76 protein-coding genes and 2 pseudogenes are annotated in these 115175 nt (G+C 49.6%); 30 read left to right on the forward strand and 48 right to left on the reverse strand.

The features are described 5' to 3' along the window. The first annotated feature begins 185 nt into the window (after positions 1 to 185). From Q3C19_RS08210 to Q3C19_RS08225, 4 genes are all read left to right on the forward strand, one after another. The gene (locus tag Q3C19_RS08210; RefSeq protein WP_277123148.1) at positions 186 to 308 is read left to right on the forward strand and encodes a hypothetical protein; all 123 of its coding nucleotides are present in this window, start codon (positions 186 to 188) and stop codon (positions 306 to 308) included. Positions 309 to 350: 42 nt separating this feature from the next. Beyond that, the gene (locus Q3C19_RS08215; RefSeq protein WP_302728511.1) at positions 351 to 3302 is read left to right on the forward strand and encodes a hypothetical protein; all 2952 of its coding nucleotides are present in this window, start codon (positions 351 to 353) and stop codon (positions 3300 to 3302) included. A gap of 1232 nt (positions 3303 to 4534) precedes the next feature. After that, positions 4535 to 7948 (forward strand): hypothetical protein, encoded by a 3414-nt coding sequence (locus Q3C19_RS08220; RefSeq protein WP_302728513.1) that lies wholly within the window; start codon positions 4535 to 4537, stop codon positions 7946 to 7948. Between the two features lie 744 nt (positions 7949 to 8692). Next, the gene (locus Q3C19_RS08225; protein ID WP_302728515.1) at positions 8693 to 8851 is read left to right on the forward strand and encodes a hypothetical protein; all 159 of its coding nucleotides are present in this window, start codon (positions 8693 to 8695) and stop codon (positions 8849 to 8851) included. A 137-nt stretch (positions 8852 to 8988) separates the two neighbouring features. On the opposite strand, the gene Q3C19_RS08230 is transcribed toward Q3C19_RS08225, so the two are convergent. The 17 genes and pseudogenes from Q3C19_RS08230 to dxs form a co-directional block, all read right to left on the reverse strand. Beyond that, complete coding sequence (locus tag Q3C19_RS08230) at positions 8989 to 10044, reverse strand: hypothetical protein (protein ID WP_302728619.1); 1056 nt, start codon at positions 10042 to 10044, stop codon at positions 8989 to 8991. 42 nt (positions 10045 to 10086) lie between these two features. Next, a pseudogene (locus Q3C19_RS18405) lies at positions 10087 to 11211 on the reverse strand (hypothetical protein); the annotation flags it as partial. Between the two features lie 350 nt (positions 11212 to 11561). Further along, positions 11562 to 14261, reverse strand: coding sequence for a TonB-dependent receptor (locus Q3C19_RS08235; RefSeq protein WP_302728517.1), 2700 nt, complete (start codon positions 14259 to 14261; stop codon positions 11562 to 11564). Between the two features lie 511 nt (positions 14262 to 14772). Continuing rightward, positions 14773 to 16212 carry an NADH-quinone oxidoreductase subunit N gene (locus Q3C19_RS08240; RefSeq protein ID WP_022164100.1) on the reverse strand — a complete coding sequence of 480 codons (1440 nt, stop codon included), beginning with the start codon at positions 16210 to 16212 and terminating at the stop codon, positions 14773 to 14775. 58 nt (positions 16213 to 16270) lie between these two features. Continuing rightward, the gene (locus Q3C19_RS08245; protein ID WP_302728519.1) at positions 16271 to 17749 is read right to left on the reverse strand and encodes a NuoM family protein; all 1479 of its coding nucleotides are present in this window, start codon (positions 17747 to 17749) and stop codon (positions 16271 to 16273) included. A gap of 81 nt (positions 17750 to 17830) precedes the next feature. After that, complete coding sequence (gene nuoL / locus Q3C19_RS08250; RefSeq protein WP_302728521.1) at positions 17831 to 19717, reverse strand: NADH-quinone oxidoreductase subunit L; 1887 nt, start codon at positions 19715 to 19717, stop codon at positions 17831 to 17833. 30 nt (positions 19718 to 19747) lie between these two features. Further along, positions 19748 to 20056 carry an NADH-quinone oxidoreductase subunit NuoK gene (nuoK, locus tag Q3C19_RS08255; RefSeq protein ID WP_022164097.1) on the reverse strand — a complete coding sequence of 103 codons (309 nt, stop codon included), beginning with the start codon at positions 20054 to 20056 and terminating at the stop codon, positions 19748 to 19750. A 37-nt stretch (positions 20057 to 20093) separates the two neighbouring features. Continuing rightward, positions 20094 to 20606 carry an NADH-quinone oxidoreductase subunit J gene (locus Q3C19_RS08260; protein ID WP_022164096.1) on the reverse strand — a complete coding sequence of 171 codons (513 nt, stop codon included), beginning with the start codon at positions 20604 to 20606 and terminating at the stop codon, positions 20094 to 20096. Positions 20607 to 20641: 35 nt separating this feature from the next. Next, positions 20642 to 21184: a 4Fe-4S binding protein gene (locus Q3C19_RS08265; RefSeq protein ID WP_287642061.1), complete on the reverse strand. Its 543-nt coding sequence runs from the start codon at positions 21182 to 21184 to the stop codon at positions 20642 to 20644. A 19-nt stretch (positions 21185 to 21203) separates the two neighbouring features. Beyond that, positions 21204 to 22280, reverse strand: coding sequence for an NADH-quinone oxidoreductase subunit NuoH (gene nuoH, locus Q3C19_RS08270; protein WP_277122402.1), 1077 nt, complete (start codon positions 22278 to 22280; stop codon positions 21204 to 21206). A gap of 86 nt (positions 22281 to 22366) precedes the next feature. Further along, on the reverse strand, positions 22367 to 23962 hold the full coding sequence (locus tag Q3C19_RS08275; protein WP_302728525.1) for an NADH-quinone oxidoreductase subunit D: 1596 nt from the start codon (positions 23960 to 23962) through the stop codon (positions 22367 to 22369). 25 nt (positions 23963 to 23987) lie between these two features. Next, complete coding sequence (locus Q3C19_RS08280; protein WP_022164092.1) at positions 23988 to 24590, reverse strand: NADH-quinone oxidoreductase subunit B; 603 nt, start codon at positions 24588 to 24590, stop codon at positions 23988 to 23990. Continuing rightward, on the reverse strand, positions 24581 to 24931 hold the full coding sequence (locus Q3C19_RS08285; protein ID WP_022164091.1) for an NADH-quinone oxidoreductase subunit A: 351 nt from the start codon (positions 24929 to 24931) through the stop codon (positions 24581 to 24583). The genes Q3C19_RS08280 and Q3C19_RS08285 overlap by 10 nt, the downstream gene beginning before the upstream one ends. A 158-nt stretch (positions 24932 to 25089) precedes the next feature. After that, complete coding sequence (locus Q3C19_RS08290) at positions 25090 to 25458, reverse strand: hypothetical protein (protein WP_302728527.1); 369 nt, start codon at positions 25456 to 25458, stop codon at positions 25090 to 25092. 115 nt (positions 25459 to 25573) lie between these two features. Next, positions 25574 to 27025 (reverse strand): TrkH family potassium uptake protein, encoded by a 1452-nt coding sequence (locus tag Q3C19_RS08295; RefSeq protein ID WP_302728529.1) that lies wholly within the window; start codon positions 27023 to 27025, stop codon positions 25574 to 25576. After that, positions 27025 to 28365, reverse strand: coding sequence for a Trk system potassium transporter TrkA (trkA, locus tag Q3C19_RS08300; protein ID WP_022164088.1), 1341 nt, complete (start codon positions 28363 to 28365; stop codon positions 27025 to 27027). The genes Q3C19_RS08295 and trkA overlap by 1 nt, the downstream gene beginning before the upstream one ends. Further along, on the reverse strand, positions 28362 to 30263 hold the full coding sequence (gene dxs / locus Q3C19_RS08305; RefSeq protein ID WP_302728533.1) for a 1-deoxy-D-xylulose-5-phosphate synthase: 1902 nt from the start codon (positions 30261 to 30263) through the stop codon (positions 28362 to 28364). The genes trkA and dxs overlap by 4 nt, the downstream gene beginning before the upstream one ends. A gap of 246 nt (positions 30264 to 30509) precedes the next feature. On the opposite strand from dxs, the gene Q3C19_RS08310 reads away from it, so the two are divergent. Both Q3C19_RS08310 and Q3C19_RS08315 read left to right on the forward strand, forming a co-directional pair. Next, positions 30510 to 30851, forward strand: coding sequence for a hypothetical protein (locus Q3C19_RS08310; protein ID WP_302728535.1), 342 nt, complete (start codon positions 30510 to 30512; stop codon positions 30849 to 30851). Positions 30852 to 30931: 80 nt separating this feature from the next. Next, positions 30932 to 32044, forward strand: a complete 1113-nt coding sequence (locus Q3C19_RS08315; protein WP_302728537.1) for a YhcG family protein — start codon at positions 30932 to 30934, stop codon at positions 32042 to 32044. A 29-nt stretch (positions 32045 to 32073) separates the two neighbouring features. Here Q3C19_RS08315 and Q3C19_RS08320 read toward each other — a convergent pair. The 3 genes and pseudogenes from Q3C19_RS08320 to Q3C19_RS08330 form a co-directional block, all read right to left on the reverse strand. After that, positions 32074 to 32675 (reverse strand): annotated as a pseudogene (locus Q3C19_RS08320) (Crp/Fnr family transcriptional regulator). 9 nt (positions 32676 to 32684) lie between these two features. Continuing rightward, complete coding sequence (locus tag Q3C19_RS08325) at positions 32685 to 34301, reverse strand: RagB/SusD family nutrient uptake outer membrane protein (protein ID WP_302728541.1); 1617 nt, start codon at positions 34299 to 34301, stop codon at positions 32685 to 32687. Between the two features lie 12 nt (positions 34302 to 34313). Further along, positions 34314 to 37010, reverse strand: a complete 2697-nt coding sequence (locus tag Q3C19_RS08330) for a SusC/RagA family TonB-linked outer membrane protein (protein ID WP_302728543.1) — start codon at positions 37008 to 37010, stop codon at positions 34314 to 34316. Between the two features lie 1078 nt (positions 37011 to 38088). Here Q3C19_RS08330 and Q3C19_RS08335 point away from each other — a divergent pair. The 8 genes from Q3C19_RS08335 (at position 38089) to Q3C19_RS08370 (ending at position 49737) form a co-directional block, all read left to right on the forward strand. Then, positions 38089 to 38586: a DUF5700 domain-containing putative Zn-dependent protease gene (locus Q3C19_RS08335; RefSeq protein ID WP_302728545.1), complete on the forward strand. Its 498-nt coding sequence runs from the start codon at positions 38089 to 38091 to the stop codon at positions 38584 to 38586. A 196-nt stretch (positions 38587 to 38782) separates the two neighbouring features. After that, complete coding sequence (locus tag Q3C19_RS08340; RefSeq protein WP_302728547.1) at positions 38783 to 38920, forward strand: hypothetical protein; 138 nt, start codon at positions 38783 to 38785, stop codon at positions 38918 to 38920. A gap of 714 nt (positions 38921 to 39634) precedes the next feature. Continuing rightward, positions 39635 to 41302, forward strand: coding sequence for a VapE domain-containing protein (locus Q3C19_RS08345; protein ID WP_302728549.1), 1668 nt, complete (start codon positions 39635 to 39637; stop codon positions 41300 to 41302). Positions 41303 to 41466: 164 nt separating this feature from the next. Continuing rightward, entirely contained in the window at positions 41467 to 42456 is a 990-nt protein-coding gene (locus tag Q3C19_RS08350) for a GSCFA domain-containing protein (RefSeq protein WP_302728622.1), read from the forward strand. Beyond that, entirely contained in the window at positions 42432 to 44930 is a 2499-nt protein-coding gene (locus tag Q3C19_RS08355) for a bifunctional UDP-N-acetylmuramoyl-tripeptide:D-alanyl-D-alanine ligase/alanine racemase (protein WP_302728551.1), read from the forward strand. The genes Q3C19_RS08350 and Q3C19_RS08355 overlap by 25 nt, the downstream gene beginning before the upstream one ends. Positions 44931 to 45023: 93 nt before the next feature. After that, the gene (locus tag Q3C19_RS08360; protein ID WP_022161838.1) at positions 45024 to 45248 is read left to right on the forward strand and encodes a twin-arginine translocase TatA/TatE family subunit; all 225 of its coding nucleotides are present in this window, start codon (positions 45024 to 45026) and stop codon (positions 45246 to 45248) included. Between the two features lie 36 nt (positions 45249 to 45284). Then, the gene (gene tatC, locus Q3C19_RS08365; protein ID WP_277121323.1) at positions 45285 to 46073 is read left to right on the forward strand and encodes a twin-arginine translocase subunit TatC; all 789 of its coding nucleotides are present in this window, start codon (positions 45285 to 45287) and stop codon (positions 46071 to 46073) included. A 247-nt stretch (positions 46074 to 46320) separates the two neighbouring features. Next, a complete protein-coding gene (locus Q3C19_RS08370; protein ID WP_302728554.1) occupies positions 46321 to 49737 on the forward strand; it encodes an AAA domain-containing protein in 3417 nt (1138 codons plus the stop codon). 244 nt (positions 49738 to 49981) lie between these two features. On the opposite strand, the gene Q3C19_RS08375 is transcribed toward Q3C19_RS08370, so the two are convergent. From Q3C19_RS08375 to Q3C19_RS08385, 3 genes are all read right to left on the reverse strand, one after another. Then, a complete protein-coding gene (locus tag Q3C19_RS08375; protein ID WP_302728556.1) occupies positions 49982 to 51529 on the reverse strand; it encodes an MFS transporter in 1548 nt (515 codons plus the stop codon). A 146-nt stretch (positions 51530 to 51675) separates the two neighbouring features. Next, entirely contained in the window at positions 51676 to 52632 is a 957-nt protein-coding gene (gene kduI, locus Q3C19_RS08380) for a 5-dehydro-4-deoxy-D-glucuronate isomerase (protein ID WP_022161843.1), read from the reverse strand. 35 nt (positions 52633 to 52667) lie between these two features. Next, complete coding sequence (locus Q3C19_RS08385; protein WP_071150393.1) at positions 52668 to 54089, reverse strand: PTS galactitol transporter subunit IIC; 1422 nt, start codon at positions 54087 to 54089, stop codon at positions 52668 to 52670. A gap of 290 nt (positions 54090 to 54379) precedes the next feature. Here Q3C19_RS08385 and Q3C19_RS08390 point away from each other — a divergent pair, with 290 nt between their 5' ends. From Q3C19_RS08390 to Q3C19_RS08405, 4 genes are all read left to right on the forward strand, one after another. Then, positions 54380 to 55597 carry a glycoside hydrolase family 105 protein gene (locus Q3C19_RS08390; RefSeq protein ID WP_302728559.1) on the forward strand — a complete coding sequence of 406 codons (1218 nt, stop codon included), beginning with the start codon at positions 54380 to 54382 and terminating at the stop codon, positions 55595 to 55597. A gap of 12 nt (positions 55598 to 55609) precedes the next feature. Then, positions 55610 to 56593, forward strand: a complete 984-nt coding sequence (locus Q3C19_RS08395; protein ID WP_302728561.1) for a pectinesterase family protein — start codon at positions 55610 to 55612, stop codon at positions 56591 to 56593. Positions 56594 to 56796: 203 nt separating this feature from the next. After that, a complete protein-coding gene (locus tag Q3C19_RS08400; RefSeq protein ID WP_302728563.1) occupies positions 56797 to 58566 on the forward strand; it encodes a pectinesterase family protein in 1770 nt (589 codons plus the stop codon). Between the two features lie 8 nt (positions 58567 to 58574). Next, positions 58575 to 59885 carry an acetylxylan esterase gene (locus Q3C19_RS08405; protein ID WP_302728565.1) on the forward strand — a complete coding sequence of 437 codons (1311 nt, stop codon included), beginning with the start codon at positions 58575 to 58577 and terminating at the stop codon, positions 59883 to 59885. A gap of 34 nt (positions 59886 to 59919) precedes the next feature. Here the strand turns inward: Q3C19_RS08405 and Q3C19_RS08410 are convergent, their stop codons facing one another. Next, positions 59920 to 61038 carry a dienelactone hydrolase family protein gene (locus tag Q3C19_RS08410; protein ID WP_302728624.1) on the reverse strand — a complete coding sequence of 373 codons (1119 nt, stop codon included), beginning with the start codon at positions 61036 to 61038 and terminating at the stop codon, positions 59920 to 59922. Positions 61039 to 61311: 273 nt separating this feature from the next. Between Q3C19_RS08410 and Q3C19_RS08415 the strand changes: the two genes are divergently transcribed. Beyond that, positions 61312 to 65799 (forward strand): two-component regulator propeller domain-containing protein, encoded by a 4488-nt coding sequence (locus Q3C19_RS08415; RefSeq protein ID WP_302728567.1) that lies wholly within the window; start codon positions 61312 to 61314, stop codon positions 65797 to 65799. 423 nt (positions 65800 to 66222) lie between these two features. On the opposite strand, the gene Q3C19_RS08420 is transcribed toward Q3C19_RS08415, so the two are convergent. From Q3C19_RS08420 to Q3C19_RS08455, 8 genes are all read right to left on the reverse strand, one after another. Next, positions 66223 to 67797 (reverse strand): DUF5123 domain-containing protein, encoded by a 1575-nt coding sequence (locus tag Q3C19_RS08420; protein WP_302728569.1) that lies wholly within the window; start codon positions 67795 to 67797, stop codon positions 66223 to 66225. A 29-nt stretch (positions 67798 to 67826) separates the two neighbouring features. Beyond that, positions 67827 to 69704, reverse strand: a complete 1878-nt coding sequence (locus Q3C19_RS08425) for a RagB/SusD family nutrient uptake outer membrane protein (RefSeq protein WP_277121315.1) — start codon at positions 69702 to 69704, stop codon at positions 67827 to 67829. Positions 69705 to 69717: 13 nt separating this feature from the next. After that, positions 69718 to 72933 carry a TonB-dependent receptor gene (locus Q3C19_RS08430; RefSeq protein WP_302728573.1) on the reverse strand — a complete coding sequence of 1072 codons (3216 nt, stop codon included), beginning with the start codon at positions 72931 to 72933 and terminating at the stop codon, positions 69718 to 69720. A 244-nt stretch (positions 72934 to 73177) separates the two neighbouring features. After that, positions 73178 to 74725: a pectate lyase gene (locus tag Q3C19_RS08435; RefSeq protein WP_302728575.1), complete on the reverse strand. Its 1548-nt coding sequence runs from the start codon at positions 74723 to 74725 to the stop codon at positions 73178 to 73180. A gap of 104 nt (positions 74726 to 74829) precedes the next feature. Continuing rightward, on the reverse strand, positions 74830 to 76476 hold the full coding sequence (locus Q3C19_RS08440; RefSeq protein ID WP_302728577.1) for a glycoside hydrolase family 28 protein: 1647 nt from the start codon (positions 76474 to 76476) through the stop codon (positions 74830 to 74832). Between the two features lie 257 nt (positions 76477 to 76733). Further along, positions 76734 to 77387 (reverse strand): HAD family hydrolase, encoded by a 654-nt coding sequence (locus tag Q3C19_RS08445; RefSeq protein ID WP_287642199.1) that lies wholly within the window; start codon positions 77385 to 77387, stop codon positions 76734 to 76736. Positions 77388 to 77686: 299 nt separating this feature from the next. Further along, a complete protein-coding gene (locus tag Q3C19_RS08450; RefSeq protein ID WP_302728626.1) occupies positions 77687 to 79312 on the reverse strand; it encodes a glycoside hydrolase 43 family protein in 1626 nt (541 codons plus the stop codon). Positions 79313 to 79458: 146 nt separating this feature from the next. Next, positions 79459 to 80685 (reverse strand): DUF4861 domain-containing protein, encoded by a 1227-nt coding sequence (locus Q3C19_RS08455; RefSeq protein ID WP_302728581.1) that lies wholly within the window; start codon positions 80683 to 80685, stop codon positions 79459 to 79461. Between the two features lie 255 nt (positions 80686 to 80940). Between Q3C19_RS08455 and Q3C19_RS08460 the strand changes: the two genes are divergently transcribed. Both Q3C19_RS08460 and Q3C19_RS08465 read left to right on the forward strand, forming a co-directional pair. After that, positions 80941 to 81798 (forward strand): enoyl-ACP reductase, encoded by an 858-nt coding sequence (locus tag Q3C19_RS08460; RefSeq protein ID WP_071150382.1) that lies wholly within the window; start codon positions 80941 to 80943, stop codon positions 81796 to 81798. A 113-nt stretch (positions 81799 to 81911) separates the two neighbouring features. Continuing rightward, the gene (locus tag Q3C19_RS08465) at positions 81912 to 82616 is read left to right on the forward strand and encodes an SAM-dependent methyltransferase (RefSeq protein WP_022164223.1); all 705 of its coding nucleotides are present in this window, start codon (positions 81912 to 81914) and stop codon (positions 82614 to 82616) included. Here the strand turns inward: Q3C19_RS08465 and Q3C19_RS08470 are convergent. Next, positions 82582 to 83700 (reverse strand): hypothetical protein, encoded by a 1119-nt coding sequence (locus tag Q3C19_RS08470; RefSeq protein ID WP_302728584.1) that lies wholly within the window; start codon positions 83698 to 83700, stop codon positions 82582 to 82584. The two genes, Q3C19_RS08465 and Q3C19_RS08470, sit on opposite strands and share 35 nt — an antisense overlap. Positions 83701 to 84001: 301 nt before the next feature. Between Q3C19_RS08470 and Q3C19_RS08475 the strand changes: the two genes are divergently transcribed. Further along, positions 84002 to 85234 carry an MFS transporter gene (locus Q3C19_RS08475; RefSeq protein WP_302728586.1) on the forward strand — a complete coding sequence of 411 codons (1233 nt, stop codon included), beginning with the start codon at positions 84002 to 84004 and terminating at the stop codon, positions 85232 to 85234. A gap of 68 nt (positions 85235 to 85302) precedes the next feature. Further along, positions 85303 to 86202, forward strand: coding sequence for a YncE family protein (locus Q3C19_RS08480; RefSeq protein ID WP_302728588.1), 900 nt, complete (start codon positions 85303 to 85305; stop codon positions 86200 to 86202). Positions 86203 to 86234: 32 nt separating this feature from the next. Here Q3C19_RS08480 and lipA read toward each other — a convergent pair whose 3' ends face one another. From lipA to Q3C19_RS08540, 12 genes are all read right to left on the reverse strand, one after another. Beyond that, entirely contained in the window at positions 86235 to 87095 is an 861-nt protein-coding gene (lipA, locus tag Q3C19_RS08485; protein ID WP_022164220.1) for a lipoyl synthase, read from the reverse strand. Positions 87096 to 87150: 55 nt separating this feature from the next. Continuing rightward, on the reverse strand, positions 87151 to 89364 hold the full coding sequence (locus Q3C19_RS08490) for a S9 family peptidase (RefSeq protein WP_071150379.1): 2214 nt from the start codon (positions 89362 to 89364) through the stop codon (positions 87151 to 87153). Positions 89365 to 89564: 200 nt separating this feature from the next. Further along, positions 89565 to 90464 (reverse strand): PD-(D/E)XK nuclease family transposase, encoded by a 900-nt coding sequence (locus Q3C19_RS08495; protein ID WP_302728592.1) that lies wholly within the window; start codon positions 90462 to 90464, stop codon positions 89565 to 89567. Between the two features lie 181 nt (positions 90465 to 90645). Then, positions 90646 to 91413 carry an Rpn family recombination-promoting nuclease/putative transposase gene (locus Q3C19_RS08500; RefSeq protein WP_368045231.1) on the reverse strand — a complete coding sequence of 256 codons (768 nt, stop codon included), beginning with the start codon at positions 91411 to 91413 and terminating at the stop codon, positions 90646 to 90648. Between the two features lie 189 nt (positions 91414 to 91602). After that, positions 91603 to 94614, reverse strand: coding sequence for a hypothetical protein (locus Q3C19_RS08505; protein WP_302728594.1), 3012 nt, complete (start codon positions 94612 to 94614; stop codon positions 91603 to 91605). Positions 94615 to 94641: 27 nt separating this feature from the next. Next, positions 94642 to 95664, reverse strand: a complete 1023-nt coding sequence (locus tag Q3C19_RS08510; RefSeq protein WP_302728596.1) for a FimB/Mfa2 family fimbrial subunit — start codon at positions 95662 to 95664, stop codon at positions 94642 to 94644. Positions 95665 to 95694: 30 nt separating this feature from the next. Then, positions 95695 to 96564 (reverse strand): fimbrillin family protein, encoded by an 870-nt coding sequence (locus Q3C19_RS08515; protein WP_302728598.1) that lies wholly within the window; start codon positions 96562 to 96564, stop codon positions 95695 to 95697. Between the two features lie 175 nt (positions 96565 to 96739). Beyond that, positions 96740 to 97597 carry a DUF4469 domain-containing protein gene (locus tag Q3C19_RS08520; protein ID WP_302728600.1) on the reverse strand — a complete coding sequence of 286 codons (858 nt, stop codon included), beginning with the start codon at positions 97595 to 97597 and terminating at the stop codon, positions 96740 to 96742. A 117-nt stretch (positions 97598 to 97714) separates the two neighbouring features. After that, positions 97715 to 98731, reverse strand: a complete 1017-nt coding sequence (locus Q3C19_RS08525) for a fimbrillin family protein (protein WP_302728602.1) — start codon at positions 98729 to 98731, stop codon at positions 97715 to 97717. A gap of 127 nt (positions 98732 to 98858) precedes the next feature. Further along, positions 98859 to 99878: a DUF5119 domain-containing protein gene (locus Q3C19_RS08530; RefSeq protein WP_302728604.1), complete on the reverse strand. Its 1020-nt coding sequence runs from the start codon at positions 99876 to 99878 to the stop codon at positions 98859 to 98861. Positions 99879 to 99955: 77 nt separating this feature from the next. Then, a complete protein-coding gene (locus Q3C19_RS08535; RefSeq protein WP_302728606.1) occupies positions 99956 to 101098 on the reverse strand; it encodes a DUF3575 domain-containing protein in 1143 nt (380 codons plus the stop codon). Between the two features lie 599 nt (positions 101099 to 101697). After that, positions 101698 to 102627, reverse strand: a complete 930-nt coding sequence (locus Q3C19_RS08540) for a site-specific integrase (protein ID WP_302728608.1) — start codon at positions 102625 to 102627, stop codon at positions 101698 to 101700. Between the two features lie 255 nt (positions 102628 to 102882). On the opposite strand from Q3C19_RS08540, the gene Q3C19_RS08545 reads away from it, so the two are divergent. The 3 genes from Q3C19_RS08545 to nagB all read left to right on the forward strand — a co-directional run bounded on the left by Q3C19_RS08545 (position 102883) and on the right by nagB (position 106028). Continuing rightward, a complete protein-coding gene (locus tag Q3C19_RS08545) occupies positions 102883 to 103803 on the forward strand; it encodes a TIGR01212 family radical SAM protein (RefSeq protein ID WP_277122187.1) in 921 nt (306 codons plus the stop codon). A gap of 59 nt (positions 103804 to 103862) precedes the next feature. Then, complete coding sequence (locus Q3C19_RS08550) at positions 103863 to 105062, forward strand: FprA family A-type flavoprotein (RefSeq protein ID WP_022164217.1); 1200 nt, start codon at positions 103863 to 103865, stop codon at positions 105060 to 105062. Between the two features lie 153 nt (positions 105063 to 105215). Further along, positions 105216 to 106028: a glucosamine-6-phosphate deaminase gene (gene nagB / locus Q3C19_RS08555; protein ID WP_022164216.1), complete on the forward strand. Its 813-nt coding sequence runs from the start codon at positions 105216 to 105218 to the stop codon at positions 106026 to 106028. A gap of 116 nt (positions 106029 to 106144) precedes the next feature. On the opposite strand, the gene Q3C19_RS08560 is transcribed toward nagB, so the two are convergent. The 3 genes from Q3C19_RS08560 to Q3C19_RS08570 all read right to left on the reverse strand — a co-directional run bounded on the left by Q3C19_RS08560 (position 106145) and on the right by Q3C19_RS08570 (position 109600). Continuing rightward, positions 106145 to 106759: an L-threonylcarbamoyladenylate synthase gene (locus Q3C19_RS08560; RefSeq protein WP_022164215.1), complete on the reverse strand. Its 615-nt coding sequence runs from the start codon at positions 106757 to 106759 to the stop codon at positions 106145 to 106147. A gap of 218 nt (positions 106760 to 106977) precedes the next feature. Further along, complete coding sequence (locus tag Q3C19_RS08565) at positions 106978 to 108738, reverse strand: ATP-dependent RecD-like DNA helicase (RefSeq protein ID WP_302728611.1); 1761 nt, start codon at positions 108736 to 108738, stop codon at positions 106978 to 106980. Positions 108739 to 108799: 61 nt separating this feature from the next. Beyond that, the gene (locus tag Q3C19_RS08570; RefSeq protein ID WP_071150376.1) at positions 108800 to 109600 is read right to left on the reverse strand and encodes a Cof-type HAD-IIB family hydrolase; all 801 of its coding nucleotides are present in this window, start codon (positions 109598 to 109600) and stop codon (positions 108800 to 108802) included. A gap of 103 nt (positions 109601 to 109703) precedes the next feature. Here Q3C19_RS08570 and Q3C19_RS08575 point away from each other — a divergent pair, with 103 nt between their 5' ends. The 4 genes from Q3C19_RS08575 to Q3C19_RS08590 all read left to right on the forward strand — a co-directional run bounded on the left by Q3C19_RS08575 (position 109704) and on the right by Q3C19_RS08590 (position 115093). Beyond that, the gene (locus Q3C19_RS08575) at positions 109704 to 110597 is read left to right on the forward strand and encodes a prenyltransferase (RefSeq protein ID WP_022164211.1); all 894 of its coding nucleotides are present in this window, start codon (positions 109704 to 109706) and stop codon (positions 110595 to 110597) included. Continuing rightward, positions 110594 to 111208: a CPBP family intramembrane glutamic endopeptidase gene (locus tag Q3C19_RS08580; RefSeq protein WP_302728614.1), complete on the forward strand. Its 615-nt coding sequence runs from the start codon at positions 110594 to 110596 to the stop codon at positions 111206 to 111208. Before Q3C19_RS08575 ends, Q3C19_RS08580 begins: the two co-directional genes overlap by 4 nt. Before the next feature lie 200 nt (positions 111209 to 111408). After that, on the forward strand, positions 111409 to 112584 hold the full coding sequence (locus tag Q3C19_RS08585) for a MalY/PatB family protein (RefSeq protein ID WP_277122164.1): 1176 nt from the start codon (positions 111409 to 111411) through the stop codon (positions 112582 to 112584). A 379-nt stretch (positions 112585 to 112963) separates the two neighbouring features. Then, positions 112964 to 115093 (forward strand): sodium:proton antiporter, encoded by a 2130-nt coding sequence (locus Q3C19_RS08590; protein ID WP_302728617.1) that lies wholly within the window; start codon positions 112964 to 112966, stop codon positions 115091 to 115093. The last annotated feature ends 82 nt before the right edge of the window (positions 115094 to 115175 follow it).

Below are 115175 nucleotides of genomic sequence, written 5' to 3' on the forward strand. Positions count from 1 at the left end.
GCTATTGTATAGTATGCTAATATACAGAAATACAATTAGTTAGAATAATATAAACGAATAAATTCGAAGATAAATCAAACAGTAAAAAGGGATTGGAATTTACACCTTATTATATATAATAACTCAGGATGAAGGATTAAGCGAAATACTAATAACACTTATTTTACTAACAATTAAACTAAATTATGGAAATGGAAAAGTTTTATGTAACTCCGGAAGTGGAAGTTCTGGAAGTGGCAATCGAAAAAGGATTTGCTGGCAGTGATCAAGGTGGTGTAGATACTGGTGTAACTGAACCTCTTGGCTAAAAATGATTCTAATTTAATTTTTAACTATTAATTATTATTAAAATGAAAGCAAAACATTTATTCTTTGCAATGGCATTGCCAGGATTATTTGCTGCTTGTACACAAGAAGAGTGGACAAGTAATGAGGCAAACAATTCTTTGGAATTGGCAAAACGCCATAATGCGGGTGTTGTTGAATTTACAATAGATGGTGACGAAGCCGATACTCGTTATAACCATGAGTTGGGTAGATTCGATAATGGTGAAGAAATCGACCTCTATTTAATGGATGAATTAACTGGAAGCTGTGACGATGGTGATGCTAACCATATGCATGGTTTTGATAAATCTCAAGAATGCTGGAGGTACTTCAATGTATGGGATGAACTTTATACGCTGAAAGATTATGCACAGACCAGATATCCGTTCGCATACGATGAAACCTCACAGACCTGGAAAAACTGTGCTACTCTTCTCGAAGGTAACTACTTTGCAATGCATCCGAGTAATGAAAAGATTACTAATAGAAAAGATGTATGGCATTACATCAATCCGGTACAAGGATTTTCTAAAGATGGTGAGTTCTATAAATTGGCAATGGATAACCAATTCTGGTTGGGCTACACGCCTATTTATCGCGATGAGGACAGAACAGGTGAAATGACATTACCTTTGAGTATGCAACCTATCATGACGGTTCTGAAGCTGAATATTGTGAATAAAGGTAATACGGATGTTATTGTAGATAAGATTGTGTTCAAAGCTAAGGATGGAAGAGCATTGCCTACTATTGCATATGTGAAACCCACTTTACCTGAAAGCGAGTGGAGAAGAACTGTAGATGTAAAGAATCCTAAAACTGCAGACGGTTGCGGAGATTTAACATGTAATGATGAAACTTTGGATTCTGAATATAGCAGAGAGCTGACATGGCCCAGAACTTCTACAGGTCGTGCGACTGCCAGAAGTATAGTTGAGTATGCAACTCCTACTGATCATATACCTTACGGATTGGAAGATACAAATGTAGCATACGAATATGTATTTAATTTTGATGAGGCCAGCGATTTGGGTGGTCATTTCCTGAAAGGTAATGTTGACAACGGTGAGTATGTTACTGTATATTTCCCGCTGCCTCATGTTTTGGGTACCATTTTGGAACCTGTCATCTATGGCCGTATCTATGATAAGATTGCCGCTAATGAAAATAAGGGCGAAAATCCATGGAAATATGGTATTTTAAGAAAAGGTGATTTGACTGCTGATAATGGTAGTAAAGTGTTTACTTTAGATGATGCTAATCTTGGAAAGCTGCAACCCTATGCGCAAGTAGTTACAGCTGCATTTGATGAGTACGGATTTGAAGCCATTACTGACGCACGCATTGAGAATACAGAAGATTTGATGAGATATTTGAAAGGCTTGGAAACTTCTTATACAAGTCAAGAAGATGTTACCATTGAAACAAATGTTTATGGCAATGGACTGGTTATCAATGATGAAGTAATCAGCTATTTGGACGAAATGAATTCTAAGAATGACTGTTTCATAACTCTTGATTTCAAGGCATTGAACACTACAGATGCAACCGTAATGCTTGATACTGAAAAAGAAAGTATGAAATATTTCAACTTTGGTAACGGAACTATTAATTTTGTTGTAAATAAAGGCATTCACTCACTGGAAAAAGCCAATCAGAACTTGAAGAGCTTGGCTGTAGAAGAAAATGCTATATTTAATGTAAAAGCTGATGCTAAGATTGCCAATACAGAGAATAATGGAATTTTGAATGTTGCTGCCAAGATTGAAGGTAACGTAGAAAACCATAAGACTATCGAGTTACAGAATACCTTACTGAACAGTGCAAACATTGACGGTACTTTCACTAACGAAAATATTGCCAATGTAGTTGGAACGGTTACTGTTAAAACTCTGAAAAACAAGAATACTTGCGTAAACTGTGGTGTTGACAAAGCTGTCTTGACAATCACCAATGCTGGTACACTGGACGTTCAAGATCTGACTAATGATGACAAGATTGTGAACAACGGTATTCTTAACGCTGAGGAACTGATGAATAACGGTACTATTGAATCCAATGCAACATCTAATATTTCGACCTTGACTAATAAGGGCACTATTGAAGTAAATGCAGGTGTAACTACACTCACTGAAGAAAATAGTAACGAAGGCACGATTAATGTTGCTGCTGATGCTAAACTGTCAGTGAAGGATGACAACACTTTGGCTAATCAGGAAGCTGGTGTAATCAATGTCAAAGGAGATTTGATGGAAAACATCCAGAATAGTGGTATTATCTATGTTATCGGTGACGGACATGTAGGTGTTAATGGTATTGTAGATCATAAAGCTAATGGTATTATTGATATATCAAAAGCCAATAATGCTGCTTCTTCACGTGTAGCCAAAGATATGGTAACTGGTATGACCGGTAACTATTTCCGTTACACTGTTAAAGAAGAAATTGCTGCGGATCTGAAGAATGTACTGAAGGCGCTTATTTCAAGCAATAATATTGGTGTAAATCCTGTAATATTAGTTTGGGATACGGATAGTCCCGCTACATTCGGTAGTACAACCAATCAAGGATTAGTAAATGAAGGCAAGGTTGAACGAGTAGTTATTAATCGTGAACTGACACTGATTGGTACAGTAACATTCAATGATTTGAACAACAACTGTAAAGCTGTTGGTATTAAATATGATGTTAATGCTTACAATAAAGCATTCCAAATTACTTCTAAGGGTAAGGTAATCGTTGATAATGCTGCTAAATTAGTATTGAATAGAGGAAATGATTATTCTTACGAATTTGTAACAGCTTGGGTTGACGGAACTCTTAAAGTAAACAATACTGGTGCTTTGGATTCTACTACTCCAGGATTAGTAAAAGTATTTGGTGCTGGTAGATGTGAATTTGGCGCAAAACCGGCAAATTATAGTAAATGGACAAAATCTGGTAAATATACAGGCAAATGGCTTGTTGAAGATTAATCAGAAATACAGTAAAAAAAGGTTGTGCTAAGCACAACCTTTTTTTTATTCAATCAATAAGAGGTAGTCGAACAAACGTACTGTATTTCATCTTAATAGCATAAAGTATACAGCCCTATCCCCCCATAGTAGAATTAGGTAATTCTAGCCCTAAACATACTATTCCTAATTTAACCTTACCAACCGCTTTACCACATAAATGACTAATAGCATGCCAACTGAAGAGTTAACGTCTAATACTATTTATAGTTTACGATTCGTCAAATAACTAATGGCTTAACACGTCCCATACTGATTCTATTCTTCCTCTTATTTTCAATTCCTTTGTAAAGGATCATTTTACTCTTCATCCTTCAATATATCCCTCAACAATATACATTCTCGTTTCTCAACCAGCAACTTGAAAACGAAAATTTTCTCTCTCATATCCTTACACCTTTTTACACCAAAGTATCAATTATAGGTGTCAACACTACCATATCAGCTATTTTTCTTCCTTCTATTTGTACTTAAAATCAGCGTTTTATAATACTTTCGTCTGGTGCCATGAAATGGTGTTAATTGAACTTTTGATTGATCAAACCTTTTAATGCGAAATGTATTAATTCGCTAAGTATAAACAGATTACAATATTTCCTTTAATCGTACTACAAGTACATATTTTCTCGTTTACGTTCTTTTTGTGAACTTGTATTGTATTGATTATCAATAAAATACCATCGAAACCTATTTAGGAAATAAGTTAGTTACTTTGCAGCCTGAATTATGCGCTGTTGTATAGTATGTTAATATACAGATATACAGCGAATTAGCATAATATAAACGAATAAATCCGAAGATAAATCAAACAGCAAAAAGAGGTTGGAATTTACACCTTATTATATATAGAGCATGGCTCGATACAAGAAGAAAGGACTTACGATAATTTTCATGGCTTAACAATATACAGCGTGCGATACGCTAAAGAAACTTAATTTTATAATAAGGTATGTCGCACCACATACGATAACAGCTAAACGAAAAGCGAGAACGAAATACTAATAAACATTAATTTATTTACTAACAATTAAAAACTAAAATTATGGAAATGGAAAAGTTTTATGTAGCTCCGGAAGTGGAAGTTCTGGAGGTGGAAGTAGAAAGAGGGTTTGACGCTTCGATCCCTAGTACAGGTGGTGGAACAGATTGGGATTAATGAGATAGTCTTAAAATGTGTAACTAATCAATTATAAATGATGAAAGCAAAGTATTTATTAGGTGCATTGGTGTTCCCGATGATTTTCGGTGCATGTACCAATGACATTTTTGAACAGGAACAACCTGCTGCGTTGCCTGATAATTCGATTCTGGCAGGTCGTGCAAAGGGCTATGTGACATTGAACGTTGAAAGAGTGGGTACGGAAACTCCACAAACTCGTGTAAATGGTGATATTAATAATGACGAAATCTCTTGGTTATGGACTGGCCAAAATGATAGACTGGGAGCAGTCGTGGTAGATTATGCTCCGGGTAACAATATTGTTGATTCAGATAAAGACTATCCCAAATATGCGATTACGAACTATCCGTTCTGGCCTCAAATCAGCGAACCTACTGCCAGTGCTCCATTTAAGACGAATACAGCTGTAGTGGAAGGTGCGTATATTTTCTATAGTCAGTATGATGGAACATTAGTTAAAAAGTCTGTGATTTCTGATGAAGTTCCTCGTATACAGATGGTTGAGGCTGGGAAAGAAGCCGGATTGAAGCAAATCGGCTCGGAACGTAAAGCGGATGGAGAGAAAATTGGACAGAATTTCTTTGTTTCTCCTATTATGAATATAAGCCTCGAAGATGGACAGGACACTGAATTCCCCTTCGCATTGACGAGTGCTAATTCTATTCTGCAGATTAAATTGAAAGCTAATGTTGCTGAGAAGTATCAAAAGAACTTCTCTATTAGCAAGATCGTGATGACTGCATTGGATGATGATTCTAAGTTCTATCGTAAGTTGACATTGAATCCTGCTAAAATTGCAGATTTACAGGCTGAGGTTAAAAAAGAGAAACCCAATTTAGCTTGGATGCCTAACAATGCAATTGATGGTAACAGCACTAATACAAGTGAAACTGTGAATGCCGTGCTGAGAAAAATCATGAGCCGTAACGATGATAATGAGGTTATTACAGATGCGGCAGTTTCTGAATTAGGTACTCAGGCAGAACCAACATCTGACCTCGTTTATCAATTGAAGGACAATTTCATGTTTGCCGACAACAACAACGAATTTGAACTTTATGTAATTATGCCTGCTGGTGAATTTAAGGGAGTAGATAACCTCACCGAAAAAGATGGTAAAACATATGGTGCACTCAAGATGGAAGTGTTTACCAATGAAGGTGTTTTCACTACTTACTTTGGACCTAAGACTGGTAGCTTAATTGCACACCGTGGCGAGAAGATTAACATTAACAAGGAGCTGATAATCCAGGAAGGTTATAGCAATATTGACTTATACGATTTTGAGGATGAAGGCTTTAATGTAGAAACTTCTCAAGATTGGAACTATGCTATTGATTACATTAGAGAACATCTTGACAGATTTGGTTCGGGTAGTTCGTGGTCTACACCGAAGTTGAATCTGATTGGTGAAGAAATCGTAGTTGATAAGGATCATTACTTCCCCAACTGTCCTATTATCTACAATGGTGAAACTACTTTGGTGTTCGAAGGTGCTGAAGATTATGTGATCAATGCAAATAATGTATTGTTAGGTAGAAATAATGGAATATGCGCTAAGCAAGTACCTACTCTCAAGTTTACCAACGACGCTGCAACTGTAAGCTTCAGCAAGGTTGATAAGAATAAAGACTACACAAACAGCTTCGAACTGGTATCTGACGCAAAAGTTGTAGTTGCTGATAAGCAAGAACTTACTTTCGCTGAATTGGTTAGCAATACAGCTATGACTATCGGCGAGAAAGCCGTAGTAACTGCAACAACAGCTGAAACAAAGGGTACTCTGTCTGTAGCAGAAGGTGCTAAACTGGCTGTTAGTGGAACATATAATAACGGAGGTGAAGTATCAATCGCTAAGGATGCTGTTGTAACACTTACAACTGCTACTAATGAAAAAGACGCTTCTATCGAGGTGGCTGTAAGAGGACAGTTGAAATCTACTACTACTTTTGTGAACAACGGTACATTGACATTGCTTGGTGCAGAACAAGACATGAACGTTAACGACCGCAGTAAAGCGACATTTAAAGATCTTGAAAATGGTGGTAAGATTGACGTATTGACTGGTGGTACTAATAAGGGTACTTATGGTGGCCGTTTGGAAGTAAGTACGTCTGTTACTAACTACGGTGAAATTAATGTAAACGGTGAATTTGTAGCAACTGATGCTACTGGTACTAACTATGGTCAAGTTATATTGTTAGAAGATCCGTATGCTCTGATTCAATTAGGTAAACAGTTTAAATCTATACAAGACGGTAAAATTGTACTCTCTACTCCTGAACAATACGAAATGTTTGATAACTACTACAAACAGAACAATGAATTGAGTGAGGTACAAGGTGTTATTGAAGCTCAAATGACGCAAAAGACCTATGATGCGGTAATGAAGAACATGGCTGATTATAGCGGTCAAGAAAACGCATGGGAAGTATTGAACAAGATTATCGTAACTGGTGACTTGGAGTTGAAGGCCGACATGGGTGGCTTGAATAAAAATGTAGTTCTGAATGGCGCTAATTTGATGGCAACGGCAGACTTGGAACTCAACACTTTGACAATCGTAGAAGGTACTGAAAACTCATTATCTTTGGCTACCGGAGTAAAGGCCGCTACTATCGCAGTTACTGAAAAAGAAAAATCTAATGTAAACGTGTTTGGTGATTTGACTATCAATAATGGTGTGACTTTGAAGATCAACTATCATCAACTCTCTAGTGTTGATTATATGCTGAACATAGGCCAGAAGGGTAATCTCGTTAACAATGGTCTAATTGACTCTACTGATGGTGAAGGTGGTTCTACTGATACCTGGGATGGTGTAAATAGATTGTTCACTTACAATGCTGGTACTTTGACAAACAACGGCCAAATCTGTAAAGCTGATGCTCCGAAGTATAGTGGTGCTGCTTTCAATCAATTGATTCAGTTAATTAAAGATCTTAAAAATACTGAGGGAACTAAGTTTGTTGGAACTTGGGATACTAATAAACCTCGTGTAGAGAGATGGGATGCACAAGATGAAGGTTGGGCTAAGGATGAATCCACTTGGACATCATCTAAAACTCCTCAAACCCTTGGCAAAGATGAATTATATGAATTGCTTCAAAATGGTAAAATTGACTCTTATGATGGTTTTTATTATATACAGAGTAAAATTCGTGACAAGTGGTTTACTATGTATTTAGGCTTGAATAAGAACGCTCCAACTGAGGATTTCAAATCTTTGATTAAAGAATTGAAAGAAAATGAGGATAAACTGAATGTTGCATTTGCTAATGCTGTTAGTGGTACAGAAGTTCCAGTTCTTACCAAGACTTGGATGTATGTAACTAACTATGGTTTACTCGACTTTACTAAGGGTCAGGCTTATGGTCAATTCAATGGTGTAAATCACGGAACAATCAAAGGTGATTTTAGCAAATAAGCCACATACTTGGTTTAATAATTTTAGAAAGCGGGTCTGCAAGGCCCGCTTTTTTTGTATATAATTGCTTGGAAGTGTTTAACTTACTGTTGAAAGGCATTTACTCTGTAATTCTACAGGGCTGGGAACGTCTTGCTCGATACAGAGCCACTTGGAACAGCTCGTTACAAATTCCTTTTCAGTTCGTCTACTGTAACTTGAACTTGCGAATTAAAAATCGACGAAGTTACTCCTCTTATTTTCCCTAGTTAGGAAAAAATTCCTCCCCAGTTAGCAAAAAACTTTTTCCCAGTTAGAGAAAAAAACACGCCTAATAGGGAGCGGGTGAAGACCCGAAGGAGAGTGGCAGGTTATTGATATACGGAATGTCGTAAAACCTACCACCCCGCCCGTTGGGCACCCCTCCTTCCCAAAGGAGGGGAGTCAGTTACTATAACTTGGTTTTGACGCAGCCTCTGGGTTCTCCATTCACTACCTGTTTATGCTTTTGTAGCTATATATCGTACAGACGAGATGTTTAGATTCCGCTTTACTCCGCTCAACATGACAGTGTGAAAGCGGCAGTTTACCTTTGCTACAGGCCAATAATATACTTTTGAATGGAAGGATGCTGGTGAGAGAGTAGAACTGAAATGAGGGGGCAATATTACGCTTAAGGGAATAAACTATAGATCTTCAACGTTTCGGCAACCTACTGAAGCTGTCTTACTTGTGGCTTAGGATACGGATGGTCGTTGGCCGTATGTGTTAACTAGAGTACAGCTTTCTCCTCAAATAACCGCATTCTGCGGTTTCGTCTGTTCGGAGGACATCCGTATGGATGCACGTCAGGCAGCAGGTTACGACATTGCGCAGCAGGAATTGGGAACATCGCTTTGCTGCGTTGATCGTACGGATGGCTGAAAACTTACGCTGAAACCAACAAAAAAACTGTACCGGACTAGGTCTCCTTCTTCTTCCCTCTACTGGGGGAAGCAATCAGGGGACCTGTTCCGGTACAGTCTTTTATAGCGATGGCTGTGTGTCAGCGGTGGGGTGGGTTAGTCTACCCACTTTCCGTTCATCCAGTCGCAAGCCTTTTTGATGTCTTCCAGTGAAGCGTAAGACAGGTTGGCGTCTACCTTGTTGCCTGTGGCGGCAGCGAAGATGTCGTTGGTGTAGATACCTTTTTCGCTGTTCACGTTGTTGCTGATGGTGGTGTTGGTGATGCTGGAAGTGCCGTTGACCAGTGCGTTTTCTGTTTCAGCGCTTTCTACTGTCAGTGCCTTGCCTTTGCCGCAGATCTGTGCGTTGTCCATTGTCACCTGAGTACCGCGACGCAGACGTACACCTTGTTTTGAACCGCCGTTACCTACCAGAATCAGGTTTTTCAGCGTGGGGTGAGCCACCGGAGTAGCTTCGTAATTGTTTTCGTTGTTGTCGGCTTCGATCAGGCAGTCGCAGTCGTAACCCAGTGTGGCTTCGGCTTCCTGATAGGCTACGATGTCGGTAGCTGTACCGTTCCAGCCTTCAGTCCAGTCGAAAGAGTCGTCGCTACAGCTGATGACTACCATGTTGCTGACGTTGACCGATCCGCCGAAGAACTCGAAACCGTCGTCTGAACCCTGATAGGCTACACAGTGGTCAACTGTTGTTCCGCTGCCTACACCGTAGAAGCTGATACCGTTGGCTTCGTGCTCTTCGTCGAAAGCATAACCGGTGTATTCCAGACGTACGTATTGCAGAACACCCGAGTTGTCTTTGTTGTCGCTGCCACCGTATTCGGCACCGCCAATTTCAGAACTTCCTTTACCGCCCTCAGCATTGGTATGAGCGCGTCCGCAGATGTGGATACCGCCCCATGCGCCGGCCGACTGTTTTTCGGCAGTCATTACGATCGGTGCGTCGGCTGTACCGGTAGCGTTGATTTTGGCTCCCTGCTTGATGAGGATGTAGTCTACGTTGTCATCGTATTTGGAGATGATCTTCACACCTGCCTGAATGTGCAGCGTAGCTCCGGCTTCTACCGTATAGGCACCGCTCAGGTAGTAAGTGTTGCCGGCTCCCAGCGTGATGTCGTTGGTGATGGTTCCTTGCAGGGTGCTTTCGTTGGCCAGTACGTTGTCGCTTTCGCTCCAGTTCTTGGTCCATCCGGCAGCCCAGGGACATTTGGCAATGATGTCTTCGTACGAAGTGTAGGGGTTGGCCTGATTGGCTTTGTTGCCGTCGGCTTCGAATTCGGCATTGGTATAGATGCCTTCTTTGCTGGTCAGGATGCCACTGATGCTTACGTTGCTCATGCTCGATGTTCCGTTGACCAATGCGTTTTCTGTTTCAGCGCTTTCTACGTAGATAGCGTTCTGTTTGCCGTAGATTTCGGTATTCTCGATGGTTACCTGAGTACCGCGGCGCAGGTGTACACCTTTACCGGCTGCACCGTTACCTACAAGGATGAGGTTCTTCAGCGTAGGATGAGCTACGGGAGTGGCGCTGTAGTTGTTTTCGTTGTTGTCGGCTTCGATCAGGCAGTCGCAGGCATAGCCCAGTGTTTCTTCAGCTTCCTGAATGGCGATGAGGTCGGTAGCCGTACCGTTCCAGCCTTCGGTCCAGTCGAAAGAGTCGTCGCTACAGCTGGTGACAACCATGTTGCTGACGTTGACCGATCCGCCGAAGAATTCGAAACCGTCGTCCGATCCTTGGTAAGCCTGGCAGTGGTCAACCGTTGTTCCGCTACCCACGCCGTAGAAGCTGATACCGTTGGCTTCGTGCTCCTCGTCGAAAGCATAGCCGGTGTATTCCAGACGTACGTATTGCAGAACACCCGAGTTGTCCTTGTCGTCGTTGCCACCGTATTCGGCACCGCCAATTTCAGAGCTTCCCTTGCCGCCCTCGGCATTGGTGTGGGCACGTCCGCAGATGTGGATACCGCCCCAGGCACCCGATTCTTCTTTTTCGGAAGTCATGATGATGGGGGCCGATGCCGTACCTTTGGCGTTGATTTTGGCTCCTTGCTTTATCAGGATGTAGTCTACATTGTCATCGTAAACGGCTACAATCTTTACACCCGGTTCGATGTTCAAGGTAGCGCCTTCTTCTACGGTGTAGGCACCGCTCAGCTTGTAGGTGTTGCCCGATTTCAGGGTTACGTCTTCGGTGATTGTACCGCTCAGCGTAGTGCCGTCGGCTATTCCGCCGTCGTTGTTTGTTGTTTCGTCATCGCTGCATGATGCACTGAGAAGTGCCATGCCGGCCAAAAGGGCCATTGAAAACAATTTTCTGCTCATAATTTAAGTTTTAAGTTTAGTGTTTTGTTGACAAGGAACAAGGCTTCAGACCACGAGGCTTACCCTGTCCTCTTGTCAACTATTGGATTATTACTCTTTATTTTATTGGGTTTTACTTTAAACAAGTCTGTTTCCTATGAGTTTCTTTATAGTTACTATCACTTTGCTTTGTCATCCTGAACGAAGTGAAGGGTCTGTTATCACATAGCCTTCGAAAGAGATCCTTCACTACGTTCAGGATGACAGAATGATAACTATGTTATGCGCTAAGACAAAAAGTGTACTTTTTAAAGCGGACTCAGTTATTTTCTTATTAACTTGTCCCCTCGTCAACTTGTCAACTTGTTAACTCAAAAATTATAGCTGACGCCCACTTCGAAACCCGTACCTTCCTTGAAGCGTTCCACTTCGATGTATTCGCCCGTCTTGGGCACTTCCTGCTTGAAGACTACGGCGCGGTTCAGCAGGTCGGTCACCTGAAGCTTGGCGCTGAAGTGGCGGCTGAAGTTGTAGCTGGCATTGAAGTTCAGCGTGTGGACAGCCATTTGGTCGATGTCGCCCAGCTGTGATACGCCGACGGCATGGATGCGTTTGCCCTGCAGGTTGTAGAGGAGCGACAGGTTCAGCTGGCGTTCTTCGCCGAAGCGGGGCGAGTAGGTGAGGTCGGCATTCAGCAGGATGGGCGAGGCGCCTTGCAGCGAACGGTCCTTGTTGGTGTAGGCACCGCCTTCGGGCAGCTTCACGTTGGTGTACATGTAGGAGACGTTGGCTCCCAGTCGCAGGTCGCGTACCAGCTGTTTGCGCAGTTCTACTTCTATACCGGCTGCCATACCTTGGTCGGCATTCTGGAAGGAGTGCATCGTGGCACCGCCTTGCAGCTTCTGGATGCGTTCGATGGGTTTGTCGAGGAACTTATAGTAGACCGTTGCCGAGAGCATGTCGCCGTTGGGGCTGAAGCGTTCGTAGCGCAGGTCGAAGTTGTAGTTGTAGCCGTTCTGCAACTCTTCGTTACCACGGATCTGTGCCGAACCGTAGGATTCCTGATAGAGGAAGGGAGCCATTTCGATGAACGAGGGGCGGGTGATGGTGCGCGACAGTGACATACGCAGGTTGTTTCGGTCGTTCATGGAGTATTTCAGGTTGACGGTGGGGAAGATGTCATTCTTGTTCAGGTCGCGGCGGCGCTGGTATTTCTGGTCGCCCTCGATGGCATATTCTACCCACTGTTTGGTCATTTCGTAGCGCAGGCCGACGTTGACAAGCAGGGAGCTGAGCGGATAGAAGTCCGTCTGTGCATAGGCAGCGTAGATGTCCATTCCGGCACGGTAGGTGTCGTGGGGTTGCATCTTGCGTTCGATGACGATGTTGCCGTTCTCTACGTTCTCCTGGTTGAGGAAGCCGTCGGTGTCGTAAATGTTGTCGATGGTGGGGTTCAGCTTGTTTACGTTGTAGTAGAAGCGGGTACCCATGTAGTCGCGGTCCTTGTTCTTGTAAGCCAGACCCATCTTGACGAAGTTCTGTTCCGACCAGTTGTATTTCAGGTCGAGGTTGCCCACCCATTCTTCTTCGTTCAGTTCGCCGAAGTAGCGCATGGTTTCCTGTCGGTTCAGCTTGAAGAGTTGCAGGTTGCCAGCATCGTCCTTGGTGAACATTACCTGACGGCGGTCGGGCTCTTCGCTGCCTGTCTTGCCGTAGGAACCTGCCCAGTTCAGCTGCCAGCGGGTGCCGAACTCATGGTGTCCGTTCAGCTGATGGTTTTGCAGGGTGTAGATGTGCGTGATGTCGTTGCTGCCCCACAGGTTGTGGCCTTCAGCGTCTATACCTTCGCGGCTCTGGTACGAGTCGCTGGCGTTGCGGGCATAGAAGAAGGTGTAGCCGATGCGGTCGTGCTGGCGCAGGGTGTAGCCTACGGATGCCAGTGCGGCCATCTTCAGCGTAGCGGTATATTCGTCGTAAGTAAAGTCGTTCTGTACGTTGCCTGTGGCTTCGAGCGTTTTATAGAAGGCGTCGTCCATGCGTTGCGTTTCGTTGCTGAGGCTCAGCGAGGCCAGCAGGCTCAGGGTCTGGTCGCCAATGCCGAAGTTGCGTCCGAAACCCAGGTTTCCGCCAAATTCGGGCAGGGCAGTACGCTTGTCCACATCGAAGGTGGTACGGAAGATATTGTTCTTGGTGACGTACTCGTCGAAGTCGAGCAACGGCATGTCGTATATCTTTTCGTCGAGCGAGGGTGTTTTGAACAGGGTTCCATCGCGGTCCATCTGGTAGAAGTCGCGTCCCAGTGTGTTGAACCGTCCTCCTACGTTGAAGCTGACGTTCAGGAACTCGTCCGTCACGTTCTCCTTGGTGCTGATGTCGATGTGTGCGCCGCTATAGTCGGCAAAGGCGCTGGCATCGTACACCTTGCTGACGGTGATGTTCTGCACCGTGCTCGAAGGGAAGAGGTCGAGAGGAATCAGTTTGTTGTCCGGGTTGGGCGAGGCGATGGGCAGTCCGTTCAGCGTAGTGCTGCTGTAGCGGTCGCCCAGTCCGCGAACGATGAGCTGGCCCGATTCGGCAATGGAGATACCGGTCAGCTTCTTAACGCCTTCCTGCACGTTGCCGATACCTTTGATGCCCATTTCCTTGGCACCCAGGTTCTCGATGGCCAGTGTGGCTTTTTGTCTTTCTACCTGCAGGGCGCGTTCGCCTTCCAGGTTCTTCTTGGCTACTACCGATACTTCGCCCAGTGTCTGCGCATCGGTTTCCATTTCGAAGTTCAGTACGGTTTCTCCGCTCACCTTCACCTGGCGGGCGTTGATGTCCACGTAGCCTACGTAGCGTACTACGAGGTCGTACGTGCCGTCGGGCACACTGAGCGTGTAGTTGCCGTCAATGTCGGCTACGGCTCCCGACGTACTGCCGGCTACCTGTACGGTGGCTCCGGTCAGCGGTTCTTTAGTCTGTTTGTCAGTAACTGTTCCCTTGATAGTGCCTGCCAAGGCAGTCATGGCAGATAGGGTAAGGAATAAAACAAGGAAGAGAATCTTTCCTAAATCTACTTTCATACTCATCTTTTATGCATTTCTTTTTTCCGCTGCAAAGGTGAGAATAGGGCGTTACATGCGTGTGTCGTCCAAAGTACATGTCTGTTTCGGAAACGTTACGTAGGTATTACAGAAGATGAGGGAAAGTGGGGAGTATACCTCGCTCCAGAAGGCTCTGTATGGGGGCTTTGAGAGACACTTGCACGGCTCGCGAGCGACACTTGTACGGCTCGTGAGCCACACTTGCATTCCAGACGAGCCGTACAAGTGTCGCTCAGAAGGGGGAGAAGCAGGGGGATTGGGAGGGTTGGGAGTGCGGTAAGTTAGGGGGATATAAAACACAGATTCGCGCAGACCTCCGCCAAGACTTGTGTACGGTTTCACTTCCGTAGGAATAAAGTCTGCGCGGGTCTGCGCGAATCTGTGTTTAGGGGACTTGTTATTTTTCAGGCACGGATTACATGGAAGTTCACAGATTATAATTCTTCTTTCTCTGCGTTTTCCGTGTAATCCGTGCCTAAAAGAAAGCGGTTCCTTTTTACATGCCGAAAGCGTAGTTGCCAATCGACTCGTAAGAGGCGCTGACGATGCTAAGCACGGTGATACCCAGCGTACAGATGAGCAAGGCGGCACGCGTATAGTTGTCGCTTTGGAAAGGAGCAATCGGCTCGTCGCTCTTGTTGATGTACATGGCCTTTACGATCTTCAGGTAGTAGAACAGGGAGATGACTGTGTTGAGCAAGGCGATGAATACCAGCAGGTGGAAACCGCTGTGGAAAGCGGCGGCGAAGATGAAGAACTTCGAGAAGAAACCTGCGAACGGCGGAATACCGGCCAGCGAGAACAGAGCCAGCGTCATCAGGAAGGCCAGACGCGGATTGGTGCTGTACAGGCCGTTGTACTCGGTCAGCGTGAACTTGTGCGAACGGATAGCCACGATGGTGATGATGGCAAACACACTGAGGTTGGCAAACATGTAGATAAGCACGTAGTAGACCAATGCCGTCATACCCTGTGCCGTACCGCTGATGACACCCAGCATGATGTAGCCTGCCTGCGAGATACTGGAGTAGGCCATCAGACGCTTCAGGTTCTCCTGACGTATGGCAAAGATGTTGGCAACAGTGATAGAGGCGATGATGACCCAGTAGAGGGCTTCCTGCCATTGGTCGACCATCGGAGCGAATACCTTGAACACGGTAGTCATCAGCACGAAGGCTGCCGCACCTTTCGAAATGACACTGAGGTAGGCGGTTACCGTACTCGGTGCACCCTGATAAACGTCGGCTGTCCACAAGTGGAAAGGAACCAGCGAAATCTTGAAGCCCATGCCTGCAAAGAAGAACACGAAAGCCATTACCTGCATGGGGTTACCCTCCAGATGAGCGGGAATGTCTTCGAAGTAGAGCGTACCTACCGTACCGTAGATCAGCGACACGCCGTAAAGCAGCAGACCGCTGGCAAACAGGGCCGTCAGAATGTATTTGGCTCCGGCCTCGGCCGAGTAGTGACGGTACTTGTCGAATGCCACTAAGGCAGCCATCGGGATACTGGCAGTCTCCAGTCCGATGAAGAACATCAGGAAGTGGCCGGCCGAAATCATCAGGTACATACCCAGCAGCGTACACAGCGTAAGGAAATAGAATTCGCCCTGCTTGATAAACGTGTCGGGCAGCTTCATCCATTCGTGAGCCATCATGAACACAATCAGCGTACCGATGCTGAGGATGGACTTCATGATGTGCTGTATCGGCGAGTTGTGGTACATGCCTCCGAAAGCGTCGGCAACCGGACCGGGAACGATGGTGATTATGGTATGGATAGCCAGCAGGATAACCGGGAACATGGTGTTCAGCACAGGTTTTCCGCCTTCCTTATGTGCGTCGGGGCTCATGAAGAGGTCGGCAATAAACAGTATGATGATGACTGCTATCAGCGAGAGCTCTTCTTTCATCAGTAGGAATTGAGAATAATCCATTTTATCTATTAAAAGTTAAAAGTTAAAAAATAAAAGTTGGAGCGTGCTTGGTTTCATATTAAAACACACTGACTATTGGCAAAACACTTTCGCTGATCATACCGCTGATCCACCACGGAGCCATACCCAGTGCAGCTACACAGACAATCAGGATGATCACTGCCGTACGTTCGTCCCACGTAGCGTCGGTCAGGGCCAGGTGATGTTCGTTCGTGCAGGTGCCGTACAGAATCTTTCCGACCAGTCGCAGGATGTAGACTGCCGTGATGACGATACTGCAGCAGGCAATCACCGTCCATACACGGTGGAAGGTGTCAGGTTCCTGGAACGAACCGGTGAAGATGGTCATTTCGGCTACGAATCCGCTCAGGCCCGGCAAACCGAGGTTGGCAAGACCGGCAATGACGTAGCATACCGAGAGGAAAGGCATGATTTTCATCAGTCCTCTCAGTTCGCGGATGTCGCGGGTGTGTGTACGTCCGTATATCATACCGATCAGCGCGAAGAAGAGGGCCGTCATCAGACCGTGGCTCAACATCTGCAGCACAGCACCCGTGCAGGCTGTCTGGTTCATCATCAGGATGGCGAAGAGCACCAGGCCACAGTGGCTCACACTGGAGTAGGCGTTGATGTACTTCAAGTCGGTCTGAACACAAGCCGAGAAGGCTCCATAGACAACCGAAATACCCGTCAGAATGAGGAAGATCCATCCTAATTCGTTGGCAGCCTCGGGCATCAGATACATGGCGATGCGGAAACAGCCGTAACCTCCTAACTTCATCAGTACGCCGGCATGAAGCATAGACACAGCCGTAGGCGCCGAAGCATGACCGTCGGGGCTCCATGTGTGGAAGGGGAACAGGGCGCCCAGTACGCCGAATCCCAAGAAGGTGAGCGGGAACCAGATGCGTTGCTGCTCGATGGGGATGTTGTGCAGCTGGGCAATCTCGAGCAGGTTCATCGTCGTTGCGCCCGAACCGTAGAAGATGCCCAGGATGCCAATCAGCAGGAAGGCCGAACCACCCATCAGCATCAGCGTCAGCTTCATGGCCGAGTATTCCTTGCGGCCGCTGCCCCACACACCGATAAGCAGGTACATCGGGATCAGCGCTACTTCGTAGAACATGAACATGGTGAACAGGTCGGTCGAGATGAAGAAACCGAACACACCCAACGAAAGCAGCGTGAACCACAGGAAGTACTCCTTGGTGAGCGGCTGCAGGCGCCACGATGCAAAGGTTCCGGTGAATACAATGATGGAAGACAGCATCAGCATGGCTACGGAGATGCCGTCAACACCTACTGAATAGTGTATGTGAAGTGCGGGATACCAGGCTACGTCGGCGCAGAACAGCATTTCGTCGGTAGCGCCCGCCTGCCGTGCATTGAGGTAGGCTATTGTCAGCCCTATGGCGGTAATCAGCAGAGCCGAAGCTCCGGTCACCATCACCGCGCGTATTTGTGCAATGTTCCGGCTTAGCCAAAGGCCGAGAAGCATCAGCAATGGAATCAGAACAAATAAGGATAAGAAATTCATTTTATTTAATGTATAATTGAAATTGAATATTGAAAATGAAAAGTTGAAAATGGAAGTTCATTCTCCATTCTTCATTTTCCATTATATAATTAACATCAGTATCAATACCAGTGCGCCCAGCAGGAATACAAGTGCATATTGCTGAATGCGTCCGCTTTGCAGGCCACGGATTTCGTCGCTCGTAGCATCGGCACTCCATGCCAGGAAGTTGAAGAAGCCGTCCACAACGTGACGGTCCCACCAGGCAATGGGGCGGCTGATGCAGCCGAAGATGATCTTATGGGTGATGAACTGATAGATTTCGTCAATGTAGAAGCGGTGATAGGCTGCTGTCCACAAACCGCGGAAACGGCGTTGCAGGGCATCGGCCACCGGCTGCTTGCTGCGGGCATAGATGCTGACAGCCAGTGCGATGGCTATCACGGCAATGACGATGCTGGTCAGCATGACTTGCGTATCTAAATGAATGTCGTAAGCATGTCCGTTGGACGAAACGAAGTGACCGAAGGGGATGAATCCGGCTACAACCGTAACGGCAGCCAGGAACATCAGCGGGAAGGTCATGGTCAGCGGACTTTCGTGCGGTGTGTGCTCGGCGTGAAGTTCCTTGTTCTCCTTGCCCCAGAAGATGCCGCAGTAGAGGCGGAACATATAGAAAGCCGTCATGGCTGCGATGATGGTCATGATCCATCCCATGACAGGGCTGAACTGGAAGCAGGCAGTCAGAATCTCATCCTTCGAGAAGAATCCCGAGAAGGGAGGAATACCGGCGATGGCCAGACAGGCGATGAGGAAGGTCCAGTGGGTGATAGGCATGTACTTGCGCAGACCGCCCATGGCCGACATCTCGTTGCTGTGTACGGCATGGATGATGCTACCGGCACCGAGGAAGAGCAGGGCCTTGAACATGGCGTGGGTGAACAGGTGGAACATACCGGCCATGTAGCCCAGTCCGCCTTCGTGCGGGTCGCTCGACGTACATACGCCTAAGGCAACCATCATGAAGCCGATCTGCGAAATGGTCGAGAATGCCAGCACACGCTTGATGTCGCTCTGCACGCAGGCCACGCTGGCTGCATAGAACGCGGTGAAGGCACCTACGTAGGCCACGATGTGAAGCACGTCGGGAGCAAAGCCGATGAACAGCGGGAACATGCGCGCTACCAGATAGACACCGGCTACCACCATGGTTGCCGCATGGATCAGGGCGCTGACAGGTGTCGGGCCTTCCATGGCGTCGGGCAGCCAGATGTGCAGGGGGAACATGGCACTCTTGCCGGCACCACCGATGAACATCAGTCCCAAGGCCAGCGGAATCATGGCGCTGCCTTTCATCAGGGTCATTTCATCGGGAGTGAACGTATAGGTTCCGGCGTAGTAGCCATAGACCAGAATACCGATCAGGAAGCCTAAGTCGGCAAAACGCGTCACGATGAATGCTTTCTTCGAAGCGGCGATGGCGGCAGGCTTGGTGTAGTAGAAGCCGATCAGCAGGTAGGAAGACACACCCACCAGCTCCCAAAACAGATACATCTGGAAGATGTTGGTAGCTACGACCAGTCCCAGCATGGACATGGTGAAGAGCGAAAGGAAAGCGTAGTAGCGCTGGAATCCGCGTTCGCCTTTCATGTAGCCGAAGGAGTAAATGTGTACCATCAGTGATACGGTGCTGATGACGATAAGCATCATTACCGAGATAGGATCGAGCAGGATGCCCATGTCAATGCTCAGGTTCTGTGTGAAGGGCAACCAGCGGAAGTTGTAAGGCATCAGTGTCTCGTAAGTGCCGTCGGCCAGACGGGGAGCGGTGAAGTAGCTCCATGCGGTGGCGTAGGAAAGGATGGTGACCAGTCCCAGCCCGATGCTTCCGATGAGTCCGGCCGTGCGGTGTGACATCCATTTGCCTCCGATTCCTGTGATGAGGAAGGAGAGGAACGGAATGAGTAGGATGAGAATCGTAAGTTCCATTATCGTTTGTTTTTTAGTTTTTTCTGTTTATTACCATTTCAGTTGGTCTATTCTGTTGACCTGGATGCTCCGTATGTTACGGTAGATGTTGATCATGATAGCGATGGCTACTGCCGTCTCGGCTGCCGAAATGGCGATGGAGAACAGGGCGAAGAAATAGCCTTCCAGTGCGCCGGGGAACAGGAAACGGTTGAATACGGCAAAGTTGATATCGGTGGCGTTCAGTATCAGCTCAATCGAAATCAGGATGGCCAGTGTGTTGCGGCGGGTGAAGAACCCGTACATGCCGGCGAAAAACATGATAGCCGAAACTATCAGATAATATTCCATGTGAATCATAACTAGTTCAGATTTCAGTGTTCGTAATTGATGTTTCCTATCGCTTGCGGGCTATCAGCAGACCTCCGACGATGCACGCCAGCAGCAGTATGCTGACAGCTTCGAATGGCAGCAGATAACCGTACTTGTCACCGCTCAGCAGGTGGTTCCCGATGGTGTTGATATTGATCTCTACCGGATTGACGTCGGTCGTGGCAAGGAATTTATGTTTCAGGGTGATGAACAACACGATGATGGCACCTGCCACAGTCGTTCCAAGTCCAGCCAGGAACTTGCTGCGTTTCAGTTTGGCTGCTTTGTCGCCTTCGCCGCTGGTCAGCAGGATGGAGAATACATAGAGCACGACGATACCTCCGGCGTAGACCATAATCTGAACGGAACCGAGGAAGGTGTAGCCCAGCAGAAAATAGATGCCTGCCGTACCGAAGAGGACGAACAGGAGGTACGTGGCCGAGCGTACCATGCGGGTTGTAGTCACCGTAAGCAAGGAGAATACGGTGATGAAAGCCGCTAAAAAGTAGAATACTACTGTTTCGAGAGTTATTTCCATATATTTTCTTTAATGAGTGGTTACGATTAATTTGATTATTCAGCCTTTTCTTTAGGGGCAGCCGCTTTGTCGGATGCCGGTTTCTCGGCCGCAGGAGCTTTCTTGGCTTCGGCTACATGACTGCCCGGATGATTGAGCGTCAGGAAAAGCTTGGAGCGGTCGAAGACTGCATGTTCGAAGTTCTGGTCGAAAGTGATGGCACCGTGCGGGCAGGCATTGACGCAAAGCTGGCAGAACATGCACGATCCCAGGTTGTATTCGTACTTGGCCAGTATTTTCTTTTTCTTCCCGTCTTCGGTCGTGATGGTTTCCGATGTCACCTTGATGGTGCCGTTGGGGCAAGCCATCTGGCAGAGTCCGCAGGCCACACAGTGATGCTCGTTCTGTTCGTTATGGGGCATTACAAGCGTGCCGCGGAAACGGTCGAACATCTTGAGCTCTTTCCGGTTTTCGGGATATTGCTCTGTGATTTTCGGGGTGAAGAACTCTTTCATGGTGGTCTTTAAGCCAGTGGTCAGACTGGCCAGACCTTTGAAAAAGCCTCCGAAGTATGTGTTCTTTTCTTCCATGTCTCTTATAAGAATTAAAAATTAAAAATTAGAAGTGCAGTCCGAAGGCCACAATCAGGCTCATCAGCACCAGGTTCACCATCGACAGCGGTACGAGGTATTTCCATTCCAGTGTCAGTATCTGGTCGATACGGAGACGGGGGAAGGTCCATCGCATCCACATCATGAGGAATACTACAAAGAAAGCCTTTGCAAAGAACCAGACAAAGCCGGGAATATAGTCCATGACCATGTTGAAACCGTCAAGTCCCGGTATGTGGAGCGGCATCCAGCCTCCTAAGAATACGGTGGCTGCTACGGCTGCTACAATGAACAGGTTCAGGTATTCGGCCAGGTAGTAGAAACCGAAGTGCATACCACTGTATTCCGTGTGGTATCCGGCGGTAAGCTCGCTTTCTGCCTCTGGAAGGTCGAAGGGGCCACGGTTACACTCGGCGTTACCGGCTATCAGGTAAATGATGAAAGCAATGATAGCGGGGATGTGGCCTTTAAAGATGAACCATCCGTCAGCCTGTCCTTCTACAATCTGCGAAATTTGCATGGTGCCTGTCAGCACTACCATGGTAAGAATGCTGAGGCCGACAGAGAGCTCGTAACTGATGATCTGTGCACCGCTTCGCATGGCACCGATCAGCGAGAACTTGTTGTTGGAGCTCCATCCGGCCAGTAGGATTCCCACTACGCCGATGCTGCTTGCCGAAAGCAGGAAGAAGATGCCGACGTTGAAGTCGAGCACTTCCATACCTTTATTAATAGGAAGGCAGGCAAACGTAAGGAAAGAAGCGATCAGCACCATGAACGGAGCCAGGTTATAGAGGAACTGGTCGGCGCCCTTGGGGTTGAATATTTCCTTGGTGAGCATTTTGAACACGTCGCAGAACACTTGCAGCGTTCCGTAGGGACCCACGCGGTTCGGTCCCAGACGGCATTGGAAGAATCCGCAGACCTTTCGTTCCATATAGATAAGTATGATGGCCAGAATGGCATACATCAATACGATACATACGCCTATGACGACACACTCGATGAACACGGCAAGTCCTTCGGGCATGACCGATGTCAGCATTTGGTGTATCCAGTTTGTTGCAATACTAAAGTCAAACATTTATTTAATTGATAATTGATGATTGATAATTGAGAATGGACAACAGGCAAATCATTTTCCATTCTCCATTTCCCATTTTCCATTGATTATCTGTCGATGTCAGGTACGACATAGTCCAGCGTTCCGCCTATCGCGATGAGGTCGGCAATCTTGGCTCCCCGGGTGATGGTGTTGATGGTTCCCACAAGCGGCAGTCCGGTAGCACGGTAGTGCAGGCGGTAAGGTGTCTTGTCGCCACGGCTTTCCAGATAGACTCCGAATTCGCCACGGCTTCCTTCGACAGCAGCGTAGTAAGAACCTTCGGGAACGCGGATGATAGGCTTCATCTTTTCCTGATAAGGACCTTCCGGAATGTTGTCGATCAATTGTTCGATGATGTGCAGACTTTCGAGGATTTCGTCCATACGCACCAGATAACGGGCCATACAGTCACCCTCGGTACGTACTATTTCGCGGAACTCTACCTTGTCGTAGGCTGCATACGGCATACGCTTGCGCACGTCGCAAGCCCATCCACTGGCACGTCCGGTACCGCCGGTGGCTCCGAACGAGATGGCATCTTCGCGGCTCAGCACACCGATGCCTTTCAGACGCTGTTGGGCGATGATGTTTCCGGTAAATATGTCGTGATATTCTTTCAGGTTGCGGCGCATGTAGGGGATGAATTCTTTTACCCGATGCACAAAGTTGGGATGCAGGTCGGCCTGAACACCGCCGATGGTGTTGTAGTTCAGGATGAGGCGTCCTCCGCATGTCTCTTCGAAAATGTCGAGCAGCTTCTCACGGTCGCGGAATCCATAGAGGAAAGCGGTCGTGGCACCGAGGTCCTGACAGAGGCAGGAGAAGAACAGAATGTGCGAGTCGATGCGTTGCAGCTCGTCCATGATGGTACGTATTACCTGTACACGGGGGCTGACTTCTACGCCCATGGCCTTTTCGATGCACATGCACAGGGCATGGCGGTTCTGCATCGCTCCCAGATAGTCCAGACGGTCGGTCAGTGCCAGTGTCTGCGGGTAAGTGAGGCTTTCGTTCATTTTCTCGATGCCCCGGTGGATATATCCGCAATTCACATCGATTTTGTGGATATTCTCACCTTCCAGTGATACGCGGAAGCGGAGCACACCGTGTGTGGCAGGGTGTTGGGGACCGATGTTGACAACGTATTCATCGTCGCCGAACAGCACTGTTTCACGTTCTTGATAATCGCCTTCGGGAGTAATTTCTACTTCGCGGGTAGTGTCGAGTGTTTCTTCGTTGCTCATGCGCAGCGGATTTTCTTTTTCCGGGTCGTTGTCCTTGCGCAACGGATATCCTACCCAGTCGTTACGCAGAAACAGACGGCGCATATCCGGGTGTCCGATAAACACGATGCCGAAGAAGTCATAGACTTCGCGTTCCGGCAGTTCGGCGCCTTTCCAGATCGGAGTTACGGAAGGCAACTGGGGATGTTCGCGGTCCAGTGTCGAGGTCGTTACCACCAGCCGTTTACCGCTGACGGTCGATTCCAGATGATATACCACTCCTAAGCCTCTCAGTTGGTCGGGGGTATCATTTTCAGCAGGTTCGCCCCAGTCCATACCTGTCAGGCTTTCGAGGAAGTCCATCTGTTCATCCTCCCGCAGGCGGCGCATTTCGTCACTCAGCTGTTGTGGGGCTATGTATATTGTTTTTGTTTCCATTTGCAGTTCTCTTTTTTAGGGAAAGTCACTTTTGGTCCGTTTCGTCTTTGGGAGCTTTCTCCTTGCGGTTTACACCTCCAAAGAATTTTTCAATCTTCACTTTACGTTGCAGTTGCATCATGCCATAAAGGAATGCTTCGGGGCGTGGAGGACAACCTGGAACGTAAACGTCGACAGGCAGAATCTGGTCTACGCCCTGCACTACGTGATAGGATTTGCGGAACGGACCGCCGCTGACGGCACATCCTCCTACTGCTACTACATACTTCGGATCGGGCATCTGGTCGTAAAGACGCTTTAATACGGGAGCCATTTTGTGGGTGATGGTACCGCTTACCAGAATAACATCGGCCTGACGGGGACTGTTACGCGTTACTTCGAAGCCGAAGCGCGCAATGTCATAGCGTGCGGCACATACGGCCATAAATTCAATACCACAGCAGCTGGTTGCAAACGTCAATGGCCAAAGGGAATTGCTGCGTCCCCAGTCTATCAGGTCGTCCAGAGCGGCTACAATGACATTGGTACCACCAGCATTCAGTTCCTGTACCAGCTTTTCAAGAGTCTCGTTGTCGGTGAATTCCTCATAAGGAATCGACTTAATCCGGGGTTTCTTGTTTATTTCCATTCCAACGCTCCTTTCCGCCAGGCATAAGCAAGTCCCAGCACAAGAATGAATAAGAAAAAGGCTACGCCAAGCAACGCGGAAACGCCAGACTGGCGAACACTGATAGCCCACGGAAAGAGGAATACCGTTTCTACCTCGAACATGAGGAAGAGGATGGCAAACAGGTAGTAACCAACACGGAATTGCATCCATGAACGTCCCCGTGTAGGAATACCGCATTCGTAAGGCTCCATCTTTTGTGGGTTGTACGAACGTGGAGAAATGGCATGCGAGATGGCAATGACCAGACCCACGAAGATAATTGCCGTCAACAAGACGGTCACTAAAAGAGTAAAGTTCATAAAATAAAGAGATTTTTTGCGATCAAGTATATAAAGGGGAAACTCTATTTCCCGCAAAATTTCTGTTCTCTCTGTGCAGAAAATGTATGTAGAACATTTACGAAGAAAACGGTTTATGTGCTATTATTAAGGTATTCCGGCACACAAACCGGCAGACTTTATATTACAATTTTCCGTAGCCCGTAGACGTAATAATCCACTGAGTGTGATAAGGCATTCGGGGCAGACCATCCTTTATGGAAGGTTGCTTTATGAGTAGTTTCCGGTCGTATCCGATTGATGGGGAGCGTGACTGATTTACAGCCGGGAACAGAATTCTGACCGATATAGTCAGCACAAAAAGGTAGAGATAGCAGATAATCGTAAAGATGATGAATGAGATGGGTCGTTTCTGTCGTTTGTGCTTGAAAAGCAGATTCGGTATAATCGATATTTTTGGTGCATAATTCGCTTGCCGCTTCGAGGACACCACTGTGTAACGATGCGGCCAGCAGGATGATCATTAAATATTTTATGCACTGTTTCATATAACGATTCTCTCAATCTCTCTTTTTCGGACGTGCAAAGGTACAATAAATAATTCTGCTTTTTGTTAGGTGGAGATTACAAAAAACAGCCGTTTTAGCACTTTTTTGCCATTAATCAATTCTTTTTCCAGAAATCGGGAGTGAAGAGCAGCAAAACAGTGAACAATTCCAGACGTCCCAGCAACATCAGAAGAGAGAGCAGCCATTTGGCTGCATCGGGCAGTGCGTTCCACGAATAAGCGGGACCGGTATCTCCCAGGCCGGGGCCCATGTTGCCGATACTTGAGATGACACATCCTATTGATTCTTCGAATCCTACTCCCATAGCCATCATAAGCAATATACTGATAATGATAATGACCAGATAGAGGAAACTGAATGCCAATACGGTAGAAACAATGGAGGTGGACAATACCTGCTTGTTGATGCGTACCGGAAGCACTGCATTGGGATGGAGAATATGCTTGAATTCGTTTTTCGACACTTTGCTCAGAATGACCAGACGGATGCACTTCAGACCGCCGGTGGTACTGCCGGCGCAGGCTCCTATCACCATGACGATTGTCAGCAACCCCCAGGTGACCGATGGCCATAGCATATAGTCGTCAGTAGCAAAACCTGTTGACGTATGAAGACTGGTGACCTGGAACAGCGATTTGCGGAAAGCTTCTTCCGCATCCATCGGGCTGGTATAGTAAAGGATGGCTGCTATTATTCCGGTGAACAGTATTACTGACCAGAAATACCATTTCAGCTCTACATCATGAAACGCTTTCTTGAATTTCCGGTTGACAAGAAGTAGCAGCAGTGTAAAGTTGATACCGGAAATGAACATAAAGGTGGATATGACGTATTCTATATAGGGCGAATGATAATAGGCTATGCTTGCCTGTTTGGTTGAAAATCCGCCTGTTCCCGTAGTGGCAAAAGCGTGGCAGATGCTGTCGAACCAGCTCATCCCCCCCAGCATAAGCAGTCCGACGAGTGTTGCCGTAATCCCGGTGTATACCGACCATATCCATTTGGCTGTGATGCCGATGCGGGGGTGTACTTTGTCGTGCGTAGGTCCGCTGGCTTCGGCGGCGAATACCTGCAGACCGCTGACACCGAAAATGGGGAGGACGGCAATGGTGAACATGATAATTCCCAATCCTCCAATCCATTGGGTCATACTCCGCCAGAAGAGCAGTCCGTGCGGTAGAGACTCTATGTTGTCCAATATCGTCGCTCCCGTACTGGTAAAGCCCGACATGGTTTCGAAAAAGGCATTGGTGATGTCGGGAATGTAGCCGCTGATGTAGAAGGGCAGCATTCCGAAGAAAGAAAACGCTATCCAGGCAAGGCTGACCAGCACATAGCCGTCGCGGCGTGTCAGCACACCGTCGCTTCCTTTACCTAAAAGGACCAGCAGGATACCTACACCCGCTGCGATTCCGGCCGATTTCCAGAAATCGGTCAATGCTTCGTCCTGATAATATAAAGATATGCCGGAACATGCCAGCAGCATGGCGGTCTCCAGTAGCAGGAGGATGCCGATAATTCGCGTAATCGTTTTAAAATTGACCATTAACTAAAGTATTTCTCAATCTTTTTGATCATCATGCTTAAACAGAATACCACTACATGGTCGCCCGGCTGTATGAGTGTGTTACCGGTCACCACGACACCTTCTCCTTGCCTGATCAGTCCTCCGATTGTGGTTCCTTTGGGCAATCCCAGGTCCTTTACCGGATGTTTGGTGATTTTTGAGTCAGCTTTTACCGTAAATTCAGCCACATCGGCGTTGGCCAGTGTCAGGCATTTCACGTTGCTTACGTCGGCATCGAGCATCATTTGGTAAATATGGCTGGCGGCGATCATTTTTTTGTTGATTACAGTCCCGATGTCCAGGCTTTCGGCCATACCGATGTAGTCGATGTTTTCGACTTCGGCCACGGTTTTGCTCACTCCCATACGTTTGGCAGCGAGGCAGGCCAGAATGTTGGTTTCGGAACTTCCGGTCAGGGCGACGAAAGCTTCGGTGTTCTTCAGTCCTTCCTCGATGAGCAGGTCCATGTCGCGTCCGTCTCCGTTGATAATCATGGTCTTGTCATCCAGTAGTTCTGTCAGCCGGTTGCATCGTGCCAGGTCGTTGTCGATGATTTTCACCTGCATGTAGTCGGGTACGTATTGGGCTGTGCGCACGGCAATCCGGCTTCCGCCCATAATCATGACGTTGCGCACGTCGGCATAGTCTTCTTTTCCGGCTATCTTTCGGATGTAGGGTATGTATTTTCGGGTTGTCGTAAAGTATACAATGTCATGCAGCTTGATGCTGTCGTCTCCCCGTGGAATCAGCGTTTCACTTCCCCGTTTGATGGCTACCACGTGGTAGGGAAGTTCCGGTCCGCCCAACTGGTAGAGCGGAATGTCCAGTATTTCGGCTTTTTCGCGCATTTTGGTACCTATCAGTATCAGGGCACCTCCGCAAAACTCCCACCATTGGCGTACCCAGCTCATACGGACAGAGGAGACAATCTCTTTGGCAGCCAGCATCTCAGGATAAATCAGCGAGTCTACCCCCAGCTTCTGGAAAAACTCTTTGTGCTTGGGCAGCAGGTATTCGTAGTTGTCGATACGTGCTACCGTCTTTTTGGCACCCAGATTGTTGGCCAGCATACAGGCTGTCATGTTGCGGCTTTCGTCGGGGGTAACGGCTATGAACAGGTCGGCCGCACCCGCACCTACTTCTTTCAGTCCACGGATGGAGGTAGGTGATGCTGTGACTGTCATCAAATCGAAGTTGGAGCTGAGTGTGCTCAACTTCTCTTCGTTGTCGTCCAGCAGAATGATGTCCTGCTTTTCGCGCGACAACAATTTGGCTAAATGTGTGCCTACTGCACCGGCACCGGCAATAACTATTTTCACTTTATTAATTGACTATATATTCCTTCTTCATCCATTCCGCACAGGTGGTATAGTTCCTGTACGCTTCCATGTTCTATAAACTGGTCGGGCACTCCGATACGTCTGACGTTTGGCGTATAGTTGTGGTCGGCCATAAACTCCAGCACGGCACTTCCCATTCCTCCTTTTATCACTCCGTCTTCCACTGTAACGATTCGCTTGAATGTCTGCCCTATTTCGTGCAGCATTTCTTCGTCTATCGGTTTGACGAAGCGCAGGTCATAGTGGGCGATGGAGAGTCCTTTGTCTTTTTCGGCACGCCTGATGGCCTGTGCGGCAATGTTCCCTATCGGTCCCAGGCTGATGACGGCTATGTCGGTACCGTCTTTCAGCTTGCGTCCTTTGCCTACGGGGATTTCCTTCAGCGGACACCGCCAGTCTACCAGTACCCCGCGTCCGCGTGGATAGCGGATGACGAACGGCCCTTTGTCCGGCAGTTGTGCCGTATACATCAGGCAACGCAGTTCGTGCTCGTTCATGGGCGACGACAGGGTCAGGTTGGGGATGGGGCGGAAATAGGCCACGTCGAATATGCCGTGATGCGTGGGGCCGTCTTCACCTACCAGTCCGGCACGGTCAAGGCAGAGCACTACCGGCAGTTTCAGCAAGGCAATGTCGTGTATCACGTTGTCGTAGGCACGCTGCATGAAGCTCGAATAGATATTGCAGAATGGCTGCAATCCCTCTTTGGCCATTCCTCCGGAGAAGGTGGCTGCGTGTCCTTCGGCTATGCCTACGTCGAATGCCCGTTGCGGCATGGCCTGCATCAGCTTGATCATGGAGCAGCCTGTAGGCATAGCGGGGGTCACTCCCACAATACGGGGATTCTTTTGGGCCAGTTCGACCAGTGTCTCGCCGAAGACGTCCTGATAGAGCGGAGGCATATTGTGTGTATCTACTGTAAAGCGTTCTCCTGTTTCGGGATCGAACTTGCCGGGGGCATGCCAGATTCCCGGTGCCTTTTCGGCCGGTTCAAATCCTTTGCCTTTGACGGTATGCAAGTGCAGAATCTTGGGTCCCTGCATGTCTTTGATGTCCTTCAGCACACGTGCCAGATTCTTTACATCGTGCCCGTTTATGGGGCCGAAGTAACGGATGTTCATCCCTTCGAAGATGTTTTGCTGCTGGGCGGCTATCGACTTCAGGCTGTTGCCGAAGCGGATGAGGGCCTTGCGGCGTTCTTCGTTCAGAATCCCCATCTTGAACAGAAGGCGCGATGCCTTGAACCGCAGTTGGTTATAGCGGTTGGAAGTAGTCAGGTTGAACAGATATTGCTTCATGCCTCCCACGCTGCGGTCGATGGACATATCGTTGTCGTTCAGGATGATAAGCAGATTGTTGGGGGTGGATGAAGCATTGTTCAGCCCTTCGAAGGCCAGTCCGCCACTCATGCTTCCGTCGCCGATGACGGCTACTACATGTCGCTGCTGTTCGCCTTTGAGCGATGCCGACACTGCCATTCCCAAGGCTGCGGAAATCGAGTTCGAGGCATGTCCGCAGGCGAAAGTGTCGTATTCGCTTTCTTCGGGCGAGGGGAAAGGGCGTATACCTTTGAATTTACGGTTGGTGGAAAAGGCTTCGCGCCGTCCGGTCAGTATCTTGTGGCCGTAAGCCTGATGGCCCACATCCCAGACGATGCGGTCGTAGGGAGTGTTGTAGACGTAGTGCAGGGCGACAGTCAATTCCACAGTTCCGAGGCTGGCTGCGAAGTGCCCCGGATTGCGGGATACTTCTTTAATGATGTCTTGCCGCAATTCTTTGCAGACTTCCGGCAGTTGGTCTACGCTCAGACGTCGTAAATCGTTGGGGGTAGAAATCGAGTTCAGCAAGCTATATGTCGTTATTTCTGTTTTTTCCATCTTACGTCTGGTAATTACAAAATGCAAAAATAGCAAAAATAAAGTGGATGGGTGCATGTTTTCGGGGAAAACTGTGCTGAATTGTATAAAAGTGAGTAAAAATGGGGCTTTAAACGGAATTTGTGATGGGATGAAAAAGACTATTGGTCTTATTCTCTGGTGACTCCTGTGTTTTGCATTTTTAATCAGAAAAAGCATTTTTCTACTATGTCCTTGCTTACTATGCTTGTTAGATGGGAATAATGTATGCAGGAGCTTGTCGGCAAGTATCCGGAAGACAGCCCCAGTCCTTGTCTTTTGCCGGTATTGAAATATCTTTTAAGGATACGCACAAGCATTACAGGAAGAATAAACCGGAACTTGAAAGAGATAGCCAAACTGGCCGATATATCCGTTCTTCTAAGCATGTGCTGTGTCCGTCATTCATGGGCAAGTACGGCCAAAGGCAAGAACATTCCGATTTCGGTAATAAGTGAAGGAATGGGACATGATTTCGAAACGATCACGCAAATTTATCAGGCTTCGTTGGACAATGTGGCAGTAGGTAAGGGTAACTATCAGATATTGAAGGATTTGTTGGGCTTTTAAAACATAATCATCTTAATATTATATGAATTTGATGTACAATCGAATAAAAAACGTAACTTTGTGAATATATCAAAGTGACTATGGCTAAAAATACAGATAAACAGACAATTGATAAATTGGCAGATGATTTTCGCGGCTATGCGGCATTGCTTCGCAAAATCAAGCAACGGGTACTGATAGCTCAACAACGGGCGATTTATGCTGCTAATGAAGAAATGCTTAGGATGTATTGGGATATTGGTGGCAGGTTGCAACAAAGCCAGGATGCAGACGGTTGGGGCAAGAAAACTTTGCAACGGCTGGCAGCGGATTTGAAGAACGATTATTCCGAAATAAAAGGATTTACTGTACGCAATATGCAATATATGGTGCAGTTCTTCAACGAGTACAACCAAGAGCTTACGATGGTAAAAGGGGGTGTTTCTCCAATTGCGAAATCACTGATTTCGCAATTGGATGAATATAATTTCACCCTCCCTATCAAGCATCTGGATTGGACGCACAATCTTGTATTGATAAAGCAGGTTAAGGATATTCGTGCACGTTATTGGTATATGGTGCAGAGCATTACCAATCACTGGACGACACGCTATTTGCAAGAAGCCATCAAACTTGATGATTATGGCAAGCATGGAGCGTTGGCTAACAATTTCACTGAAACCCTGCCTGTTCCGGAAGCAAATGATGTGAAATCAATGCTCAAAGACCCATATATATTTGATATGCTGACTTTCACAGAGCAATACAATGAACGTGATGTGGAAATCGGTTTGGTGAAGCATGTGGAGAAATTCCTTGTAGAAATGGGGGCAGGCTTCGCTTTCATGGGACGGCAGTATCATATAGAGGTGTCAGGTGATGATTATTATATTGACATATTGATGTATAACGCCTTTCTGCACCGCTACTTAGTAATCGAATTGAAAGATACGGAGTTCATGCCTGAATATATCGGCAAACTGAATTTCTACTGCTCTGCCGTAGATGATATTCTTTGCCGAGAGGGAGACAACCGAACCATCGGACTGTTGCTTTGCAAGAGTAAAGACCGTATCAAAGCTGAATATGCCTTACGTGATATTCAGAAGCCTATCGGAATCTCTGATTATGAGTTAGGACAAGCCTTGCCAAAAGACTTCCGTGGCAGTTTGCCTACGATTGAGGAAATTGAGAAAGAGTTGGAATCTCATTAATTTAGTTAAGTCCTAATAGTTAGTTTGCTTTATTTGCTCTCAGCATTAGCTATTGATGCACGTACTCTGCTTAATGTTTCCAATGTCATCTGAAGATATGAAGCAATCATTGTCAAAGGTGCTCTTCTAGTTATTTCAGGAAAATGTTGCTGTAATCTAGCGTATCTGTCATTTGCTGATTCGAAACGTAAAATGTCAGCCTTTAATTGTGATAACATTAAGGAATTTTCAAAAAACTCCGATATAGATAAGCTATATCACCATTAGCATCAGAAAGTTCTTCCATTATATCACGCGGAATTTCCCATAAAACACTGTTTTCTACAGCATCCATCATAAGATGTGTTGGCTCTCGGTTAAAATAGCTGTCAATACACCAGACAACATCTTTTTCACATGCTAAATGTTCTATCACATCCTTATCATGCTTTAGGTAGTGCTGTCTAATAAATCCCTTTTCTATATAAAATAGGCAATTACAGATATCACCTTCATTTAGAATTATATCACCTTTTTGATATTTCTTAGGCTGAATAATATCTGCAAAAAGGCGAATATTCTCCAACTTAAGTTTGCGATTAGGGCATGTTTCAGCTATAATCTGTTTTGCAATGTCAAATTGAATACTCATAGGCTAAAGTTATTTATATCCAACATTTTGTTTCAATTTTGGGTTCAAGTCTATACTTTTTTGTGGAATAGGAAAAACTGTGGTATACCCATTTTTCTCATCAGCCAGTTGGACTCGCTGATCGTATGATTTGTGATAAACTCCAAAACGCACCATATCTTGTCGTCGCCAGCCTTCCCATACTAACTCCAACAAACGCTCTTTCAATATGTTCTCAAGCGTAGCTTCTCGATATGGCATACCAACACGACCTCGGACTTCGTTCAACTCCAACGAGCCATCCTCACCATTACGTACCTTTGCCTCGGACTTCATCAGGAGAGCATCGGCATAGCGGAATAGCACGATGTCGTTATCCGGTTGTCTACCGTCGGAATGTGAGGTCCTATCAATCTCATATTTTGCCATACGAGCACCAGCTGTCTTGACATAGGAGCTTCCCGTAAGATTCAACTTTAGCTCCAATGGGAAATACTCCAACTGCTGTCCATTGTCCATCATTACAGGCTTTCCATCAACCTCTACGATGCCGGCATAGAAGTTCTTTTCAAAGCGAGCATCTACATCATCTGTGCCGTATCCGTTGGCTAAGACTGTTGAGATATTGGCACTGGTACCATTTTCCGATGAGCCACCCAACGCACCGCCATGGTTGTAGTGTCGTGATCGGAAGAGATACCAGAACTGCGCAGCATAGAGGTTCTTATCCAACGGAATGGTGAATATGTTTTCGTTGGAGTTCTCGTTATGCACAGAGAAATTATAGCTATAATCGTCCTCCAACCGATAACCTACCTCGGCAAGTTTATTGCAATATTTGATACAGGTCTGCCAAGCGTTGAGTTTCTCACCATCGACGGTGAAAAATATCTCTTTACCGTTCCGTGGAACGCCATCAGTCCAATTATCATCACAATATATCTCGGCATTAAGAGCCAACTTAGCCAAAAGGAAATTAGCTACAGGTGTTGTTATACGACCATAGTAGTTACCCATCTTATTACTACGCTCATTTGGCAACAACTCGGCAACCTCCTGCAACTCATTCACGATAAAACGGAAAACCTCGCTACGCTCGCTCTGCACAACTTCATCCTGCGGTTGTTCATAGGATGTTACGATGGGCACTCTGCCATACATATCCATAATGTAGTAGTAGAAAAGTGCTCTCAGAGCTCGCACCTCAGCTTCGTAGGCCACTCTCTGCTCCTCAGATAGGTTATGGCTATACTTATCGATGATATGCAGAGATTTGTTCGATAACACAACAACCTTGTAGAGGTATTTCCAAGTATTGTAGAGTGGTAAATCATTAGGACTCCACTTATGCTGATACATATTCGCCCACAAACCTCCATCGTACCAGTCGCCACCACGAATAGGTATCATGGCTTCGTCTGTAGTAAGTGTGTTATAGTCATAAATCCCACGACAGGTCCCCTGTAAACCCTCACTGTCTGCACTGCCACCAATGTAATTGTAGAGCACAGCCACTGCATTAATATATATGTTGTTGGCATTGTTGTAAATGTCTTCTTCATAAAGTTGATCTCTAGGGTCTTCAGTAAGACAAGAGGTCATCATCGTTGCCAAAGCAACCATCAATATGTTTATATATCTTTTCATAACTGTAAGCGGTTATAATTGAATACTAAGACCTAACGAATAGGTACGATATAAAGGATAGGTGCGTTTGTCGTCAATGCCCAAAGTGTTGCTTACTACATAACTGTTTATCATTGGAGTAAGACCGCTATAGCCTGTGATTGTTGCAAGGTTGCTAATGCCTGCCGAAAGACGCAATGACTTCACAGCCTTGGATTTCATTGGAATATTGTAGCCTATGGTAATATGTTCAATATTTACATAGTCACCTTTTTCCAACCAATAGTCTGAAACATTCTGATCAATAATATTTTTTTCAGGAGCACCCTTCAATACATTGTAGGCAGGGAATATAGACATATTGGTATAAGCCAAGCCCGTGCCATTGAATATCTTATGACCGAAAGCACCATTTATCTGCATGGCAATATCAAAGGACTTGTAACGGAAACTGATGTTTGATCCAATAGTTACCTTGGGGGTTGCCTGACCTGCTATATACCTGTCTCCGCCATCGCTAAAATCAATCTCGCCATCATCATTCAAATCTTCAATATCGTAACTGTAGCCACCAAGTTCATTTTCTTTAAGCCCTTTGCAGTGAGGTAGATAGAATACCCCCAATGGCTGACCTACAATCTGATATACTACATTATTGTCTCCACCGTTCTGACCTGCACCATAAAGCGAGCCAATCGGAGTAATATCTGAAGCTGTCATATGCATACCATTATACTCTCCACTAAGCGAAAGTAACTTATTCTTCTGGTAGGACATATTGAAGTTGATATTCATCTCCATATCCTTTCGTTGAATGGGAACTACCGAGATTCCTAGTTCGACACCCTGGTTAGACATCGAGCCGATATTTGCCATCAGTTTATCGAACGCAAAGGTCGGAACGGGAACATCATACTCATAGAGCATATCCGTTGTCTTTGAGTAATATAATTCCGAGGTAAGCATCAACCGATTATCCCATATACCTAAGTCAAAACCGATATTAAATGTTGAACGAGTCTCCCACTTAAGGTCCGGATTCGTGTTGCGTATACTTCCCATTGTTACGGTAGGTGCACCGTTGATGGATACGATACCATTCTCCTTTACGGTATTAAGTGTTGTATAGGATGTTATACCTCCAAGATTTCCTGACCGACCATATCCGGTTCTTAGTTTCAATATTGTTATAAAGTCAGTATCAGAGAGGAAGCCTTCTTTTTTTACATCCCAACCCAGTGATACTGATGGGAAGAATCCGAAAGTATTGTTATCGCTTACCATTGAAGAGCCATCTCCACGGAGTGCTGCCGCAATAGAATATCTATCCTTGTAACTATATGTGACACTACCCATTATTGAAGCAAGTGACGGGTCTTCATAGCTACTGCTCGTACCACCGAAAGGACGCGATGATGTTGCTCCGATGTTATTATAGGAGAAATCATTTGTTGTTATTCCTTTTGCCTGCACCCATAAACCAGTCCTTACCTGTTTAAGATATTCTGCGCCAACAACAGCATCAAGGTGTGAGTCTCCCCAAGCATTGTTATATGAGAGGGACACATTTGTAAAGTAGTCTTCACCCTTGAACTCTCCACGATAAACATTGCCTTGCGCCCACACCCATGTAGGACAAAATTGAGCATTTCCCGTAGATGAATATGAATAAGAGCCGAAAGCCGACAATATCAAATTGTCAAGGATATTAAATTTCAGCCCCAAATGTGTATTGAAATTCCGTTCTTCGGAGTCATTTTTCTCATAGAGGAGTGCTCCGGGGTGGTTGATGTGTGATGCAGCCGAGTTCTTCACCCAGTTGCCATTAACATCAGTTCCTGCTGGATATGTAGGATTCTGTGCAGCTGCCGAGTAAAACAGCATTCGTGTATCGAAAATGTCGTGTATCTTTGACGAGTAGCCATATACACCAAAATCGCCAACTAAGCGACCATCGAAAGCCTTTTGTGTAGCATCAAGTTTTACCACTAAATTTCGGTAATCGTTAACTTTGACAATTGTATTATGATCCATAAAACCGAACGATGCTCGATAGTTTGAGTTTTCCGAACCACCGCTAAAAGCCAAGTGATGCTGATGTATCAAGCCCGTACGAGTAATTACATCGTGAAAATTGGTGTTGTAGCCACCATTATTGTAATCTAATCCAAGTGCCTCTGCTGTAGCTATATACTCCGGGCCGTTGAGCATTTGCAGATGTTTATACATTGACTCGAATCCGTAGTTGCCATCATATGATATTTCGAAACCTCGCCCCGTTCCTTTCTTGGTCTTAATCTCAATTACACCTGAAGCACCACGGGAACCGTACATTGCCGTTTCGGTAGCATTCTTCAAAATAGTGAAACTCTCGATGTCTGCGGGATATATGGTAGATAGCGTAGCGATGTCAGATGTCACTCCGTCAATAATTACTAACGGGTCATTGCCACCCATAATGGATGTGGTACCACGCACACGGATACTATTCAGCATAGCGAGCCTGTCAGTCCCATTAGTGGTGACGTTCACACCGGCAGACTGACCACTCAATACATCCAAAGCATTATTCAATGGTCCCTTCTTGATATTCTCGGGCCTGATATGCTCTAATGATTTAGTCGCCGAAATGGTATCTTGTTTCTCTCTGATATTCTGTACTTGTGCATCAATTTTTTGAGCACTACAGATGAAGAACATTATGACAAGACAAAGACCGACTCTTCCCATCTTGATTCGTTAAATCTCTGTAGATTCCCCAGACCAGACAGTTAATAAATCTTATACGCAATGTATTATAAAGAGGGGGATTGGGAATCTGTACTATTTCCCTGCCTGTCCGTCCTCTTAGCCATTATATATTTTTTTCTGTTATTTCATATCAGTGATGCTGATAATCCAGGCAAGAACAGAGTAAACATCTACCTCTTTTATACATAAATCCTTTCCAAGGACTTTATAAGCGCAACCATTAACTACATTACATTACAAAGGTAACAATAATTTGTCATTTGAAGAAATTTAGAAAAAAGAAAAAGTCATTATGCGTGATATTTTTTATTTAATTACGACATTTATCAAATACAAAAAATCATAGAAGGACAAAAATCTTTAAATGATTTGATTATAAACAAACTTTAAATAGTTAAATTGCAATAATACTATACCATGGTTGTTCTTTACCTTAATGTAATACTACTGTTATATATCTGGTCATTTATCTCCTTTTGTCGGATGCAAAGGTTGCCAAACCTCTTTTAGAAAACGAAAAGTTCAAGCGGTAAACCATTTGGAGCAGTTTCGTCCTCCGTTGGAGAGTAAACAGCTCCAAAACCTTTTCTTATTCATCGGCTTGGCTGAAAACTGCATCCGGCAACGGAGATAAACGACTGACGAAATAATAGCATAAAACAGCATAGCCCCCCCCCCTTAATAAGGCAATTTTATCAATGCTGTTTTCATTCTTTTCAGAGGACTATTATTTTCGACAGAGAGAAATTTGGCAAGCGGCAGATTTCACTCCCTCAAAAATAATAGATTTGAATTGCTGTCCTCTTGCCTTTATTGGAAATTGTAGTACCTTTGTAGTGGCTTGTGCGAACGAGCCAAGCAATGTGGAAAGATGGGAACATCGAACCATCAATAAAGTACCGAAAAGAGGGAAAATACCCTCTACCACCGCTCTTCGAGTGTTAAGAAATAATAAAAAGGTTAAATCTTCACCTTTTAGAATGTACCCCTAAAGGTTATGCCCATATTTCTGACTTATAACTCACAAAATATTGAGTAATAACTGGTTGCAAATACCATGAATGAAGTATATAGAGGGCACTTTGAAAACCATGAGTTCAACTATGCAAATGACATCAACTTTGCGATTGATATGATAGCGAATGAGGGGATAGCTGACCAAATCGATAAATATATGGGTTATAGAGAATATTATTCGAGTATAATCGGTTCAAAAGAACTTGCTGAAGAGTTTGTATCACTTTATAGTAAAGCTGAACAGGATATTACCACTCTTCAGACAATACTGTTGCAGTATGCGGATAAACAAATAGATAAGAATACATGTATTGATAAATTGCTTGAAATCTATAAATATAACGGCCACGCACATGGATTTTACATGTCCAACCAAATCATACTTGCCGGACTTAAGCAGGAAATGCTAAAATCATTCCACAATCCGTATGAATTTTACAGGTTGTATCTTTTGACTACCAATAAAAATAATGGCAACTTGTTAAGTAGGAAATTTTTGAACTATTTGAAAAAGACTACGGAACAATACTATCAGTAAGAGTCGTATATGAAAGCTGTTTTGATATTATTATTGCGATAGAATTTAAGGGGAAACCTGACGATGATGTACCGAAAGATTCTTCCTTTTCTTTTACTCTTCAGTTTACTATCTGTAGTAATGATACAGGAGCTTTTCATATTCAAGTGGATATAAAATATCTGATTATATAGGATCTATCAGTTATAAATGGGGATTGACTGATTGGAAAGGTCGTGCTGACGAAAGAGCCCAAGGTGATGTCGACCGCCATCCGCGAGATGCGCGAGGAGGTGGAGAAACTGGAGTGAGCGGTGCTTGCACGGCTCGCGAGCGACACTTGCACGGCTCGTGAGCCACGCTTGCAATACTCGTGGGAGTTGCAAGCAATACTCACGGACTTTGCTTACCCAACCCGTGGACTTTGCAAACAAAACCTGACAGGATTGCTTGTAAAACTCGGTGACATTGCTTGTTATACTCGGCGGGATTGCTTGTTACGTCGGCTAACTACCGATGTTACGCCGCTAAAGTAGGTAGTTAAGAATGAAAAGTGAATAATGAAAAATGAAAAACGGGTGAGGGATGGATACGCGGACGACGCGGAGAGGACGGACGAACACGGATGAAAAGGAGAAATGGGGAAATTGGGTTCACGCTTTCAACAGAAGAAAACCATGCTGGTAACCTGTTGATTATGGTGAAAGATAAAGCTTCACGTTGATTCAATTAAAAATGAATAATTAAAAATTAAAATCCGCGTTCATCCGCTCATTCCGTGTATTCCGCGTATCCATCTTTCACCACAAATAGTTCACCCACAGAATATTACGGTGAAACTTCACCCTGCAAACTGCTGAAAACTCTGTGTCCTTCCGTGGTGATTGAAAAAAAAGTTGATTTTTGTTGATTATTTCACCCTCATCCACTTGACAAAGGCCTTCCGATTTTGTATCTTTGGGGAACAGTTAATGAGTTGACAAGTTGACGAGTTAACAAGGGAACAAGGTGCCTCGGAGTCTGTAGCCGCGTCCCTCGTCCCTATTCACACTTAAACCCAAAAATCGCTATGAATCTGATTACGAACTTGAAAAGCTGGTTCCTTCCGTGGAACACCCCACACAAGGACAACACGACAAACGAGACAACTAACACGACCGGCACAACGACAGCAGCCTCTGCCGCTTCCACTTACGAACAACTGTTCGCCGACCTGCAACACGTCTGCACCCGCCTGCCCGGAGGCGAAGTATTTATAGTAATGGGCGGCGGCGAGTTCAGTGTCCGCATGACCTGGACACCCGATGACCGTGCCAAAGGTGAACAGAAACGCATGTTCAGCCTGAACGGCGGGAACGAAATCATTGAATGGGTGGATGCGCAACCCGAAGAAACTGCCGAAGCGCGTATTCTGACAATGGAACAACCGCCTGTCATTGAAAAGGATACAGTGAAAGATGCGCTAAAAAATACACCCAAAGAAGAGGTCGCTGCACCTGCTGAAGAATCTCCTGCCCAACCCGAAAAGCCCTCGCGTCAGCAACAGATGATGCAACGCCTGACGCGCTACCTGAAGCTGCACTACGCCTTCCGCTACAACCTGCTGACGGAACGCACGGAGTGCGCCCGCATAAATACCGACCTCACAAGCGATCCGCACCACCTTATTTATACCCCCGTGGACAGCCGCACGCTGAACGGCATCGCCCTTGACGCCATCGACAACGGCGTAGACTGCTGGGACCGTGACGTGAAACGTTACGTGGAGTCCGACCACGTGCAGGCTTATCACCCGTTCGACCTCTACTTCAAGCAACTCCCCGCATGGGACGGTACCGACCGGGTGACCGAACTGGCCAAACGGGTGTCCGACACCGAACTCTGGACACGTGCTTTCCACCGCTGGATGCTGGCCGTCACCGCCCAGTGGACAGGTCGTGGCGGAGAGGGACGCCGCGCCAACAGTGTGGCACCGCTACTGGTCAGCACCGCACAAGGTTTGGGCAAATCTACCTTCTGCCGCCTGCTACTCCCGCCCCAACTGCGCGACTACTTCACCGAAAGCTTCGACCTGACCAACGCTACGGCGGCGGAGAACAAATTAGCCTCGTATGGACTTATCAACCTGGACGAGTTCGACCGTCTGCCCGCCAGCCGGATGCCCCAGCTGAAGAACCTGATGCAAATGGAAGCCTTGCGTGTACGCCGTGCCTACCGCCGCACGGCAGAGCCGCTGCCCCGCATCGCCTCCTTCATCGGCACCAGCAACCGCCGAGACCTGCTGACCGACCTTTCGGGCAGCCGTCGCTTTATCTGTGTGGAGGTGGAACGCCCCATCGACTGCACCACGCCGATAGATTATGAACAGCTTTATGCCCAGCTGCTGCACGAGTTGGAGAATGGCGAACGTTGCTGGTTCAGCAAGGAAGAGGAAACCGAAATCCAACAGGCTAACCGTCCGTTCTACCGCGTTACGCCTGCCGAAGAGTTGGTCAGCTCCTGCTTCCGCTTCGCCGAGCCGGGCGAGCAGGGTGCAAGATTAATGTCGGCGGCGGATATCTATGCCACAGTGAAGAAGAAGAATCCTGCTGCTCTGAAGGACTGTTCGTGTACGTCGTTCGCCCGCCTGCTGGCGCAGTTGGGGCGCAGGGTGCATACGAAGTATGGGAATGGGTATTGGGTGGAGCCTCACCCCCGGCCCCTCTCCCAAGGAGAGGGGAGAGGGGAGCGGGAGTAAATCTGGCTGGGGAATATTTGCCTCTGCTCTCACCTTTCGCTATCTTTACATAATATAGGATTCGGTTCGGCATAGTTAAATTGAAAACTTTGGTTTTCCATTTGCCTCTGCTCTCACCTTTCACTATCTTTGCACCGTTTATGTTTTTTGTCAGATAGAACATGATGAATTTGTATACTCCGGTAGAGATACCGTCCGACTGGCCCCGGCTGACCCATCGGGACCACCTGATGCTGATGGGTTCGTGCTTTGCTTCGAACATTGGTGCAAGGCTGTTGCAGGCCAAGTTCGCTTGCGAAGTCAATCCGTATGGCGTACTTTACAATCCGCTTTCCATCTCGGCCGCTTTGCGTGAGATTGGTTCCGGCAAGCAATATACCGGAGACGATTTGTTTCGGGCAGGCGGTTGCTGGCACAGCCCCATGCACCATAGCGACTTTTCGGTTGCCGATCCGGACGAAGTATTGCACAATATCAATGCCCGGCTGTCTGTCGCCCGCCAGTGGCTGTCTTCGCTCGACGTACTACTGCTGACGTTCGGCACTTCGTGGGTGTACGAGGACGGGCAGACGGGGCGCATTGTAGGCAACTGTCACAAGCTGCCGGAAAGCTGTTTCCGCCGTCGCCGGCTGTCGGTGGAGGAGATTGTGGACGACTATGCGGACCTGTTGACAACTTTGTGGAAGCAGCGTCCCGGGCTGCGGGTGATTCTGACGGTCAGTCCCATCCGCCACGTGCGCGACGGCCTGCATGCCAACCAGCTCAGCAAGGCAACCTTGCTGCTGGCCATCGACGCTTTGCAACAGCAGTTTGCCGGACGCATCTTCTATTTCCCGGCCTACGAATTGCTGAACGACGAGTTGCGCGATTACCGTTTCTATGCCGACGATCTGGTCCATCCGTCCGACCTGGCGGTGGGCTACGTGTGGCAACGTTTTTCGGAAGCCTGCTTTGCAAAGGAAACGTTACAGATTATAGAAGAAAGTGAAAATATCGGCAAGATGCTGCAACATAAGCCTTTCCGTCCCGAGTCTGAAGAGTATAAGCGTTTTTTAGGACAAATTGTGTTAAAAATAGACCGACTTAACAGAAAATATCCGTACTTAGACTTCAAAAATGAAAGAGAGATATGTCATACACGATTGAAAATATAGCAGAGGTGACAGGTGCCAGACGCGTAGGAGACGTGCCTGCCACCATTGACTGGCTGTTGACAGACAGCCGTTCGCTGAGTTTTCCCGAAGAAACTTTGTTCTTTGCACTTACTACCAAACGGAACGACGGTACGCGTTACATTCCCGAACTGTATGCACGGGGCGTGCGCAATTTTGTGGTCAGCGAAGAGAAGTTTCAGCAACTCGAAAGCGAAAAACTGGCGGGATGTAATTTTCTGGTGGTTTCGAATACGCTGAAGGCGCTTCAGAAGCTGGCAGAAGTGCATCGCGACCGTTTCCAGATTCCGGTGATAGGCATCACGGGCAGTAACGGAAAGACGGTAGTCAAGGAGTGGCTGCACCAGTTGCTCAGTCCCGAGCGTGCCATTGTGCGTTCGCCGCGCAGTTATAATTCGCAGATCGGTGTACCTTTGTCGGTATGGCAGATGCACGAGGCTGCCGACCTGGCCATTTTCGAGGCCGGTATTTCCGAACCGGGCGAAATGCGTGCCTTGCAGAACATGATTAAGCCTACCATCGGCATTCTGACCAATATCGGAGGGGCGCATCAGGAGAATTTCTTCTCTTTGCAGGAAAAGTGCATGGAAAAGCTGACCCTGTTTAAGGACTGCGATGTAGTGATATACAATGGTGATGACGAGTTTATCTGCAACTGCGTGGCCAAGTCGATGCTGTCGGCCCGTGAGATAGCCTGGAGTTGCAAGGACATGGAGCGTCCGCTATACGTCAGCAAGATTGAGAAGAAAGACAACTGTACAGTGATTTCCTACCGTTACCTGGATATGGATAACAGCTTTACGTTGCCTTTCATCGACGATGCGTCGATCGAGAACTCGCTGAACTGTCTGGCTGCCTGTCTGTACCTGATGCTTCCGGCCGAACAGATTACCGAGCGTATGGCAAGGCTGGAGCCGGTGGCCATGCGTCTGGAGGTGAAAGAAGGTAAAAACGGTTGCCTGCTGATTAACGACAGTTACAACAGCGACTTGAGTTCGCTGGACATCGCCCTCGACTTTCTGGACCGCCGTTGCGCCGTCAGTGGTGGGGAAAAAGGAACACCGCTGAAGAAAACCCTTATCCTGTCGGACATACTGGAGACGGGACAGAATACGCCTACGCTGTACAGGCAGGTTGCCCAGTTGGTAAACCGGCGTGGCATTGAACGCATCATCGGGGTAGGAAACGACATTTCTTTGTCGGCCGACCGCTTTAACGTGGAAAAAGCTTTCTATCCCGATACGCAATCGCTGATAAAGGCTGTCGGCCAACGCGAACTCCGTCTGGAAAATGAAATCATACTGATAAAGGGAGCGCGGAAGTTTGGCTTCGACGCACTGACCGAAGTGCTGGAGAAGAAGGTGCACGAAACCATTCTGGAAGTCAACCTCGGAGCAATGGTGGCCAACTTGAATCATTACCGTAGTTTCCTGAAGCCTGAGACGAAAATGGTTTGCATGGTGAAAGCCTCGGCCTATGGTGCCGGGTCGTACGAAATAGCCAAGACCTTGCAGGAACACCACGTCGACTACCTGGCTGTAGCTGTGGCCGACGAAGGTTCCGACTTGCGCAAGGCGGGTATTACCTCGAACATCATGATCATGAATCCGGAAATGACCGCTTTCAAAACCATGTTCGACTATGCGCTTGAGCCCGAAGTCTACAGTTTTCACCTGCTGGATGCCCTGATAAAAGAGGCTGAGAAGGAAGGTATAGCCAACTTCCCCATCCACATCAAGCTGGATACCGGTATGCACCGTCTGGGATTTGCCCCTGCCGACATGCCCCGGCTGATTGAACGGCTGAAGGAGCAGAATGCGCTGATTGTCCGTTCGGTGTTCTCGCATCTGGTGGGCAGCGACGGTGCGCAGTTCGATTCGTTTACCCGTCATCAGATAGAAACGTTCGAGAAGGCTTCTGCCGAACTTCAGGCAGCTTTCCCGCACAAGATTCTTCGTCACATCTGTAACTCGGCGGGTATTGAGCGTTTTCCCGGTGCGCAGTTCGATATGGTACGCCTGGGCATAGGGTTGTATGGCATTGATCCGTTCGACAATTCCATTATTAATAATGTAAGCACGCTGAAGACGACCATCCTGCAAATCCGCGATGTACCGGCCGAAGATACGGTAGGGTATAGCCGCAAGGGACACCTGACCCGTGCTTCGCGCATTGCAGCCATCCCCATCGGCTATGCCGACGGCCTGAACCGCCATTTGGGCAACGGACACGCCTATTGCCTGGTCAACGGCCAGCGCGCTCCGTATGTGGGTAACATTTGTATGGACGTCTGCATGATCGACGTGACGGACATTGACTGCAAGGAAGGCGATACGGTGGAAATCTTCGGCGACCATCTGCCTATCACAGTGCTGTCCGATGCGCTCGACACTATTCCTTACGAAGTGCTGACCAGTGTGTCGACCCGGGTAAAGCGTGTGTACTATCAGGACTGAAGTAAGTAGACTTTTTGCTAAAAAGCAAGTTTTGGAAGGTGCCAAAGGAATTTTTGCTATTTTTGCAGCAGAATTAAATAAATAAGTGAATATATGACAAATTTATTGCTATTGGGCTTCTTGCCCAGCGGATCCGAGTGGTTAATCATTCTTCTGGTGATTCTGCTGTTGTTTGGCGGAAAGAAAATTCCCGAACTGATGCGCGGATTGGGCAAAGGCGTGAAGAGCTTTAAGGAAGGAGTCAACGAAGCGAAGGAAGAAATCAACAAGGCGAAAGAAGAAATAGACGAACCGGCGGACAAGGCAGAGAAGAAATGAGGGGAAAAGTTGTCCCTGATAGCGGTAGAATAGCGTATGGCGGATAAGGAGTTGACTTTCTGGGATCATCTGGACGAACTGCGTCGGGTGCTGTTTCGTGTGCTCGGTGTGTGGTTCGTGCTGGCCGTAGGTTATTTTATTGCGATGCCTTATCTGTTCGACAAGGTCATCCTGGCTCCCTGCCACAACGACTTTGTCTTCTACGACCTTCTGCGCTGGATCGGGCAGGAGCTGGACCTGCACGATGACTTCTTCACGCAGGAGTTCCACGTCAAACTGATCAATATCAATCTGGCGGCACCTTTCTTCATCCACATGTCTACGGCATTCTGGATGTCGGTAGTGACTGCCGCTCCCTATATGTTCTACGAGGTGTGGCGCTTTATTCGTCCTGCCCTCTATCCGAACGAGGTGAAAGGCGTGCGGAAGGCGTTGGGCATCGGGACGGTGATGTTCTTTGTGGGGGTGTTGCTGGGCTATTTCATGGTCTATCCGCTGACGCTGCGTTTCCTGTCTACCTATCAGCTGAGCAGTGCTATCGAGAATCAGATATCGCTGAATTCCTATATTGACAATTTCATGATGCTGGTACTGTGCATGGGTCTGGCTTTCGAACTGCCTTTAGTCACCTGGCTGCTTTCGCTGCTGGGAGTGGTTCACAAGGATTTCCTGCGCAAATACCGTCGTCATGCCATTGTACTGATTGTCATAGCGGCAGCCATCATTACGCCTACGGGCGATCCTTTCACGCTGACGGTGGTAGCCGTGCCGTTGTACCTGCTCTACGAGTTAAGCATCCTGATGATACGGGAGAAGAAAGAGTGACATAGTAAAGTTTAACTGTCATCGTTGCGCTTTGGCATGTTCTTTGCTACGGGGTGCGTGATAATATTAATGTTTCACTTTTAAATATGGAGGTCTTGATATATGGGAGCTGCAGGTAACAAAAAACCGAAAAAGCCGAAAGATAAACATCATGTTCCGGCTTACGAAATGGCAGAGGCAATGAACGAAGCAAATAAGAAGCCGAGAAGCCAGAAAAAGTAAAGCGTTTTTTCCTTACCTTTGCATCATGGAAAATGATGTAAGGGAATATTATGATTTATTGCTGGAGGTGACAAAAGCACCCGACGAGGCATTGGCGATGGCGTATCGCCAGTTGCGCGAGTTGCTGGAGCAACTTTGCCGTACACAAATGCCCGACAGCAGTTTACAGATGACCGACCTTTCCGCCCGTATCAACTTTGTGGCGTCAAAAGTCGGCCTTTCTGTTGTTGAGCAGAACCGGCTACACACTTTCCGGTTGACCTCCAATGCCATTCTGAACCGGCAGGCCATGCCACAGCGCGACCAACTGTTGCGCGATGCCAAGACGCTGGCCTTTTTTGTCAAACGACTGTATGGCACGGAAATTCCTCCCCTGTTGTATCATGCCTTGCCGCGTGCCGACAGTACTTACATCGTAGCTCCTCCTGCCCGCGAGCAGAAGCGGCGGATGCGTGTCAGCTTTCAGTATGCCGATAATGATTTTCTCTATGTACTCCCTACCGATATGGTGGCCGACGAGCCTCTGAAGGTGCGCTACAATGTGCCCCAAATCAACGAAGAGTTTGCCGAGACCTGTCAGCTGCTGTGGCGGAACGCACAGGTGAACCTGCTGGACGTACGGATAGACGAGGACGGCGTACTGACCCCTTCCTTCATCATCCTTGAACCCGACTATCTGATTGACATCAGCTCGCTGGCCGAGTGTTTCCGCGACTACGGCCATCATCCGGCCAACTACATGCTGGCACGCTTGCAGGTGCCCGACAATACCCGTCCGCTGTTACTGGGAAACATCGCCAATCTGTTCCTCGACGAATGGATTCACGCTGACGGCACGCCCGACTATCTGGCGTGCATGAAGAAGGCTTTCCGGTCGTACGCCGTGGAGCTGGCAGCCTGTGCCGACCTTCGCGACCGCGAGAAAGAAAAGGCTTTTTTTGCCGACTGCCAGCTGCATTTCGAGAACATCCGGAAAACGGTGACCGAGACTTTTCAGGCCTCGGGATATGCGCTGGACAAGACGGATGCCGTGCTCGAACCTTCGTACATCTGCGAGGCACTGGGCTTGCAGGGACGTCTGGACTACATGCAGCGCGACATGTCGGCCTTTATCGAAATGAAGTCGGGTAAGGCAGACGAATACAGCATTCGCGGCAAGGTGGAACCGAAGGAGAACAACCTGGTGCAGATGTTGCTCTACCAGGCCGTACTGGAATACTCGATGGGGATGGATCACCGCCGGGTCAGGCCCTATCTGCTCTATACCCGCTATCCGATGCTCTATCCGGCACGCTCTTCGTGGGCCATGGTGCGCAGGGTGATGGAGGTGCGCAACCGTATCGTGGCAACCGAATACGGCATTCAGCTGCGCAACAGTCCTCATTACACTGCCGAACGTCTGCAGGACATCTGCCCTGACACGCTGAACGAACGGCAACTGGACAATACATTGTGGAAACGTTTCCTGTATCCGCAGATTGAGGCCGTGGCGGGTAAGTTGCGTGCCCTGTCGCCGCTGGAGCAAAGCTATTTCTATACACTTTACAACTTCATCACCAAAGAACTGTATACTTCCAAGTCGGGCGATGTAGTCTATCAGGGGCACTCGGGAGCTTCGTCGTTGTGGCTTTCGACCCTGACCGAGAAGTGCGAGGCGGGAGAAATACTTTACGACCTGACCATTGTCGAAAACCATGCTTCCGACGAACACAAGCCGTTCTTGCGCTTTCAGTTGCGGACACCCTCTTCGGCCGAGACCGAGCGGGGAGAGGCGCTGCCCAACTTCCGGCAGGGCGATGTCATTGTTCTGTACGAGCGGAATGCCGATACGGACAATGTGACAAACAAGATGGTGTTCAAGGGGAACATTGAATGTATGACCGATCATACGATTACCGTGCGTCTGCGTTCTACCCAGCAGAATGCCGGTGTGCTGCCTGCCGGCAGCCGTTATGCCATCGAGCACGATTATATGGATACGTCGTTCCGCAGTATGTATGCGGGACTGGCGGCATTCCTGTCGGCTACGCAGGACAGGCGCGATCTGCTGTTGGGTCAGAGGATGCCCGGATTTGACAGTGCACTGGATGGGGCTATCGCTGCTGCCGGTGACGACTTTGTCCGTGTAGCCCTGAAGGCGAAGGCTGCACGCGACTATTTCTTGCTTGTCGGGCCTCCGGGAACGGGAAAGACTTCGCGTGCCTTGCGTCGGATGGTCGAGACATTTCATGGAGAGGGGAAGCAGATTCTGTTGCTCTCCTATACCAACCGGGCGGTGGACGAAATCTGCAAGATGCTGGTTTCCATCGCTCCGGCGGTCGATTTTATCCGGGTGGGCAGCGAGTTGTCGTGCGAAGTGCCTTACCGGCCCTACCTGATGGAGAACGTGTTGGACAGTTGTGCCAACCGTCGGGCAGTGCAGGAGCGTATTGCCCGCTGCCGTATTTTTGTGGGAACGGTGGCTACGCTTTCTTCCCGTACCGAACTTTTCCGCCTGAAAACGTTTGATGTGGCACTGATTGATGAGGCCACACAGATACTGGAACCGCAACTGTTGGGCTTGCTGTGCATGCGAAGCGTGTCGGGGGGAAACGCTATCGGCAAATTCATCATGATAGGCGATCACAAGCAGCTGCCGGCAGTGATATTGCAGTCGTCCGAGCAGTCGGAGGTATGCGATGAGGCTCTGCGCGACATTGGGTTGCGCAATCTGAAAGATTCGTTGTTCGAACGTCTGTATCGGATGCTGGCTGGCCAGGAAGGAGAACAGGCAGCCGTATCGTCCCGCTTTTACGACATGCTTTGCCGGCAGGGGAGGATGAATGTCGATGTGGCAGCTTTTCCCAACCGCGCTTTTTATGGTGGTAAGCTGGTGCCCATCGGGCTTACCCATCAGTTTGGCGAGTTGAATTTGGCGGAAGGGCTGGAGGATTCTGAGTTTGCCGATATACTGGTGCGCCGCGTTGCTTTTCTGCCGTCCGAGCCCGAGCCGGCTTTGCAATCGTCGAAGGTGAATCATGCTGAGGCACGCATCGTGGCACGTCTGGCAGTTGCGGTCTATCATCAGTATGACCGGACTTCCGGGTTCTGCCCGCTGTCTACTTTGGGTATTATTACTCCTTACCGTAGCCAGATAGCTCTGATACGGAAAGAACTGGCTGCAACGGGTATTCCCCAGCTGAATGATGTGCTGGTAGATACGGTGGAGCGTTTTCAGGGTAGCGAACGCGATGTCATCATCTATTCGTTCTGCGTGAACCGTGTCTCTCAACTGAAGTTCCTGGCGAACATGACCGAAGAAAACGGAGTGCTGATAGACCGTAAGCTGAATGTGGCATTGACCCGTGCCCGAAGGCAGATGTTTATGACGGGAGTACCGCAATTGCTCGGACAAAATCCGGTTTATGCCGATTTATTGGACGAAATTCAGGGCTTCTTATAACTTTTTTGCACAATAAAGTAACTTTATAGTGTTTATTAATATCAAATTATCAGAAAAAGCATTATCTTTGCCCCACGTTTTTTTCATAGAGATTTAGATTTAAGGTTAGAAGAATTGTGGAAGTCGTGAGACTTCCCTTTTTTTTTCCATGGAATATGGGTACAATTTTCCCCAGTTAGGAAAAAATATTTTTCCAACTGGGGAATTCTTTTTTCCTAACTGGGGAAAAATAAGTCAGCTTCCTTTAGTCTAAAACAATGGGTTTGTATTTCGGTACCAATATCTTCATGATGCACCAGCCAATCAGATAGGACACGGCGCAGACGCAGAAGATGATGAAGTAACCGGCCGGTTTGCCTTCGAAGCCCATAAAGTGCATGGCGGGCTGTACGTATTCGGCACCCTGAGCAAGGAGAGCCTTGGTCATTTCTACTTCCTGGCCGTCGACCATGGTGGTACCGGCAGCATAAGTGAACAGCATTCCCGAGCATTTGTTTATGAGGTAAGCGCCAATACCGCCTGCCATACCACCTAAACCGATAATGGTGGCTACGGCACTCTTGGGGAACATGTCACTTCCTACGGAGTAGATATTGGCCGACCAGGATTGGTGGGCAGCACCGGCTATACCGATGATGATGATGGGGAACCAGTAGGAATACTCACCAAGCGGCTGGGCAAACAGAGCCAACAAGGGGAACAGGGCGAAGATAAACATGGCGCGCATACGGGCTGCATAAGGATTCATGCCTGTCTTGTTGATGATGATGGTAGGCAGCTTGCCACCGTAAATGGACAGCATGGTGATGGCATAGAGTACGAAAATCAGCAGCTGAGCCGTTCCGCTGTCCGAAGAGAAACCGTAGACATCGGAAATATAGGCAGGAGTCCAGAAGAGGAAGAACCACCATACGCCATCGGTCATAAACTTACCTACAGCTACAGCCCATGACTGAGGATATTTCAGACATTCCCAAAGGCTCATTTTGCGTTCTTCTTTCTGATTGGCAGTGTCTTGTGGCTTTTCGTTCTGTTCAGCCTGTTTGTCCAGGTTGATATAGGCCAGTTCGGCTGCATTGACATGAGGATTGTTTTCCGGTTTCTTGTATGCAAATACCCATACGCCCATCCATACGAAACCTAATACACCGATGACGATGAAAGCCATTTCCCATCCGTTTCCGATGCCAAGGCTTTGAAAATATCTGGCCAGTGAGGGAATGGTGACTGGAGCAACAAGAGCACCTACAGTGGAACCGGCGTTGAAGATGGATGTAGCGAATGCACGGTCTTTTTTAGGGAAGTACTCAGCAGTTACTTTAATAGCGGCGGGGAAGTTACCGGCTTCACCGATACTGAGCACAATACGTGCGGCAATAAAGAAGTAGACACTGGTAATGGCGATGGTAGTGGCAACAGCTCCGGTAGCCGCAATCATTTCAGCAGCATCGTGAATGCCTACTACATGTTCGGTAGCCCAACCGCAGACGGCATGGAGGCAGGCACCCATGGACCAGACGAAGATAGCCCAAAGATATCCTTTCTTGGTGCCCATCCAGTCAATGAAGCGTCCGGCAAAAAGGTTGGCTACGGCGTATACAAGTGAAAAAATAGCGGTAATGTCTCCGTAATGTGCATCGGTCCAGTGGAATTCGGGAGCGATGAAATCTTTCCATGTCAGTGAGAGAACCTGACGGTCAAGGTAGTTTACGGTTGTCGCGAAAAAAAGCATGGCACAGATGGTCCAGCGATAGTTGGTCATCTTGCTGACAGCATTCTGATAATTGTTCATGATAGTAGATTTAATATTTGTTTCCTGCAAATATACGGATTTGTGGTTTTTCTTGGGTGTAAAAATTGGTGGAAATCCTAAATAAAATGACAAAAACGGGCATAAATGATTAACATTTATGCCCGTTCAGGTGTTTTCGGAGTATTTTATCTCATATCCGTATACTTGATTTCGTCTTTGTCGCTGTACTTCAGGTTTTCACCGCCCATACCCCAGATGAAGGTATAGTTACGTGTTCCGGCAGCAGCGTGGATGCTCCATTCGGGAGAAGTGACAGCCTGTTCGTTGTGCAACCAGATGAGGCGTTCTTCCTGCGGTTGGCCCATCAGGTGACAGATGGCGTTGCCTTCGGGAACGTTGAAGTAGAAGTAGGCTTCCATACGGCGAGTGTGGGTGTGAGCCGGCATTGTATTCCATACAGAACCCGGAGCCAGTTCGGTAAGACCCATCTGCAACTGGTTGGTACCGCCATTCTTTACTCTTTCCAATACATCTTTCACGATCAGCTGATTTACAACGCGGTCGTTGCTATCTTCCATCTTGCCATAGTGGTCTGAGATGGCGAGGGCATATTTCTTGGGATCAGCTTTCTGAGCTTTCACATCGGTTGTGATCAGCTGTGTAACGTAAGGTTTGTAGGCCGGTGCCGAGTTGATGTAGAACTTGGCAGGCTTGCTGGCATCGTTGCTCTTGAAAGTTACTTCCTTGTTACCGCAACCTACGTAGAGGGCTTCTTTGTATTTCATCGGATATTCCTTACCGTCTACAGTCACTACACCATCGCCACCGATGTTGATGACACCCAGCTCGCGGCGTTCCAGGAAATAAGTGATTTCCGGACCCAGTTCGGGGAATACTTCCAGTTTCAGAACCTTGTTGACAGGCATGGCACCACCATAGATGAGGCGGTCGTACAGTGTATAGGTTACGTTGATTTCGTCCGGAGCCATAACTTTTTCCATGATGAAGGCACTGCGCAGACGTTCGGTGTCGTAGTGCTTCACGTCATCCGGATGGCAGGCTGTCTGCACTTTGTAATTCACTTGGGCATTGGCTGCTATGGCAGCGGCTCCCAACATAAATGCGAATGCTAATCTTTTCATATTACTCCTTTTTTGATGTTTTATTGTTTTCTTTTTTATTTCTCAACCGGTTCGCTGGCAGCTTTTTTCTGCAACTTGATGATGGCACGGCGGTTCCAGATCATCAGAGCCAGTGTGCACAATACCAGAATACCGGCACCTATATATTTAAAGGTATAAGTCAGGTGGAAAATAATCCACGAGAAGATGCTTGATGCGAAGTCGAGTGCACCACCTTCGAATCCGTCGGGGATTTTCAGGGCACCGTCGGGACTGCCTTTGGCTACTGTTGTGGCATAAGCGTCGTTGGCTGCCTGAGTGAAGTGCGGAGCCATATCGGTTACGAAGTACAAACCTACTGTCAGGGCTACGAGACCAATGAGGAACGATTTCAGTACGTTACCCTTGGTGATGGGCAATACCAGCGGGAATACGTAGAACATACCGGCCAGAGATGCCAGTGGCAGGAATTCGTTGCCCGGCAAGATAACAGCCAGCAGGATGGTTACGGGAATCAGCAGCAAGGAAACGACCAGTGTGGTAGGATGGCCGATAACCAATGCAGGGCTCATACCGATGTTCAGGCCTACGGCTCCCTTGAACTTGCGGGCAATCAGTTCGCGTGTGGCGTCGGAAATGGGTTTCAGACCTTCGATGAAAAGTCCGGTGATACGCGGAATCAGCTCCATAACGGCTCCCATCTTGATACCGAGTCCTAATATATAAGGTATCTTGTCTACCAGTTCCTGACCGTTGTGGCAGGAGAGGGCAGCGATACCGCATCCGATTACGATACCCAGGAAGAGAGGTTCGCCCAGCAGACCGAATTTTTTCTTCATACCTTCGGCGTCGATGTACAGCTTGTCGAATCCGGGGATTTTGTCCAGTACCTTATTGATGGCTACGGCAAAGGGAATGAATCCGGCGCAGAACGGTTGCGGGATGGAGATTCCTTCCATGCCGGGATAGAAGTTCTGGAACTTCTTGGCGGTATAGTCGGCCGAAATCAGGGTAATGATGTAGCAGATGATGGCTGCGAAGAAACCCCACAGGATGCTGTCGCTGGCGAAGTAGACTACTGCGCCGATGAAAGCAAAGTGCCAGTAGTTCCACAAGTCGATGTTGACCGTACGGGTTGTTTTGGTCAGAAGCATCAGGATGTTTACTCCCAGACAGACAGGGATGATGAAAGCACCTACCGTTGTGTTATAGGCTACGGCTGCTGCTGCCGGCCATCCCATATCGAATATTTTCAGTTGGAGACCATAGATTTCGACTACCTGGCTCAAGGCCGGGCCAAGGCTGCTGGTCAGCAACGCTGTGACAACGGATAAACCTACAAAACCGACACCTACCAGTAAACCGCTTTTCAGTGCCTTGCTGAACTTAATGCCAATGCAAACTCCTAAGATTGTAAAAATAATAGGCATCATCACTGCTGCTCCTAAGCCGATGATATAGCCGAAAACTTGTTCCATTCTTTTCTGATTTAATTATTAATAAGGTTATGTTTTTCGATTGGTACAACTTGAAAACTGTGCCAAAATTAAGACCTTTTCTCAATTAATCAAACTCCAAAGCCATAATTATTAGTAAAATGGACGATTTTGGACTAAATTTGTCGTTATCGTGCACAAAAAACTCCGTTCTCGCACACGAATACCAAATATTGCACATACTATACCCAAAAATACACGCCGTTCTTGATGGAATGTGCTATTTTTGTTTTGGAAAATGATAGGTCTGATATCTATAAATGAAGAATCCCATGAAAAACTCAATTATTTGTAAGATTTTAGTATGTTCCCTGTGGATGGCTTTTCCTTGGGGAATGTCGGCTCAGAAAGTGAGTGACAAACAGCCCTGGTCGGTACGGATGGCCGAGTCGGAAATGATACGTTGTCCGGAGTCGTGGCAACTGGACTTCCAGCCTAAACTGAAGTGGGACTATTGTCACGGACTGGAACTTCAGTCGATGCTCGACGTTTACGACCGTTACGGCGACCGCAAGTTCTACGATTACGCCCTGGCCTATGCCGACACGATGGTGAATGCCGACGGCACAATAAAAATGTATAAACGTCAGGAGTTCAGCCTGGACCGCGTGAACTCCGGCAAATTCCTGTTCCGCATCTACGAACAGACCAAGGACGAGAAATACCGGAAAGCCCTCGATCTGCTGCGCAGCCAGTTCGACGAACATCCGCGTAATGCCGACGGCGGCTTCTGGCACAAGAAGATTTATCCCAATCAGGTATGGCTGGACGGCGTTTACATGGGGGCTCCTTTCTACGCCGAATATGCATTCCGCAACAATCAGGTGGAGGTTTATCCCGATGTAGTCAACCAGTTTCTGATGGCCGCACGCCATACGTACGATCCTGCCAACGGACTTTACCGCCATGCGTGCGACGTAAGCCGTAAGGAACGTTGGGCCGATCCCGTGACCGGTCAGTCGCAACATTGCTGGGGGCGTGCGCTGGGCTGGTATGCCATGGCGTTTGTCGATGCGCTCGACTTTATTCCGAAGCATGAGGCGGGGCGCGATTCCATGCTGGTCATCTTCAATAACATAGCTGCTCAGGTGAAGCGTCTGCAAGACAGTAAGACGGGTGTGTGGTATCAAGTGCTCGACAAGAGCGGTGCTAAAGGGAACTATCTGGAGTCCTCTTGCTCGGCCATGTTCGTCTATGCGTTGTTCAAGGGGGTGCGCAAGGGATATATTGATCCTTCTTACCTTGAAGTGGCCGTCAAGGGCTACAAGGGCATTCTGAAAGAATTTATCCGTGTCGATAAGGACGGACTGGTCAGCATCACGCAGGCCTGTGCTGTGGCCGGACTGGGTGGAAAGAACTATCGTTCGGGCGATTACGACTATTACATCAACGAGACCATCCGCGACAACGATGCCAAGGCAGTGGGGCCGTTCATCATGGCGAGTCTCGAATGGGAACGCCTGCAGGAAGTAAAAGCCATCGTCAAATAAAGCCGTCGCAGGATGAAACGTGAGGTGCTGATACGTTTTCGGCTGTTGTTGCTGTGCCTGGTCTGTGCAGGAAGCGCATGGTCGGCCGACGGTAAGTGGAAAGACACGTTCGTGGTGGACGGCAGCGGCAACGGCGATTACCGCACGCTGACCGAGGCCATGGAGGGCATACGTGCTTTTATGGACTATCGGGTGACGGTGCTTGTCCGCAACGGTGTGTATCGGGAAAAGCTGGTAGTGCCTTCTTGGCTACAGAATGTCGATTTTGTAGGCGAGGATGCTGAAAAGACAGTGATAACGTTCGACGACCACGCCAATATCCGCCGGATGGGCACGTTCCGCACCTATACGCTGAAGGTGGAGGGAAACGGCATCACTTTCCGTAACCTGACGATAGAGAACAATGCCCCTCCCTTGGGGCAGGCCGTGGCCTTGCACACCGAGGGCGACCGGCTGGTGTTCGTCGGTTGCCGCTTTCTGGGCAATCAGGATACCGTTTATACTGGTGCTGCCGGTACCCGCCTTTATTTCAAGAACTGTTACATCGAGGGAACAACCGATTTTATCTTCGGTCCTTCCACCGCCCTGTTCGAGGACTGTGTCATCCATAGCAAACGTAATTCGTACATCACGGCAGCCTCTACACCGCCCGGTGTGGAGGTGGGCTACGTGTTTCTGAACTGTCGGCTGACGGCAGCTCCGGACGTGGACAAGGTCTATCTGGGGCGTCCGTGGCGACCGTATGCCGCTACCGTGTTCGTGGGGTGCGAGATGGGTGTCCACATCTGTCCCGCCGGATGGGACAACTGGCGAAACGCCGACAACGAGCGGACAGCCCGTTATGGCGAATATGGCAACCGTGGTCCGGGAGCCGATACCTCGCGACGTGTAGGCTGGGTAAAGATACTGACTGAGGAAGAAGCTGTCAAATATACTGACTGGAACCACATCTTCAGCCAGTGTCGGACGTGGACACCCGCCGAAGCACAGAAATAAGGCTCATGCCCCCCTTCAGAAGCCTTCTGGCGGGGGATGTGAGCCACACTTGCACGGCTCGTGTTCCACACTTGTGTTGCTCGCGAGCCGTACAAGTGTCTCTCGCGAGCCGTGCAAGTGTCCCGGAAACGGGATGCAGGTGAGGGCTGAAAACGCCCTCTGCCAAATAGATATGAACCAAGAAACTGTAAAAAAAGAATAATATGAAAAACAAACTGATTCTGCTGCTGGCCTTGTTTCTGGTCTTTACGGCGTTCAAAGCCGACAAGCCAGCAATCACCATTTTTATGATTGGCGATTCGACCATGGCCGACAAGGACCTGACCGGCGGCAACCCCGAAAGAGGATGGGGACAGATGTTGCCTGGATTTCTGTCCGAAGAGATACGGGTAGACAATCATGCCGTGAACGGACGCAGCACCAAGAGTTTCATCGACGAAGGCCGGTGGGACAAGGTGCTTTCGTTGCTGAAGAAGGGCGATTACGTCTTTATCCAGTTCGGCCACAACGACGAGAAGACCGATCCCAAGCGGCATACCGATGCCGGTGGCGGTTCGTTCGATGCCAACCTGAAACGTTTCGTTACCGAGGCACGTGCCAAGGGAGCTATCCCCGTATTGTTCAACTCCATCGTGCGGCGCAATTTCGGCACGGCCGACGGAGGTTCGGTAGCAGCGGCTATCAGCCAGGACGACATCCGCAAGGGCGTCAACCCCGATGCCAAACACGAGGCACAGGCCGAACATTCAGCCGAGGGTGACCAGCTGATTGATACTCACGGTGCTTACCTGGAGTCGCCCCGCAACGTGGCGCGCGAGCTGGATGTGCCGTTTGTCGACATGAACCGGATTACTCACGAACTGGTGGAGGGACTGGGACCGGTCAAGTCGAAAGAACTCTTCATGTGGGTACCTGCCAACACGGTGCCTGCCATGCCCAAGGGGCGTGAAGACAACACGCACCTCAATGTACGGGGTGCACGCATCGTGGCAGGACTGGCCATCGACGCCATTGTCGCAGCGGTTCCGGCACTTGCATCTTACGTCCGTCATTACGACTTTGTGGTGGCCAAGGACGGAAGCGGCGATTTCTTCACCGTACAGGAGGCCATCAACGCCGTGCCCGATTATCGGAAGAACGTGCGTACCACCATCCTGGTGCGCGAAGGCGTCTATCGCGAAAAGATTGTGATTCCCGAAAGCAAAATCAACCTTTCGCTCATCGGGCAGGAAGGTGCCGTGCTGTCTTTCGGCGACTATGCCTCCAAACCGAACCGTTTTGGCGAGAATACGGGAACCTCCGGGTCAGCCTCGTGCTACATCTATGCTCCCGATTTCTATGCCGAAAACATCACTTTCGAGAATACTGCCGGCCCGGTCGGTCAGGCTGTAGCCTGCTTTGTCAGTGCCGACCGTGCTTACTTCAAGCAATGCCGCTTCTTAGGATTCCAGGATACCCTGTACACCTATGCGAAAGGCTGCCGCCAGTACTACGAAGACTGTTACGTGGAAGGAACGGTGGACTTCATCTTCGGCTGGTCGACGGCTGTCTTCAACCGTTGCCGCATCCACAGCAAGGGCAAGGGCTACGTGACGGCTCCTTCTACCGACGAAGGACAGCCCTACGGCTACGTGTTCTATGACTGTCGGCTGACGGCAGACGAGGGAGTGGACGGTGTCTATCTGTCCCGCCCGTGGCGGCCGTATGCACAGGCGGTGTTTATCCGTTGCGACTTAGGCAGCCACATTCTGCCCGCAGGCTGGCACAACTGGGGCAAGAAGGAGGCCGAAAAGACCGTCTTCTATGCCGAATACCAAAGTACGGGTGCAGGAGCAGCTACGGAGGCCGAGCGTGCACCTTTCTCCCGTCAGTTGAAAGACTTGCAAGGTTATTCCATCGAGGAAGTATTGGCTGGCAATGACGGATGGAACCCGGTGAAGAACGGCAATGCTTTGTTGGACATAAAACGATGAAACGACGTATGAAACAGGCTTTTTTCTTACTTCTCTTTCTGTGTTTGCCCCTGCTTCCCTTGCAGGCCGAGAACAACCCTTACCGCAGCGATGTGCTGTGGGTGACAGTGCCCGACCATGCCGACTGGCTGTACCGGACGGGCGAGAAGGCGACAGTCGAAGTACAACTGCTGAAGTACGGCATGCCGCAGGACGGGGTCACCGTTCACTACGAGATGGGCGGCGACATGATGCCGGCCGACGCCCGAGACAGCGTACAGCTGAAACACGGAAAGGCAGTGATAAACGTGGGCACCATGAAGCAGCCGGGTTTCCGCGACTGTCGCATGTGGGCTACGGTGGACGGGAAGACGTACCGTCATCACATCAAGGTAGGCTTCTCGCCCGAAGAGATTCGCCCCTATACCACGAAACCTGCTGATTTCGAGGAGTTCTGGGAGAAAAACAAAGCCGAACTGGCCAAAGTTCCTCTGAAATATACGAAGGTTCGTGCTGAACAATATTGTTCCGACCGGATAGACTGCTACCTCGTCAAGTTGCAGGTCAGTGCGCGCGGACAGTCCGTTTACGGCTATCTGTTCTATCCCAAGCAGGCGGCCCAAGGGGCGTGTCCCGTGGTGCTCTGTCCCCCGGGAGCGGGCATCAAGACCATTAAGGACCCCTTGCGCCACAAGTATTATGCCGAAGAGGGATGCATCCGTTTCGAAATCGAGATACACGGCCTGAATCCGGAAATGAGTGCCGAAACTTTCCGGGAAATCAGCGATGCCTTCAACGGACGCGAGAACGGCTATCTGATGAATGGACTGGACAACCGGGACCATTACTACATGAAGCGCGTCTATCTGGCCTGTATACGCAGCATCGATCTGCTGACTTCCTTGCCCGAGTGGGACGGGAAGAACGTCATTGTGCAGGGAGGCAGTCAGGGCGGAGCCTTGGCGCTGGTCACTGCCGGACTGGACAAACGCGTCACTGCCTGTGTGGCCAATCATCCGGCACTGAGCGACATGGCGGGCTACAAAGCCGGGCGGGCAGGCGGATATCCGCACTTCTTCCGCACCGAAGGCATGGACACTCCCGACAAGTTGCGGACGATGGCCTACTATGACGTAGTCAATTTTGCCCGTCGCATTCAGGTTCCTGTCCGTATGACGTGGGGATACAACGACGACGTATGCCCGCCCACTACCAGTTATGCCGTTTACAATGTACTGTCGTGCCCCAAGGAAGCCTTGATAACACCCGTCAACGAGCATTGGACTTCGGACGACACCGAGCGCAGTCACTGGGAGTGGATAAAGAAGCAACTGAAGTAAGCGGTTCTGCGTTCGCGGCAGTCGTTTCTGTCAGTCACGGCTTTAGATGCCGGTCGAAGAAGTCGAGGGTAGCCTGTTGCATGTCTTTGCTGAAGAAGTGTTTTTCGTCCCATACGCGGGTGACAAGATTCTCGGCGGCATGCTGGCTGTTCCACACCTGCTGCATAGTGGTGAAAGCATCCTCCACGCCTTCAAGAGGAAACAACTTGTCCTTGCTTCCGCAAAAGAACAGGGAAGGCTTGGGACAGGCGATGGCGGCTACATGCGGATAGTCCAGGTAGCGTCTGATGCCCGGAATGAGCATGGCGAAGGCCGAGCCTCCTTTGTTCTGATTGTTGGTCAGCGTCATCAGGTGCCCGGTCGTGTTCATCCAGCAGACCGAAGCCGCCGCTTTGACCGTATCGGTCAGCGCCGCAAGCATCCACGAGCGGTAAGCACCCATCGAAAATCCCATACAGCCTATCCGTTCCTTGTCGACACACGGAAGCGAAGCCAGAAACTCGGCGCTCCGTACATCGTCGGCACTGATCAGCGCGCCCCACGAAGTACCCATTTGCAGAAAGTTGGAAGCCAATGCCTGCTGTACGTCGTAATCGTCTCCTTCCCGGCGGCCCCGTTCGCCCCAGAGCAGGGCATCGACGGCCAGTACCACATAGCCGTGTCGGGCAAAGTAGTCGCCGGTGTATTGTCCGTCGTAGTAACGCTGTACCCATTGGTCGGCATCGGCAGCCGTTTCGGGGCTTACCCGGAAGGGACGCACCAGTTTCTCCTTGCCGATGCTGAAGTGGGCACCATGGTCGTGCAGCATGACGATGGCAGGGAAAGGACCCGTACCATCGGGCACCAGCAGATAGGCCGTCACACGATACCACGCGGACAGATTGAACGCTATCTTGCGTGCCTCGTAGCCGTTGCGCCGTTCGGTGGCAATGACGGTCATGTCGTAGGCATCAGGAGCAGGGGGCAGGTTTTGCATGCAGGTTTGCAGGATGTCGCGTGCCTGCAGGCGCCACTGGCCGAAGTCGCGGGTCGGGGCGTTTCCCCAGGCCATGGGGTAGGTGAGCTGCTGTTTGAGTTGTGTGTAGAAGGAAGGCATGTTGCCCGTCACGCCGTAAGACAGGGAATCGCCGGTTTGTGCGGCGGCGTTCAGCATCCAGGATGCGGCGCATAAAAGCAGACTGAGGAATCGTTTCATGGTTGTATATCTGATTGGGAGAATTTCGTAAGCAAAACTTGGCAACGCAGCTGCTTGCCGGATTTCTTGTCTGGGTTTTGGAAAAAGGGTTTCCTATGCAAAGATACAATTTGTAGCCTGATTCTTGCTGAAAATAGGCTTTTTTCACTTTTGTAGCCTGCAAGTTTTTTTGATTTGCACTGTCTGTTCTTGTTGAAATCCGTATCTTTACGGCAAAGATTGATTGTGCTTATGAAAAACCTTTTATACACTCTTGTCGGATGCCTGTTGTGTTTGTGGGCATTGCCGGTAAGCGGGCATTCCGACTGTCTGTTCACCCATTACTCGTCCGAGGATGGGCTTTCGCAAAATACCATCATGTCTATCCTGCAGGATAAGAAGGGGAATATGTGGTTCTCCACGTGGGACGGCATCAACAAGTTCGATGGATATTCGTTCAAGACTTATAAGGCACGTCCGAACAACCGCATTGCACTGACCAACAACCGTGTGGACTACATGTACGAAGACGAGTACGGATTTATCTGGTTGCTGACATACGACAATCAGGTGTTCCGTTTCGATCCGCGGACAGAAGTCTTTGAACGTGTTCCGGCAACAGCGGAAACCGGTGCCGACTGTGATGTGAGGGCCGTCAAACTGTTGCAGGGAGGAATCGTATGGCTGCTGGCCGACAAGGGAGGAGCAGTCAGGGTAAGTACCGATGCGACTACATGCCGTTTGTCGTGCGAGTGGTATCGGGAATTGTCGAAACATTTTCCGGCAGTACGGATGAACGATGTCTATCGTGACTCGTCCGGACACGAATGGCTGCTGACAGACAACGGACTGGGGTTGCTGTCGGCCGATGGCAAGGAGCCCGTATTCTATTTCTCAGGGACGGCACAGGAGGAAGCCACGAAGGAGCAACCGTTCTACGTCTGTTGCGAGACGGGCAAGGAACTTTTTTTCGGTTCGGACAACGGTCGTGTATGGCGATATCAGAAGGGGGACGGGCAGTTCCGTCTGTTGCAGCTTCCCGTTCCGTCGAGGGTTGTGTCCATTCACAGTCTGGGAGGGGATGATTTGCTGCTTGCTACTGCCGGTGACGGTTTCTTTGTATGCAATTTGGCTGCCGGAACAAGAAAACATTACGAGGCTTCCCGACTTCCGAAGGCGCCTGTCCTGTCGGCCTATCGTGACAAGACGGGAGAAGTCTGGTTCGAACAGGAAGTCTCGGGAACTGTAGCGCATTTCAATCCGCAGACCGGTCAGCTGAAGACCGAAGTTATTGCGGTAGAACCTACCAGTACCGACCGTTCGCGTCCGGCTTTCCACATTCACGAGGATGTGTACGGAACGGTGTGGGTACATCCATACGGTGGCGGATTCTCGCGTTTCGACAAGCAGGCCAACTGTCTGCGGCCTTTCTACAACAGCCTGTCCGACGGTTGTTGGCGCTTTTCCAATAAGATACATTCCGCTTTTTCCGACCGTCAGGGCAATCTGTGGATGTGTACCCACTCCAAGGGGCTGGAAAAGATAACTTTCCGTCCGGCCCAGTTCAGCCTGTTTACTCCGGTCGCACATAGTTATGAGTCGTTGAGCAACGAGGTGCGTGCCATCTGCGAGGACAGTGACCGAAACCTGTGGGTAGGACTGAAAGACGGCAAGTTGCGGGTGTACAACGAAAAACGTATCTATCAGGGCTATCTGACCGAGGCCGGTACCGTTTCGACTGTGGGGAAACCGATGGAAGGCAATGTCTATTTCCTCTTGCAGGACAGCAAGGGCTGTCTGTGGATAGCGACCAAGGGTGACGGCCTTGTCAAGGCTGAGCCGCAGGGCGGAAAGTATCGACTGACGCGCTACCGTTACAGCAAAGACGATATTTACAGCCTGAGCGACAACAATGTATATTGTGTATACGAGGACAAGCAGGGCCGCATCTGGGTGGCTACCTTCGGTGGAGGAGTCAATTACCTGACACGTGACGAAAGTGGCAGAGAGGTGTTCATGAACCATCGCAACCACCTGAAAGGCTATCCCATAGACAACTGTTACAAGGCGCGTTTCATCACGGGCGACGGTAAGGGCAACATCTGGATTGGCACTACGCTGGGTGCTTTGGTTGTGAAAGACGACTTCAAGTCGGCCGATGAGGCGGTGTTCCATCACTTCCAGCGCATTCCGGAGGACGAGCATAGCCTGAGCAACAACGATGTGCACTGGATTATCTCGACCCGGCAGAACGAACTGTATCTGGCTACCTTCGGCGGCGGACTGAACAAACTGTTGTCGATCGACGGACAGGGAAAAGCGCAGTTCAAGTCGTACAGTGTGGAAAACGGTCTGCCGTCGGACGTGCTGTTGTCCATCCGCGAAGACGGGTCGGGTAACCTGTGGATGAGTACCGAGAACGGCGTCTGCAAGTTTGTGCCTTCGGATGAACGGTTCGAGAACTACAGCGACAAGTCCATTTCTTTCCGGGTGCGTTTCAGCGAAGCGGCTTCGGCCTATACTTCGCAGGGAAAGATGATGTTCGGAGCAAGCGACGGCATTTTCTTTTTCAGTCCCGATTCGATACGGAAGAGTGCTTTCGTGCCGCCTGTCGTATTCTCCAAACTGCTGATTTCGAATAAGGATGTAACTCCTTCAGCGGGTAGCTCCGTGCTGAAGCAAAGTCTGGACGACGTGAGCGAACTGGTATTGTCGCACCGGGAGAATATCTTTACCTTGCAGTACGCGGCACTCGACTATTCGGCTCCCTCCGAGATACAGTATGCCTATATCCTGGAAGGCTTCGAAAAGGCGTGGAACTATGTGGGCACGCAGCGCACCGCTACTTACACCAATCTGCCGAAGGGACACTATACGTTCAAGGTACGTTCGACCAACGCCGACGGGGTGTGGACGGACAACGTACGCACGCTGGAGATAGAAATCGAGCCATCCTTCTGGGAGACGCCGCTGGCCTACTTCCTGTACGTGCTCTTTCTGCTTGCCGTGGTGGTGACGGCCGTCTATATCCTGTTCACCATTTACCGGCTGAAGCACAAAGTCTCCATCGAACAGCAGCTGACGAACATGAAGCTTCGCTTCTTTACCGACATATCGCACGAGCTGCGTACTCCGCTCACCCTGATAGCAGGCCCCGTGGAATACGTGCTGCAGAACACACCGCTGCCCGACGATGCCCGCGAACAGCTGAAGGTAGTGGAGCGCAACACCAACCGGATGTTGCGGCTGATCAACCAGATACTGGACTTCCGGAAGATACAGAACCGGAAGATGAAGATGCAGGTGCAGCGGGTGGAAGTGGTACCTTTTATCCGGAAGATTATGGAGAACTTCGAGTCTGTGGCCGAAGAACATCACATCGACTTCCTGCTTGAGGCCGAGAAAGACGACCTCTACCTGTGGGTCGATGCGGACAAGCTGGAAAAGATAGTGTACAACCTGCTGTCCAATGCCTTTAAATACACGCCCGAGGGCAAGATGATTTCCGTCTTTGTGCGCGAGGACGAGAAGACCATTTCCATCGGAGTGCAGGACCAGGGCATCGGCATCGACGAGAACCGCCGCAAGTCGCTCTTCCTGCGTTTCGAGAATTTGGTGGACCACAAACTGTTTGCCCATGCCAGCAGCACCGGTATCGGTCTGTCGTTAGTGAGGGAACTCGTCGAGATGCATAAGGCAACCATTACCGTGGACAGCAAGTTGGGCGAGGGCAGCTGCTTCAGGGTGGACTTCCGCAAAGGGAAAGAACACTATGATGCAACCACCGAATTCCTGCAGGATGACGCTACGGCCGGCATGGCAACGGCCACAGCAGAGCGCAGTGACGCACCGGTTGCAAGCGCAGTTCCATCCGAAACGGGAATTGCTCCGGACGGTACAACTGAGACGGAAGACGACAAGGCGGCTGCCCGCGAGACGATGTTGCTGGTGGAGGACAATCCGGAACTTCGCCTGTTCCTGCGCAGCATCTTTGCGGCTGATTATCGCGTGGTAGAGGCCGAAGACGGCATACAGGGATTGAACAAGGCATTGCAACTGTTGCCCGACATCATCATCAGCGATGTCATGATGCCCGGCAAGGACGGCATCGCCATGACGAAAGAGCTGCGTACGGATATGACTACCAGTCACATTCCCATTATCCTGCTTACGGCAAAAACTTCGATTGAGAGCAAGCTCGAAGGACTGGAGTATGGTGCCGACGACTACATCACCAAACCCTTCAGTGCCACTTACCTGAAAGCACGCGTCAAGAATCTGCTGGCCCGTCGGCACAAGTTGCAGGAAGCCTTCCGTCAGGAGTTCATGTCGGCCACAGCCACCGTTTCGACTGCCGGAGCAGAGACGGTAGCCGAAGAGAAGCCCAAAGCCGAGATGTCGCCCAACGACCGCAAATTCATGGACAAACTGGTAGAACTGATGGAAACCAATATGGACAACGGCGATCTGGTTGTGGACGATCTGGTGCGCGAACTGGCAGTCAGCCGCTCCGTCTTCTTCAAGAAGCTGAAGACACTGACGGGACTGGCGCCGGTGGAATTCATCAAAGAAATGCGCATCAACCGTGCTGTCCAGCTGATAGAGACGGGCGAATACTCCATGACGCAGATTTCGTATATGGTCGGCATCAACGATCCGCGCTACTTCAGCAAGTGCTTCAAGGCCAAGATGCAGATGACTCCTACCGAATATCGTGACAAGGTGATGCAGCGGAAATAGACGTTTCCGCCTGCATCGTCCTTTTGTTTTCCTCATAACTACTTACTAAACAGCATCTGTTGCTGGTTGTTGGGTGGGTATATGCCGGTTGTTACAGCCTTGTATGCTGGTTGTAGCGACTGCATCAACCTTTGCAGTGACGCTGCACCAAGCTTTGCAGTGTTACTGCATTAAGCTTTGCAGTGACACTGCAACCTGGATGCAGCCATTCTGTAACTTAGGTGCAGTAGCTCTGCAACCTGGGTGCAGCAACTCTGTAACCTGGGATTTGTAATCGGATTACCTGCTTTTCTTTGCCGCACTTCGGCTGTTGTCCGTCCGTATGCTTTGTGTTTGTCCTAAAAATAAAGGGAGTACATCGTCCGATATACCCCCTTTCGTCAAACAGGAATCTATATGCTATAGAAGCCTAACAAGTCTTCATCAGTACCAGCGCGGGTCGCCTACCTGATTGTAGATAAGGTCTTCGTTGGTCAGGGTGAAGTCACCGTTGGCGGCATCTGCAAATGCCGGATCGGCTTCGGTGGCTACGGCTGAATGATCGTCTTTGTAAAGGCTTGCCCACAGGTTCGGACAGTTATAGTAATAGTTGTTGCTGTATTCGGCACTGGCTTTGAACTTGGAACTTCTGGCCCATGTTCCCGATTCCGTAGCACTTGGGCTGTCAGTTCCTACACCGTATACAAGGCAGCTCTTAACGGTGAGCAGACTGCCGTCGTTGGTCTTGTCCATTTGGAAGAGTCCGCTGTTGTTCGAGTTGTCCAACGTACAGATGTTGTAGAATGTACAGTTCTGGAAGGTGACATTTACCGTGTTGGCTACCTGGCAACGCAGCAGGGTTCTGACTCCGTTGCTGATGGTGGTATTGGTGACAGTGAGCGATTGCAATGAGCCTCCGCGAATGTCGAATCCGTCGCCACCTCCGTCATCGATGCCGTCGATGATACAGTTATTGATGATAATGTCGCCAAATGTACCTTTCGCATTGTTGTACATGATGTGTTTACCCATGTTCCGTATTTCGCATCCTTCGATGGTCAGTGTTCCCAGGTTGGCTGCTGCATCTTTCAATTCCAGGATGTTGTCCGTATCGCCTTGGCCGTCGAATACGATGTTGGCAAGGGTTATTGAGCTTACCGGTGCGCTTACTGTAAAGCGTCCGTGTACGATAGCCGGACTATTGGGGTCGAGTGATGTCAGCGAGAACGACTTGGTAACGGCATAACTTCCTAACTCGTAGTTTGTTCCCATCAGGACAAAGCTTTCTCCCTCTTCGGCTGCATCCAAGGCTGCGGCCAAGTCGGCGTCGGCAGCGATTTGAGTCATGTCGCCGGTATCAATGGCTGTCTTGAAGGTAACGGTGCCACGTGTGCGGCCATTCAGGGTCATTATAGCGGTGTATTCAGTCTGTTCTGTCAGTCCTTCGATGACGGCATATCCGTTGGCTACGTCTTCGGCAGTGACGTTGTAGGTCACAACCGGTGCTGTAGAACCCTCAGCAGGTGTCAGTGTGATAAGGTCGGCAGCCTCTCCGGCCGGCCAGCGCAGTGTAACAGACAATGCGGCAATGTCGGCAGAAGCTACGCTATTGAAGATCTGTTCGGCCAGTGTGGTGGTCGTAAGTTCGGCCCATTTCGAGTCTTCAATGCCTTCGGCCACTGCTTTTACACGCAGCAGGTAGGTGGTTTCGCCCATTGTTCCCGAGCTGATGGTGTACGTAGTGCTCGTAATTCCGCTTTGCTGTACGACGGGAGTACCTTCGGCTGAAGTTCCTTCATACAGTTCCAGCGTATAGCTTTGGGTGCGGTCATCCACTACGCCCCAACTGGCTTCGATGTTCACTTGGTTGCGAATACGTACACTCAGGTCAGTGGGTGACAGAACGCGTCTCAGGTTCAGTTCCTGCACCGGGTCGATGTCTTCGCAAGACGTTATCAGTGTACCGCCCATGGTCAGTAAGCTTATCATGAAGGCGGTGTATATTATATTTCTTTTCATTGTAGTTTATTGTTTATTAGTCCGTTTATTTAATACCATGAATAGTTCTCAAGCAAGGGGTTGGCATCCAGGTTGTATTGGAAGATCGGCCAGTATGTATATTTGTCCGGGTCGCGTGCATAGAGCGATTCTATTTTGTCGTCGGGCAGGTTGCTGGTACTGATCCATTTGGAAACTTCGCCTTGCGAGTTGGACGAGGTATATTCGTAGCCTTCGGGGTTCTCTTCCGTTTCACCGTGGTTCAAGCCATATATCTGCAGAGCCGTTTCGGCATAGGTCTTTCCGTCTGCTCCGTCGCTGTAGTCCACCATGTTGTAGTACAGGTAAGGATTCAGATCGGCATATTCACCTTGCAGTTCGCGTAAACGGTACATCTTTTCTTTGGCTTCATCCATTTTGGCTTTCAGCAGGTTCCAGCGGATGAGGTCGGCTTTGCGCAGCATTTCGCCACAGAATTCATACGCACGTTCGTCGACGATTGCATCGAACATGGCTTGTTTGCTGGCACTGGCATTGCTGACATAAGTTTCTACTTCGGTAGCCCAATCAGCTGGGTCGAAAGCACGTTGACGTATCTGCTTCAAGTACGGAGCAGCAGCGTTGGGACCATTCAGCTCATTCTCCAGTTCGGCACGCATCAGTACCACGTCGGCATAACGCATGTAGATTTTGTTGATACCGTCATCGGTAGAACTGATGGAAGCGCCTCGTGTCATCCATTCGTAACGCATCTTGCCGAAATACCAGCTTTTGAGTGTGCTGAGCTCTTGTACGGCTACTCCAGAACCGGCATTCTTTTCTACCCACGTGTAGGGAACGCAAGTCACGTCGCGGCGTTTGTCCTTGATGGAATAATCGAAGAATACATTGGGCAGAGGACCTACCTGTCCGCCTTGTTTGGCTTTTACAAACTGGTCGATTGCTGCATGTTTGGTGCCGTAGGTGTAAACCATACGTCCGCGTGCGGAAGGAGAATTTGCATAAGGCACTTCCCAAAGCGATTCACCGCCGGCAGCGATATCATCCTGGCAGTTGCCTTTGAATACATCTACAAAATTGCTTTTCAGTGCCACATATCTTCCTTCCTGATCCATAACTTCCTTACAAGCCTGCAAGGCAATGGGGTAGAGTACGGATACTGACAGATCGGGATCAGAACTTTGGCGCACTGTACCGTCGGAACGAAGCGAATAGCCTGCGGCCTGCATGCAGACACGTGCCAGGAAGCCTTTTACGAATGCCTTGTTGATACGTTCTACTGTTTGCGTATCGCTACGTTCGTTGGGCCATGCTACATATTCCTGTGCGGTTTGCAGATCGGCTATGATTTGTTTATAGATGACATCCCGGTCTTCACGTGGCAGGTTGATTGTTTCGGGTGTAATGGCTACGAAACGTGCCGGTACGTCTCCCCAGGCATTGATCAGGTCAATATAGGCAATGGCGCGTAAGGTCAGTGCCTCGCCATACAGCTGGCGCAGACCTTCGTCGTTTTCTAAGTCGGCGTATGCCTGTAAGCCTTCGATGGCCAGATTTGCTTTCTCGATGCCTGAATAGATGTTCGACCAGGGCTCTTTGGCATCGGCAATGTTTAATTGGCCGTTATTGGGCAACGTATTGTAGTTGACCATATTGGCTTTGTCATCACCTCCGTCCGAACCGTTCAGCCATTCTATGTCGGTATTCATGCCATAGTAGCAAAAATAACGTGCACGGTGGTTCTGCTCGCCATAGTAAGTATAGATATTGTTGATGGTACCGATGGCCAGGTCGTAGATTGAGAATATGTTCTTGTCATCCATAGAAGAGGGTGACTGTGTATCCAGAATATTATCACCGCAGGCCGACAGCAGGAATCCTCCGGCTATGAATGCGGTTGTAAGCGTAGTATATAATTTATTTTTCATGACAATAGATGGTTTAGAAGTTCAAGTTTACACCGATTACAAACTGGCGGCTTTTGGGGTATGCCGAGTAATCCACTCCCGGTGTCAGAGCAGTTTTGGTTCTGGTAGATACTTCCGGATCGAAGCCTGAGTAGCCGGTAATGCAGAGCAGGTTATAGCCTGTAGCATAGAAACGCAGATTGTTGATGCCGACTTTGCGGGTCAGTGATTTCGGTAAAGTATAACCTACGGTCAGTGTGTTGAGACGTAAGAACGATCCGTCTTCTATGGCCCAGCTTGTCAGTACGTTTTGATTCATCCATGGTGACCACATAGTGGTGTTCGCATTCATTTCGGCCAGTTCTACCGGGTCGTTACTGATGGTACCATCGGCACGGAGGTTAGTCCAGCGTTTGCCGTCGGCCATGATGTCAATCATGTTACGGTAGCTGGTGTTGTTTCCGGCAGTGGTATATTCTATCTTGTTGGCATTGTATACGTCGTTGCCAATGCTGTAGGTAAAGCTGGCTGCAATATCGAAATTATAAACTCTGGCGTTCAGTCCGAAACCTCCACTAGCTACAGGATTCGTATCGCCAATAATGGTACGGTCGGCTGCGGTCACCTTTCCGTCCTCACTTCCATCTACGTTTTTCAGTTTCAGTGCACCCGGGCGGAGCATCTTTTCACCGATGACTTCGCTGTCGTTGACTACGCCTTCCTTAAGAATCCACTTATTGTTTGCAGCATCGTAGCCTTCGAAATCATCTACTTCGTAGCGTCCGTCACATACGTATCCGTAGATCTGTCCGATGGGAGACCCCGGACGTACTACATAGTCCGAACCGATTTCGGTAGAGGCCCAATTGGAGGCTGCCGCATATTCGTTCAACGAGCCCAAAGAAACGACTTTATTCTTGTTGAAGCCGATATTGCCGTTGAAACTTAAGCCGAAGTTCTTCTTGTTGATAATGTCCCAGTTCAGGCTGATTTCCCAACCTTTGTTTTCTGTCTCACCCAGGTTACGCCATTGATAACTGTATCCTGTACCGGAAACCGGGAATTCGATGAGCAGGTCTTTGGTACTGTTCCAGTAGTATTCAACCGTACCGTTCAGACGTCCTCCAAAGATAGAGAAATCGAGTCCGATGTTACGCGTATGCGTCGTTTCCCATTTCAGGTCGGGGTTCGACATGTACGAACCGGTTGTCCAGAAACTGGAAACGTTGTTGATCCATCCCAAAGCGCTTCCGCTTCCTGCCGACCAGATTGTACGCATCTGATCGCTGTCAATGTCGTTGTTACCGGCAGTACCGTAGCTGACACGAAGTTTCAGGTCGTCCAACCAGCTACGTGTGCTTTCCATAAAGTTTTCCGAAGAGATACGCCATGCAACGGCTGCAGAGGGGAAGAAGCCCCAGCGATTGTCTTTTGCAAACTTGGAAGAACCATCGGCACGGAACGTGGCTGATACGAGGTATTTGCTTTGATAGTCATAATTGACACGTCCGAAGTAAGAGAGGAGCACATCATCGGCATTGATGAATTTGTTGGTGCTGTAAGCTGTTCCCTGGCTGCTCAATGTGAAAGCCTGGCTGGATGTGAATTGCGTAGGATAGTAGCGTACTTCGTCTGTATCGGTATTGCTTTTCACCTTGATAAGCTCTTGTCCTACCAACAGGTTCAGATGATGGTCTTCGCTTTTGATCAACTTCTTAAAGTCGTAGCTCAGTGTATTTGCGTTGCGGAATGTTTCACGACCATTTTCAGTAAAGACAACAATGGGCTGATTGTTTCCGTTTACGCGGGCGTTATAGGTCGAAATACCATAAAAACGTTTATCGTCGTTTGTATAGTATTGCAGACCGAATTCAGTCTTGAACTTCAGGTTGTCAATGATTTCCCAAGTGAAACTTCCGTTGTAGTCGAATGTCCGGCGGTCTTGCAGACGGTCATTGTCATACACCGAAGTCAGAGGCTGGGTCAGGTTCATGTCCGGGTCGTATCCTTCGCTTAAGCTTGCATAATTGAACGGTGAGAAAACCATCACATTCTTCATACGCGAGTCGGCAGTCGAAACTTCTGTCTTCGATTCGTTGGCACCGGCTCCACTGATGTGGGTATCGGAGTAGCGGGCTGAAAAGTCGAGGCTAACCCTTTTCACCGGTTTGTAGTTCAGTTTCAGGCTCAGGTTGTCTCGTTTGTAACTCGAACCCAACATGATGGCTTTATCGTCCATATGTGCATAGTTGAACGTAAATTTCATCTTGTCGCTACCTCCACTGATGCTGAGGTTGTGGTTGAAAGTATGTCCCGTACGGCCGAATACTTGGTCTTGCCAGTTGTTTTCGGGCACGTTCTGGTACAAGTCGATGTCCTGATAGTTACCAAAGATATCGGTATAGGTTGAAGGATTGATCTGGTCAGGCTTTCCGCTTTTCAGCATGGCAAATTCGTATTGCCATTTAGCATAGTCGGCACTGCTTAGGGTGTTGAGCTGCTTGGCCATTTTCTTCCAGCTATAGTAAGCATTGTAGTTGACGCTGACTTTACCTTCCTTACCCGACTTGGTCGTTACCAGAATTACACCGTTGGCACCACGCGAACCGTAGATGGCGGTCGAAGAAGCGTCCTTCAGGACGGTGATATCTTCGATGTCGGAGGCGGGGATGTCGGAGATGGACTCCACGGGAAAGCCGTCAACGATGAACAGAGGTGTGTTGTCACCGGTGATGGAGCCGCCACCACGTACACGGATCTTCATTTCGGCATCGGGTGAACCTTCTGTTGTGGTGATCTGCACACCGGCCATTTTACCGGTCAGGGCTTCAGTGGCCGAGGCAACGGGTACTGCTGCCAGTACATCGGAGCTGACGGTAGCCACCGAACCGGTCAGGTCTTTCTTCTTTACCGAACCGTAACCGATGACCACTACTTCTTCCAGTGCCTGGGCGTCGTCGGACATTACTACCTGAATCTTTGTTTGTCCTTTCAGGGGGATTTCCTGCGTTGTCATTCCTACATACGAGAATACCAACGTTGCGTTGGAGGGGACAGAAAGGGTGAACTTGCCGTCGATGTCGGTGATGGTACCGTTGCCGGTGTTCCCTTTCTCAACTACGGAAGCTCCGATCACGGTTTCTCCCGTCTTGTCTTTCACTGTACCAGTTACGGTCACATTCTGCGCGGATACGCTGAGCGATATCAGGGTTACTAATAAGGATAGTAACACGGCGCGCATGTTTCTCATCTTGTTAGACTTGTTTTGCATGGTTATTAATTAAATTATGTTTTATTCCTTAAGTGTGTTTGAACACACTGTTAATTCCTTATTGCAAATGTATATGGATGTAAAAAGCAGAATGTGCAAAATTTGTTTTTAGGTTGGTACTTTTTGTTATTCTTCCATTTTTTGTGTTCCCAGAAAAGATGTGGCAGGAGCTGTACGGCACGGAGCTGACAATCTGCCTGCCCGTCTGTTACCAGCCGTCCTGTTATTGGCCTGAAATGCCTGTTTCGGCAATGTGGCTGACCAAGTCATTCAGGTAGACTTCCAGGTTGGTGTACTGGGAACTCAGGTTGTAGGCACTGCCGTCGGCTGCATCGGGGTTCAAGCCGTGTGCTTTCTCCCATTCGTCGGGCATGCCGTCGCCGTCGCTGTCTTTGGGGGCATCGGCCGATTGGTATTCGGGCCATCCGCCTACGTCGGCAGGCTGGTCGATCATGCCGTTGGTGCTACCATTCGAACCTTCGTAGGTATAGGTGCCCTGGCGTACTTCTTCGACGATGCGGGCATCGCAGGCATCGCGCTTCAGCGAGGCACCGGCCAGGCGAAGAACTGATTCGTAGGCTTCGGCAGTCGGTTGCAGCGAGGTGTGCTCGGCTATGTTGAAGGAGCTTTTAGCCAGTACGTCGTCCTTGGAGGCAAAATCGTTTTTCAGGATGAGGCCTGCGGTGTTGTCGGCGTTGACTTTGGCCATGGCGGTGCGCTGCTTGTCGCTTAGCTTGGAGCAGGTGGCATCCATGTAGTTTCCGTCGAAGTAGAAGTGGCCGTACACACCTTTGGCATTGGTGTTGGTGCCGTCGTCGGCATAGGCAGTGAACAGACGGTTGTACGAGCTCTTGGTGGCCGTATAGGGTCCGGGCTTGTAGTAGTTGTTCAGGAAGTTGTACGAGCCGCCCTCTCCGGCATAGGCACCTTCGCTGCCGTAGTTGTAGATGACGTTGTTGAAGAGTTCTACTTTCTCCTCCTCGGGCTTGCCGGTGTAGCGGCTGCCGCAGAGGCGGGGCGTGCGGTTGGTGTGGTGGGCCAGCAGATTGTGATGGAACGAGGCGGGTTGTCCTCCCCAGATGCCGCCGTAGCCGTGTGCGCCTTTCTCGTGTATGGAGTTGGCCAGACTTTCGCTGATGATGCACCATTGCAGGGTCAGGTTACTGTTGTCGTAGAACGTGCCACACTCGTCGGTACTCCAGCTCAGCGAACAGTGGTCGATGATGATGTTGCGGTGCGACTGATAGGCATTCATGGCATCGTCGCCTTTTTGCACGATGTCGGCTCCCATACGCGAGCGGATAAAGCGGACGATGACGTTGTCGGCCTGTATATTGAACGTATAGTTCTTCAGGCAGATGCCGTCGCCCGGTGCGGTCTGTCCGGCGATGGTCAGATCGCCGTTGCGCACCTTGAGCGGCTGTTGCAGTTCGATGATGCCGCTGACGGCAAAGACGATGGTGCGGGCTCCCTTCTGGTTGATGGCCCAGCGCAGGGTGCCTTGCGAGCTGTCGTCCTTGAGCGAGGTTACGGTGTAAACGGTTCCGCCTGCCCCTCCGGTGGTGTATTTGCCTGCTCCGTCGGCACCGGGAAAGGCCGGGATGGTGGAGCGGTCGGGCGTGGGATAGGTGGTCAGTGTTTCCTCGTCGGAAGGGGGCTCCGGAGTTGTCTCGGGGCTGTTTCCGTCGGAGCATCCCAGGCTGAGCGAGGGAAGTGAAGCGATGATGGCGGCCAGTGTGAATGCGGCCACTTTGGAGTTTATCTTGCTCATATTGCAGTTTTAATGGATTGTATGGTTTGTACAGCAGGAGGCAGGCTGGTTGTCTGCCTCTGCGGCGGTTACTGTCTATTGTTACGTGTCGTTATCGGCGGGTTTTACATCTTGACGGGTATGGCTTTCGGGCCGGGGTTCTGATAAGTCTGGCCGTCGACGCGGATGTCTTGTGCATTCTTTATCTGCATGGCCTCGCCCGGTGTGTCGATGTGTACGTTCTCCAGGGTGACGTTGCGCGCCTGGCTGATGACGATGCCTTGCTTGGCGTCGCTGATGGTGACGTTGCTGATGGTGACGTTATCGATAGGCATCTCGGGCAGTCCGTTGAAGAACATGGCACGGCCGGCACCCTTACAGGTGACGTTGGAGATGTGGATGTTGCGGAAGGCAGGTGTTTCTTCCGTTACGGGCGGTATCTCGGCCTTCATGCGTCCCTGCAGGTCGTCTTCGCTCTCCTCGCCGGCTGCCTTGCCGCCGTAGAAGAGGTCGAACAGCAGTGGTTCGTAGGGGATGTCAATCATCTGGATGCGGTCGATGTAGATGCCTTCTACCACTCCGCCGCGTCCGCGGGTGCTCTTAAACCGCAGACCTACATCGGTGCCGAGGAAGGTACAGTCGGCCACGTAGATGTTCCTGACGCCACCCGACATTTCGCTACCCACCACGAAGCCCCCATGTCCGTGCAGGACGATGTTGTTGCGTACGATGACGTTCTGGCAGGGTTCGCCACGCTTTCTTCCATCCTCGTCTTTGCCCGACTTGATGCAGATGGCATCGTCGCCTGCGTCGAAGATGCAGTTGGTGATGGCGGCGTTGGTGCACGACTCCAGGTCGAGGGCGTCGCCGTTCTGCGAGTACCAGGGATTGAATACTTTTACGTTGTCGATGGTGATATGTTCGCATGACAGCGGATGCAAGCACCAGCTGGGCGAGTTCTTGAAGGTGACGCCTTCGAGCAGCACCTTTTTACACTTGGCGATGCTGAGCAGTACGGGGCGCAGCCAGGGGCGTATTTCGTTCCATTCTTCGTCGGTCTCGATGCCTTCGGGATTGTTGAACTCCTTGCAGGCCTGCGCGCCTTTCAGCGAGCCGGGGGTGGGGTACCAGATGTCGTTATCGACCACGCCGCCCGACTGGACGAGTGCTTTCCACTGCGAGGCGGTCAGCTTGCCTTTCTTGACGGGGCGCCAGCTGTCGCCCGAGCCGTCGAATACACCGTCGCCGGTGATGGCGATGTTCTCGGCGTTGCGTGCCGAGATGGGCGACTGGCAACGGCGGGTGTTCAGTCCTTCGAACGAGGTTTCGATGATGGGATAGGCCTCGAAGTCGTCGGTGAACAGGACGAGGGCGTTCTTTTCGGTATGCAGATTAACGTTGCTCAGCAGTTCGATGGGGCCTGTGAGCCAGATTCCTTCAGGGATGATGACCGTTCCGCCACCTTTCTGACTGACGGAGCGGATGGCGTCGTTGATGGCACGGGTGTTCAGGGTGATGCCGTCGTTCTTGGCACCGAACTCGGTGATGTCGGCCTGGAAGTCGGGGAAGCTGGGACGTTCCACACGGGGCATCTCGAAGGGAAGGCCTTCGTAGATATCGGCGACGGGACTTGCCGGTATTGCCGACTTGGGGGTGCTGCTACATGCACTGGCTGTCAGCAGCAGGGCCGTAAGGGCTGAAAGCGAAAACAACTTTCTCAGGAAGCCGGAGGGCTTTTGCGAAAGGGAAGATGTCTGGTAATTCATGGTCATATCGATTGTACTAAAAGGTTATACTTTTTCGGGACAGTGCTTCCGACGATGGGGTGGAAGTGCTGCTGTTGACAAAAGTACCGATCTTTCCCTAAACCGATGTGCAGAAATTGTCTGTTTTGGTGTATTTTTTGGCTAATCACCGATGGGGAGGGGCGTAGCGTGGTGTTTGCCGTGTTGCAGCCGGTTGGCGGCCGGAAAGGTGGGTGGAAAAGAAAGCAGCCGCCTTCTTCAGAAAAGTGAGGCGGCTGCCGGTATCATTTGTTTGCTATTTTCAGTATGTCGGATGCCTGGTCGACGATGTAGGCGGGATTGAGCGCTTCCAGTTCGGTGCGCGGGCGGAAGCCCCAGGTGACGCCACAGGCCGTGACGCGGGCGTTGAGGGCGGTCTGCATGTCGACAGCCGAGTCGCCTACGTAGAGCACGTCTTCGGGCTGCACACCGGTGTCGCGCAGGATGTCGGCCACGATGGTCGGGTCGGGTTTGGTGGCAATGCCTTCACGCTGGCCGTAGACGGCGGCAAAGCGTATCTGCGGGAAATAGTGGGCAATGAGCTTCGTGGTGGCGGCGTGATACTTGTTCGAGGCCACCGCCAGCAGGGTGTGTTGCGACTGCAGCTGCTCCAGCAGTTCGGTTATGCCGGGGTAGGGGCGACTGCGGTCGGCATTGTGGCAGTCGTAATAGGGGATGAACTGGGCACGTACCCGCAGGACGTTCTCTTCGGTTTTCTCTCCTTCGGGCAGGGCGCGTTCGAATAGCTTGTTGATGCCGTTGCCCACCATGAACTTGTACGACGCTTCGTCGTGGGTAGGATAGCCCAAAGCGTTAAGGGCGTGGTTGGTACTCTGTGCCAGGTCGGCAATGGTGTTGAGCAGTGTACCGTCGAGGTCGAATATTATCAGTTTCTTCATCTTCACAGGTTTTATTTTCCGGCGGCAAAGGTAACATTTTCCGGTCACATCTGCAATGCGCCTGTCTGCTGCGGGTACGGAAGCCGGTGAGGGTGGTGTATCTGATAAATATTGACAGATGGGGATGCTGACAACCACGGTCGTATACCGAGGGTACCTAAGTATACGACTGAGGAGGTCTAAGTATACGACCAAGGGTACCTCAGTCGTATACTTAGATAGTCAACACATATGCATATGATTATCAGCAGTTTGTGATTTTATCTGCTGAGGGTTATAATGTTTTGCAGAATCCCTGCTTACGGGGTGATGCGGAACCAGTCTACGTCGGCCCATCCTCCGTCGCTGGCCTTGATGGCGGGGCGGGTGCAGAAGGTGCCCACCTTGGTGCCTATCCATTTGCCTTCACGTGCCTGGAAGGTAGTGCCCAGCGGGCTGAATGTCCGGCCGTCGGTGCTGTAGCTGAAGTCGCACGTCACGAGCAGGTCGTGCCCGCCTTCGCTTTGGGCTATCTTCCGGCCGTCGCACCCGAACTTGACGCGCAGGTAGACGGTACCTTCCTTCAGGCCGACCGACGCGTTGACCTGTTCCGGCTGTCCCTTGTCGGCACCGTGGCACACTACTTGCGAGAGGGTCAGTCCGCCGGCCGTGTTTTCAAGCACCAGCGCGGCATAGTCCATACCCATCACTACCAGTCCGGTGCGTTCGCCCTTGTATTGCTTTGTGGGGCTGAAGGTCAGCTTCATCGTAGCGGTGAAGTTGGGGGCAGGCGTCTTCTGAAGCAGCAGGTTGGCTACATCCCACAGGTTTCTGTACTGCGGCACCACGGGGTATGAGTACAGGCGGACAAAGCCGTGGTTGCCTGCATAGTAGGCCCACTTCTCGTTGATGTTGGCATGCCACTGCCATTGGGGTGAAAGGGTATAGCCATCGAACTCATCGCTCTCCTGCGGTGTACAGACGGGATACGTGCGGCCTACGTCGGGTTTGCGGTGCGACAGCACGGGTTCGCCGCATCCGTCGCCGTCGGGATCGGTGCCGATGACGGGCCATCCGTCTTTCCACTTCATGGGTTGCAGGTGCACCAAACGTCCGTAAGCACCCACGTCCTGGAAGTGCAGGAACCAGTCCTCGCCGGTCGGGGTGTCCACCCATGCGCCCTGGTGCGGCCCGTTGACGGAGGTGTTGCCCTGTGCCAGCACGGTCTTGCACTCGTAGGGGCCGTAGACGTTCTTCGAGCGTAGCACTACCTGCCAGCCGGTAGGTACGCCTCCGGCGGGATGGAAGATGTAGTAATAGCCGCCTTTCTTGTAGAACTTGGGTCCCTCGCACGTCGGATGAGCCTCGTGCCCGTCGAAGACGATGCGCGATGGGGTGACGGCCTGTGTGGCCTCTTCATTCAGCTGGCAGATGGCGATGACGCTCTTCAGCTGGGCACGGCTGCCGGCATAGGCGTGCACCAGGTAGACCTGTCCGTCGTCGTCCCACAGGGGGCAAGGGTCAATGATGCCCTGTCCGGCCTTCACCAGTACGGGTTCGGTCCACGGCCCCTGCGGGTCGCGGGCCTTGGTCATAAAGACTCCCTGGTCCGGATCTCCCCAGAAAATGTAGAACTCGCCGTTGTGGTGGCGTATAGCGGGTGCCCATACGCGGTTGCCGTGTTCGGGGCGTTCGGGGGTACTGACAGGAGTGAGGCGGTAAGGAATGGCTGCACCGATGATGCGCCAGTTGACCAGATCGTTGGAATGCAGTATCTGCAAGCCCGGCAGGCAGTTGAAGCTGGAGCTGGTCATGTAGAAGTCATTGCCTACGCGGCAGGCATCAGGGTCGGAATAGTCGGCATAGAGGACGGGGTTCTGATAAGTGCCGTCGCCCCGGTCGGCTACCCATACTTGCGATACGTACTCTTTCTGCTGGGCCGCCATTGGCAGGGCAGTCAGCAAACTCAGGCTGAATAGTGTTTTTACGATGTTCATGGAAAACAGACTGTTTATGTTTGGTGAATGGGCAGCCGGCAGCGTGTGTGCGCCGGTCTGCCTTACGTAAAATTCGGATGTATATCAGGTTCGGATCATGGCAGCAGACGGGTTTCTATGGGATGCTGAAGCCTGTCTTTCCACTCCTGCATGTAGCCGAACCAAGCCTCGGCATCGGGGAAACCGAAAGTCTCCTTGCGCGAGGTGAACATGGTGTAGTGGCAGAAGCCTCGTTCGCCGGGAGCCGCCAGCGTATACAGGAAGTTATCCTTGTCCGCCACTTCCTGGCGGACGTATCGCTGGGGAATGCAGGTGGCAATGCCGATGGTCTCTTTGGCATATTTCACGGTGTCGTTCACGGGCCAGTGGCGTCCCCAGCTTCCCACCAGTCCGTGGTGGTCGCTGTAGGAAACGGTCTCGTTGCCCATGATGTTCTGTACGCCGGTGCAGAACACTTCTTCGGCCAGCGGACGCGAAAAAGAAGTTTCGATGCGCAGGTCGCGGTGTCCGGCATACAGCAGGTAACGGTGGGTCATGTCGAGGCGGCTGCCCTGATACTCCCATCCCTGCACTTCCACCTCGACAACAGCACGCACCGGTCCGCACGCCAGGATGCGCTCCGTGCGGTAGGCCACCGGGGCGATGTGGACAGCTTTCTGCCCGTCCCATCCCTTCAGGGCGCCGATGCCACAACTGTTGCCCACCATCAGCACGTCGTCGCCGAAGCCTCGTGCCAGCTGTTCGTCGGTGGGATAGAATTGGCTCTCGGTCAGCTCCAGCCTTGGGGTGAACTTTCCGTAGGGGTCGATGGTCTGCTTCTCGTTGAAGTAGATGCGGTAGCCCACCAGTTCCGATTCGAACATGGGGCCATGACCGTATACCATATTATAGAAATTAGTCGTGCCTGGCACGGTGACCGACTGTATCGGGGCGTGTTTCCCCTTCTTGGCGTCGCGTATCAGCAACTGGGCCGATACGCGGGGCGTGTAGGTCTTCTGTGCCGGAGCTGCGGACAAGGTGATGTCGATCTGTCGGGTACTTTGGGCAGGCATGTCGATGACGAAAGCCAGCTCGTCGGCTTTCCGGTCGCCATCCAGGTCGTCCAGTTGGGACGGTATTTCGCGTACGCCGTCTGTCACCGTGGCCGACAGTACGTCGAAGCCGGTTTTCAGGTCGCTCAGTTTTACGACGACCGGTGCGTCTGTCTGTTCGTGCGTCCACGTGTTTCTGACTTCCAGTTGGAAACTGCGGCTTTCCTGGGCAGCCGAGTACAGCGATGTGCCACACAGAAGGCACAGTAGAATCAGTTTTCTTCTTTTCATGGTATCGGATGTATACTGTCAGTTACGGTCTTCCTTTGCCGGGGCATCCTACACTTTGGCCTGTTTTTTCAACAGCTTGCCGGTTGCCCGTTGCATGGAATCCTGTTACAAAAGTATCATTATCTGCACAGTTTTAGGTGGATAAATTGAAGTTTTAGGTGGATTTTTTGTCTTTTGGTGCTTTCTTTCAATAATTTTCGTCAGACTTACAGATAAACTTCCTATCTTTGTGCCCTCAATTTAATTAATGTAAGTATGAGTTACAATTTGTTGAAAGGAAAAAGAGGCATTATCTTCGGTGCTCTGAATGAGCAGTCCATTGCCTGGAAAGTAGCAGAAAAAGCAGTAGAAGAAGGTGCTGTTATTACGTTGTCGAACACTCCTGTTGCCGTGCGCATGGGCGAAGTGTCCGCACTGGCCGAAAAGCTGCACTGCGAAGTGATTCCCGCCGATGCCACGAACGTGGAAGATCTGGAAAATGTTTTCAAACGTTCGATGGAAGTATTGGGCGGTCAGATTGATTTTGTGCTGCATTCTATCGGTATGTCTCCCAATGTGCGTAAAAAACGTACGTACGACGACCTGGACTACGACATGTTGAGCAAGACGCTGGATATCTCAGCCGTCTCTTTCCATAAAATGATTCAGGCAGCCAAGAAGATGAATGCCATAGCCGAATACGGTTCGATTCTGGCATTGAGCTACGTGGCTGCACAGCGTACATTCTACGGCTACAACGACATGGCCGACGCCAAGGCTCTGTTGGAGTCTATCGCCCGCAGCTTCGGCTACATCTACGGTCGCGAGCATCATGTACGTATCAATACCATCTCGCAGTCGCCTACCATGACTACAGCCGGTTCGGGTGTGAAGGGTATGGACAAACTGTTCGACTTTGCCAACCGCATGTCTCCGCTGGGCAACGCTTCAGCCGAAGAATGTGCCGACTATTGTATTGTCATGTTCTCCGACCTGACCCGCAAGGTGACCATGCAGAACCTGTATCACGACGGAGGTTTCTCCAGCGTAGGTATGAGTCTGCGCGCCATGGCTACCTATGAGAAGGGCCTGGATGAGTATAAGGACGCAAACGGAAATATCATCTACGGCTAAACGCCGGATGTTTCATAACAAGGGTGTGTCAGTGCGCGATGCGGCCGGTGGCCGGTGTCCGTCCTGGCACAGCCTTTTTTCTTATTATTATTCTTTATTTCAGTTGAATCAGAATGGATACAGCGCTTTATCTTTTGCCCGTCACGCTGGGCGATACACCGGTCGAGACCGTGTTGCCGGCTTATAATAAGGAGATTATCTTGCAGATACGCCACTTTATCGTCGAAGATGTGCGTTCGGCACGCCGTTTTCTTAAAAAGGTAGATAAGGGTATCGATATCGATTCGCTGACATTCTATCCGCTGAACAAGCATACATCGCCCGAAGCCATATCGGGCTATCTGAAACCACTTGCCGAAGGGCAGTCCATGGGAGTCATTTCTGAAGCCGGTTGTCCGGCTGTGGCCGATCCGGGAGCCGACGTGGTAGCCATTGCCCAGCGCAAGGGGCTGAAGGTGGTTCCGCTGGTGGGGCCTTCTTCTATCATTCTGTCTGTCATGGGTTCCGGATTCAACGGTCAGAGTTTTGCTTTCAACGGCTATCTGCCCATCGAACCTGCCGAACGGGCTAAAAAGCTGAAAGCTCTGGAGCAGCGGGTATATGCCGAACACCAGACACAGTTGTTCATCGAGACCCCTTACCGGAACAATAAGATGGTTGAGGATATTCTGCACAATTGCCGTCCGCAGACGAAGCTCTGCATCGCAGCCAACATTACCTGCGAAGGCGAGTACATCCGTACACGTACCGTGAACGAATGGCGCGGCAAGGTGCCCGATCTGTCTAAGATTCCTTGTATTTTTCTCTTGTATAAATAATGCCTTTCAGGTGCTCGTATTCGTATTCGAAGCACTCGCTGAAGTAGTTCATTCCCAGATTCTGCTCTATTTGGGACAGTGTCCATAGCTTGGCTCCCCTGAAATTGCTGTCGCACAAGGCCGAGTCGTCTTCTACATCGAGCAGGAAGAGGTAGACCAGACGGTTGGTCTGATGGTTTTCATAGTGATACTTCAGGTTGAAGCAAAGGTGTTTCTTCCAGGATTCCGGAACGTTCTTCTTAAGAATGCGTTGCACACACTGTTCCAGTGTCTCGCCATATATCAGGTAGTCTTCCATCAACAGATCAGTCTTGTTGGCATCGTAGTTGCTGCATTGCGGACGCGGACGGAGAAACAGCATGCCGTGCGACGCTACGGCTATACGCACTACGGGGACAATGAAGTCGCGCCGGCGGTTGACTACATTGGCTGCCTGTATTTTTCCAGTTACGTCGCCCCGTATGTTGACAATGGGGAGGAAAATAGTATGCTGCATCATTCTGTTGAAATAGAGGATGCCGAACTGGTTGAACAGCATACCGGCTATGAACACGGCCGGAGGAGTGATGTGTAGCAGGAAGAACCCTGTGGCACTGTGGGCCGGACTGTTTAGCAGATAAGCGGCAAACAGACCAAGAAAATGCAGAAAACCGAAAAGCAGAATGACTCTGGAGGATACGATGGCGGCTTCGGCTCCTTGCGCATAAAACTGTTTGCAACATTCTGACGACTTGCATTGATAACGCCTCAGGAAACGTTTGCGGTTCAGAAATATGAGGAAAGGAACTAGCAGGCAGCATCCTTCGATCATGAGTGGGAATAAAAGGTCGGAACAATAGTCGGCAGTAAAAATACCGATAACGGCCAACAGTGTCAGCATGGTTGTGGTAGCATATAATATGATTTGAGGAATATACGCTCCCTTCCGGAAATAGCTGTGCAGACTGGCAGCTATTCCCATTGCAGCACCGGCGTATACCGATATGTCCTGTGAGGCGAAGCCGCTGAGCAATATGGCTATAACGGCTGGAAGAAATCCTACGGACATGTTGAACTTGGATGATAAGACTCTTTGTTGACCCATAACTCGTATGATTCTGCTTTTTACGTATAACACAAGCAAAGGGACAATTGTTTTTTCTTTTTCTCTGTTTAGACTGCATCAAAGTAATTTTTCATAAGAAGAAACTCGTTCTTTTTAGGATATTGTAATATATGGATGCTGGTGAGTATCTTTTCTCTATTGTTTTGGGTGCGTGTTGCTGTATAGGCTTATCGTTATTACCGATAGATGCTATCGAAAATATGAGTTTTTCAGATATATGCCTTTTTTGTTTAATGGTTTACTTTTGCTGCATCAGAACTTGAAAAGAGGAGGACATAATATGAAAGCCATGCGTCGTACACCTATAGCTACGGATAGCCGTAAGAGATTCCGGACCATACGAAACTGTATGTTTCTGTCCGGTTTGTCTGTCTTTGCACAATTGTATCTTTTTCAGCCGATGCTCTCCGAGTTGTGTGTGTTCTTCCATACCGATCTTGCCAACAGCAGTCTTGCGGTGTCAGCTTCTACGTTAGGGATGGCTGTTGGTCTGTTTTTGTTTGCTTTTAAGGCGGATGACTTTGTACGTGAGCGGCTGATGGGAATCGGATTACTGGTTTCTGCCGTTCTGACTTTGGCATCTGCCTTTATTACCGTATTCCCCTTGCTGCTTGTTGTCGGTTTTCTGAAAGGCATGGCTTTGTCTGCTGTGTCGGCTGTGGCTTTGGCCTATCTGACGGACGAGGTGGACAAACCGATGATAGGACTGGCAATCAGCCTATATTTAAGTGGTAATACCATTGGGGGCATGTCCGGGCGTGTGGCAGGAACTCTTCTGTCCGGATGGGTTGGGTGGCAGTATGCAGTGGCTGTGATTGGCGGAGTAAGTTTGGTATTAGGGTATTTCTTTATCCGCAAGATACCCGCATCCGGTCATTCGACAGTAGTTCCTGTATCCTTTAAAGAGAAAATCAGGCAAATGAAGTCTTTGCTGCTTCATCCGCAACTCATCTGCATGTATTTAGTTGCTGCATTGTCGATGGGTACATTTGTCAGTGTGTACAATTATTTGTCGGTTTTGCTTGTTTCACCTGCATTCGGGCTTTCGCACGAGGTGGTGGCCATGATATTTATGATGTATACGGCAGGGGTAGCCGGTTCACTCGTTACCGGCCGTTTGTCCGACAGGTACAATCCGGGGATGTTGTTGCAATGGGCACTCTTGCTGATGTGTGTAGGGCTTGTACTGCTGTTGGTGATGCACCTGGGCGTGCTGATCCTGGGATTAGGACTGTTTACGTTTGCTTTTTTCGGTACTCATACGATGGCTAGCCGTATAGTATCGGCTCATGCTGCTTTTGCCAAAAGCACTGCTACCAGCATTTACTGGCTGTTCTATTATGCAGGTTCCAGTCTGATTGGTTCGCTGACGGGTATCGTATTTACCCGATATGGATGGAACCTGTTTGTCGAATTGTTGCTGGTGCTGATCGTCATAGCATTGGTCGTTGCCCTTATTCCGGTTGCACACGTATGGTATTCGCGATTTCGCGTACAAGTAGTTCGCAATTAATGATTCAGTATATGATTAATCGTTTGAGAAACAGATTGTTTATTACCAATTTAAAAAATGAATTTTATATGAGAAAAGGATTTTTATGGATGGCTCTGATAGGGCTGTCGGTGAATTTACAGGCGCAGGCCTCACGCGAAAATGTATCTCAGGAAATCGAACCAGTTGCGATAGTGCAGGATGGCATACGGTTTTGTGAAAGTACGTATCCCTATAACGGTGGTATTTTGATCGCCAATTTGGGCACGTCAGAATTGAATCCGCTTAATTCGGAAGGAAAGGGATATATTGTCTGGCACAAGGATGGAAAGACTGAAATAATTGTTCCTGCTGATGGAAACCTATCCGCACCGAAAGGCATGTTCGAGAGAGACGGTTATCTTTTTGTCTGCGATGTCAATAAGATTGTAGTTTACCATTTGTCTGTTCCCGGTGAACATCCTCGGATTATCCGTCTTCCCGAGGGAGATTTGTTTGTCAACGACCTGGCTGCTTCGGGCAATATGCTGTACGTTTCTGTAACCAATACAGACAAGATTTACCGGATAGATATCAGCGATCCTGCCAATCCGGGTGCTCCGGTAGAATGGACGTCTATTCCTGGTCCTAACGGTTTGCTGGTAGACAGCGGAGTGATGTATGTAGCGTCGTATCCAGCAGACGGCAAGACGCAGGACAAACATATCATTTATCGTATAGATAATTTAGATACTCCTCAACCAGAAAAATTTGTTCAGACCCCGGGACAGTACGATGGGATAGCTTTCTCTTCCGACAAAAAATCAATCTATATAACCAATTGGACACCTGCACAGCTGAGTAAGATTGACCTCCGGACACGCCAGATAGTACCCGTCCAGCTGAAGCTTGCCAATCCATTGATAGGACCAGCCGATATTACTGTCGATGGGGAAAAAATTTATATCCCGGATTTACCCAATAGCCGGGTATTGGTTGTTGAAGAATAAGATTGAGGGTGGAAAGTGGTTTCGTGGTACTTTCATCGTTTCTTCATAGCCAATATCTGTTTTTCGGCATGATAAGACGAACGTACCAGCGGAGCACTTTCTACCTGCGTAAATCCTTTATCCAGTCCTGTCTTTTTGTATGCGGCAAATTGCGCCGGTGTGACGTATTCGGCCACCGGATAATGTTTATGGCTGGGTTGCAGGTATTGGCCGATGGTAAGGATATGGCATCCGATGCGGCGTAGGTCGTCCATCAGTTCTTCTACTTCTTGCGGTGTCTCTCCCAAACCGACCATGATACCCGATTTGGTAGTGATGCCGCTTTCGGCTATCTGATGCAATACCTCCAAGCTCGTGTCATAACGTGCTGCACTGCGTACCAGTGGACTGATACGCCGTACCGTTTCCATGTTGTGTGAGATGATATCGGGCTGGGCTTCTATGACCTGTTCTACCAGCTCTCTTCGTCCCTGAAAGTCAGGAATCAGCACCTCAATGGTTGTCTCCGGATTCTGTCGCCTGATTTCCCGAATGGTTTTTGCCCAATGAGCAGCTCCAAGGTCGGGCAGGTCATCACGGTCTACCGAGGTGACAACTGCGTGCGACAGTTTCATCAGCGAAACAGATTCGGCTACGTGTGCCGGCTCACCTGGGTCAAGGGGCAGAGGCTTCCCGGTCAGCGTATTGCAGAATTTACAGCTTCGGGTACAGATGTCGCCGCCTATCATAAAAGTGGCAGTCCCTTTTCCCCAGCATTCGCCCATATTGGGACAACGGCCGCTACTGCAGATGGTGTGCAGGCAGTGGGATTCTACAATACGTTTGGTTTCGGTGTAGCGTTCGTTGGCACCGATATTTATTTTCAGCCATTCGGGCTTGCGTACTCTTTCCATTTCGATGATTAAGATTGATGATAGATAATGGAGAATGATTCATTCTCCATTAATCTTAAAGGTTATTTTTGAAGAAATTAGTCAGTTTGGTGTACAGGTGCAGACGTGTATTACCGCCGAAAATACTGTGGTTCCGGTTGGTGTAGATTTGCATATCAAACTGCTTGCCCAGCTGAACCAGCTGTTCGGCATATTCAGCACAGTTCTGGTAGTGTACGTTGTCATCGGCCATACCATGTACCAGTAACAGGTTTCCGCTCAGTTTGTCGGCACGTGTAATGGCCGAAGAGGCTTTGTAACCTTCTCCGTTTTCTTTGGGAGTACGCATGAAACGTTCACCGTAGATGGTATCATAATAGTTCCAGTCGGTGACAGCCGCTACAGCTACACCCGCTTTGAACACCGGTCTGCCTTCGCTCATGCTCATCAGTGTCATGTAGCCTCCGAAGCTCCATCCCCAGATGCCGATACGATTCTTGTCTACATACGGCAGCGTACCCAGATAGAGGGCTGTTTCCACTTGGTCGCGAGCTTCCTTTACACCTAAGTTCAGGTAAGTACATTTGGCAAATTCAGCACCGCGTCCACCTGTGCCACGTCCGTCTACACAAACTACGATGTATCCTTGCGAAGCCATATAATTCTCCCAACTGATGTTGAAGGCATCCTTCACCTCTTGCGATCCAGGGCCGCTGTATTGGTATTGAATGACAGGATACTTTGTGGAAGCTGAGAAATTGGCGGGTTTCAGCATCCAGCCATTCAGTTTCACTCCTTCCGAAGTCTGGAAAGTGAAGAATTCCTTTTGTGGCATCTGGCAGGCTGCCAGTTTCTTCTTCAGCGAAGCATTGTCTACCAGGGTGGTCAGTACTTTTCCTGTATTGTCGTTCAAAGTGATTACGGTAGGAGTATTGGCATTCGAATAGCGGTTCATGAAGTATTTCATGTCCGTACTGAATTGTGCACTATTGGTTCCTTCTTTAGTAGACAGCTTGATTTTCTTGCCCTTACGGTCTATTTTGTAGACTGCTGTACGCATCGGACTTTCTTCATTGCTTGTGAAATAGAAGGCTCCCTCTTCGGGTGCATAACCTAAGAATTCTTTTACTTCATATTGTCCGTCGGTCACCTGTTTTACCAGATTACCTCCCATACTGTACCAATAGAGGTGGTTGAAACCGCTGCGTTCGCTGACAAAGCTGAAGTGTTCGGGGTAGAAAACAATATTGTCGAATACGCTTTCGTTGATATAGGTATCACTTTCGTCACGCAAAGCCAGTTTACAGACCGTACTGCGCGGATCGCCGAAGTACAGGTCAAGACGGTTCTGGTGACGGTTCAGTGTCATGATGGCCAGTTTGTTCGGGTCTTGTGTGAAGCGGATGCGGGGAATGTATCCATCTTCGTCCAATGGAACCTGCATCTTACGGGTTACTTTCGTCTTGATGTCGAAAGTGTGTACGCTTACTTTCGAGTTAGCTTCGCCTGTCTTGGGATATTTGTAGGTGTATTCACCCGGATATTTCTCGAAAGCACTGATGTGCGGAGCCTGTCCGGCAAAGAGGGGGAACGAGTAGGAGGGTACCTGGCTTTCGTCGAAGCGGATAAAAGCCAGCATTTTGCTGTCGGCACTGAACTCCAATGCACAGTTGAAGGCAAACTCCTCTTCATAAACCCAGTCGGGGATACCGTTCAGTATTTCGTTGCGTTTGCCGTCCTTTGTCACCTGGCTTTCGCTGTTGCCGAAGTAACGTTTTACGAGGAAGATGTTGTTGTCGCGCACAAAGGCTACCATACTTCCGTCCGGCGAGAATACGGGTACCTGTTGCGGTCCTCCGTCCGAAAGGCGTTCTACAACGTTGTTGATTTTACCGTCGATGTTGCGTTTCAGACTGTACAGATAGTGTACGGCTGTGTACGAACGGCGATATATGGGAGTCGTTTCTGTAGCAATGAGCAGCATACTTCCGTCTGGCGAGAAGCTGTAACTGTCGAATGTCTTGAACGGACACTCACGTGCAGTTGTTGCGTCAAATAGTACTTCTACCTGTTTGCCGGTTTTAAAGGAGTATTTGATGATTTGTGTCCGATCAGCATTCATCTGCGAATAGTGTTCGCCATCACCCGGGATGGGGATAACGCCATAAATATTTTCGGCGCGATATTGTCCGGACACGATATCTTTTAGTTCGATATTTGTTTGGCCGTTTTGGGCAAAGCCTGTCAGTGTGAGCAGGCAGAGAAGAAATACGATGCTTATTTGTCTCATGATAGTTTTTCCTTTAGGGTTGACAAGGGCAAAGGTACACATTCTTGGCCGAAAAGCAAGCCGCAAAGCTCCTTTTTGGCAAAGATGCTCTTTTGAAGTGTTTTCTCCTGTTGAATATTTATGGGATGGAATACGTAAATTCTATTAATGATGATATTTTTTTCTTTTAATTTGAGTCTATATCAAAATTTGTGGAATAACTACAAACCTTCTACTTCCTGGAGAGATAAACCTGTGGCTTGACAAATAGCTTCTGTGTTTAATCCCAGTTTTTTCAGGTTACGTGCTATTTCCAGTTGTTTTATTCTTTCACCTTCAACCCTTCCTTCAGCCCTTCCTTCAGCTCGTCCCTCAGCTCTTCCCTCAGCTCTTCCCTCTTCTCTTTCTGTAAAAATATTATCTCGTAAAATGACAATGTTGTCCAGATGGCGATAATAAGCATCCAGTTCTGTTTTGGTCATACGATCCAGTTTCAATCTTTCTTTGACTTCTTCCAATCCGGGTGCAGAGGCACCTTCAGGCACATCTCCTGTATTCAGATAGTAAATCCATTCTTCTAATGGCGTTTTGGCTACACGGTTGAAGTCATTAACTTTTAAAATATAGTATTCTGGATACAGCTGACTGACTTCGTTCACTTTGAAAGTCTGTTTCTGGAACGGACTTAGTTCCAGTAATTCACCATTATGTATCCCTCTGAATTCAGTTTTTCCGTGATATACTATATCTGTTCCGTGGCCTAATGTGAAATATACAATGTTTACACTGTATACTTTGCGCACTTTGTAACAGTTGCTTTTTGATGTGATGTAATTATATAAACATTGGGAAATATCGAAAATAGTCCTTTCAAAATACGCGTATTCATTATGGTTTTGTATTTCAATCCAAAAAGTTTCCTGCTTTTCGTTAGTTACAATCATATTGGCGAAACTGAATTTATCCTGAGAATCCTCTATAGAATTTTCCATCAGCTTCTGTATGGTGATACGTTCACCCAACAGTGTGGTGAGCAGCCCTTCCAGTACTCCGAAGTTCACTTTATTGCGTAACAGGCGTTTCATAGCCCAGTCAAAACGGATATATTTGCTTTGTGCCATATGAGGTCGTTTTTTTAATAGGTTGGATCCGGTTGCGAATAAAATGAAAATCAGCGTAAAAAGTAAACTATACGGCCTGTGTCCGCATGGCTTGCTTTTAGATTATAGATTTTCCGTTTCTTCGGGTGTGAGTCCCGTTACTTGGCAGATGGATGCTACGTCCAGTCCCAGCGCTTTCAAGTTACGAGCTATTTCCCGTTGCTTCAGCTCTTCCTTCAGCTCTTCCTTCAGCAAGCCCTTTTTTCAATGCATCGCTTATCAGCGTCTTTTCCACTCTTACGCCGTCCCAGAACTTGTCATATCCTTCCAACTGCGCGTCGCTGAAAGCTGACTCTTCAATTTGTTCCACTGCTTTTCTGATTTCTGGGCTTTCCATTAGTTCTGGAGGGATGACGCGTGTCTTTTCGTTGATTTCGGTGAGGTAACGCAGCCAGAGCACATGCATTTTCTTCTCACTGAAGGTTTGCGGCTTGAATTTTGGCAGTTCCACAAAGATGAAGCGTAGGCCTTCGATGATTTTGTCGGAATGTTCGATATGCACGATGCGATAGTCGTGATAGTAGCCTTCCACGTCGGGCATAAACACGTCGTTCACGAGGTTGAGCGAATAGACGGGTTGCAGCAGTTCGTACTTTTCGTTGCTGCCCAATTGACGGACGTATGCTTTGGAAACGTTGAACAGCACCCGGTGCATGAAGGCGGGCGACCACAACATCTGCATTTCGACGATGAATATGCGTCCGCGTTCGTCACGACAGCGCACATCTACGATGCTGTGATCTTTGAGTGGCGTTTGGGGCATGAGATGAACCGGCAGATATTCTATTTCTGTAATGTATTCGTTCTCCGCTAATGGCAGAAGTGCATTCAGAAAACAGATGGTGAGGTCAGGATGTTTTCCAAATGTTTCTATGAAAGGCCAGTCTGCTTTAGGGTCCAGGTATCTCATGCGGCATGTTTTTATGGTTTCGGTTGCGAATGTAGTGAAAATCAACGTAAAAAGCAAGCCACACGGCTTGTGACCGTATGGCTTGCTAAACAAAACAAACAATTGCTTATTTCGATAAATAAGCATTTTTCCCGCTCGCTTCGCTAAGCGATATAAGGAAAGGATCCGCCTCACGGCGGGGATATTATATTATTCACGTACATCCTGCACGGGACGGACATAACCTTCATCATTAGTATTGTTTTGCAAGAAGAAAACACCATCCTTTGAATTCCAAAGGAAGCCTTCTCGCAAGTCGTTGTAAGGAGAAATTCCCTTTAATGAGAATGCTGTTTGACAAATATAATTAGGCCTTATTTCAGATTGATCTAGGAAGCCTTCATCATGAAAAGTTGGCCATGCATCTGTAGGCATTCGAGTGGTCATGATGAGCAGTTCTCGCTGGTTGGGAATACGGTATCCGGCTGGATATCCGTTATAGGTCTGATAGTGCTTCCAGGGATAATCATTCCACTCATCTTCACGAGGCCAAGTATTCCAATCATCAACGTATGGAGTCTTACCATCTCCACCAAAAGCATCTTTGTGTACCCTAAACTTGACATACGGCCTATTATCAGGATCACGTTCGTCATGCAGGGGCAAAGGGGATACCTCATAATTGGTGCGACGCGCTTTTACGTTCATATTAGTTACATCAATCAGATAACTGCCATCGGATTCTTTCGTTACAGAAACCAAGTCGGTAGGTATTTCATCCGGGGTATCGAGCGAGAGTCCCAAGTTACGGGCACAACGATAAGAATACCTACCTTTCATAGCACTGTAACTATCACTGTAAGAGCCACGTGAAGCGCCTTCCTCAGCCCAAAGTACCCAGGCATTTCTATCAGCTGAGTTATACGAACTGGACGTATAGTGCCAACGCACCATATTTTCCCTGTCTGTCGCATTGCTGGGATACAGGCGCGACTGTTCGTCTAGCGCAAATTCACCCAGATAGATGTCGGTCAGCTGGTCGATACTGGCCAGATACCAACGAACTTCGTTGGCTTCTATGATGTCGTTTCCGTTCAAGTCGCGGTTTCTTAGCATACAAGCATATGCCGCATTTCTCCAATTTTCTTTTAAAGCATTGTCCGAAATCTGGTTTACCGATGTTTCTATGATGTCAGTCCATTTTTTCCCTACCAGCCATTTCAGGCAATTGGCACGTCCGTTGCGGGTGTCTGTGCCTTGCGATACATCGCCGGTTATCAAGCGTCCCGTCTCCATTCTGGACTCCAGCCCCCAGGCCGTGGTCAGGTCTTCCTTGTCTACATTGTATATGGTACGGATGGTGCGCTGCTTGAAAGAGAACTTGGAGTGTACGATGCTCGAATTGCCGTCATCGCTATACTCCGATCCGCCTGCTATGATGTGCATCTGCCGGTCTTCCTTGTCGGCTGTCAGTTTCCACAACGAGCGCTTATTATCGCCCGAATCATTCGTTAGCGGGTGGTTGAAATAGAGGTTCTCGTCTACAAAGACAGTGATGGCCACATAGCCCTGGTCGTCAAAGATGGTAGAGGACGTTTTGGCTGCTTCCTCTTGCAGGTATTTTATCAGCTGGTCAATGTCGCGCAAGCGGGCACTTCCATAACCTAAGGCTTGATAATAAGGAGATGGCTGATCATTGGCTGCGTCAGGCATCGGGTACGGGTCATTATAGTTTTGGTCGCCCGGATACTTCACGTATTTGTTCGGATCCTCCTCTCCGTATTCTCTATTTACGGCAAACTTAATCCAACGATAGTCGCGCATTTCCTGTGGAATTTCATCTTTCATTTCGTGTATGCCACGACTGAAGGGGGTGTTGACACTCCATTTCATACCGTCCTTAATATCCGATTTGTGCAGCTTGATGAGGCAGCGGTCGTAGTGCGAGTCGAACTCAAATATCTGGTCGCTGCTATATACCACGTCTCCCTCGTAGCCGGGGCGGCGGTCGTTGTGTTTTTCCACCTCCCAAATAATATCATCTATTCCCCTTACCGTTACTGTGTAGGTATAGTATCCGTTACGTTCGGTGTCGTAGTCGTTGGCACTGCCCGAAGCATAGCCCAGGTGCACTGTGAAGCGCACATCAGCACTCACCTGCTGTCCGTCGTTGTCCTTGTAGGAAAGTGTTCCGGTCATTTCTACGTAAGTGGAGTTGGCATTGGCATTCGTAAACTTCTTGTCGCCTTCCTCGTCTTCACCGTCCCAGGCTTCACGTCCGGCATAATCGGCGTTAGCGTCGCCGGTGGAGGCTATTTCTTTCTGCGGCGTTTTTTTGTTCTCGGGCATATAGAACACAAAGCTACCGCCGTCGTATAGATTGGCATCGGTCGCGTTGCGGGTGATTTCCTCGAACGGTATGGCTGGGGTATTGAAATAGGTGGCATACGTAGCGTCGTCATAGTCGCCGGTTTCAGCCTTCAATACATACGACTGCATGGGCACCCGCTTCACCTTCCATGTTTTTGGCAGGAAGGAGAACTCTGTCCACTCTTTTCCGGTGGGAGGATTGGGATGGGTTTTGACCACAAATTTCACTTTGGCATCGGTACGCTCCAGCTTGAGGGTAGCATTCAAGGTTTGCGTGCTGCCTTCACCTCCGGGGATGGTCACCACTTCGCTGTCGGGGTTGTTCTTATCCTTGGCATAGCCGGTCATCATGAACAGGGCGCCGCGGTAAACCGACTTGCTCTTCATTTTCATGACAAGTGCCTTCAGCTCGTTCAAGTTCTGGATGCCATCGAGTGTTTCTTTCGTGATGCTGTATGATGTCGAAGTAGTCGTAGTCGTCAGGTTGGCAATGCCCACGATGCGTGCATCATTCAGCGAGGTAGTTGTGAAAAAGACGGTTCCTGAATTGTGCCCGGTAGTACCGTCAACATAGCTCAGTCCGTCGCCATCGGTACAGAATTTGCCAAAATGTCGGTCGCCCGCCCCGTCGAATACTAATACATATATATTATCCACCCGGTTTTCGTATTCGGCATTCTGCTCGGAACGGGTGATTATCGGGCTTTCCTCGGCCTGGAACCCGATCTGCACGCTGGCTGGAAGCCCTTCTACGATGCGGTTACGGTTGTCGACAAATGTATCGTCGACGCACGACACCGCCACCAGTGCCAGCATTAGGCTTATCATTTGTAAATATTTGCTTGCTTTCATATCTTTATATTAATCACTGTACATTTATTAATTAAACGGTGGAACCTCCACGCTCTTCCCCACCCAAGGTACTACCTCGAAGCTTATCTCCACATTGGCCGACGTGCTGAGCGTGGCATGTATGTTGATCTGCGTGTTGCGGGCTATGGAGTTGAGGGCACCATAGTCGTTTACAAAAGATTGGGGTTTATATTCCTTACCTGTTTTTGTTTTAAACCCGATGTTGTAGGGCGAAATCTGCGTACCCTCTGTCCATGCAAATGACGGATAAATATAAAGTGCCAGTTGCACAGTTTCGCCACCATTGATGGGGATACTTATACTTGAGTAGCTGTAAGTTTCGTAGCTCGTGTCAGTAGGTACATCAAGCTTTTGTGTGCCGAATAGGTAAAGACGGTCACCGAAAAATTTGCCAAACGTCATTTCGCTAATTTCGATTGGCGTGGTCAGGGCATTGCTCATTAGGATATTCAGCTTTGCCACCGCACGCACCAGTTCTATTTCGATTGTCTGCGCTGTATCCGTAGGTGGAGCGATAGTCAGCTCGCCCATCCACTCCATGGGTAGACCTGTTGACGGAAATTCCTTTTCTGATCCACGCTTGGGGAAGTAGGTGCGCGATTCATCTTTTATCAAGACCTTACGTGTACCGTCTACATTTGTGATATCCTCTTGCAGCTTGGCCAGGTCGCTGTAGTCCTTGCCCAAGCTCGCTTCGTTGGCGATGACATACATCTGTACCGGTCCTACGGGCACGTTGTCTATCGTGATGCTGCCGCCCGTAAGGTCATCAGCGGTAAATGTTTGGTTGATGCTGGTTGCCCCCTGCGACAGGATGATGACGCGCAAGTGGTTGATTTTTGATTCCTGGTCTTTGGTGGGCGGTGTGGTGCGTGTGCCCGCTTCGAGCATAGGGATGTTCAGCCGGATGGTGGCCGTACGTCCGTCAGCTATCGGCTCGTTGGCCTCGTTGGTACAGCCGATGAAGGTTGCCGATAGCAGGCAGGCGGCCAGCAGGGCCATGATGTACTGATAAGATAAGTGTCTCATATGGTTGTTTCTTTTCCTTGTTTTCTTATGTTATTGCCACGACACGGAGGTGTCTTCTTCTTTCCAGTCTGCTACCGTTACGGTAATCGTTAGTTTGCCGGCAACAATGGAAACCTTGTAGTGGTATTGTTGACCTGCCGCCCAACCTTCGGCAATGGCGAGTGATGCCTCGTTGGTGCGGGTAGCGGATGTATCGCTTCCGTAGTGGTAAGTTATTTTCAGCTTGGCATCAGTCAAATCGGTTGCAGGAAGCAGGAGCATGTCGAGCGCTGTGGTTCCTGAAAGCGGAGTGATATTCTCTTCTGCCTTTTCGGTAACAGTCCATTTAGGCGTGCTGCCGGAGTTGAATTTGCCTTTGTAGCTTACGCCGTAGACTTTCAGGTTGTCTACGGTTGCGCCGTTGCTTTCGACGCTTACTTTCACCTGCGCCAACTCATGCCCGAACTTCAGCCCCACCATCGGTGCTTCGCTTCCTTCCAATCCCGTCGCCCTCGCCGTCATCAAGTCCACCGCCTCATTGCCCGTCTTCGAGCAGTCGAAGTCTTCTATCGTGATGGTGCCGTCACTGTCACAGCTGCCGACACCTGCCGGATGCACCGCGTAGAAGTTATACGTCTTCCCCGGAATCCAGTATCGTGTGCCGCCATCGTATGTCCAGCCGGGGGAGTGGACAGTTACTTGGTTGAACACGTTGTTGCCGTCATATCCGCCCCATACGCTGAAGTTGCCCATGTCGGCAGACGAATTTACTGCCGCGCGCGTATCGGCCTGTGGCGTGCCGAAGTTGATGGCAAGGGTGGAAGGGGAGGGATCGTCGCCGCTGCCGATGGGCGAGGTGCAGCCTGGCATCAGCAGGACGGTCAGGCAGAGTAATGAGGTGAGGATATATGTTTGTTTCATTGTCTTTGGTTACGGAGTTTGTACGATTTTTTATTTCATAGTCGTTGGAATGGTCATTTCAACGTCGTTGGAACGGGCGCTCGATGGGGTTTCGAACGGTCGTTCGAAAGGGTGTCGACCGATCGCTCGAAGAGCTTTCGAGCGTTCGCTCCAACGGGTGTGAAGGGGTGCGGGGTCAGCCCAGCGGGTCTTCGCCGTCGTCACCGCCGCCTCCTTGTCCGCCTTGGCTGCCGCCTCCACCTTCGGGCACTTCGCCGATGGTGATGGGGCGGGGCAGGGTGAAGGTGCGTGGCTCCTTCGTCTGGTAGCTACCTGCGTATTGGGTGGTGACGCTCACTGTCCATTCGCCTTCGGTGACGCCGGCGGGCAGCACGAACTGGAGCTTCTTGGGCGTGTTGGGCGAGATTTTGGCGGCGGGGATGAAGAACTTGGTCGATGGCTCCGTCACGGAGGTCAGGGTGACGCCCACCGAGGGGTCGGTACCTATTACTTTCAGCCCGTTTCCGGTGATGACGGCCATGCCTCCGGCTTCCATGGGCAGGGGCACGCGGGTGACGGCGCCGCCCGCTGCGGACTGTTCGTTGAAGAAGGCGCTGGTCATGCCGGCGATGTAGGGACCTGTGGCAGCGGGCTGCAGGAACAGTTGCAGCTTGGCTTGGCCGATGGCTTCGGTCATGGCACTACCCTGACGGAAGGAGGCGTAGACGCGGATTTTTTCGCGGTCGACGGGTTGCGACAGTTCGTGCTCCATCACTACGCCGCTGGCCATGGGCTGTGCGTAGCATAAGGGGGTGGAGACGCAGAAACCGCTGGCTACGGCCTGTGCCATCACTTCCATGCCCACTTGCAGGGCGGCGCGTATCTTGACGGTTTCTTCGCCCAGGCGTTCGGCGGTGACGCGGGCTATGTCGTCCAGTGTCAGGGGTGTGCTTTGTGTGTCCACGCGGACGGTGTAGTCGTCGGCCACGTCGGGCGTCAGCGTGTTGGGATAGGCCTTCAGGTTGAGGTCGAGGGTAAACGGGTTTTGTGCCATGGTTCGGTTCTCCTTTCTTTTAATAAGTTTCTAATGCTGTTTGCTTGGGGCTCGGTGCCCCTTAGTGCCCGGTCGGGCGGTCAGGCACGGCCGGGCTATGGAATTGATTAGGGTTGATTATTGCTTTGATGGAGTGACATCTTGGTTACCATCATCTTCCCAGCCTTCAACTGCATCTACATTGAACTTGATAACTTTCTGATTCAAAGTAGGATCAATAGTGCTACCGTTGATTTCAACAGTATAGTTGTACATATAACCGGGAGCCCATGCAGTAGTAGCTGATGATCCTGTTCCGGTGTAACTTAGCGATCCTTTAAATGTACCTTTTGCTATTTCTCCTGCAGCATCAGAGAATGCAGCATCAAAAGTAACTTCCAGTGCGGCGTTACTTTGTGGAATAACAAACAATTCAACGCTGTGTGTACTACCGTCTGGATTTACGGCCTGTGCAATATCAGACAATGTTCCAAAATCATAATCGCCAGTAGAAGTGCTCTCTGTCCAGTCAATTGTATTTCCGCCAACATTATATGTATATTTACCCGTAGCTGTCTTGATGGCGTTGACTTTTATATTAGAGATAGCCATCGTATAATCATAAGAATCTGTATTAGTGAAAGTAAATTTCACTCGCGACAACATGTGATAAAACGAAAGGTTTACATCTTCATTTTTAGTAGCATCGGCGTTACTTGTTATTTCAGTAGGAATGGCTGCTATCAAATCGTTGCTACCAACTGTATAACCTGTAAGTGTCAGCGCTTGTGCTGCCGGAGTGAAAGAGGCATTCGCAAATTTGTTTCCACCATCGGAATAAGCTGCAAATCGATATGCTTGGCTGGTTTGCCAATAAGCAGTTAATTCTGGGGTCCATTCACTATTATCACCTACATTTCCACCATTAACAGCTACATTGGTGTACACAGGTGTCCATGTACCTGTTCCATAGTTTCCAAAGACAAAGAATTTATTCAGGTTATCTTTGTTCAATTCTGTCACAGCTTTCGTTGTATTGCCTACAAACGAGCTGAACCCGATGGCGCGGTTCTCGGCCACCTCCATTACTTCGTTGTTCGTACAGCTTGTCAGGGCTGCTACAGCCACTCCAAGCAGAAATAGACTTTTCTTCATACTTTAAAGAATTTAGTTAAACAATTATTTTATAACACAATCATTTCGCAATGTCTCCCTATTCTTCACCTTCCTCCTCTTCGCACACTTCTCCCCTCTCCTTGGGAGAGGGGTCGGGGGTGAGGCCTTACCCTATCGGCAGCGGTATGTCTATCTGGTCGCCCCATCCGTCTACGTCTACGTCGAAGCCTCCGGAACCTTCGGTGCCGTCTTCATCGGACACCACGATGCCGTCCACGCTGATTACTCCGCCGCGCGGCTGTCCGTTCACCTGGTCGGTGACGTCGAACTCGTAGCTCAGTATTTTGCCGTTTTGCAGGCGTACTTCCAGATTGAGCAGGTAGTGGGCCGAGGAGCCGTCGGCGCGGGTATAGTGGTCGCCCGGGTAGTTGGGCACGCCGAAGCTTTGCATCTGTGTTTCTACGCCCCAGTCGGTCAGCACGCAGTCGAAGAGGACGGTCGCTGCCTGGTCGCCCGTGTGTCCGTCGCTCAGGTAGACGCTTTCGGCCATACCGGCCAGTGCGCCGCGTGCCAGTGCTACATACTGCAATCCTTTGTCGAACTTATACCTTATATAATATGTATAGGTCAGCGGGTGCATCACTACGGGGTAGGGCACGGGTTGCAGGGTGCGCTGGGCGGTGTATTCTTCGTCGTAGCATCCGTACAATTGGTCGGGCTGGTTCACGGTTCGTTCGCCGGCATGCAGTTCTCCGAGGCTGCTTCGCGTCACACCCCGTGTAGTGGCTGTTGCGGTGGCTGCCGTGCTCAGGCGGTCGAAGACGATGTATTCGGTATCGTTGTTGTAGAGCAGCACGTCGTGCGTTCCTTCGGGCATGGGCAGCCGTCCGCCTGCCTGTGGCAGGTTGCTTTCGCTGAAGCTGCCATTGGCGTGGTAGATTACGGCACGGATACCTTTGGCTGCTTCGGGTCGCAGGTCGTCGTATGCGTGTCCCCATTCTTCGTCCCACAGTTCTTGCCAGTCGAAGTCGTAAGTGCGTTCCCATTCCAGCTCCCAGTCGGCGGCAACGTCGATTTTCACACTGAGTGAGTGTTCGTCGTGGTTGAAGCAAAGGTCTTTGCGGCATCCGCTCAAGGAGGACACCACCAGCGCGGACAGCAACAGGTGGCAGAACAAATTCTTCATTTGCTTCGCACAAAACCGCTTTGAACTCTTTTTGTAGAGGAATAGTCTTCGTTCTTCATTTCTCATTATAATAGTCTTCATTTTCTTCCTCCTTTCTCCGCGCTGCGGCCAATGTTCCACACGAATGCAAATTTCAGTTTCAGCGGGCCGACGTAGTTGGTTCGGCTGGTCTGCTGGTAGACGTAGTGTCCGTCGATAGGGAGGTATTCGTCGTACTTGGTGGTGAGGAAGCCTACACCGATGCCGGCTTCGAAGGCAAAGTGCTTGCCTACGGGGAACTGGTAGCCGTAGCTGATGCCCACCATGCCGCCTTCGCCCTGGTAGCCTTTGTTTTTATTCTCCAAGTCGTACCAGCCTCCTCCTCCGAATAGTCCCAGGTAGTGTCCGCGACGCTCGCCTTGCGGACGGAACCAGTAGCGCACTTCGGGCACGATGGTGGCCAGCTGGTAGTAGCGGTGCTTGCCGTTGTTGTGCCACCAGGCCATGTTGCCTTCGACGGCGGCCGACCATCGCTGGTTGAAGCGGTATTCCACTTCGAGCGAGGGCATCAACACGGCATCGTACAGCAGATTCGACTTGACGTACCACGAGGTTGGTGTGAATTCGCGTTTCGTGGGCTGGGTAGGTATAATGGTGCTAGGTTCAGGTTGTTCGGTTGGTTCGTCCACGATGTCGGTATCGGCTGTTTCCGCAACAGGGATGACGGCAACACTGTCTTCGGGTGCAGGCTCCGCAGGAGGAGCCGCTTGCGGTTCGGGGTGAGCCAGATAGCCCGTTTTGTATTCCAGCCCAATCAACGCCACGACATCGTTGATGCCTTGGTAGCTTTGGCTGAAGTTGCTTGTATGGTAGTATTCCTCTTTCATGCCGTGGTGGGTGATGAACCACGATTTCACCTGATTGCTCCGTTCCTTGGCGCATGCCAGGTTTTGTGCTCGGGTGGGATAATAGCCACAAAATCCGTGAATCACGATGCGGGCATCGCCGCGGACGATGACGTCGCGATGCTGGTCGATGAGGCAGGCGGCTTTCTCGATGGCGATGTCGTTTTCCCCATGTGGTGAATAGAAGGTAGGCTGACCCGGCAGAAAGCGGAATAGGATGATAGAATCGGCCGACTGCTCAACTGCTGAACGTGGCGTTTCTGCCTGTTTTTTCTGTCCCATGATGTTGAACGGTAGGAACAGGCATATTAAAGCAAAATACCATACTTTATGCATAGAAATATATTTTCATTGAAGCTTTTTTCCTTTCCGTTACTTTGTAGTTAACGGAAATTATACCTGTATAGCTTCAATGTTGTACCTTATTATATATCCTACTTTTACTAAAAAGAAGCGGGAGTATGTTTTACATTTCTAATTTAGCGTATTGGAATTCCTTTTTTTGATGTACTAAGAGATTAATCGACTGAAACCCAGCAATGAATATGCATCGTTCATTAAACTCCCTTATTCATGTACAGACATGTAGATCCGGCAGTTTTCCATCATATACAGCCAAAATAAATATGTATTCTAAAGCCAATTATATCAATAGGAAATCTGTAAAGAGCAATCTTAAAAGCATGAAGTCTCTCTTTTTGAGCATAGAAGAGATTGCTAGAAAATATGTTAACTGATGATACTTTTTTTATTTACAATGTTAAATGCTTGAATGAATTTGGTAAATAAGTAAAAAAATACGTCCTTTGCATCCAAATGAATAATTTCCGTTAACTACAAAGTAACGGAAACTTTTCTTTTTGTTCTATCATTTAATTCTACTAAGCTTCGTGATTCGTTCGTTGTTTGTATACTTCGTCGGTGTAGCTTTTCTTTTACCCTGCTTGGTTATGGGGTGGCTGTGGGAAAGCAGAATCGTCTAACAGTTGGGTAAGGATGCGGTGGTTCATTTCGTGTATTTGTTCATCGGTGTGTCGTTTGAAGTAGGTTTCGGTGACTTTGACCGATGAGTGTCCCATGGCATTGCAGATAAGTTCCGGCTGGAAGTTATGATAGTTGGCTAGCGTGGCCCAGCTATGGCGGGCTGTGTAGCTGCTTAGTTTTACGTCTTTGCTTTGCAGATTGTCGGCCAGTTGCTTCAGCCGGTAGTTGAAGCATCTCAAGGCATTGCAGTATTGTTTGTAGCCTTCGGCTCCCGTTGTACTGATAATGGGGAACAGGTAAGGCGAGGTAGGATTATTGTTTTTGAGGTGTTCGATAAGCTGCATTGCTTGGGGCTCTATGTGTACACTGAGCCAGGCGCCCGTCTTCCTGCGGCGATAGGTCAACATGTTGCCGTTCAGGTCGCGGCGGCGCATGTAGGCGATGTCGACAAAAGGAATCCCTCTCAGCATGAAGAGTAGCATAAAGAGTTGTCGTGCGTTCTCCAGTCGTTCGGATTTGCCGGTCGGGAGCTTCAATTGCCGGAGTGTTTGTTCGCCGATAGCACGCTTTGTTGTGCCCCGTATGCCGGTGTACACACCTTTGAACAGTCGTGGGCGGAACGGAGCTAGTCCATCGTCGACAGCACGGTAGTAGACAGCGCGCAGTATGCGCATGTAAGTTGATATGGTGTTCCAGCTGAGTTGGCGTTTCAGCAGGTAATTTTGGAACGCTTGAAGCCACAGTGTGGTGATGTCGTTGAAAGAGAGTGTCGAACCGTTGATGAAATCGTTGATTCGGTTGCGAGTGCTTTGGTATACATGTTCTGTGCCCATACGTTCCGCGTCGTGAAGGTCGGTGATAATCGATGCCATGTAATCCATAAAATTTTTTTTTGACTGCATGATGTAAAGTTGAGGTTTTAATCGGCCTGTTGAGCCGGTAGGGTTATTGTATTGTTTTCATTTCTATACTCCTCCTAAAGTGGAGGTACGATATTGGCTGGTTTGCAATATTCGTAAGATTTTGTGATATCTGCAAGTTCGCATCAGCTGGAGAAGTCGGACGGTGCTGTAAAGGTTGCCTGTTTGCAGGGTATTTCTTACATTTGTCCGCAGATAATGAATAATACAGAGAATATGTCAGTCCTTTATAATGATTTTCCCACGTTTCTGAAGCGTTACTTTCCCTATAAGGTACAGAAAATTTCGCTGAATGCCGGCTTCACTTGTCCCAACCGTGACGGAACGGTAGGCTATGGCGGTTGCACTTACTGCAACAACCAGACGTTCAATCCTGAGTATTGCCGGACAGAGAAAAGTGTTACCCGGCAATTGGAAGAAGGGAAGGTGTTTTTTGCGCATAAATATCCCGAAATGAAATACCTGGCTTATTTTCAGGCATATACCAACACGTATGGCGAACTGGACTCACTGAAGCGTAAGTACGAGGAAGCCTTGTCGGTGGATGATGTAGTAGGGCTGGTGATCGGTACCCGTCCCGACTGCATGCCCGATTCTCTGTTGCATTATCTGGAAGAATTGAACCGTCAGGTGTTCCTGATTGTTGAATATGGCATCGAGTCGACGTCCGACGTCACTCTGCGTCGCATCAACCGCGGACATACGTTCGAAGTGACCCGTAATGCGGTGGAGCGTACGGCTGCCTGTGGCATTCTGACCGGAGGACACGTCATCCTCGGTTTGCCGGGCGAGACGCATGCCGACATTGTAGCCCAGGCGGCAGCCGTGTCATCTTTGCCTCTCACTACGCTGAAGATGCATCAGTTGCAGTTGATACGCGGTACCCGTATGGCAGCCGAATACGAACACGCGCCTGAAGACTTTCATCTGTTTGATGTAGACGAGTATGTGGAGCTGGTTGTCGATTATGTAGAACATTTGCGTCCCGACCTGGTACTGGAGCGTTTTGTTTCACAGTCGCCCAAGGAACTGCTGGTAGCCCCCGATTGGGGGCTGAAGAACTACGAGTTCAACCACCGCCTGCAAAAAAGAATGCGTCAGCTGGGGGCTTATCAGGGAAAGAAATATGATATATGAGAAAATTTTTGTATTTTTGTGGCATTTTGAAGGTAGAATTCATCTAATTATATAATGTTATGAATCAGAAAACATTGATTAAAGGAAAAGTTCATTACGTAGGAGTGAACGACCGCAACAAACATCTTTTCGAAGGTATGTGGCCGCTGCCTTACGGCGTTTCTTATAACTCTTATCTGATAGACGACGATATCGTGGCACTGGTCGATACGGTAGATGCCTGTTTCTTCGAGACTTATCTGCGCAAGATCCGTTGTATCATAGGCGACCGTCCTATTCAATACCTCATCATCAATCACATGGAGCCTGACCATTCCGGTTCGATCCGCCTGATCAAGCAACATTATCCCGACATTGTGATTGTGGGCAACAAGCAGACGTTCGGCATGATTGAAGGCTATTACGGCGTGACGGGCGACCGTTACGAGGTGAAAGATGAGTCATACCTCGACCTGGGACATCACAAATTGCGTTTCTATCTGACACCAATGGTGCATTGGCCCGAAACGATGATGACATTCGACGAGACTGACGGTATTCTGTTTGCCGGCGATGCTTTCGGCTGTTTCGGAACGCTGGATGGCGGTTTCCTGGACACACGCATCAATCTGGACCGCTATTGGGACGAGATGGTACGCTATTATTCCAACATTGTGGGCAAGTACGGCAATCCTGTGCAGAAAGCACTGGCCAAGCTTGGTCATCTGCCCATCACCACTATCTGTTCCACTCACGGACCGGTATGGACAGAAAACATTGCCCGTGTGGTAGGCGTTTACGACCGTCTCAGCCGTTACGAAGCTGAAGAAGGTGTTGTCATCGCTTATGGCAGCATGTACGGAAATACAGAACAGATGGCCGAAGCCATTGCAGCCGAACTGTCCGCACAGGGCATCAAGAACATTGTGATGCACAACGTCAGCAAGAGCAATCCTTCGTACATTCTGATGGATATATTCAAATACCGTGGTCTCATTGTCGGCAGTCCTACGTACAGCAACCAGATATATCCCGAAGTCGATTCGTTGCTTTCCAAAATATTGCTGCGTGAGGTGAAAGGCCGTTATTTCGGCTATTTCGGTTCGTTTACCTGGGCCGGTGCTGCCGTAAAACGTATGGCCGAATTTGCCGAGAAGAGCAAGCTGGAGATAGTAGGTGACCCTGTTGAGATGAAGCAGGCCATGAAAGACATTACTTACGAACAGTGCGAGAACCTGGCGCGTGCCATGGCCGATCGCCTGAAGAAGGACAGAAAATAATCGGTAATGGTTAATGATCAATGGTAAACGATCAATGAGAGTGGCCCTTTAATTTACTCCACCTCTTCATCCACCATCATTCATTAACCATTAGTCATTAATCATTAACCATTAATTTTTGATATCATTACTAACCTTATAAATTAATCAGACATGAGACTAATCATTCAGCCGGATTATCAATCCGTATCGAAGTGGGCTGCTCACTATGTAGCCGCTAAAATCAAAGCTGCCAATCCCACACCGGAAAAACCTTTTGTTTTGGGTTGTCCTACAGGTTCGTCACCGCTGGGCATGTACCGGGAACTGATTGACTTGAACAAGAAAGGACTAGTTTCTTTCCAGAATGTTGTTACGTTCAACATGGACGAGTATGTAGGCCTGCCGAAAGAGCATCCCGAAAGTTATTACTCTTTTATGTGGAACAATTTCTTCAGCCACATTGACATTAAACCTGAAAATACCAATATACTGAATGGCAATGCTGCCGACCTCGACGCCGAGTGTGCCCGTTACGAAGAGAAGATCAAGTCGTACGGAGGAATCGACCTCTTTATGGGCGGTATTGGTCCCGACGGACACATTGCTTTCAACGAGCCGGGTTCGTCATTGTCATCGCGTACACGCCAGAAGACACTGACTACCGATACCATCATTGCCAACTCCCGTTTCTTCGACAATGATGTGAACAAAGTGCCCAAGACGGCTCTTACTGTAGGTGTCGGCACCGTGCTCAGTGCCCGCGAAGTAATGATTATCGTTAACGGTCACAACAAGGCCCGTGCCCTGTATCATGCCGTTGAAGGTCCTGTCATGCAGATGTGGACCATCAGTGCGCTGCAAATGCACGAAAAGGGTATCATTATCTGCGACGATGCCGCTACCGACGAACTGAAAGTTGGTACATACCGTTACTTCAAGGATATCGAAGCCGATCATCTCGATCCCGAGTCACTGCTGAAGTAAAATATTTAATGAAGAATGAGGAATGAAGAATGAAGAATTTCCTGCGGGATAAAATTCTTCATTCGGAGGCGAAGCCGACATTCTTCATTCTTCATTAAAGTCGGTTCTTCATTTTTTTATCCCTCTTCCAGCCATCCCGCTCCCTGGCGGACAATCTCGGCTTCTCCCTGCGTACAATCTACTACGGTAGAACCTTCGGTTCCTCCGATACCACCGTCAATCACCAGATCGACGATATCTCCCCATTTTTCATCGATCAGTTCTGGATCGGTAGCATATTCTATGTCTTCATCCTCGTCATACGGCAGGGTAGCAGTCATGATGGGTGCATCAAGCAGACGGGCTATTTCCTGAATGATAGGATTGTTAGGCATACGGATACCCACTTCTTTCCGGTTACGGAAGATCTTGGGCAGACGTGTCGTCCCGTTCAGGATGAAAGTGAACGGCCCCGGCAGATTACGTTTCATCAGTTTGAAGGTCGCATTATCCACCTTGGCATATTCACTGATGCTGCTCAGGTCGTAACAGATGATGGAGAGGTTGTTCTTTTTCGGATCAATGTCCTTCAGGCGGCAGATGCGCTCAATGGCGCGTTCTTTCAGTCCGTGACAGCCGATGGCATACATGGTGTCGGTCGGATAGATCAGGAGTCCCCCGTCGTTCAGCAGGTCGACAACGCGCTGCAGATCGGCAGGATTGTTGTTCTTGTTATAAAGCTTCAGAAGCATAAACAGATGTTTTTTAAGTCTTTGGGCAAAGATAGTGAAAGGTGAGCGCAATACAAAAACAAGCTTGCTTATTTTGGGGATTGCCGAACCGCATCCTATCTTATCCAAAGATAGCGAAAGTCGAATGCAAAAAAATAAGCTTGCTTAATTTTTTTTGCTGAGCCACCTCCTATCTTATCAAAAGGTGATGAAAGATGAGTGCCGAGACAACCTATCGGTTAATTCTCCTTTTCTCCTTTATTGTTTCTCATCTCCTTATCCAGCTTCTTTATTTTCTTCCAGGCTTCCTTGAACTTGGGGCAGAGGGTAACCGCCTTTTCATAGTTACGCATGGCAGCTTCCTGCATACCATGTTTCAGGCATTCGTCCCCCATGGTGATGTATTCCCGGGCATATTTCACCAAGGCCTTTTCTTTCTCCAGGGCAGCAGCCTTCAGTGCACGGTTTTCCTCACGCAGCGTGTTGATGATGTTCAGCTTGCGGCGGATGAGGCGTTGCGAAGCCGGACGCTCGATGTCATAACGCGAATGGATAGCCTTGAAGAATTCGTTCAGAAAGGTTTCAAAATCTCCTTTGTCGAAAGCCTTGGCCGCAGCAGCATATTGCACATCGGCCTGTGCCTGCTTCAGGGCGCGGTCAATGGCCTGGCGGTTGTTGAAACGTTCGGCAAACTGTACGATTTCGGGACGTACAAAGATGTCGGCACGGCTGATAGGCTTCTTCAGTTGGATACCTTCGAGCGAAGTGCATCGGCTCAGTGCCACATACGTCTGTCCGCCGGCAAACACCCCACCGGTAAAGTCGATGACTACACGGCTGAACGTCAGTCCCTGGCTTTTGTGTACCGTAATGGCCCATGCCAGTCTGACGGGAAACTGGCGGAAAGTGCCCAGCTCCTCTTCTTCTATCTCTTTCTTCTCCTCGTTGTAGCGATAGCGGATGTTGCGCCACACCTCCTGCTTGACGTCGCATTCCGTACCGTTGTCCGTTACGACGTACAGCGTACCTTCCAGCGGATCAAAGCCGCTCACCACACCGATGGTTCCGTTCACCCAGCGGCGGTCGTAATCGTTTTTGATGAAGATAACCTGTGCACCGGGCTTCAGTACCAGTTCCTTCGGAGTAGGCAGACTGCTTTCAGGAAATTCGCCTGTTATCTCTCCATAGAAGGTCATAGGTTCACCGGGCAGTTCGGCCAGCTTACGGTCGTTGATGTAGTCCACGTTGTCGCGGCGTGTGGCCAGGGTAATGTACATGTCGGCTTCCGACTGGACAATCGGCGTACCGTACCGGGTGTTCAGCAGTTGCAGGTCGGTAGCTCCGGCCGTGTTGCTCCGTATGTGGTCCAGCACCCCGATAAACTTCGGATCATTTTGCCTGTATACCTTTTGCAGTTCGATGGACACCAGTTCTATCTGGCCGAATACCCGTGCCGAAAAGAAATAAGGAGTAGGGTAGAAGCGGTTCAGTATTTCCCGCTCATCCCCCTTGACGACCGGCTCCAGCTGAAAGACATCGCCCACCAGCAACACCTGTTTACCGCCGAAGGGTTCGCGCAAGTTGTGACTGTAAACCCGCAGTATCCGGTCCACCGCATCAATGATGTCGGCCCTCACCATCGAAATCTCGTCAATAATGACCAGTTCCAGCTCCTGAAGCAGTTTGCGATGAGGCTTGGTATACTTGAAAAATTCGTGAATACGGCCTTTCTGCAGACTCAGGTTCGGATCATCGGGCAACAGCGGATGAAAAGGCAGCTTGAAGAAGCTGTGCAGCGTGCTGCCTCCGGCATTGATGGCTGCTATCCCTGTAGGAGCCAACACCACATGTTTCTTGCGTACATTGTCGCAGATGTAGCGCAGGAAGGTTGATTTGCCCGTACCGGCCTTCCCCGTCAGGAAAAGCGACTGGCGGGTATACTTCACGAGGTTCAGTGCATCCTGAAACTCACGGTTGCTGGTGTCGGGAACGAAGGTCAATGCGAGATAAACGGATAATTAAAAATTAATAATGAATAACGTTGAATGAGGGTAAAATTCATCATTTACCATTTTTCATTACCCATTGTTCAATCGCTTTGGCTATTCCGTCGTTGTCCACCGTATCGGTCACGTAGTCGGCAGCAGCTTTCACGTGGTCGGCAGCATTGCCCATGGCTATACCGATGCCGGCATGGCGTAGCATGGAGATGTCATTACCACCGTCGCCGAAAGCAATGGTATCTTCCAGCCGGATGCCGAAGTGGCGGATAATCTCATCAATACCCTTCTGCTTCGTATTTCCCTTTGCCGTCACATCCACAAAGGCCGGATGCCAGCGTCCCATTTCGCAGTTAGGCGTATACGGACTGACTTCCCGTTCCTGGCTTTCCACCAGAAAAGGAGTCAACTGGTAAATCTCTTTTCCCTCTACAGCATCAGGCAGTTGGCGTGTAGGGATGGGCACTGTCACTTTCAGATGCTCGTAGAACACTTCCTGCACCCGTTCGTCGGGTTGGCAGGCACAGATGTCGTTCTCACCCACCACGATGCAGGGAATGTCCCGCTTTGCGCAGTAGTCCGTCAGTGTGCGAACGTCTGTTACAGGTATGGGACTCTTGTAGATCACTTCGTCGCCCACAAAACAGTAAGCGCCGTTCATGGTGATGTATCCGTCTATCAGTCCTCGTTCCTGCAAGGCACCTAAGTTACTGATGATGATGCGTGGCCGTCCGGTAGCAATAAAGATGCGGTGACCTTCAGCCTTGGCGGCTGCCAGTGCCTCTACGGCCGATACAGGTATTTCATGAGTTTGGAAGCTGACCAGCGTTCCGTCAATATCGAAAAACAGGGCTTTCGTCATACATTCATTCTTTTATCGGGGTGCAAAAATATAAAAAAAAGGTGAGTGGAGAGGCAAATATATTTCGTACATTTGCCACAATCTAACCAAAAAATATTCTTTTATGAACAAACATTCCTTGAAAGACTGGCTGGTGGCTGTGCGCCCCTGGTCGTTTCCTGCCTCGGCCATGCCTGTGGCGGTGACGTTGGCCTACCTCTATTGGGCGGGCTATGAGGTGAACTGGATCAATGGTGTATGGGCGTTGCTCAACATCATCGTATTTCATGCCGCAGGCAATACGTGGAGCGATTATTTCGACTACAAGCATCGGGTCGACCGGGAAGATACCCACGGTGTACGTACCCTGACCGGAGGGCTTTTCCGTCCGCAGGAGATCTACCGCCTTTCCCTTTCGCTGCTGGCAGTGGCCCTGATTGCCGGCATCGGTCTGCTTCTCCGCACAGGACTTCCTTTGCTCTATATCGGCATCGGCGGTGCGGCCTGCACCTTGCTCTATCCCACGCTGAAGTACCGCGCTCTGGGCGATGTCGTCATCTTCATAGCCTATGCCCTGCTGCCCATGCTGGGTACGGCTTACGTGGCCACCGGCGTGACAGACTGGAATACCATGTGGGCAGGTGTCCCCGTAGGACTCATTACGGTAGCCATCCTGCACGCCAATAATACGCGCGACATCGAGACCGACGTACGTGCCGATATCTCCACCCTTGCCATGACCCTGGGTGGCCGTGCCTCCATGTACCTTTACTGTGCCGAAGTGCTTTTCCCCTTCGGCTGGATAGCCGGTTGTGCTGCCGGTGGCCTGTTCCCCTGGTGGACCATGCTGGTATGGATTGCCCTGGTTCCCGCCTTGGGCAATGTCCGTATGATGTCCCGTTATCCCGTTCTGGGCATGGAAGGCATTTCCCGCCTCGACGAACTGACTGCCAAGCTCCAGCTCATGTTCAGTCTGCTTTTCACCCTGTCGTTTGTTTTAGCCCGTCTGTTCTCGTGAAAAAACTGATATTTACCCTCATACTGGCAGCCGTGCTGTGGACGGTGATGTTCTCCCCCCTCACGGCTCCTTACGTCAATTTCTGGTGGATGATGACCGCTTCTGCCCTCACACTCTCCGTTCTCTCCACATGCTTCAATCCCGGTTGGTGGCATGGAGTCAGGTGGAGCGCAAGCGAAGTATTGCTGGGCATCCTCATAGCCGTTGTCCTGTGGTGCGTGTTCTGGACAGGCGATAAAGTCTCCTCCTGGCTTTTCGACTTTGCCCGTCCGCAGGTCAACCTGATCTATGGCATGAAAGAAGGCGAGTCGCCCTGGCTGCTATCCGCCCTCATGCTTTTCCTGATAGGTCCCGCCGAAGAAATCTTCTGGCGTGCCTATGTGCAGCGTACGCTTTCCAGCCGTTGGAATCCTAATACCGGTTTCCTGATCGCCACGGCGTTCTATGCACTGGTCCATGCCGGTTCGTGCAACTTCATGCTGCTGATGGCAGCTCTGGTAGCCGGCATTGTGTGGGGCGGCCTTTACCGCCTGTTCCCCCAGCGTTTGGGAGCCATCATTGTCTCCCATGCCGTGTGGGATGTGGCCGTGTTTATCTGGTTCCCAATTTGATAGAGTTGAGGGTTCAGTGTGGAGGGTTTAGGGAATAGACACGGATAACGCAGATTTATATTTTTAGTCGTTGATAATCAGTGGAATCTGTGTTTCAAACAGGGCATTCCCGGCCTTGTATCCTTGTTGACTGAAGCCTTGTCAACTAATACGTTAATAAACTTGCGAAACTTAAAACGAATGATCAAACCTATAAATATATGACTTACAATTTCGATGAATTGATAGACCGCCGTCACACCGGTTCAGTGAAGTGGGACGGCATGAAGAATGCATTTGGACGTGACGATCTGACCGCCATGTGGGTGGCCGACATGGATTTCCGTACGCCTCCTTTTGTAATGGATGCCTTGCGTCAACGTCTCGAACACGAGGTACTGGGCTATGCAATGCCCTGCGAAGGCTGGGACACCACCATCTGCCACTGGCTACAGAAACGCCATCAGTGGGAAGTACGCCCCGACTGGCTGACCTTTGTTCCCGGCATTGTGCGCGGACAGGCTTTTGCCTTGCTCTGCTTCACCAACCCCGGCGACCGTGTCCTGGTGATGACTCCTGTCTACCACCCCTTCTTCCTCGTGACCGAACGCCTCAAGCGTGAAGCAGTCCGTTCTCCTCTCGACCTGCGCGACGGACACTACCACATCGACTTCGACCGCCTTCGTCACGACCTGCAAGGCTGCAAAGCCCTCGTCCTGTGCAATCCTCACAACCCCGGCGGACGTGTCTGGACCGTAGACGAACTGCGTCGCATAGCCGAACTCTGTCAGGAAAGCGGTACCCTTGTCATTTCCGACGAGATCCATGCCGACCTCACCCTGCCGCCTTACAAGCATCATCCCTTTGCTACGGTCAGTCCGGCAGCCGCTTCCAATTCCGTCACCTTCATGGCACCCAGCAAGACGTTCAACATGCCGGGCGTTCAAAGTTCCTTTGCCATTGTGCCCGACGACACCCTGCGCGCCCGTTTCCAGCAGTTCATGGAAGCCGGAGAATTCTGCGAAGGCCATCTTTTTGCCTATATCGGCTGTAAGGCAGCCTTCGAGCATGGCGAGGAGTGGCTCAACCAGTTGCTAGCCTACATTCAGGGCAACATTGACTTTACCGAATCCTATCTGCGCCAGCACATCCCTGCCATCGGCATGATACGTCCGCAAGCCTCCTTCCTCGTCTTCCTCGACTGCCGTCAGTTAGGCCTGGAGCAAGAAGCACTGGAACGCCTCTTTGCCGACAAGGCACGCCTGGCACTCAACACCGGCACCACCTTTGGCGAACCCGGCCGTGGCTTCATGCGTCTCAACGTAGGCTGTCCCCGTGCAGCATTGAAGCAGGCACTCGATCAGCTGGCCGAGGCGGTGGCAGGATTAAAGGTTTAAGGTTTTAGGGTTGAGGGAGGATTAAATTGAAAACTAAAAGTGAAAAATTAAAAGTTTGGAGTTTAGAGTTTCAGGCACGGATGACACGGAAAAACAAGGATTTTTAATCTGTGACAATCTGCGTTATCTGTGGTGAATAAAAGTTGAAGGTTGAGAGTTTAGGGTTGAGAGTTTAAAGTTTAGCGTTGAGAGTAATCAATTCTTCATTTTTCATTAGCTTCGCTCAAAACCTCTTTTAATATTTACGCTGAGGAATAGTCTTCATTCTTCATTCTTCATTTTTCATTCTTCATTTTCTACGTTCTTAATTCCCCCTCAACCCTCCTCCCTAAATCATTAACCTTTTCAACAACTAAACTATACAAATAACACTCACATTATGGAAGAATTCTCATTTCTCATGCCCCTGCTGCTTGCCATCGGCGGTCTTCTGGTCGGTGCCTTGCTGAAGTCGTTGCTGCGCCATTCGCGTGTTCCCTACACGGTAGCCCTGTTTGCTGTCGGTCTGCTAGTCGGCCTGGCCGACCGTAACGGTCTGTTCCACGCCATTCCCCGCCTGGAAGAAGCCCTGGTCGGTGTAGCCAACATCAACCCCGACTTTATCCTCTACATCTTTCTGCCCGTACTCATTTTCGATGCAGCCTACGAACTCAATCTTCACATCTTCAAGAAGACCCTTGCCAATGCAGCCCTGCTGGCCGTTCCCGGACTGATCATCTGCATGGTGCTTACCGCCCTGCTGCTGGTAGGCATCCGTTACGTAGTGCCCGGTTACGAGCAGTGGACGTGGGCCTTTGCCCTCATGTTCGGAGCCCTGATCAGTGCCACCGACCCCGTAGCCGTGGTAGCCCTGCTTCACGAGCTGAAGACTAGTAAACGCTTTTCCACCCTGGTCGATGCCGAATCCCTGCTCAACGACGGCACAGGTATCGTCTGCTTCATGCTCTTCTTCGGGGTCTACACCGCAGCCGGACAAAGCGAGCTGTCTCCCGTCATGCAGTTCATACAGGTTGTGGCAGGCGGTGTCCTGCTGGGCTATATGGCCGCCCGTCTGGTCATCTGGTTCATTACCCGTGTCAATTCCGAAGAACTGGTGCAGAACAGCGTCATCATTCTGGCCGCCTACCTAGTGTTCATCCTTTCGCAGTACTACCTGGGCCTCTCGGGTGTCATCGCCCTGGTAGCCTTCGGACTCACCGTGACCTACATCGGCAAGCCCCGCCTGAAACCCCGTGTCAACGAGTTTATGGAAACCTTCTGGGAACTGCTCACCTATATGGCCAACACGCTGGTGTTCATCATCGTAGGTGTAGTCATCGCCGTCAAGGTCGATTTCTCATGGTCCCATTTCGCCATCCTGCTCCTCCTTTACGTTGCGCTCAACCTGTTCCGCTTCGTCATGATCATGTTGCTTTACCCGCTGATGAAGCGTCTGGGCTATGGCCTTAACCGTCGCGAGTCCTTCATCCTTACCTGGGGCGGTCTGCGCGGAGCACTTGGCCTTACCCTTGCCCTCATGGTGTCCTACACCCCCGCCATCCCCGAGTCCATCCGCAGTCAGGTACTGTTCTTCACAGCCGGCATCGTTACGCTGACCCTCTGCGTCAACGCCACCACCACCCGCTGGTTGCTCGGCAAACTTGGCCTGACACACGTTCCTTCCGCCCGCATCCTGATGGAACGCCTGGTGCAGGAACGCATTCGCGAGAGCTCCGAGAAGTATTTCGACCGTCTGCAGGGACGCGAACCCCTGGCCGGTGCCAACTGGAAGAAAGTCGCCCGCTACATCGCTCCCCAGCCCGATACAACCCGTCTCGAAAAAGCCCGTACCCAGGACGTACTGGCCGAACTCCGCCTGCGCTTGCTCGATCGTGAAAAAGCATTCAGCCGCGAAATCTACGAAGAAGGCATCATCTCGCAAACCGCATTCCGGCGCCTGATGAACTCACTCGACGAACTCTACGACCACGACGGTTCCTATCCGCTCGACGTGCGCCACTCCATCTTCAATTTCTGTAGCCGTACGCGGGCACTCTACCGTGTGCAGAAGTTACCCTACTTCAGCCGTTGGGCAGGCTTCTATTTCCGCGAACGCATCATGGTCATCTACGACCTTGGCCGTGGCTTCATCATCCTGCAGCGCGAAGACCTGAAACTGCTCGACGAACTCGTCTCCTCCGGAGTCGTCCAGCTCGGACAGGCTGCTCTTCTGCAAACCCTCCGTCGCGAGATCGAGCACAACATCGAGAGCATGAACCGCGTCATCAGCCGTCTGTCCGCCGACTTCCCCAAGGCCTACAACCATGCCCTTACGCAGAAAGCCATCCGCATGATGCTCAGCAACGAACGCCGGGTCATCCGTCAGATGCAGACCGACGGTGTTCTGTCCGACAAGGATGCCGCCCAGTACTATGCCCGTGTCGACGAACGTAGCGACGAGGTCAACTCATTTACCCACACCATACCTGCGTCCATCCTCCGCTGGCTCTTCCACCGGCAGAAGTCCTGACAGGGTAGGGTAGTACCGATACAAAAAGTGCCCGAAACAGGCCGAAGACATGTGTCAGAACACATCTTCCGTCCGTTTCGGG

The sequence above is a fragment of the Bacteroides sp. ET489 genome (assembly GCF_030518095.1).
Lineage (GTDB): Bacteria > Bacteroidota > Bacteroidia > Bacteroidales > Bacteroidaceae > Bacteroides > Bacteroides ndongoniae.

Bases quoted from the DNA above. Each gene is read 5' to 3' on its own strand.
- Q3C19_RS08470 (WP_302728584.1), bottom strand. From the start codon at position 83,700: ATGGGTCAACAAAGAGTCTTATCATCCAAGTTCAACATGTCCGTAGGA.
- Q3C19_RS08430 (WP_302728573.1), bottom strand. From the start codon at position 72,933: ATGAGAAACATGCGCGCCGTGTTACTATCCTTATTAGTAACCCTGATA.
- Q3C19_RS08240 (WP_022164100.1), bottom strand. From the start codon at position 16,212: ATGGATTATTCTCAATTCCTACTGATGAAAGAAGAGCTCTCGCTGATA.
- Q3C19_RS08460 (WP_071150382.1), top strand. From the start codon at position 80,941: ATGAGTTACAATTTGTTGAAAGGAAAAAGAGGCATTATCTTCGGTGCT.
- Q3C19_RS08510 (WP_302728596.1), bottom strand. From the start codon at position 95,664: ATGAGACACTTATCTTATCAGTACATCATGGCCCTGCTGGCCGCCTGC.
- Q3C19_RS08545 (WP_277122187.1), top strand. From the start codon at position 102,883: ATGTCAGTCCTTTATAATGATTTTCCCACGTTTCTGAAGCGTTACTTT.
- Q3C19_RS08495 (WP_302728592.1), bottom strand. From the start codon at position 90,464: ATGGCACAAAGCAAATATATCCGTTTTGACTGGGCTATGAAACGCCTG.
- Q3C19_RS08585 (WP_277122164.1), top strand. From the start codon at position 111,409: ATGACTTACAATTTCGATGAATTGATAGACCGCCGTCACACCGGTTCA.
- Q3C19_RS08515 (WP_302728598.1), bottom strand. From the start codon at position 96,564: ATGAAACAAACATATATCCTCACCTCATTACTCTGCCTGACCGTCCTG.
- Q3C19_RS08360 (WP_022161838.1), top strand. From the start codon at position 45,024: ATGACAAATTTATTGCTATTGGGCTTCTTGCCCAGCGGATCCGAGTGG.
- Q3C19_RS08560 (WP_022164215.1), bottom strand. From the start codon at position 106,759: ATGCTTCTGAAGCTTTATAACAAGAACAACAATCCTGCCGATCTGCAG.
- nuoH (WP_277122402.1), bottom strand. From the start codon at position 22,280: ATGTTTGACTTTAGTATTGCAACAAACTGGATACACCAAATGCTGACA.
- Q3C19_RS08335 (WP_302728545.1), top strand. From the start codon at position 38,089: ATGAATGAAGTATATAGAGGGCACTTTGAAAACCATGAGTTCAACTAT.
- lipA (WP_022164220.1), bottom strand. From the start codon at position 87,095: ATGGAAAGAGTACGCAAGCCCGAATGGCTGAAAATAAATATCGGTGCC.
- Q3C19_RS08315 (WP_302728537.1), top strand. From the start codon at position 30,932: ATGGCTAAAAATACAGATAAACAGACAATTGATAAATTGGCAGATGAT.
- Q3C19_RS08505 (WP_302728594.1), bottom strand. From the start codon at position 94,614: ATGAAAGCAAGCAAATATTTACAAATGATAAGCCTAATGCTGGCACTG.
- Q3C19_RS08210 (WP_277123148.1), top strand. From the start codon at position 186: ATGGAAATGGAAAAGTTTTATGTAACTCCGGAAGTGGAAGTTCTGGAA.
- Q3C19_RS08260 (WP_022164096.1), bottom strand. From the start codon at position 20,606: ATGGAAATAACTCTCGAAACAGTAGTATTCTACTTTTTAGCGGCTTTC.
- Q3C19_RS08550 (WP_022164217.1), top strand. From the start codon at position 103,863: ATGAATCAGAAAACATTGATTAAAGGAAAAGTTCATTACGTAGGAGTG.
- Q3C19_RS08525 (WP_302728602.1), bottom strand. From the start codon at position 98,731: ATGAAGAAAAGTCTATTTCTGCTTGGAGTGGCTGTAGCAGCCCTGACA.
- Q3C19_RS08575 (WP_022164211.1), top strand. From the start codon at position 109,704: ATGAACAAACATTCCTTGAAAGACTGGCTGGTGGCTGTGCGCCCCTGG.
- Q3C19_RS08400 (WP_302728563.1), top strand. From the start codon at position 56,797: ATGAAAAACAAACTGATTCTGCTGCTGGCCTTGTTTCTGGTCTTTACG.
- nuoK (WP_022164097.1), bottom strand. From the start codon at position 20,056: ATGATTCACATGGAATATTATCTGATAGTTTCGGCTATCATGTTTTTC.
- Q3C19_RS08405 (WP_302728565.1), top strand. From the start codon at position 58,575: ATGAAACAGGCTTTTTTCTTACTTCTCTTTCTGTGTTTGCCCCTGCTT.
- Q3C19_RS08275 (WP_302728525.1), bottom strand. From the start codon at position 23,962: ATGGAAACAAAAACAATATACATAGCCCCACAACAGCTGAGTGACGAA.
- Q3C19_RS08445 (WP_287642199.1), bottom strand. From the start codon at position 77,387: ATGAAGAAACTGATAATATTCGACCTCGACGGTACACTGCTCAACACC.
- Q3C19_RS08500 (WP_368045231.1), bottom strand. From the start codon at position 91,413: ATGAGATACCTGGACCCTAAAGCAGACTGGCCTTTCATAGAAACATTT.
- Q3C19_RS08530 (WP_302728604.1), bottom strand. From the start codon at position 99,878: ATGAAGAATTTGTTCTGCCACCTGTTGCTGTCCGCGCTGGTGGTGTCC.
- tatC (WP_277121323.1), top strand. From the start codon at position 45,285: ATGGCGGATAAGGAGTTGACTTTCTGGGATCATCTGGACGAACTGCGT.
- Q3C19_RS08475 (WP_302728586.1), top strand. From the start codon at position 84,002: ATGAAAGCCATGCGTCGTACACCTATAGCTACGGATAGCCGTAAGAGA.
- Q3C19_RS08280 (WP_022164092.1), bottom strand. From the start codon at position 24,590: ATGGAAATAAACAAGAAACCCCGGATTAAGTCGATTCCTTATGAGGAA.
- Q3C19_RS08440 (WP_302728577.1), bottom strand. From the start codon at position 76,476: ATGACCATGAATTACCAGACATCTTCCCTTTCGCAAAAGCCCTCCGGC.
- Q3C19_RS08480 (WP_302728588.1), top strand. From the start codon at position 85,303: ATGAGAAAAGGATTTTTATGGATGGCTCTGATAGGGCTGTCGGTGAAT.
- Q3C19_RS08245 (WP_302728519.1), bottom strand. From the start codon at position 17,749: ATGAATTTCTTATCCTTATTTGTTCTGATTCCATTGCTGATGCTTCTC.
- Q3C19_RS08355 (WP_302728551.1), top strand. From the start codon at position 42,432: ATGTCATACACGATTGAAAATATAGCAGAGGTGACAGGTGCCAGACGC.
- Q3C19_RS08325 (WP_302728541.1), bottom strand. From the start codon at position 34,301: ATGAAAAGATATATAAACATATTGATGGTTGCTTTGGCAACGATGATG.
- Q3C19_RS08540 (WP_302728608.1), bottom strand. From the start codon at position 102,627: ATGGATTACATGGCATCGATTATCACCGACCTTCACGACGCGGAACGT.
- Q3C19_RS08215 (WP_302728511.1), top strand. From the start codon at position 351: ATGAAAGCAAAACATTTATTCTTTGCAATGGCATTGCCAGGATTATTT.
- nagB (WP_022164216.1), top strand. From the start codon at position 105,216: ATGAGACTAATCATTCAGCCGGATTATCAATCCGTATCGAAGTGGGCT.
- Q3C19_RS08295 (WP_302728529.1), bottom strand. From the start codon at position 27,025: ATGGTCAATTTTAAAACGATTACGCGAATTATCGGCATCCTCCTGCTA.
- Q3C19_RS08395 (WP_302728561.1), top strand. From the start codon at position 55,610: ATGAAACGTGAGGTGCTGATACGTTTTCGGCTGTTGTTGCTGTGCCTG.
- Q3C19_RS08435 (WP_302728575.1), bottom strand. From the start codon at position 74,725: ATGAGCAAGATAAACTCCAAAGTGGCCGCATTCACACTGGCCGCCATC.
- Q3C19_RS08345 (WP_302728549.1), top strand. From the start codon at position 39,635: ATGAATCTGATTACGAACTTGAAAAGCTGGTTCCTTCCGTGGAACACC.
- Q3C19_RS08290 (WP_302728527.1), bottom strand. From the start codon at position 25,458: ATGAAACAGTGCATAAAATATTTAATGATCATCCTGCTGGCCGCATCG.
- Q3C19_RS08410 (WP_302728624.1), bottom strand. From the start codon at position 61,038: ATGCTGAACGCCGCCGCACAAACCGGCGATTCCCTGTCTTACGGCGTG.
- Q3C19_RS08520 (WP_302728600.1), bottom strand. From the start codon at position 97,597: ATGGCACAAAACCCGTTTACCCTCGACCTCAACCTGAAGGCCTATCCC.
- nuoL (WP_302728521.1), bottom strand. From the start codon at position 19,717: ATGGAACTTACGATTCTCATCCTACTCATTCCGTTCCTCTCCTTCCTC.
- Q3C19_RS08415 (WP_302728567.1), top strand. From the start codon at position 61,312: ATGAAAAACCTTTTATACACTCTTGTCGGATGCCTGTTGTGTTTGTGG.
- Q3C19_RS08370 (WP_302728554.1), top strand. From the start codon at position 46,321: ATGGAAAATGATGTAAGGGAATATTATGATTTATTGCTGGAGGTGACA.
- Q3C19_RS08535 (WP_302728606.1), bottom strand. From the start codon at position 101,098: ATGCATAAAGTATGGTATTTTGCTTTAATATGCCTGTTCCTACCGTTC.
- Q3C19_RS08385 (WP_071150393.1), bottom strand. From the start codon at position 54,089: ATGGAACAAGTTTTCGGCTATATCATCGGCTTAGGAGCAGCAGTGATG.
- Q3C19_RS08235 (WP_302728517.1), bottom strand. From the start codon at position 14,261: ATGAGTATGAAAGTAGATTTAGGAAAGATTCTCTTCCTTGTTTTATTC.
- Q3C19_RS08350 (WP_302728622.1), top strand. From the start codon at position 41,467: ATGAATTTGTATACTCCGGTAGAGATACCGTCCGACTGGCCCCGGCTG.
- Q3C19_RS08425 (WP_277121315.1), bottom strand. From the start codon at position 69,704: ATGAAAAATAAATTATATACTACGCTTACAACCGCATTCATAGCCGGA.
- Q3C19_RS08490 (WP_071150379.1), bottom strand. From the start codon at position 89,364: ATGAGACAAATAAGCATCGTATTTCTTCTCTGCCTGCTCACACTGACA.
- Q3C19_RS08465 (WP_022164223.1), top strand. From the start codon at position 81,912: ATGGATACAGCGCTTTATCTTTTGCCCGTCACGCTGGGCGATACACCG.
- Q3C19_RS08330 (WP_302728543.1), bottom strand. From the start codon at position 37,010: ATGGGAAGAGTCGGTCTTTGTCTTGTCATAATGTTCTTCATCTGTAGT.
- Q3C19_RS08420 (WP_302728569.1), bottom strand. From the start codon at position 67,797: ATGAAAAGAAATATAATATACACCGCCTTCATGATAAGCTTACTGACC.
- Q3C19_RS08220 (WP_302728513.1), top strand. From the start codon at position 4,535: ATGATGAAAGCAAAGTATTTATTAGGTGCATTGGTGTTCCCGATGATT.
- kduI (WP_022161843.1), bottom strand. From the start codon at position 52,632: ATGAAAAGATTAGCATTCGCATTTATGTTGGGAGCCGCTGCCATAGCA.
- Q3C19_RS08590 (WP_302728617.1), top strand. From the start codon at position 112,964: ATGGAAGAATTCTCATTTCTCATGCCCCTGCTGCTTGCCATCGGCGGT.
- Q3C19_RS08455 (WP_302728581.1), bottom strand. From the start codon at position 80,685: ATGAAAAGAAGAAAACTGATTCTACTGTGCCTTCTGTGTGGCACATCG.
- Q3C19_RS08570 (WP_071150376.1), bottom strand. From the start codon at position 109,600: ATGACGAAAGCCCTGTTTTTCGATATTGACGGAACGCTGGTCAGCTTC.
- Q3C19_RS08390 (WP_302728559.1), top strand. From the start codon at position 54,380: ATGAAAAACTCAATTATTTGTAAGATTTTAGTATGTTCCCTGTGGATG.
- Q3C19_RS08285 (WP_022164091.1), bottom strand. From the start codon at position 24,931: ATGAACTTTACTCTTTTAGTGACCGTCTTGTTGACGGCAATTATCTTC.
- Q3C19_RS08375 (WP_302728556.1), bottom strand. From the start codon at position 51,529: ATGAACAATTATCAGAATGCTGTCAGCAAGATGACCAACTATCGCTGG.
- Q3C19_RS08450 (WP_302728626.1), bottom strand. From the start codon at position 79,312: ATGGCGGCCCAGCAGAAAGAGTACGTATCGCAAGTATGGGTAGCCGAC.
- Q3C19_RS08310 (WP_302728535.1), top strand. From the start codon at position 30,510: ATGCAGGAGCTTGTCGGCAAGTATCCGGAAGACAGCCCCAGTCCTTGT.
- dxs (WP_302728533.1), bottom strand. From the start codon at position 30,263: ATGGAAAAAACAGAAATAACGACATATAGCTTGCTGAACTCGATTTCT.